This is a genomic window from Burkholderia sp. MSHR3999 (assembly GCF_000833595.1).
Classification (GTDB): domain Bacteria; phylum Pseudomonadota; class Gammaproteobacteria; order Burkholderiales; family Burkholderiaceae; genus Burkholderia; species Burkholderia ubonensis.
Map to the genome: position 1 here is coordinate 960197 of NZ_JRFO01000001.1, position 112690 is coordinate 1072886.

General features: G+C 68.8%; 101 protein-coding genes, 4 pseudogenes and 1 riboswitch (2 of these 106 cut by a window edge). Of the genes and pseudogenes, 70 read left to right on the forward strand and 35 right to left on the reverse strand.

Going from position 1 to position 112690, the window contains the following annotated elements; genetic code table 11:
- Positions 1 to 1141, reverse strand: partial view of an FUSC family protein gene (locus tag KY49_RS04610; protein ID WP_042583541.1) — the 5' portion only. The gene continues 1151 nt to the left of window position 1, outside the view; the window shows 1141 of its 2292 coding nt (coding positions 1–1141); it begins with the start codon at positions 1139 to 1141; its stop codon lies off the left edge, out of view.
- A 185-nt stretch (positions 1142 to 1326) separates the two neighbouring features.
- On the opposite strand from KY49_RS04610, the gene recC reads away from it, so the two are divergent.
- The 4 genes from recC to arfB are packed head-to-tail and all read left to right on the forward strand — an operon-like array spanning position 1327 to position 10986.
- Positions 1327 to 4665, forward strand: coding sequence for an exodeoxyribonuclease V subunit gamma (gene recC, locus KY49_RS04615; RefSeq protein ID WP_042583542.1), 3339 nt, complete (start codon positions 1327 to 1329; stop codon positions 4663 to 4665).
- Positions 4662 to 8381, forward strand: coding sequence for an exodeoxyribonuclease V subunit beta (recB, locus tag KY49_RS04620; RefSeq protein WP_042583543.1), 3720 nt, complete (start codon positions 4662 to 4664; stop codon positions 8379 to 8381). The genes recC and recB overlap by 4 nt, the downstream gene beginning before the upstream one ends.
- Complete coding sequence (locus tag KY49_RS04625; protein WP_042583544.1) at positions 8378 to 10585, forward strand: AAA family ATPase; 2208 nt, start codon at positions 8378 to 8380, stop codon at positions 10583 to 10585. The genes recB and KY49_RS04625 overlap by 4 nt, the downstream gene beginning before the upstream one ends.
- Positions 10582 to 10986 carry an alternative ribosome rescue aminoacyl-tRNA hydrolase ArfB gene (gene arfB, locus KY49_RS04630; RefSeq protein WP_042583545.1) on the forward strand — a complete coding sequence of 135 codons (405 nt, stop codon included), beginning with the start codon at positions 10582 to 10584 and terminating at the stop codon, positions 10984 to 10986. The genes KY49_RS04625 and arfB overlap by 4 nt, the downstream gene beginning before the upstream one ends.
- 9 nt (positions 10987 to 10995) lie before the next feature.
- On the opposite strand, the gene KY49_RS04635 is transcribed toward arfB, so the two are convergent.
- From KY49_RS04635 to thiC, 5 genes are all read right to left on the reverse strand, one after another.
- Positions 10996 to 12276 carry an EAL domain-containing protein gene (locus KY49_RS04635; RefSeq protein WP_042583546.1) on the reverse strand — a complete coding sequence of 427 codons (1281 nt, stop codon included), beginning with the start codon at positions 12274 to 12276 and terminating at the stop codon, positions 10996 to 10998.
- A 339-nt stretch (positions 12277 to 12615) separates the two neighbouring features.
- Complete coding sequence (locus KY49_RS04640) at positions 12616 to 13530, reverse strand: DMT family transporter (RefSeq protein ID WP_042583547.1); 915 nt, start codon at positions 13528 to 13530, stop codon at positions 12616 to 12618.
- A 133-nt stretch (positions 13531 to 13663) separates the two neighbouring features.
- The gene (locus tag KY49_RS04645; protein WP_042583548.1) at positions 13664 to 13915 is read right to left on the reverse strand and encodes a hypothetical protein; all 252 of its coding nucleotides are present in this window, start codon (positions 13913 to 13915) and stop codon (positions 13664 to 13666) included.
- 287 nt (positions 13916 to 14202) lie between these two features.
- The gene (locus KY49_RS04650) at positions 14203 to 14415 is read right to left on the reverse strand and encodes a glycine zipper 2TM domain-containing protein (RefSeq protein ID WP_042583549.1); all 213 of its coding nucleotides are present in this window, start codon (positions 14413 to 14415) and stop codon (positions 14203 to 14205) included.
- Positions 14416 to 14654: 239 nt separating this feature from the next.
- A complete protein-coding gene (gene thiC / locus KY49_RS04655) occupies positions 14655 to 16586 on the reverse strand; it encodes a phosphomethylpyrimidine synthase ThiC (RefSeq protein ID WP_042583550.1) in 1932 nt (643 codons plus the stop codon).
- Positions 16587 to 16661: 75 nt separating this feature from the next.
- Positions 16662 to 16779, reverse strand: a riboswitch (TPP riboswitch).
- Between the two features lie 257 nt (positions 16780 to 17036).
- Between thiC and KY49_RS04665 the strand changes: the two genes are divergently transcribed.
- From KY49_RS04665 to KY49_RS04675, 3 genes are all read left to right on the forward strand, one after another.
- Entirely contained in the window at positions 17037 to 17303 is a 267-nt protein-coding gene (locus KY49_RS04665) for a pentapeptide MXKDX repeat protein (RefSeq protein ID WP_042583552.1), read from the forward strand.
- Positions 17304 to 17408: 105 nt separating this feature from the next.
- Positions 17409 to 18041 carry a cytochrome b/b6 domain-containing protein gene (locus KY49_RS04670; protein ID WP_042583553.1) on the forward strand — a complete coding sequence of 211 codons (633 nt, stop codon included), beginning with the start codon at positions 17409 to 17411 and terminating at the stop codon, positions 18039 to 18041.
- A 27-nt stretch (positions 18042 to 18068) separates the two neighbouring features.
- Positions 18069 to 18857, forward strand: a complete 789-nt coding sequence (locus KY49_RS04675) for a molybdopterin-dependent oxidoreductase (protein ID WP_042583554.1) — start codon at positions 18069 to 18071, stop codon at positions 18855 to 18857.
- 44 nt (positions 18858 to 18901) lie between these two features.
- Here the strand turns inward: KY49_RS04675 and KY49_RS04680 are convergent, their stop codons facing one another.
- The 3 genes from KY49_RS04680 to KY49_RS04690 form a co-directional block, all read right to left on the reverse strand.
- Complete coding sequence (locus KY49_RS04680) at positions 18902 to 20623, reverse strand: methyl-accepting chemotaxis protein (protein ID WP_042583555.1); 1722 nt, start codon at positions 20621 to 20623, stop codon at positions 18902 to 18904.
- A 294-nt stretch (positions 20624 to 20917) separates the two neighbouring features.
- The gene (locus KY49_RS04685; RefSeq protein WP_042583556.1) at positions 20918 to 21199 is read right to left on the reverse strand and encodes a helix-turn-helix domain-containing protein; all 282 of its coding nucleotides are present in this window, start codon (positions 21197 to 21199) and stop codon (positions 20918 to 20920) included.
- Positions 21196 to 21534 carry a type II toxin-antitoxin system RelE/ParE family toxin gene (locus KY49_RS04690; protein ID WP_442854614.1) on the reverse strand — a complete coding sequence of 113 codons (339 nt, stop codon included), beginning with the start codon at positions 21532 to 21534 and terminating at the stop codon, positions 21196 to 21198. The genes KY49_RS04685 and KY49_RS04690 overlap by 4 nt, the downstream gene beginning before the upstream one ends.
- Positions 21535 to 22063: 529 nt before the next feature.
- Between KY49_RS04690 and KY49_RS04695 the strand changes: the two genes are divergently transcribed.
- Positions 22064 to 23221, forward strand: a complete 1158-nt coding sequence (locus KY49_RS04695) for an EamA family transporter (RefSeq protein ID WP_042583558.1) — start codon at positions 22064 to 22066, stop codon at positions 23219 to 23221.
- A 22-nt stretch (positions 23222 to 23243) separates the two neighbouring features.
- Here KY49_RS04695 and KY49_RS04700 read toward each other — a convergent pair whose 3' ends face one another.
- From KY49_RS04700 to KY49_RS04730, 7 genes are all read right to left on the reverse strand, one after another.
- On the reverse strand, positions 23244 to 24446 hold the full coding sequence (locus tag KY49_RS04700) for an MFS transporter (protein ID WP_042583559.1): 1203 nt from the start codon (positions 24444 to 24446) through the stop codon (positions 23244 to 23246).
- Between the two features lie 139 nt (positions 24447 to 24585).
- Positions 24586 to 25410 (reverse strand): phosphodiesterase, encoded by an 825-nt coding sequence (locus tag KY49_RS04705; RefSeq protein ID WP_042583560.1) that lies wholly within the window; start codon positions 25408 to 25410, stop codon positions 24586 to 24588.
- Between the two features lie 41 nt (positions 25411 to 25451).
- On the reverse strand, positions 25452 to 26483 hold the full coding sequence (locus KY49_RS04710; RefSeq protein WP_042583561.1) for an ABC transporter ATP-binding protein: 1032 nt from the start codon (positions 26481 to 26483) through the stop codon (positions 25452 to 25454).
- 22 nt (positions 26484 to 26505) lie between these two features.
- The gene (locus KY49_RS04715; protein ID WP_042583562.1) at positions 26506 to 27396 is read right to left on the reverse strand and encodes an ABC transporter permease; all 891 of its coding nucleotides are present in this window, start codon (positions 27394 to 27396) and stop codon (positions 26506 to 26508) included.
- Between the two features lie 10 nt (positions 27397 to 27406).
- Positions 27407 to 28231: an ABC transporter permease gene (locus KY49_RS04720; protein WP_042583563.1), complete on the reverse strand. Its 825-nt coding sequence runs from the start codon at positions 28229 to 28231 to the stop codon at positions 27407 to 27409.
- 16 nt (positions 28232 to 28247) lie between these two features.
- Positions 28248 to 29285: an ABC transporter substrate-binding protein gene (locus KY49_RS04725; protein WP_042583564.1), complete on the reverse strand. Its 1038-nt coding sequence runs from the start codon at positions 29283 to 29285 to the stop codon at positions 28248 to 28250.
- A gap of 71 nt (positions 29286 to 29356) precedes the next feature.
- On the reverse strand, positions 29357 to 30385 hold the full coding sequence (locus KY49_RS04730) for a LacI family DNA-binding transcriptional regulator (protein ID WP_042583565.1): 1029 nt from the start codon (positions 30383 to 30385) through the stop codon (positions 29357 to 29359).
- A gap of 1108 nt (positions 30386 to 31493) precedes the next feature.
- Between KY49_RS04730 and KY49_RS04735 the strand changes: the two genes are divergently transcribed.
- The 3 genes from KY49_RS04735 (at position 31494) to KY49_RS04745 (ending at position 33688) form a co-directional block, all read left to right on the forward strand.
- Positions 31494 to 32339 (forward strand): M48 family metallopeptidase, encoded by an 846-nt coding sequence (locus tag KY49_RS04735; RefSeq protein WP_042583566.1) that lies wholly within the window; start codon positions 31494 to 31496, stop codon positions 32337 to 32339.
- Positions 32340 to 32556: 217 nt separating this feature from the next.
- Entirely contained in the window at positions 32557 to 33132 is a 576-nt protein-coding gene (locus KY49_RS04740; protein ID WP_059834484.1) for a hypothetical protein, read from the forward strand.
- Positions 33133 to 33445: 313 nt separating this feature from the next.
- Positions 33446 to 33688 (forward strand): hypothetical protein, encoded by a 243-nt coding sequence (locus KY49_RS04745; RefSeq protein WP_080340720.1) that lies wholly within the window; start codon positions 33446 to 33448, stop codon positions 33686 to 33688.
- A gap of 358 nt (positions 33689 to 34046) precedes the next feature.
- On the opposite strand, the gene KY49_RS04750 is transcribed toward KY49_RS04745, so the two are convergent.
- Positions 34047 to 34688, reverse strand: a complete 642-nt coding sequence (locus tag KY49_RS04750; RefSeq protein WP_042583568.1) for an ankyrin repeat domain-containing protein — start codon at positions 34686 to 34688, stop codon at positions 34047 to 34049.
- Between the two features lie 97 nt (positions 34689 to 34785).
- A complete protein-coding gene (locus KY49_RS04755) occupies positions 34786 to 36321 on the reverse strand; it encodes a catalase (RefSeq protein ID WP_042583569.1) in 1536 nt (511 codons plus the stop codon).
- Between the two features lie 275 nt (positions 36322 to 36596).
- Here KY49_RS04755 and KY49_RS04760 point away from each other — a divergent pair, with 275 nt between their 5' ends.
- Positions 36597 to 38165, forward strand: coding sequence for a methyl-accepting chemotaxis protein (locus KY49_RS04760; protein ID WP_042584559.1), 1569 nt, complete (start codon positions 36597 to 36599; stop codon positions 38163 to 38165).
- Positions 38166 to 38225: 60 nt separating this feature from the next.
- On the opposite strand, the gene KY49_RS04765 is transcribed toward KY49_RS04760, so the two are convergent.
- Entirely contained in the window at positions 38226 to 39143 is a 918-nt protein-coding gene (locus KY49_RS04765; RefSeq protein ID WP_042583570.1) for a LysR family transcriptional regulator, read from the reverse strand.
- A gap of 129 nt (positions 39144 to 39272) precedes the next feature.
- Here KY49_RS04765 and speB point away from each other — a divergent pair, with 129 nt between their 5' ends.
- The 4 genes from speB to KY49_RS04785 all read left to right on the forward strand — a co-directional run bounded on the left by speB (position 39273) and on the right by KY49_RS04785 (position 43183).
- Positions 39273 to 40232 (forward strand): agmatinase, encoded by a 960-nt coding sequence (gene speB / locus KY49_RS04770; RefSeq protein WP_042583571.1) that lies wholly within the window; start codon positions 39273 to 39275, stop codon positions 40230 to 40232.
- 4 nt (positions 40233 to 40236) lie between these two features.
- On the forward strand, positions 40237 to 40692 hold the full coding sequence (locus KY49_RS04775; RefSeq protein ID WP_042583572.1) for a GNAT family N-acetyltransferase: 456 nt from the start codon (positions 40237 to 40239) through the stop codon (positions 40690 to 40692).
- Between the two features lie 114 nt (positions 40693 to 40806).
- A complete protein-coding gene (locus tag KY49_RS04780; RefSeq protein WP_042583573.1) occupies positions 40807 to 41469 on the forward strand; it encodes an SOS response-associated peptidase family protein in 663 nt (220 codons plus the stop codon).
- Between the two features lie 280 nt (positions 41470 to 41749).
- A complete protein-coding gene (locus tag KY49_RS04785; protein ID WP_042583574.1) occupies positions 41750 to 43183 on the forward strand; it encodes a purine-cytosine permease family protein in 1434 nt (477 codons plus the stop codon).
- A 60-nt stretch (positions 43184 to 43243) separates the two neighbouring features.
- On the opposite strand, the gene KY49_RS04790 is transcribed toward KY49_RS04785, so the two are convergent.
- On the reverse strand, positions 43244 to 44449 hold the full coding sequence (locus KY49_RS04790) for an MFS transporter (RefSeq protein WP_042583575.1): 1206 nt from the start codon (positions 44447 to 44449) through the stop codon (positions 43244 to 43246).
- A 291-nt stretch (positions 44450 to 44740) separates the two neighbouring features.
- Between KY49_RS04790 and KY49_RS36875 the strand changes: the two genes are divergently transcribed.
- Positions 44741 to 44935: a hypothetical protein gene (locus tag KY49_RS36875; RefSeq protein ID WP_156162427.1), complete on the forward strand. Its 195-nt coding sequence runs from the start codon at positions 44741 to 44743 to the stop codon at positions 44933 to 44935.
- A gap of 534 nt (positions 44936 to 45469) precedes the next feature.
- Positions 45470 to 45607, forward strand: coding sequence for a hypothetical protein (locus KY49_RS38030; RefSeq protein ID WP_010092727.1), 138 nt, complete (start codon positions 45470 to 45472; stop codon positions 45605 to 45607).
- 79 nt (positions 45608 to 45686) lie between these two features.
- Here the strand turns inward: KY49_RS38030 and KY49_RS04795 are convergent, their stop codons facing one another.
- On the reverse strand, positions 45687 to 46586 hold the full coding sequence (locus KY49_RS04795; protein WP_042583576.1) for a LysR family transcriptional regulator: 900 nt from the start codon (positions 46584 to 46586) through the stop codon (positions 45687 to 45689).
- Between the two features lie 127 nt (positions 46587 to 46713).
- On the opposite strand from KY49_RS04795, the gene KY49_RS04800 reads away from it, so the two are divergent.
- Positions 46714 to 47652 carry a pyridoxal-phosphate dependent enzyme gene (locus KY49_RS04800; RefSeq protein WP_042583577.1) on the forward strand — a complete coding sequence of 313 codons (939 nt, stop codon included), beginning with the start codon at positions 46714 to 46716 and terminating at the stop codon, positions 47650 to 47652.
- Between the two features lie 60 nt (positions 47653 to 47712).
- On the opposite strand, the gene KY49_RS04805 is transcribed toward KY49_RS04800, so the two are convergent.
- Both KY49_RS04805 and KY49_RS04810 read right to left on the reverse strand, forming a co-directional pair.
- Positions 47713 to 48834, reverse strand: a complete 1122-nt coding sequence (locus tag KY49_RS04805) for a DUF2242 domain-containing protein (protein WP_042583578.1) — start codon at positions 48832 to 48834, stop codon at positions 47713 to 47715.
- A gap of 174 nt (positions 48835 to 49008) precedes the next feature.
- Positions 49009 to 49899, reverse strand: a complete 891-nt coding sequence (locus tag KY49_RS04810) for a LysR family transcriptional regulator (protein ID WP_042583579.1) — start codon at positions 49897 to 49899, stop codon at positions 49009 to 49011.
- A gap of 108 nt (positions 49900 to 50007) precedes the next feature.
- Between KY49_RS04810 and KY49_RS04815 the strand changes: the two genes are divergently transcribed.
- Entirely contained in the window at positions 50008 to 50763 is a 756-nt protein-coding gene (locus KY49_RS04815; protein WP_042583580.1) for a TerC family protein, read from the forward strand.
- 11 nt (positions 50764 to 50774) lie between these two features.
- Positions 50775 to 51023, forward strand: a pseudogene (locus tag KY49_RS35105) (transposase); the annotation flags it as partial.
- A gap of 68 nt (positions 51024 to 51091) precedes the next feature.
- On the opposite strand, the gene KY49_RS04820 reads toward KY49_RS35105, so the two are convergent.
- Both KY49_RS04820 and KY49_RS04825 read right to left on the reverse strand, forming a co-directional pair.
- Positions 51092 to 51505: an Hsp20/alpha crystallin family protein gene (locus tag KY49_RS04820; protein WP_042583581.1), complete on the reverse strand. Its 414-nt coding sequence runs from the start codon at positions 51503 to 51505 to the stop codon at positions 51092 to 51094.
- Between the two features lie 16 nt (positions 51506 to 51521).
- Positions 51522 to 51962 (reverse strand): Hsp20/alpha crystallin family protein, encoded by a 441-nt coding sequence (locus KY49_RS04825; protein WP_042583582.1) that lies wholly within the window; start codon positions 51960 to 51962, stop codon positions 51522 to 51524.
- A 187-nt stretch (positions 51963 to 52149) separates the two neighbouring features.
- Between KY49_RS04825 and KY49_RS04830 the strand changes: the two genes are divergently transcribed.
- A complete protein-coding gene (locus KY49_RS04830; RefSeq protein WP_042583583.1) occupies positions 52150 to 53073 on the forward strand; it encodes a 3-hydroxyacyl-CoA dehydrogenase NAD-binding domain-containing protein in 924 nt (307 codons plus the stop codon).
- A 27-nt stretch (positions 53074 to 53100) separates the two neighbouring features.
- Here the strand turns inward: KY49_RS04830 and KY49_RS04835 are convergent, their stop codons facing one another.
- Together KY49_RS04835 and KY49_RS04840 are read right to left on the reverse strand one after the other, a co-directional pair.
- Positions 53101 to 53370, reverse strand: a complete 270-nt coding sequence (locus tag KY49_RS04835) for a DUF4148 domain-containing protein (protein ID WP_042583584.1) — start codon at positions 53368 to 53370, stop codon at positions 53101 to 53103.
- 174 nt (positions 53371 to 53544) lie between these two features.
- On the reverse strand, positions 53545 to 54393 hold the full coding sequence (locus KY49_RS04840) for a LysR substrate-binding domain-containing protein (protein WP_042583585.1): 849 nt from the start codon (positions 54391 to 54393) through the stop codon (positions 53545 to 53547).
- 226 nt (positions 54394 to 54619) lie between these two features.
- Between KY49_RS04840 and madL the strand changes: the two genes are divergently transcribed.
- The 11 genes from madL (at position 54620) to KY49_RS04895 (ending at position 63384) form a co-directional block, all read left to right on the forward strand.
- On the forward strand, positions 54620 to 55015 hold the full coding sequence (gene madL, locus KY49_RS04845; protein ID WP_042584560.1) for a malonate transporter subunit MadL: 396 nt from the start codon (positions 54620 to 54622) through the stop codon (positions 55013 to 55015).
- A gap of 11 nt (positions 55016 to 55026) precedes the next feature.
- Positions 55027 to 55794, forward strand: coding sequence for a malonate transporter subunit MadM (gene madM / locus KY49_RS04850; protein ID WP_042584561.1), 768 nt, complete (start codon positions 55027 to 55029; stop codon positions 55792 to 55794).
- Positions 55795 to 55915: 121 nt separating this feature from the next.
- A complete protein-coding gene (gene mdcA / locus KY49_RS04855; RefSeq protein ID WP_042583586.1) occupies positions 55916 to 57562 on the forward strand; it encodes a malonate decarboxylase subunit alpha in 1647 nt (548 codons plus the stop codon).
- An 11-nt stretch (positions 57563 to 57573) separates the two neighbouring features.
- Positions 57574 to 57891, forward strand: coding sequence for a malonate decarboxylase acyl carrier protein (mdcC, locus tag KY49_RS04860; protein WP_042583587.1), 318 nt, complete (start codon positions 57574 to 57576; stop codon positions 57889 to 57891).
- Positions 57888 to 58823, forward strand: coding sequence for a biotin-independent malonate decarboxylase subunit beta (locus tag KY49_RS04865; RefSeq protein WP_042583588.1), 936 nt, complete (start codon positions 57888 to 57890; stop codon positions 58821 to 58823). Before mdcC ends, KY49_RS04865 begins: the two co-directional genes overlap by 4 nt.
- The gene (gene mdcE, locus KY49_RS04870) at positions 58810 to 59517 is read left to right on the forward strand and encodes a biotin-independent malonate decarboxylase subunit gamma (RefSeq protein WP_042583589.1); all 708 of its coding nucleotides are present in this window, start codon (positions 58810 to 58812) and stop codon (positions 59515 to 59517) included. The genes KY49_RS04865 and mdcE overlap by 14 nt, the downstream gene beginning before the upstream one ends.
- Positions 59504 to 60175: a malonate decarboxylase holo-[acyl-carrier-protein] synthase gene (gene mdcG / locus KY49_RS04875; protein ID WP_042584562.1), complete on the forward strand. Its 672-nt coding sequence runs from the start codon at positions 59504 to 59506 to the stop codon at positions 60173 to 60175. Before mdcE ends, mdcG begins: the two co-directional genes overlap by 14 nt.
- Positions 60172 to 61032, forward strand: coding sequence for a triphosphoribosyl-dephospho-CoA synthase MdcB (mdcB, locus tag KY49_RS04880; RefSeq protein WP_042583590.1), 861 nt, complete (start codon positions 60172 to 60174; stop codon positions 61030 to 61032). The genes mdcG and mdcB overlap by 4 nt, the downstream gene beginning before the upstream one ends.
- Positions 61029 to 61967 (forward strand): acyltransferase domain-containing protein, encoded by a 939-nt coding sequence (locus tag KY49_RS04885; protein WP_042583591.1) that lies wholly within the window; start codon positions 61029 to 61031, stop codon positions 61965 to 61967. Before mdcB ends, KY49_RS04885 begins: the two co-directional genes overlap by 4 nt.
- A gap of 93 nt (positions 61968 to 62060) precedes the next feature.
- On the forward strand, positions 62061 to 62582 hold the full coding sequence (locus KY49_RS04890) for a hypothetical protein (RefSeq protein WP_042583592.1): 522 nt from the start codon (positions 62061 to 62063) through the stop codon (positions 62580 to 62582).
- A 133-nt stretch (positions 62583 to 62715) separates the two neighbouring features.
- Positions 62716 to 63384, forward strand: coding sequence for a phosphoribosyltransferase (locus KY49_RS04895; RefSeq protein WP_175550626.1), 669 nt, complete (start codon positions 62716 to 62718; stop codon positions 63382 to 63384).
- A gap of 51 nt (positions 63385 to 63435) precedes the next feature.
- On the opposite strand, the gene KY49_RS04900 is transcribed toward KY49_RS04895, so the two are convergent.
- Positions 63436 to 64641 carry a polyhydroxyalkanoate depolymerase gene (locus KY49_RS04900; RefSeq protein ID WP_042583593.1) on the reverse strand — a complete coding sequence of 402 codons (1206 nt, stop codon included), beginning with the start codon at positions 64639 to 64641 and terminating at the stop codon, positions 63436 to 63438.
- A gap of 168 nt (positions 64642 to 64809) precedes the next feature.
- On the opposite strand from KY49_RS04900, the gene KY49_RS04905 reads away from it, so the two are divergent.
- Positions 64810 to 65439, forward strand: coding sequence for a glutathione S-transferase (locus KY49_RS04905; RefSeq protein WP_042583594.1), 630 nt, complete (start codon positions 64810 to 64812; stop codon positions 65437 to 65439).
- Between the two features lie 152 nt (positions 65440 to 65591).
- On the forward strand, positions 65592 to 65798 hold the full coding sequence (locus KY49_RS04910) for a hypothetical protein (protein ID WP_042583595.1): 207 nt from the start codon (positions 65592 to 65594) through the stop codon (positions 65796 to 65798).
- A 125-nt stretch (positions 65799 to 65923) separates the two neighbouring features.
- Here the strand turns inward: KY49_RS04910 and proP are convergent, their stop codons facing one another.
- Entirely contained in the window at positions 65924 to 67414 is a 1491-nt protein-coding gene (gene proP, locus KY49_RS04915) for a glycine betaine/L-proline transporter ProP (protein ID WP_042583596.1), read from the reverse strand.
- Positions 67415 to 67883: 469 nt separating this feature from the next.
- Here proP and KY49_RS04920 point away from each other — a divergent pair, with 469 nt between their 5' ends.
- Complete coding sequence (locus tag KY49_RS04920; RefSeq protein WP_042583597.1) at positions 67884 to 68216, forward strand: YnfA family protein; 333 nt, start codon at positions 67884 to 67886, stop codon at positions 68214 to 68216.
- 37 nt (positions 68217 to 68253) lie between these two features.
- Here KY49_RS04920 and dnaQ read toward each other — a convergent pair whose 3' ends face one another.
- Genes dnaQ through KY49_RS04935 form a run of 3 tightly spaced genes read right to left on the reverse strand, consistent with a single transcriptional unit; the run spans position 68254 to position 70266 of the window.
- A complete protein-coding gene (gene dnaQ / locus KY49_RS04925; RefSeq protein ID WP_042583598.1) occupies positions 68254 to 68982 on the reverse strand; it encodes a DNA polymerase III subunit epsilon in 729 nt (242 codons plus the stop codon).
- A 31-nt stretch (positions 68983 to 69013) separates the two neighbouring features.
- Positions 69014 to 69457 (reverse strand): ribonuclease HI, encoded by a 444-nt coding sequence (rnhA, locus tag KY49_RS04930; protein WP_042583599.1) that lies wholly within the window; start codon positions 69455 to 69457, stop codon positions 69014 to 69016.
- Positions 69454 to 70266 (reverse strand): class I SAM-dependent methyltransferase, encoded by an 813-nt coding sequence (locus KY49_RS04935; protein WP_042583600.1) that lies wholly within the window; start codon positions 70264 to 70266, stop codon positions 69454 to 69456. The genes rnhA and KY49_RS04935 overlap by 4 nt, the downstream gene beginning before the upstream one ends.
- Positions 70267 to 70284: 18 nt before the next feature.
- Between KY49_RS04935 and gloB the strand changes: the two genes are divergently transcribed.
- From gloB to KY49_RS04985, 10 genes and pseudogenes are all read left to right on the forward strand, one after another.
- A complete protein-coding gene (gene gloB / locus KY49_RS04940) occupies positions 70285 to 71091 on the forward strand; it encodes a hydroxyacylglutathione hydrolase (protein WP_042583601.1) in 807 nt (268 codons plus the stop codon).
- Between the two features lie 152 nt (positions 71092 to 71243).
- A complete protein-coding gene (locus KY49_RS04945) occupies positions 71244 to 72803 on the forward strand; it encodes a transglycosylase SLT domain-containing protein (protein ID WP_042583602.1) in 1560 nt (519 codons plus the stop codon).
- 134 nt (positions 72804 to 72937) lie between these two features.
- Positions 72938 to 74161 carry an MFS transporter gene (locus tag KY49_RS04950; RefSeq protein ID WP_042583603.1) on the forward strand — a complete coding sequence of 408 codons (1224 nt, stop codon included), beginning with the start codon at positions 72938 to 72940 and terminating at the stop codon, positions 74159 to 74161.
- 419 nt (positions 74162 to 74580) lie between these two features.
- Positions 74581 to 75726 (forward strand): glutamine-hydrolyzing carbamoyl-phosphate synthase small subunit, encoded by a 1146-nt coding sequence (carA, locus tag KY49_RS04955; protein WP_010092675.1) that lies wholly within the window; start codon positions 74581 to 74583, stop codon positions 75724 to 75726.
- Between the two features lie 27 nt (positions 75727 to 75753).
- Positions 75754 to 76425, forward strand: coding sequence for a leucine efflux protein LeuE (gene leuE, locus KY49_RS04960; RefSeq protein ID WP_042583604.1), 672 nt, complete (start codon positions 75754 to 75756; stop codon positions 76423 to 76425).
- 117 nt (positions 76426 to 76542) lie between these two features.
- Positions 76543 to 77634 carry a toxic anion resistance protein gene (locus tag KY49_RS04965; protein WP_052495606.1) on the forward strand — a complete coding sequence of 364 codons (1092 nt, stop codon included), beginning with the start codon at positions 76543 to 76545 and terminating at the stop codon, positions 77632 to 77634.
- The gene (locus KY49_RS04970; protein ID WP_080417927.1) at positions 77634 to 78701 is read left to right on the forward strand and encodes a 5-bromo-4-chloroindolyl phosphate hydrolysis family protein; all 1068 of its coding nucleotides are present in this window, start codon (positions 77634 to 77636) and stop codon (positions 78699 to 78701) included. Before KY49_RS04965 ends, KY49_RS04970 begins: the two co-directional genes overlap by 1 nt.
- 65 nt (positions 78702 to 78766) lie before the next feature.
- Positions 78767 to 82023 (forward strand): annotated as a pseudogene (gene carB, locus KY49_RS04975) (carbamoyl-phosphate synthase large subunit).
- Positions 82024 to 82140: 117 nt separating this feature from the next.
- The gene (gene greA, locus KY49_RS04980) at positions 82141 to 82617 is read left to right on the forward strand and encodes a transcription elongation factor GreA (protein WP_010092671.1); all 477 of its coding nucleotides are present in this window, start codon (positions 82141 to 82143) and stop codon (positions 82615 to 82617) included.
- A 14-nt stretch (positions 82618 to 82631) separates the two neighbouring features.
- Complete coding sequence (locus KY49_RS04985; protein ID WP_010092670.1) at positions 82632 to 83090, forward strand: DUF4149 domain-containing protein; 459 nt, start codon at positions 82632 to 82634, stop codon at positions 83088 to 83090.
- A 28-nt stretch (positions 83091 to 83118) separates the two neighbouring features.
- Here the strand turns inward: KY49_RS04985 and KY49_RS04990 are convergent, their stop codons facing one another.
- Entirely contained in the window at positions 83119 to 83646 is a 528-nt protein-coding gene (locus KY49_RS04990; protein WP_042583606.1) for a YhbY family RNA-binding protein, read from the reverse strand.
- 179 nt (positions 83647 to 83825) lie between these two features.
- Here KY49_RS04990 and KY49_RS04995 point away from each other — a divergent pair.
- From KY49_RS04995 to phoR, 11 genes and pseudogenes are all read left to right on the forward strand, one after another.
- Positions 83826 to 84490, forward strand: a pseudogene (locus tag KY49_RS04995) (RlmE family RNA methyltransferase).
- 167 nt (positions 84491 to 84657) lie between these two features.
- Positions 84658 to 86553: an ATP-dependent zinc metalloprotease FtsH gene (ftsH, locus tag KY49_RS05000; protein ID WP_042583607.1), complete on the forward strand. Its 1896-nt coding sequence runs from the start codon at positions 84658 to 84660 to the stop codon at positions 86551 to 86553.
- Between the two features lie 81 nt (positions 86554 to 86634).
- A complete protein-coding gene (gene folP / locus KY49_RS05005) occupies positions 86635 to 87528 on the forward strand; it encodes a dihydropteroate synthase (RefSeq protein WP_042584565.1) in 894 nt (297 codons plus the stop codon).
- 24 nt (positions 87529 to 87552) lie between these two features.
- Positions 87553 to 88908, forward strand: coding sequence for a phosphoglucosamine mutase (gene glmM, locus KY49_RS05010; RefSeq protein WP_042583608.1), 1356 nt, complete (start codon positions 87553 to 87555; stop codon positions 88906 to 88908).
- A 450-nt stretch (positions 88909 to 89358) separates the two neighbouring features.
- Positions 89359 to 90393, forward strand: coding sequence for a phosphate ABC transporter substrate-binding protein PstS (gene pstS / locus KY49_RS05015; RefSeq protein ID WP_029226592.1), 1035 nt, complete (start codon positions 89359 to 89361; stop codon positions 90391 to 90393).
- Between the two features lie 95 nt (positions 90394 to 90488).
- A complete protein-coding gene (pstC, locus tag KY49_RS05020) occupies positions 90489 to 91475 on the forward strand; it encodes a phosphate ABC transporter permease PstC (RefSeq protein WP_042583609.1) in 987 nt (328 codons plus the stop codon).
- A complete protein-coding gene (gene pstA, locus KY49_RS05025; RefSeq protein ID WP_042583610.1) occupies positions 91472 to 92365 on the forward strand; it encodes a phosphate ABC transporter permease PstA in 894 nt (297 codons plus the stop codon). The genes pstC and pstA overlap by 4 nt, the downstream gene beginning before the upstream one ends.
- A gap of 15 nt (positions 92366 to 92380) precedes the next feature.
- The gene (gene pstB, locus KY49_RS05030; protein WP_042583611.1) at positions 92381 to 93229 is read left to right on the forward strand and encodes a phosphate ABC transporter ATP-binding protein PstB; all 849 of its coding nucleotides are present in this window, start codon (positions 92381 to 92383) and stop codon (positions 93227 to 93229) included.
- 18 nt (positions 93230 to 93247) lie between these two features.
- Complete coding sequence (gene phoU / locus KY49_RS05035) at positions 93248 to 93952, forward strand: phosphate signaling complex protein PhoU (RefSeq protein ID WP_042583612.1); 705 nt, start codon at positions 93248 to 93250, stop codon at positions 93950 to 93952.
- A gap of 34 nt (positions 93953 to 93986) precedes the next feature.
- Positions 93987 to 94688 carry a phosphate regulon transcriptional regulator PhoB gene (gene phoB / locus KY49_RS05040; RefSeq protein WP_010092659.1) on the forward strand — a complete coding sequence of 234 codons (702 nt, stop codon included), beginning with the start codon at positions 93987 to 93989 and terminating at the stop codon, positions 94686 to 94688.
- 59 nt (positions 94689 to 94747) lie between these two features.
- Complete coding sequence (gene phoR, locus KY49_RS05045) at positions 94748 to 96067, forward strand: phosphate regulon sensor histidine kinase PhoR (protein WP_042583613.1); 1320 nt, start codon at positions 94748 to 94750, stop codon at positions 96065 to 96067.
- An 85-nt stretch (positions 96068 to 96152) separates the two neighbouring features.
- Here phoR and ppk1 read toward each other — a convergent pair.
- A pseudogene (ppk1, locus tag KY49_RS05050) lies at positions 96153 to 98218 on the reverse strand (polyphosphate kinase 1).
- Between the two features lie 273 nt (positions 98219 to 98491).
- Between ppk1 and ppx the strand changes: the two are divergent.
- Positions 98492 to 100009: an exopolyphosphatase gene (gene ppx / locus KY49_RS05055; RefSeq protein ID WP_042584566.1), complete on the forward strand. Its 1518-nt coding sequence runs from the start codon at positions 98492 to 98494 to the stop codon at positions 100007 to 100009.
- A gap of 43 nt (positions 100010 to 100052) precedes the next feature.
- Here the strand turns inward: ppx and KY49_RS05060 are convergent, their stop codons facing one another.
- On the reverse strand, positions 100053 to 100484 hold the full coding sequence (locus KY49_RS05060) for a hypothetical protein (protein ID WP_042583614.1): 432 nt from the start codon (positions 100482 to 100484) through the stop codon (positions 100053 to 100055).
- Between the two features lie 680 nt (positions 100485 to 101164).
- On the opposite strand from KY49_RS05060, the gene KY49_RS05065 reads away from it, so the two are divergent.
- The 12 genes in view from KY49_RS05065 to KY49_RS05120 are tightly spaced (at most 3 nt apart) and all read left to right on the forward strand, a layout consistent with a single transcriptional unit that may run on beyond the window.
- A complete protein-coding gene (locus KY49_RS05065) occupies positions 101165 to 101881 on the forward strand; it encodes a beta-ketoacyl synthase chain length factor (RefSeq protein ID WP_042583615.1) in 717 nt (238 codons plus the stop codon).
- Entirely contained in the window at positions 101865 to 102659 is a 795-nt protein-coding gene (locus KY49_RS05070) for a lysophospholipid acyltransferase family protein (RefSeq protein WP_042583616.1), read from the forward strand. Before KY49_RS05065 ends, KY49_RS05070 begins: the two co-directional genes overlap by 17 nt.
- Positions 102634 to 102933: a phosphopantetheine-binding protein gene (locus KY49_RS05075; RefSeq protein WP_042584567.1), complete on the forward strand. Its 300-nt coding sequence runs from the start codon at positions 102634 to 102636 to the stop codon at positions 102931 to 102933. The genes KY49_RS05070 and KY49_RS05075 overlap by 26 nt, the downstream gene beginning before the upstream one ends.
- A 3-nt stretch (positions 102934 to 102936) precedes the next feature.
- Positions 102937 to 103188, forward strand: coding sequence for an acyl carrier protein (locus KY49_RS05080; protein ID WP_010092650.1), 252 nt, complete (start codon positions 102937 to 102939; stop codon positions 103186 to 103188).
- The gene (locus tag KY49_RS05085; RefSeq protein ID WP_042583617.1) at positions 103185 to 103820 is read left to right on the forward strand and encodes a membrane protein; all 636 of its coding nucleotides are present in this window, start codon (positions 103185 to 103187) and stop codon (positions 103818 to 103820) included. Before KY49_RS05080 ends, KY49_RS05085 begins: the two co-directional genes overlap by 4 nt.
- Complete coding sequence (locus KY49_RS05090; RefSeq protein WP_042583618.1) at positions 103817 to 105514, forward strand: AMP-binding protein; 1698 nt, start codon at positions 103817 to 103819, stop codon at positions 105512 to 105514. Before KY49_RS05085 ends, KY49_RS05090 begins: the two co-directional genes overlap by 4 nt.
- On the forward strand, positions 105514 to 107220 hold the full coding sequence (locus KY49_RS05095) for a glycosyltransferase family 2 protein (protein WP_042584568.1): 1707 nt from the start codon (positions 105514 to 105516) through the stop codon (positions 107218 to 107220). The genes KY49_RS05090 and KY49_RS05095 overlap by 1 nt, the downstream gene beginning before the upstream one ends.
- Positions 107195 to 108793, forward strand: a complete 1599-nt coding sequence (locus KY49_RS05100) for an HAL/PAL/TAL family ammonia-lyase (RefSeq protein WP_407060674.1) — start codon at positions 107195 to 107197, stop codon at positions 108791 to 108793. The genes KY49_RS05095 and KY49_RS05100 overlap by 26 nt, the downstream gene beginning before the upstream one ends.
- On the forward strand, positions 108790 to 109218 hold the full coding sequence (locus KY49_RS05105) for an acyl-CoA thioesterase (RefSeq protein WP_042583619.1): 429 nt from the start codon (positions 108790 to 108792) through the stop codon (positions 109216 to 109218). Before KY49_RS05100 ends, KY49_RS05105 begins: the two co-directional genes overlap by 4 nt.
- Positions 109209 to 109880 carry a LolA family protein gene (locus tag KY49_RS05110; RefSeq protein WP_042583620.1) on the forward strand — a complete coding sequence of 224 codons (672 nt, stop codon included), beginning with the start codon at positions 109209 to 109211 and terminating at the stop codon, positions 109878 to 109880. Before KY49_RS05105 ends, KY49_RS05110 begins: the two co-directional genes overlap by 10 nt.
- On the forward strand, positions 109880 to 112285 hold the full coding sequence (locus tag KY49_RS05115; protein ID WP_042583621.1) for an MMPL family transporter: 2406 nt from the start codon (positions 109880 to 109882) through the stop codon (positions 112283 to 112285). Before KY49_RS05110 ends, KY49_RS05115 begins: the two co-directional genes overlap by 1 nt.
- Positions 112282 to 112690 carry the 5' end (the start) of a beta-ketoacyl-[acyl-carrier-protein] synthase family protein gene (locus tag KY49_RS05120; protein ID WP_042583622.1) on the forward strand. It continues 773 nt past the right edge of the window, so 409 of the gene's 1182 nt are visible here — the first part of the coding sequence; the start codon lies at positions 112282 to 112284; its stop codon lies beyond the right edge, outside the window. The genes KY49_RS05115 and KY49_RS05120 overlap by 4 nt, the downstream gene beginning before the upstream one ends.

Below are 112690 nucleotides of genomic sequence, written 5' to 3' on the forward strand. Positions count from 1 at the left end.
GCTGCAGGAAGCGCGTGAGCGCCTTGTCGATCCGCAGTTCGGTCTGCTGCGGATCGGCGCGGCCCGACAGGTTGCGGCGCATCCGGTCGATCAGGCGCGTCGCGCTCCAGATGCGCCGGAACGTCGCGAGCACCGCCGCGTACGCTTCCGCGTTGGTGGTCGGGAAGTTCTTCTTGCGCATCAGCTCGATTTCATACTCGATCGCGCGCAGCTCGGCCTTCACGCTGATCCGCGAATGCGGCGCGCGGTTCTCGAGCACGGCGAGGCCGATCTGCTCGAGGTCGATGGCCGCCTTGCGGATCAGGTCGCGGTAGAAGATGATCAGGTCCGAGCCGCCGAACGTGTTGCGCACGAGCGGATAGTCGGTGTGCGCGCCGACGAACAGCTCGTGCAGGTCGACACTGTTGATGAACAGGTTGTACATCGTCACGCGGCCCGGGTCGAGCTTCCCGCGCCGCAGCTTCGGCAGGTTGCGCAGCACGATGTCGCGCGCGGTTTCCTGCGTCTCGACCGCGGTGATCTGCTTCGCGACCAGGTTGCGATAGCACTCGTCGAGATCGGCGTCGAGGTCGTAGAATGCGGCGCGCGCGAGCAGGTAGTCGGCGCACGCGAACAGGCTCTCGGCGAGCGCCTGCTGCTCGATCCGGCGCGCCTGCCAGCTCGACACGACGGTGGCCCAGTACGTGTACCAGAGGCCGCCCGCGAGAATCCAGCCCGCGTTGACGAACGCCTGCAGCGGCGTGAGCTTCTCCTCGAGCGTCATCACCATCATGAACAGCGTCGCGAAGCTGATCTGCGGCCAGCGGTTGCCGTACACGACGATCAGCGACAGCACGAACGTGAGCGGCACGATCGTCAGCCACAGCGCGAAGATGTTGGGCGTCGCGAGGCCCGTCGCGAGCGCGGCGAGAAAACCGATCACGCTGCACGCGAGCATTTCGTTGTGCTTGTGCTTGAGCGGGCCCGGCATGTCGACGACGCAGGCGCCGAGCGCGCCGGTCGAGATCGTGAAGCCGATCTCGCGGTTGTTGAACACGATCAGGCACAGCACGGCCGGCAGCGATACGCCGATCGCGATGCGCAGGCCACCGAAAAAATACTGGCTGTAAAGAAACTTTCTGATTTCGACGGAATAGCGCATCGATGGTCGGAATGGCTGACGACGAGACGACGCCAGGGCGGCATCGAGACTGGCGACGAGTCTATCGTATTTCGCGGGGCCCAAGCCCCTGGCCGTTCGACGGATACGCTTTGCGGCGGCCCTTTGCTATCCTTGGTGCTTCCGTTCGCCCGGCCCGGCCGGCGCGACGTCCCGACGCCTGTTTCATGCTCCATCTCTTCTATTCGAACCGTCACGAAACGCTGGCCGACGCGCTGCTCGACGACCTGGCCGCGTTCCCGGCCCGCAACGCGCCGTGGGCGCCTCAGCAGATCATCGTGCCGAGCGCGGCGCTGCGCCGCCGACTCGAGCTCGACATCGCCGAGCGCCACGGCGTGTGCGCGAACGTCGAGTTCACCTATCTCGCGCAGTGGCTGTGGGCGCAGATCGGCCGCGTGATGACGGTGCCGGAGCGTTCGCCGTTCGCGCCCGACCGCCTCGTGTGGCGCTGCTACCGGCTGCTCGCGCAGGCGAGCGGCGATGCGCCCTGGCTTGCGTCGCCGCGGCTCGCCGGATATCTGTCCGCGTCCGACGACGCGATGCGCTACGAGCTCGCGCAGCGCGTCGCGACGGTGCTCGATCATTACCTGACCTATCGTCCCGAATGGCTCGCCGCGTGGCAGGCGGGCGAGTCGGTGCTCGCGGGCGACGGCGCGCCGCGCGGAATCGGCGACGCGGCGCGCGACGACGAGCGCTGGCAGGCGGCGCTGTGGCGCGCGCTGCTCGCGGAGCTGAGCGACAGCGGCACGCCGCCCGCGCACCGCTTCCTCGGCGACGCGCGGCATCTCGATCTCGACACCGTCGCGCGCGCGGACTGGCCGGAATCGGTCAGCGTGTTCGCATTGCCGACGATGCCGCCGCTGCACGTCGCGCTGCTGCGCGAGCTGTCGCGGTGGATCGACGTGCGCATCTACGCGCTCAATCCGTGCCGCGAATTCTGGTTCGACATCGTCACCGCCGCGCACGCCGAGTCGCTCGACGCGGCGGGGCGGCTCGACTACCAGGAAGTCGGGCACCCGCTGCTCGCCGAATGGGGCCGCCAGACGCAGGCGCAGCTGCACATGCTGCACGAGCTGACCGAAAGCGCGGCGTCGAGCGATGCGTCGCGCTACGTCGGCAATCCCGCGCCGACGTGGCTTGCGCGGATCCAGAACGCGATCCTCGACCTGCAGCCCGAGGCGGAGCTCGGCGAGCCGCCGGCCGAGCATGGCATCGAGGTGCACGTGTGCCACAGTCTCGCGCGCCAGCTCGAGGTGCTGCACGACCGCCTGCTCGCATGGTTCGACGCGGACGACAGCCTGCGGCCGTCCGACGTGCTGGTCGCGGTGGCCGATCTCGCCGCGGCGGGGCCGCTGATCGACGCGGTGTTCGGCACGTCCGGCGCCGGCAGCGCGCGCATCCCGTACCGGATTTCCGGCCTGCCGCCGTCGCAGGCGAACCCGGTCGCGCGCGTGCTGCTCGACTGGCTCGCGCTGCCCGAACGGCAGGTCGGCGCGCCGGAGCTGGTCGAATGGCTGCGCGTCGATGCGGTGGCCGCGCGCTACGGCATCGACGCGGCCGCGCTCGAAACCGTGCAGACCTGGCTTGCGGCCGCCGGCGCGCGCCGCGGGCTCGCGCCGCAAGCCAGCGACGATGCGCTGGTGCCGTCGCCGCGCCATACGTTCTCGGATGCGCTCGCACGCCTCTTTCTCGGCTACGCGATGCCGGACGGCGCGGCGCCGGTCGGCGGCTGGCTGCCGATCGAGGCCGCGACCGGCAGCGAGGCCGAACTGCTCGGCCGTCTCGCGCGCTTCACCGACGATCTCGACGGGTTCGCGCGGCGAGTGTCGGAGCCGCACGCGCCGCGCGCGTGGAGCGAGCTGTTCGCCGATACGCTCGCGCGCTTCTTCGATTCCGGCGCCGCTTATGCCGACGCGCTCGCGGGCGTGCGCGACGCGCTCGACGCGATGCTCGCGGCGATGGCGGAGGGCGCGCCCGAACAACGGCTGCCCGCGGCCGTCGTGCGCGCGGGGCTGGCCGCCGCGCTCGACGATCCCGCCCGCGGCGGGGTGCCGTGGGGCGGCGTGACGTTCTCGTCGCTGACGAGCCTGCGCGGGCTGCCGTACCGGATCGTGTGCCTGCTCGGGATGGACGACGGCGTGTTGCCGAGCCTCGCGCGCGCGGACGAGTTCGACCTGATGGGGGTGCTGCCGAAGCTCGGCGACCGGCAGCGGCGCGACGACGAGCGCAACCTGTTCCTCGACCTGGTGCTCGGCGCGCGCGACCGGCTGATGATCGCCTACACGGGGCGCAGCATCCGCGACAACGCGCCGTTGCCGCCGGCCGCGCTCGTCGACGAGCTGCTCGACCATCTCGCGCTCGTCGCGGCAGGTCCCGACGCCGCGCCGGACGCGGTCGACGCCGCGCGTCGCGCATTCCTCGTCGAGCATCCGCTGCAGCCGTTCGCCGCCGCGTATTTCCGGCCGGACGGGCCGCTGTTTTCCTATGACGCGGAACGGGCGTCGCTCGCCGCGCTGCTGGCCGCCGAGCCGTCGCGCGACGGCGCGCGCGCCACGGCGTTCTTTGTGCAGCCGCTGCCGGCCGAGCCCGTCGAGCCGGTCGCGTTCGCGGACTTCGAGCGCTTCTGGCGTCACCCGGCGCGCGCGCTGCTGCGCGAGCGCCTCGGCATCGTGCTCGCGGACGCGCAGGCCGAACTGCTCGACACCGAGCCGTTCGCGCTCGACTACGCGGGCAGCGACGCGCTCGCCGAGCGCGTGCTGCCGCTCCTGATCGAATCGGGCGACGCGCGCGCGCGCGACCATGCGCTGCGGATCGCCGACGCGAGCCCGGAGCTGCCGGGCGGCGCGACCGGGGCCGTCTGGCGTGACCAGGCGCTCGGCTCGCTGACGCAACTGGCGACGAACGTGCGGCAGGCGCTCGCCGACGGCGCCGAACGCCTGCCGTTCTCGATCGAGGTCGCGCCGGCGTGGCCCGCAGCGGAGCAGGCGCTGTTCGGCCCGTTCGACGCGGCGCTGTCGCGCGACGCGGCGGCCGCGCCGCTCGCGCTGCACGGCACGCTGAATCGCGTGACGGCCGCGGGGCAGGTCATCTTCCGCTATGCGCGGCCGAGCGCGCGGGACTACCTGTCCGCGTGGCTCGCGCATCTCGTCTACTGCGCGGCCGTGCCGGACGGGCCGCGCCGCACGCTGTGGTTCGGCAGCGGCGGCGCGTTCGAGCTGACGCCCGTCGCGGCGCCGCTCGAGCGCCTCGCGCCGCTCGCCGCGCTGTTCAGGGCCGGCCGGCGCATGCCGCTGCGCTTCTTTCCGCGCAGCGCGTGGGCCTGGGCGACCGATAGCGAAGCGAAGGCGGCAAGCGTGTGGATCAACGACCGGGTCGTGAGCGAAGCCGACGATCCCGCGCTCGCGATCGCGTGGCGCGGCGCGAATCCGTCGCTCGACGAGCCGTTCGGCACGCTCGCGCGGCTCGTGTTCGAGCCGCTCGTCGAACACCTGAGGGAGGCGGCATGAGCGGCGCATCGCATCCGCACGCGTCGCTCGAGCTCGACGTGTTCGCCTGTCCGCTGGACGGCGTCAACCAGATCGAGGCGTCGGCGGGCACCGGCAAGACCTGGAACATCTGCGCGCTGTACGTGCGCCTGCTGCTCGAGAAGGATCTCGGCGCGGACCAGATTCTCGTCGTGACCTTCACGAAGGCCGCGACCGCGGAGCTGCACGAGCGCATCCGCGGCCGGCTCGCGCAGCTCGCGCACGCGCTCGACACCGGCGACGACGGCGGCGATCCGTTCATCGCGCGGCTCGTCGACACGACGCTCGGCGACGGCGGCGTGCTCGATCCCGAGACGGCGGCGAAACGGATCCGGCGCGCGCTGCGCGCGTTCGACCAGGCGGCGATTCACACGATCCACGCATTCTGCCAGCGCGCGCTGCAGGAGGCCCCGTTCGCGGCCGCGATGCCGTTCGCGTTCGAGATGCAGGCCGACGATGCGGCGCTGCGCTTCGAGCTCGCGGCGGATTTCTGGCGCACCCGCGTCGAACCGATGGCGGCGCGCTGGCCGGGCTTCGCCGCGTGGCTCGTCGAATCCGGCGCGGGCCCGGCCGCGCTCGACGCGCAGCTCGCGCGCCGGCTGAAGAAGCCGCTCGCCGCGTTGCGCTGGGACGGCGTCGCGGAGCCGGACGAAACGGCGGAAGCGGCCGCGGCGGAATGTTTCGCGGAGGCGGCCCGGATATGGGCGGCCGAGCGCGACGCGCTCGACGCATTGCTGCGCGCCGCGCAGCCGGCGCTCAACCAGCGCTCGCACAAGCCGGAGGCGATCGCCGATGCGCTCGACGCGTGGGCCGCGCATTTCGCGCAAGCCGATGCGACGGCCGCGCTGCCGAAGGCCGCGCTGAAGCTGACGCATACGGCGCTCGTCAAGGCGACGAAGAAGGGCGGCGCGACGCCCGTGCATCCGTTCTTCGAGATCGCGGACGCGCTCGACGCGGCGGTGGCCGCCGCCGAGGCCGTGCAGCGCGCGCGCTGGCTCGCGCTGATCGCCGCGTGGCTCGACGACGCGCCGCGCGAGCTGGCCGAACGCAAGCGCACGCGGCGCATCGTGTCGTTCGACGATCTGCTCGCGAACCTGTATCACGCGCTGCACGAGCATCCGTGGCTCGCCGACACGCTGCGCGCGCGCTATCCGGCCGCGCTGATCGACGAGTTCCAGGATACCGATCCGCTGCAGTTCGCGATCTTCGACCGGATCTTCGCGCCAGGCGGGCCGCTGTTCCTGGTCGGCGATCCGAAGCAGGCGATCTACAGCTTCCGCGCGGCGGATCTGCATACGTACCTGGCCGCGCGCGCGCGGGCGAGCGCATGCTACACGCTCGCGGTCAACCAGCGCTCGACGCCGGCGATCGTCGATGCGTGCAACCGCTTCTTCCAGTCGAACCCGCGCGCGTTCGTGCTCGACGGGCTCGACTACTACCCGGTGCGCGCGGGCACGCGCGTGCGCGCGCCGCTGGCCGACGAGACGGATGCGGGCCCGGCGGGCGACTTCCGGATCTGGACGCTGCCGGACGGCGACGGCGTGTGGCTCAAGCGCGATGCGCAAGCGTATGCCGCGCAGGCGTGCGCGGCGGAGATCGCCCGGTTGATGCGCGGCGCGCGCGACGGCCGCGTGCGGCTCGGCGACACGCCGCTGTCGCCGGGCGACGTCGCGGTGCTCGTGCAGACGCACAAGCAGGGCAGCCTCGTGAAGCGCGAGCTCGCGCGATGGGGGATCGGCAGCGTCGAGCTCGCGCAGGCATCGGTGTTCTCGACCGGCGACGCCGAGCAGCTCGAGCGCGTGCTCGCGGCGATCGATGCGCCGGGCGACCTGCGGCGGCTGCGCGCGGCGCTGGCGTCGGACTGGTTCGGCCTCGATGCTCACGCGCTGTGGCGGATGGAGCAGGGCGGCGATGATGCGCCCGGCGCGGACGCCGCCACTGTCGGCGCCGCCAACGGCGCCGATGCGATGAGCTGGGTCGAGCGCTTTTCGCGCTACCGCCTGGTGTGGCGCGAGCGCGGCTTCGCGGTGATGTGGCGCACGTTCACGCGCGAGCTGCGGATCGCCGAGCGGCTGATGGCGGGCGCCGACGGCGAGCGCCGCGTGACGGACGTGAACCATCTGGCCGAGCTGACGCAGGCGCGCGCGTCGGCGCAGCCGGGCATCGCGCCGACGCTGCGCTGGCTGGCCGCGCAACGGCTCGACGGCGGCGGCGAGGATGCGCAGCTGCGCCTCGAATCCGATCGCAACCTCGTCCAGATCGTGACCGTGCACAAATCGAAGGGGCTCGAATACGCGATCGTGTTCTGCCCGTTCCTGAACGACGGCGCGCTGCGCGAACCGTTCGCGTCCGGGTTGCCGGACGCGCGCGAATATCACGACGAAGCGGGCGATGCGGTGCTGCACTACGGCTGCGACGACGCGGCCGCCGACCATGCGGCGCGACAGGCGTTGCGGGAGCAGGCGGCGGAGCGCGCGCGGCTCGTCTACGTGGCGCTCACGCGCGCGGTCTACCGCTGCTATCTCGTCGCGGGGCCGTACCTGTCGTCGCGCTCGACGCGCGAATCGCGGCGCAGCGTGCTCAACTGGCTCGTGGCCGGCGGTGGCGGGTCGTTCGACGCGTGGCTCGACGAGCCGCCCGACGATGCGGCGCTCGAACAGGCGTGGCGCGCGCTCGCGGGCGGCTCCGTGAGCGTCGCGCCGCTGCCGGTGCCCGCGCGCCGCGAGCGGCTTGCGGCCGGACACGACGCGAACGAGGCGCTGGCGGCGCGCCTGGCGTCGCGCTTGCTGCGGGATGCGTGGCGGATGGCGAGCTTCAGTTCGCTGACTGCGTCGATGGCGCGCGAGGAGGCGGGCGTCGCGGCCGTGCCGGAAGACGATCTGCGGCCCGATCACGACGCGCTCGCGGCGCTCGCGCCGGATGACGATCCGGGTGATGCGTGGCCGGAGGCCGCGCCGCCCGACGACGACATCCTCGTGTTTCCGCGTGGCGCGGCGGCCGGCGAGTGCCTGCATCGCCTGTTCGAGCTGAGCGATTTCACCGATCCGGGATCGTGGCACGCGGCCGCGCTCGGCGCGCTGCACGACCGGCCCGTCGAGGCCGAGCCCGAGCTCGGCGAGCGGCTGCCCGCGATGATGGCGCGGCTCGTCGACGACGTCGTGCGCACCGAGCTCGTGCCGGGCATGCGCCTGGCCGGGCTCGATCCGGCCAAGCGGCTCAATGAAATGGGCTTCCTGTTCGCGGCGCCGTCGCTGGACCTGAGCGCGCTGCGCCGGCTGCTGGTCGCGCACGGGTATCCGGACGTCGCGCTGGAGGCGGGCGTGCTCGCCGGTTACATCAAGGGTTTCATCGACATGATCGTCGAACATGACGGCCGGTTCTGGATCGTCGACTGGAAGTCGAACCATCTCGGCAATACGCCGGATGCCTACGGCCCGCGCGCGCTCGACGCGGCGATGGCCGATCACGCGTATCACCTGCAGGCGCTGCTCTATACGGTCGCGCTGCATCGCTACCTGCGCGGCCGGCTGCGCGACTACGACTACGACACGCATATCGCGGGCTACCTGTACCTGTTCGTGCGCGGCGTGCGGCCCGGCTGGCGCAGCGGCGGCGCGCCGGCCGGCGTGCATGCGCGGCGGCCCGCGCGCGAGCTCGTCGACGCGCTCGACCGGATGATGGAAGGGGGCCGCGCATGAGCACGCCCGACGATACGCTCGAGTTCACCGGCGGCCTCGTCGCACGCCTGCCCGAGCCCGCGGATTTCGGCATTGCGCTCGCGGAAGGCTTCGCGCGCCGGATCGGCGATCTCGCGCGCCGCGCGGGCGCGCCGGCCGCGGCGGCGCGCTGGGCCGCGCGCGCCGCGTTCGCGGCCAGCCGCGCGACCGCGGGCGGACACGTGTGCGTGTCGCTCGGCGCGCTCGCGCAGCGTTACGACGAACCGCTCGCCGACGTCCGCGCGGCGCTCGCGGCGAGCGGCGTCGCCGCGTTCGGCGCACTCGAGCGCGGCGAGGAGCGGCCGCTGATCGTCGACCGGCACGATCGTCTCTACCTCGCGCGCTATTTCGCGTACGAACGGCGGCTCGCCGAAGCGCTGGTCGCGCAGGCGAGCGCGGTGGCGGCTGACGACGCGCCGGCGCCCGACGTGCTGCGCGAGCGCCTCGCCCGCTACTTCGGGCCGGCGACCGGCGAAACCGACTGGCAGCGCGTCGCGGCGATCGTCGCGCTGACGGGCCGCGTGACGATCGTCAGCGGCGGTCCCGGCACCGGCAAGACGACCACCGTCGTCGGCGTGCTCGCGTGCCTGCTCGACGCGCATCCCGGCCTGCGCATCGCGCTGGCCGCGCCGACCGGCAAGGCCGCGCAACGGATGCAGGAAGCGCTGCACGCGCGGGCCGGCGACTTGCCGCCCGAACTCGCCGCGCGCCTGCCGAACACGTCCTACACGCTGCACCGCCTGCTGGGCGGCGGCGGGGCGGCGGGGTTCCGTCATCATCGCGACAACCCGCTGCCATACGACCTGATCGTCGTCGACGAAGCGTCGATGATCGACGTCGCGCTGGCCGCGCATCTGCTCGACGCGCTCGCGCCGGGCGCGCGGCTCGTGCTGCTCGGCGACAAGGACCAGCTAGCCGCGGTCGAGGCGGGCGCGGTGTTCGCCGAGCTGAGCGCGCGGCCGTCGTTCAGCGCGGCAGCTTGCGCGCGCATCGCGCACGCGCTCGGCATCGACGAAGCGGCGTTCGTCGCGGCGCTGCCGACGCCGGCCGATGCCGAGCCTGACGCAGCCGCGGCGGCGGCTGCGATCGGGCGCACGCCGGTCGCGCCGCCCCCGGCCGGCCCCCGCCAGGCGTCGCTGTTCGATGATGAGCCACCGGCGGCCGTGGCGACGGCCGACGAAGCCGCAGGCGACGCCGACGACGCGCCCGCATGGATCGAGGCCGACGAACTCGCGTGGCTCGACGCGGCCGCGTTGCCGCCGCTCGATGCCGGGGCCGCGCAGCGCGTCGCGGCGATGATTTCCGTTGCTCCGGAGGACGTCGAGGCCGCTGAAGCGATCACACCGGCGCCGCTCGCGGATTGCGTCGTGTGGCTCGAGCGCAATTACCGTTTCGGGCTCGATTCGCCGATCGGCCGCCTGTCGCTGGCGATCCGCCGCGGCGACGTGACGGAGGCGCTCGACGCGCTGCCGGCGAGCGACGCGGCCGCCGCGTCGTTCCACGAGGATGCCGGCGACGCGCTCGCCGCGACGACCGTCGAACGCCTTGCGCGGCGCTTTTCCGCCTATCTGGACGCGTTGCGGGATGCGCTCGCCGCCGCCGTGCCGGACCCGTTGCCGCTGTTCGACGCGCTCAACCGCTTCCGGATCCTGTGCGCGACGCGTGGCGGGGCGCGCGGCGCCGAACACGTCAATGCGCTCGTCGCGGCGCACGTGCGCCGCGCCGCGCACGTGCCGCTCGCAGTCGGCGCGCACTGGTTCACCGGGCGGCCGATCATGGTGACGCGCAACGACTATGCGCTCGGGCTGTTCAACGGCGACATCGGCATCGCGCTGCCCGACGCGCAGGGCGTGCTGCGCGTGTGGTTCAAGCGGGCGGACGGCACCGCGCGCGCGGTGTCGCCGGCCGCGCTGCCGCCGCACGAGACCGCGTTCGCGCTGACCGTTCACAAATCGCAGGGCTCGGAATTCGACGAAGCCGCGCTCGTGCTGCCGGCGACGTTCGGCCGCGTGCTGACGCGCGAGCTGGTCTACACGGCGGTGACGCGGGCGCGCACGCGCGTGCAGGTGATCGGCGGGCGCCGCGTGCTCGCGCAGGCGATCGCGACGCGCACGCAGCGCGATTCGGGGCTGTCGGCGCGCATCGCCGAGGCGCTCGCGCGGCGCGCCACGGAGGCGTCGCGATGATGATCCGCTATGCGCTCGATCCGGCCGAGATCGAATGGACCGCGGTGCGTGCGCAGGGCGCGGGCGGACAGAACGTCAACAAGGTGTCGAGCGCGATTCACCTGCGCTTCGACATCCGTGCGTCGTCGCTGCCGCCGCTGCTCAAGGAGCGGCTGCTCGCGCTGTCCGATCAGCGCGTCACGCGCGACGGCGTCGTCGTGATCAAGTCGCAGGAGCACCGGACCCAGGAGCGGAACCGCGAAGCCGCGCTGGCGCGGCTCGACGCGTTGATTCGCAGCGTCGCCGTCACGCCGCGCGCACGCGTCGCGACCCGGCCGACGCGCGCGTCGAAAGAGCGGCGGCTGGAGCACAAGGCGCGCCGCAGCGTCGTGAAGTCCGGGCGGGGGAAGATCGTGGATTGACGCGCGTCGTCAGCGCATGATCGTGCCCGCGCTGTCGAGCACGAAGTCGACGCAGAACACGACGAGCCGATCGTGCACGCGGGTCGCGACGGCGGCCGTATAGCAATCGCGGCCTTCCGTCAGCGAGAAGTGCGGCCCCATCAGCGCGACGCGGCCCGGCGCGGCGATCGCGCGCTGGAAGTACGGGCGCCGCGACCAGTTGCTGTGCGTTTCCGGGAAGAGCGGCGCAAGGCGTGTGGTGACCGGATTGCGCTCGTCGGGCTGCGCGCTGATCGACGGCAGGAATTGTTCGCCGATCTCGTTCGTGACGAACACGCGGCGCGCCGACGGCATCACGAGCACGCGCTGCGCGGCGTTGTGCAGGTCGCCGCTCGCGGCGAACGCGGCCGCGCCGGCGAGCACGAGCCGTTCGATCGCATCGAAGCCCGGCTGCGCGGCGCTCGTCTGCGCGTGGCGGCGGGCGATGAAGCGCTTCCACGCGGCATCGAGCAGCGCGGGCGCCGCCGCGCTCGCGCGGGCGATCGACGGGTCGGGCCGGCCGAGCTGGAAGCCCTGCACGAAATCGATGTCCGCTTCCATCAGCGCCTGCAGCGCGTCGTCGCTCTCGACGCCTTCCGCGAGCACCATCGCGCCGGCCTGATGCAGCATCGACACGAGGTGATGCATGATGCGGCGGTCGTCGGCGGACCATGTCGCGCGCTCGACGAGCGAGCGGTCGAGCTTGACGATGTCGGGCTTCGCGCGCCACACCCGGTCGAAATTCGAGAAGCCGGTGCCGAAATCGTCGATCGCGATCAGGAAGTCGCGGTGCTGGATCATGTCGATCGTGCGGGCGAGCGCGGCTTCGTCGCGCGACGGCTGCTCGACGACCTCGAGCACGACACGGTTCGGCGGCAACGCGAAATGCTTGCACAGCAACTCGACGAACTCGCGCTGCACGAGGCCTGAATCGAGCACGCGCGGCGTCACGTTCAGGAACAGCCAGCCGTCGCCGATGCCTTGCGCGACGAAATTCGCGGTATGCAGGCAGCGGGCGAGCCGGTCGAGCAGCAGCGCGTCGGCGTCGCCGTGCGCCTTGTCGAACAGCGCGCCGGGCGACAGCGTCTCGCCGTTCGCATCGGCGGCGCGCAGCAGCGCTTCATAGCCGACGACGCGCTTGTGCGTGATCGACAGCACCGGCTGGAACACGCTGCGCAGCGTCACGCCGCGATAGTCGGTCACCCAGCCGCTGGGCGTCGGCGTGAGGCGTTCGAGCAGGGATTCGAGTGAAAGGCCACGGGTCTGCGGCATGTCAGCGGCGCCCCGGGACGAGTGGCAGCGCAGTGTCGCGGCGGGCCGCCGAAGCGGCCGCGCGCGCAGGCAGGCGCGGTAGAACGAGGTCCATCTTGGCCGCCTCCTGCGGATAAGTGTTCCGAGTGTAGCGGGATACGCCCGGTTGGCGTATCAGGGTAACTCCACACGCTCTGCGCGTACAACCCGGTCCGGCGGGAAGGCGCGCGGCGGCATCGACATGGATCGGCGAAAACCGTGATGCGGGAGCGGCGGCGCGAATGCAAAAAACGCGCCCATGCGGGCGCGTCCGGTTCGCATCCGGGCGGGCATCGCGCCGGGCCGACGCCCGCGCGTTCGTCAGGTCGCCGGCCGCATGCCCGGCAGCCGCTTGATCACGCCGGTCGCGAGCGCCGTGCCGGCAAGCACGATCGCACAGCCTTCGAGCATCACGGCCGACACGTGTTCGCCGAGGAACAGCGCGCCCCACAGCAGGCCGAACACCGGAATCACGAACGTCACGGTGATCGCGCGGGCCGGCCCGACGTGCGCGATCAGATAGAAGAAAATGAAATATGCGATGCCCGTGCACGCGATGCCGAGGCCGAGGACGGCGCCCCACGCGTGCGCGCCGACCGGCGCGGCCGGCCAGGTCGCGATCGCGAACGGCAGCAGCAGCACCGTCGAGCCGATCATGCTGCCGGTCGCGTTGACGAGCGGGTCGACGCCGGTCAGCTTGCGCTTCGTGTAATTGGCCGCGATGCCGTACAGCAGCGTTGCGCCGAGCGCCGCGGCTGCGGCGAGCGCGGTCGCGCCCGCGCCGGCACCGCCGCGCGCGCTCGCAACCTGGTCCCAGACGAGCGTGAGCACGCCGGCGAAGCCGATCACGAGGCCGAGCGCGCGCGGCAGCGACAGCTTGTCCTTCAGCCACAGGTACGCGACGAGCGCGCCCCACAGCGGCGTCGTCGCGTTGATCACCGACGTCACGCCGGCCGACAGCGTGAGTTCCGCGAACGCGAACAGGCAGAACGGCGCGCCGGAGTTGAGCGCGCCGACGACGAACAGCGGCCATGCATGGCGGCGCAGTTGCGCGCCGAGCGTGGCGGGCGCAATGCGCGTCAGCGCGAGCCCGAGCAGGAACAGCGCGCCGATGCCGACGCGCAGCACCATCAGCGGCGCGACGCCGAACTCGGCGACGCCGATTCGGATGAACAGGAACGACGCGCCCCACAGGGCGGCGAGCACGGTCAGCAGGCAGGCATTTTTGGGTGACATCGGTCGTGACGCGGAAGCAGGGAAGGGGATGCGTTGCATCTTACACCGCGCATCCCGGCCGACGTTTCACGATCGGATGAAATGACAAGAAGCGGCAGATCGGCGGCGGCTCGCGAGCCGTCGCGCGCGGCCGTCAGTGGTGATGATGCCAGCCGCCGCGCCCGCCGAAGCCGAAATTGAGCGATACCGCCGGCCCCCACCAGCCGCCCCAGGCCGGCGCATAGGCGGGCGCCGGATAGTAGTAGGCGGGCGCGGGCTCGACGTACACCGGCGCGGGCTGGACGGGCGCCGCCGTGTAATAGCCGGACGGATAGTAGCCGTACGGGTAGTAGCAGCCGGCGAGAGACGCGCACGCGAGCGCCGCTGCGACGAAGGTTCTGGTCATGATGTCTCCCCGGCGAGACAGGCGAAGCGCCGATGCTTCAGCTTAGGCTGCGTGAGCGTGACAGGGTATGCAAAACGGTAACGGATCATTTCGCGTACCGGTACGGAAACCGCTGCGGGAACCGCGGCGGACATCGCATTGCGCAATGCACAAGATGCTACGTACTCCGCATCGCACCGTCCTCCACGCGGCCCACGCCGCCGGCGCGCATGCGAAAACGGCGCTGCCGCAGGCGGGTAGCGCCGTCCGGTCCGGCTCAGCCCGCGCGCCGCGAGGGCGCGGCGGGCTTACTTGCCGATCTGGTTGCCGATGATGCCGCCGGCGGCCGCGCCGCCGAGGGTCGACAGCGCATTGCCGCCGATCGCCGCACCGGCGACACCGCCGACGCCCGCGCCGATGGCCGTGTCGCGTTGACGTCTCGTCATCGAGTCGCACGCCGTCAGGCTGGCCATCGTCGCGACGAGCAGTGCGTACACCCCAATACGTCGGATCGATTTCATGGTCGTTGTCCTTGATGTTGTGAACGGAGGACGCGCGACCGATCGGTGGCCGCGCTTGAAACCAATCTACGCGCCGCTCCGGGCGGCTGCTGTAAGGACTTGTTAGAGCGTTCGCGCTTTCGTAATGATTTGTTTCCCGGATGCCGGCGGGTACGCAACGTGCGCAAAAAAGCCCGCTCGAAAGCGGGCTTCGTGCATCGCGGAGCGATCCGGCGCTTATTGAACGCCCATTGGGACGCTCATTGCCGGTGATAGATCTCGGCGCCGGTCTTCACGAACTCGACGGCCTTGACCTCCATCCCTTTCTTCAGCGCTTCGGTTTCGGACACGCCTTGCTGCGCCGCAAACTCGCGCACGTCCTGCGTGATCTTCATCGAGCAGAAGTGCGGGCCGCACATCGAGCAGAAGTGCGCGACCTTCGCCGAATCCTTCGGCAGCGTTTCGTCGTGGAATTCGCGCGCCTTGTCCGGATCGAGGCCGAGGTTGAACTGGTCTTCCCAGCGGAACTCGAAGCGCGCCTTCGACAGCGCGTTGTCGCGCACCTGCGCGCCCGGGTGGCCCTTCGCGAGGTCGGCGGCGTGCGCGGCGAGCTTGTACGTGATGATGCCTTCCTTCACGTCGTCCTTGTTCGGCAGGCCGAGGTGCTCCTTCGGCGTCACGTAGCACAGCATCGCGGTGCCGAACCAGCCGATCATCGCGGCGCCGATGCCCGACGTGATGTGGTCGTAGCCCGGCGCGATGTCGGTCGTCAGCGGCCCGAGCGTATAGAACGGCGCTTCCTTGCACCAGTCGAGCTGCAGATCCATGTTTTCCTTGATCAGCTGCATCGGCACGTGGCCCGGGCCTTCGATCATCACCTGCACGTCATGCTTCCACGCGATCTGCGTGAGCTCGCCGAGCGTCTTCAGCTCGCCGAGCTGCGCTTCGTCGTTCGCGTCGTAGATCGAGCCGGGGCGCAGGCCGTCGCCGAGCGAGAAGCTCACGTCGTACGCCTTCATGATTTCGCAGATCTCTTCGAAGTGCTCGTACAGGAAGCTTTCCTTGTGATGCGCGAGGCACCACTTCGCCATGATCGAGCCGCCGCGCGACACGATGCCCGTCATCCGGTTCGCGGTGAGCGGCACGTACTGCAGGCGCACGCCCGCGTGGATCGTGAAGTAGTCGACGCCTTGCTCGGCCTGCTCGATCAGCGTGTCGCGGAAGATCTCCCAGGTCAGGTCCTCGGCCTTGCCGTTGACCTTCTCGAGCGCCTGGTAGATCGGCACCGTGCCGATCGGCACCGGGCTGTTGCGGATGATCCACTCGCGCGTTTCATGGATGTGCTTGCCGGTCGACAGGTCCATCACCGTGTCGCCGCCCCAGCGGATCGCCCACGTCATCTTGTCGACTTCCTCGCCGATCGACGACGTGACGGCCGAGTTGCCGATGTTCGCGTTGATCTTCACGAGGAAGTTGCGGCCGATGATCATCGGCTCGGACTCCGGGTGGTTGATGTTCGCGGGGATGATCGCGCGGCCGCACGCCACTTCCGAGCGCACGAATTCCGGCGTGATCTCGGTGAGCGCATTGGGGCCGAATGCGGCGGCGCCGAACGCCTGGCCCGCATGCTGGCGGCCCATCATCGCGGCGAGCTTCGCGCCGTTCGGGCCGCTCGCCTTCAGGCTTTCCAGGTACTCGGCGCGGCGCTGGTTCTCGCGGATCGCGATGTATTCCATTTCCGGCGTGATGATGCCCTGGCGCGCATAGTGCATCTGCGTGACGTTCTTGCCGGCCTGCGCGCGGCGCGGATGGCGGTGCAGGCCCGGGAAGCGCAGGTCGGCCGTGGCCGGGTCGGCCGCGCGTTCGCGGCCGTACTCGCTCGTGAGGCCCGACAGCGTCTCGGTGTCGCCGCGCGCTTCGATCCAGCGCTGGCGCAGCGCGGGCAGGCCCGCGCGGATGTCGATCTTCGCTTCTGGATCTGTGTACGGGCCCGACGTATCGTAGACGTAAATGGGCGGATTCTTTTCACCGCCGAAGCCGGTCGGCGTGTCGGACTGCGTGATCTCGCGCATCGGCACGCGGATGTCGGGCTGCGACCCCGTCACGTAAATCTTGCGCGAATTCGGCAGCGGCGCGACGGCAGCAGCGTCGACGTGCGCGTCGGCGGACAGAAACTTCGGATTGGCGTTCATGCGATCTCCTGATGTGGGGCGCTCGCTAAGCAGGAGACGAGATTCGTGAGGCGGCGGGTTTCGTCAGAGGGATGGCGGCGAAGCCCGTACGCTTCCCTGCGCTGGCATTATCCAGATCAGGTTCAAAGGGTATTTCTCACCCGCAATTGCCGGTTCATTGACCGGGCGCATTGCAGGACCCCCGCGTTAGCAAGCGCACACGATACACCGGCTTCGCGGCGGTTTCAACCGGGGACAGATCCGTGCCGGATGCACGGCCGCAGCATCGCGCGGCGCGTGGCGGCGGCACGGCGCGCGCCGAGCAAGGGGGCGGCGGCCGCGCGGACACGACGGCGCAGCGCAGCATCGCGCGGCTGCGCGCGTCGCAAAAAAAATTTCGCGACGGCCTGTCATATGGCGCCGCGTCGTCCGTCTATTCGGCTCCTTAAACCCATGTACTGGAGTGATGTCATGAAGAAAACACTGATGGCAGCCTGCGTCGCCGGCCTTGCGTTCGCGGTGACGGGCGCTTATGCGCAGAACGACGCGATGTCGAAGGACCAGGCGCCGATGTCGAAGGACGCGATGGGCCACGAAGCGATGTCGAAGGACGAAGGGATGCAGAAGGACGGCATGAAGAAGCACGCGATGAAGAAAGACGCGATGAAGAAGGGCGCCATGTCGCACGACGAGATGGGCAAGCCGAAGCAGGACGACAAGATGAGCCCGTCCAACTGACGGGATGGTTCGCGCGCGGCACGTGCCGCCCGCCCGGTCATGCGTTCGCGACAGCGGGCGCCGCCCGGCCGGCGCGGCAGCCGCGCCACTGGAGGAGTCGTCATCATGCAAACCGTTCACGCCACCGGGCCGGCGGCCGCGACGCCGCCCGCGCGCTCGATCCACCCGCCGTGGGTGCGCGTGTGCCACTGGCTCAACGCGCTCGCCGCGATCGTGATGGTGCTGTCCGGTTGGCGCATCTACGATGCGTCGCCGATCTATCCGCCGTTCGTGTTCCCGCACGGCATCACACTGGGCGGCTGGCTCGGCGGTGCGCTGCAATGGCATTTCGCGGCGATGTGGCTGCTCGCGGGCAACGGGATTTTCTACCTGACGATGGCGATCGCGACCGGGCGCCTCGCGCGCAAGTTCTGGCCGGTCACGCCGGCCGCCGTGTGGCGCGACTTGCGCGCCGCGCTGCACGGCAAGCTGTCGCACGACGACCTGAGCGTCTACAACGCGGTGCAGCGCGCGGCCTACCTGACCGCGATCGTCGATCTCGTGGTGCTGGTGCTGTCCGGTCTCGTGATCTGGAAGTCGGTGCAGTTTCCGCTGCTGCGCATGCTGCTCGGCGGCTACGACAGCGCGCGCGTCGTGCATTTCTGGGCGATGTCGGTGCTCGTCGCGTTCTTCGTCGTGCACGTCGCGATGGCGCTGCTGGTGCCGCGCTCGCTGCTCGCGATGCTGCGCGGCCGCTGAGCGGCCCGCGCGACCAAGGAGATCATCATGTCCGAACCCGAAGACACGCGCGCGCGTGCGCGCTGGACGCTCGACCGGCAATCGCTCGCGCTCGACGTGCGGCGCGAGCTCGCGATGCCGTCGCGGCGCCTGTTCAATCGCCGCATCCTGACGCTCGGCGGCCTCGCGATGCTGTCCGGCTGCACGCTGCAGGACGATGCGTCGGTCAACGCGTTTCTCGAGAAGGTGTCGCGGATGAACGACCGTGTGCAGGCATGGCTGTTCAGCCCGGACCGGCTCGCGCCGACCTATACCGAAGCGGACCTGACGCGGCCGTTCCCGTTCAATGCGTACTACGGGATCGACGAGGTGCCGCACGTCGATGCGGCGACGTACCGGCTCGCGCTGTCCGGCCGCGTGAGCGGCAAGCGCGTGTGGACGCTCGACGAGCTGTATGCGCTGCCGCATGCGGAGCAGATCACGCGGCACATCTGCGTCGAGGGATGGAGCGCGATCGGGCGCTGGGGCGGCACGCCGTTCGGCGCGTTCCTGCGGCGCGTCGGCGCGGATACGAGCGCGAAGTACGTCGGCTTCAAATGCGCGGACGATTACTACGAGAGCATCGACATGCCGACCGCGCTGCATCCGCAGACGCTGCTGACGTTCGAGTACGACGGGCGTCGCCTGCCGCCCGAATTCGGCTTTCCGATGAAGCTGCGGATGCCGACCAAGCTCGGCTACAAGAACCCGAAGCACATCATGGAAATCTTCGTGACCAACACGTATCCGGGCGGGTACTGGGTCGACCAGGGGTACAACTGGTTCGGCGGGTCGTAAGCGCCGCGCGGCGCACGGTGTGTGCCGCGCGCCACGTGCGCCGGTCAGAAGGTTTCCCAGTCGTCCGCGCCGCCTGCCGCGGCGAGCGCCGGTGCGGCTGGCGAAGCCGCGGGTGCCGGCGCCGGACGGGCGGCGACGCGCCGCGCGACCGGGCGCGCAGCCGCTGCGCGCGGTGCGGGAGCGTGCGCCTTGACTGCCGCGGCCGGCGCGGCCGCGCCGCCGTCGGCGAGCTTGAACACCGCTATCGCGCGCTTCTGCTGCCCGGCCTGCTGTTCGAGCGATTGCGCGGCGGCGGACGCCTGTTCGACGAGCGCCGCGTTCTGCTGCGTGACTTCGTCCATCTGGCCGACCGCGATGTTGACCTGCTCGATCCCGCGGCTCTGCTCGTCGGACGCGGCCGAGATCTCCGCGTTGATGTCGGCGACGCGGCGGATCGCCTGCTGCACGTCGCCCATCGTGCGGCCGACCGCTTCCGCCTGCGCCGAGCCGTCGCGGACCGTCTCGACCGAGCGCTGGATCAGCTCCTTGATTTCCTTCGCGGCGCTCGACGCGCGCTGCGCGAGGCTGCGCACCTCGCCCGCGACGACCGCGAAGCCGCGGCCCTGTTCGCCGGCGCGCGCGGCCTCGACCGCGGCGTTCAGCGCGAGGATGTTGGTCTGGAATGCGATGCTTTCGATCAGCCCCGTGATGTCGGCGATCTTCGACGAGCTCGCGCTGATTTCGGTCATCGTCACGAGCATTCGCTGCACGACCTCGCTGCCGTTGTCGGCGACCTCCGACGCATTGGTCGCGAGCGTCGTCGCCTGGCGCGCGTTTTCCGAGTTCTGCTTGACCGTCGCGGTCAGCTCTTCCATGCTCGCGGCGGTTTCCTCGAGCGACGCGGCCTGTTCCTCGGTGCGCGACGACAGGTCCATGTTGCCGGCCGCGATCTCGCTCGACGCGACCGAGATCGATTCGCTCGACGCCTTGATCCCGCGCACGATCTCCGCGAGATGCGTGTCCATCTGGCGCAGCGCGACCAGCAGGCGGCCGAATTCGTCGTTCGTGCGGATCTCGATCGCGTTCTCGAGATGGCCTTCGGCGATGCGCTGCGCGGTGTTCATCGCGATGCCGAGCGGCTGCGTGATCGCGCGCTGCAGGTACTGCCATGCGCCGATCGCGGCAGCCACGCCGATCGCGACGATGCCGAGCAACGCCCACAGCAGCGTGTGGAACGTGTCGTTGCCCTGGTCGGCCGAATCCTTGACCTGCTTCGCGTTGATCGCGATGTCCTCGTCGATGCTGTCGGTGAGCGCGGTGCCGAGCGGGCGGATCTTGTCGATCGCCGCCGCCGTTGCGTCGGCGTTGCCCGATTCTGCCGCGCCGAGCGCGGTCGACGCGAGCGCGCGGAAATCGCCGAGCTGCCCGGCGATGCGGTCCGCGAGCTTGCGTTCTTCGGCGGCCGTCACCTTCGCCGGGTAGTAGTCGTTCCACGCGGCCAGCATCTTTTTCTCGCGCTCGCGGATGCGGTCGGCGAGGTTCTTCACGTCGGCCGCGTCACGCGTCGTGACCAGTTGCGCCAGGCCGAGGCGCATCTGCAGTGCGCCCGCCTGGGTGCTCGCCAGGTCCTCGATCGGCACGGTGCTGTCGGTGTACATCGCACTCATGTCGGAACTCAGCCTGGCGAGCCCCCGTATTCCTCCTAGTCCGATTGCGATCATCACGATCACGCAAGCGCCGAATGCGATCGCGATCTTGAGCTTGATGGTGCCTGTCAGCTTGTTCATACCCAGCTACCCATTTGAGAAAGACCTTGTTGCTTCCCGGGCCCGCATCGACGCATTTGTCAGTTTATTAAGCTGAAATCCCATCATGTGGGCGGGGGTGATGGCCGGGTATACGGCAACGGGAATCGGTTCATTAGGAAAATTGAACCAACAGGATCAAATATTCGATGTCGCGAGCAAACGTCAGTCAACAGTCTTTCATAAACTGTCGAAACGACTTTCGAATATGTAATGTCATGTCTTGGCGCACGTTCGATCGAGTAAGCTGTCGACCCGGAACGCGCGCGCCGCGCGTCAAGCCGATTCGCGCACGTGCATTTCGACGCGCAGGCCGGCGGCGGTCGCCATGTTGACGAGGGTGTCGAGCCCGAACAGGTTGATCTTGCCGCGCATCAGGTCGGACACGCGCGGCTGAGTGATGCCGAACAGCTTCGCGGCCTGTGCCTGGCTGATTTCCATCCGCGTGATGTGGTGCTTGAGCGCCATCATCAGCTCGGAACGCAGCTTCATGTTCTCGGCTTCCGCCGGGGTGTCCTCGATCGCGTCCCAGACGCTGGAAAAGTGTTGCTTGGTCATCGCTTCAACTCCATCAACATGTCGCGGTAACGCCAGGTGGCCAATGCCACGTCTGCGTGGCGGGTTCGCTCCGTTTTCTTCTGGAAGCAATGAAGCACGTATACGGTGTCGGCGAAGGTCGCGACGTAGATGATCCGGAATGCGCCGCTTGCATCGCGCACGCGAATCTCGCGCGCGCCGCGGCCCACCGTGGTCATCGGCTTCCAGTCGTCAGGTGCCTGGCCTCGCTGCACCTGGTCGATCTGGTGACCGGCCTCGCGCCGCGCGGCCAACGGAAAGGCACGCAAGTCGTCGAGGGCGCTCCCGAGGAATACGACGGGCCTGGGAGCAGGCATGAGTGAATTATACAAAATTTTGTATTGATTGAAAGCGTGGAACGAGTCGGATGAATGCCGCTCCGTCATGAAGCAGCATCGGCGTGCGTGCGACGCGCAAGCGCACCGCATCGTGACGATAGCCTCGGCGCAGTCGATAAAGTGCGTTGTTGGCCGAAGGGGAGAGGGGCGGGTTCGACACCCGCATCCGGCCGCCGGACGTGGCGATTCCGGCCGCAGGGATGCCGGATGACGGTGCGTCGCGACCGAAAAAACTGTCGCGCCGAAACGTCAGTCGATTGCCTTTCAGTCAGGTCTGAAGTTGCTTTCGAATCCTTGATGCCATAATGCCGAGCATGCGCTACCGCTGCGGCGGCGCGCGTTTTCTGTCCCTCTGCCGCCGGCTCCGCCGGCTTACTTCGTCGCCGTTCGCATCGTCATGTCGTTCCGCACGTTCGCTCCCGCCGTCCTGGTCCTGCCCGGGCCGTTTGCCGGTCCTTCCGGCGTCCTTCAGCGGAGCACGCGGCGCGCCGTGCGGGCAGGCTGAACGATGACGCCGCTCGACCGTCTCCTCGATTTCTTCGCCCGCCACCCGATCCGCCTGCCGCAAAGCCGCGGCGGACGCGTCGTGCTCGCGCTCGTATTCATCTACTTCGTGTGGGGCTCGACCTACAGCAGCCTGCACTTCGCGCTGCAGTCGTTCCCGCCGCTGCTGCTGTCGGGGCTGCGCAACCTGCTCGGCGGCATCGGCCTGTTCATCTTCGCGCTGCGGCGCAAGCCGGAATGGCCGACGCTCGTCGAGATCCGCAACACGGCGATCGTCGGCACGATGCTCGTCGCGCTGTCGTCCGGCACGATCGCGCTCGGGATGCGCACGGTCAGCAGCGGCTCGGCCGCGGTGATGGTCGCCACGGTGCCGCTGTTCGCGACCGTGATCGCGGCCGTCGCGGGGCGGCCCGTGACCAAGGGCGAATGGGTGGCCGTCGCGCTCGGGATGGTCGGCATCCTCGTGCTGAATTCGGGCGGCGCGGCGGCCACGAACTCGGCGCTCGGCACGATCTGCGTGCTGGCCGGCGCGCTGTTCTGGGCGGGCGGCGCGCACCTGTCGACGCGGCTCAAGCTGCCGTCCGACCTGTTCCTGTCCACGTCGCTGCAGATCGGCCTCGGCGGCCTGATGTCGACGCTCGCCGCGTGGCTGCTCGGCGAGCGCATCGAGCACCTCGCGGCGGGGCCGGTGCTCGCGTTCCTGTACCTGATGGTGTTCTGCACGATGGCCGCGTACGTCGCATACGGCTACTTGATCCGTCATACGAGCCCGATCATCGCGAGCAGCTGCATGTACGTGAACCCGATCGTCGCGGTCGCGATCGGTGCGCTGATGCTCGGCGAGCCCGTGACGATGGCGACCGTGATCGCGACGGTCGCGATCCTCGGCAGCGTCGGGCTGTCGTTCGTGTTCGACCCGGCGCGGCGGCGCGTGTCGCAGACGGCGTCGGCGAGCGTCTCGACGCCCGTGACCGCGTCCACCGCATCCGCACCGGAGTCCGCCACGGCGCCGGCGCCTGTAAAGACGTCGACGTCAGCGCCTGCATCGACGCAGCCGACGATGCCGACGTCCGCACCCGAGCCGACGCCGGCGGCGACCTATGCGTCAGCGCCCGCGTCGAGCGTCAAGCCGGTGCCCGGCGCCCCGGCGGCCGACGCATGACGGCGACACGCGCGGCTGCGGCTTAGCCGCCGCGCTTGCCGCCCCGAAGATGGCTCGCGCCGGCGAGCGCGGCGAACGCCAGCCCCGCCGCGCACATGCCGGTCCAGCCGAAGGCGCGCCACGCGGCGACGCCGGCCGACGAGCCGAGCGCGCCGCCGATGAAATAGCACACCATGTACACCGTGTTGACGCGGCTGCGCGCGTCGGGCTTCAGCGCATAGATGCGCGACTGGTTCGAGATCTGCGCGGCCTGCACGCCGACGTCGAGCACGATCACACCGATCACGAGCCCGGCGATGCTCGCGCCGGACAGCGCGAAGATCACGAACGACAGCGCGACCAGCGCAATCGCGAGCGAGATGATCGCGCGCGGCCCGCGCTTGTCGGCGACGCGGCCCGCATAGGGCGCGGCGAGCGCGCCCGCCGCGCCGACGATGCCGAACAGGCCCGCCGCCTGCGGCCCCAAATGGAACGGCGCGCCGGCGAGCAGCAGCGTGAGCACCGGCCAGAACGCGCTGAACGCCGCGAAGATCGCGGCGCCCGTCAGCGACGCTTCGCGCAGCCCGCGCAACTCGGCCGCGAGATGCCACATCGAGCCGAGCAGCTTGCCGTACGGCAGCGTCGACGTCGGCGAGCTCTTCGGCAGGCGCAGCACGATCACCGCGGCGAGCGCGACGAGCGCCGCGACCGACGCGCCGAACACCGCGCGCCAGCCGAAGTATTCGGCAACGAAGCCGGCGGCCGTGCGCGCGAGCAGGATGCCGATCAGGAGGCCGCTCATCACGGTGCCGACCGCTTGCCCGCGCGCGGCGGGCGGCGCGATTTCCGCGGCGAACGGCACCGCCTGCTGCGCGATGGTCGCGAGCACGCCGATCGCGAGGCTCGCCGCGGCGAGCACCGTGAGCGATGGCGCGGCGGCCGCCGCGACCAGCGCGATCGACAGGCCGGCGATCTGCAGCAGGATCAGCAGGCGGCGGTCGAAGCGGTCGCCGAGCGGCGCGAGCAGGAACATCCCGGCCGCATAGCCGAGCTGCGTCGCGGTCGGTATCGCGCCGATCCACGACGCGTGGTCCGGAAACGCCGCGCGGAAGCTGTCGAGCAGCGGCTGGTTGTAGTAGATGTTCGCGACCGATACGCCCGCGATCGTCGCGAGCAGCAACAGCAGGCTGCGCGAATAGTGGGGCGAGGCGGCGTCGGTCGGACGGTCGGGGGCGATGGAAGACATGGCGATACGGGGCGCTCGGATACGACGTGACCCGCGCGGGCGCGGCGGCTGGCGCCGGCGTGCGCCGGGCATCGGTCGGGGCAGCCGATGATACCGGAGCCGTGCGAAACGTGCCGGCCGCGGCTTTGCGCGGCCGTGCTCAGTCGACGAGCTCGCCCGTCGGCTCGTAGAACGGATACGGGCCGTCGCCTTCGTCGACGTATACGTGATGCGTGATCACGCCGGCATCCGGCGTATGGCGATGCACGGCGAACGCGGGCGGCTCGAGCCGGAAGGCCGACGGCGCGTGGTCGCGCAGGTCGAACGCGACCTGGTGCGCGGGCGCCGGCACGGCCGACGCGATCGTGCCGCCGAAGCGCGCGAACATCGTCCGGTGCACGTGGCCGCACAGCACGCGCTCGACGTTCGGGTAGCCGCGCAGCAGCGCGTCGAGCTTCGCGGCGGCGGCGGGCGCGAGCCGCAGCGCATCCATGTGGCCGATTCCCGATGCGAACGGCGGGTGATGCAGTGCGACGATCACGGGCCGGTCGCGCGCGGCGTCGAGCTGCGCTGCGAGCCATGCGAGACGCGCGTCGCACAGGTCGCCGGCGCTCGCGCCGGGCACCTGCGAATCGAGCGCGAGCACGCGCACCGCGCCGACGTCGAACGCGTACTGCACGAACTCGCCGTCCTGCCATTCGGGGCGATCGGCGAACGCGCGGCGCAGGGCCGCGCGGTCGTCGTGGTTGCCGACCATCAGGTAATAGGGAATCTCGAGCGGTGCGAGCAGGTCGCGCAGGTGACGGTATTCGTCGTCGCGGCCGAAATCGACCAGGTCGCCGGTGACGAGCACCGCGTCGGGGCGCGGTTCGAGCGCGTTCAGGCGCGCGATGCAGCGCGCGAGCGCGGCGGCCGTGTCGACGCGCTGATAGGCGAGCTGACCGGGCCGCTTGATGTGGAGATCGCTGATTTGGGCAAGCAACATCGTCGTTCCTCGGATCGTGTTTTTGTCGAAAGTGGGGTGCGTCACGCACCGAGCGCGATCAGCCCGTCGGCCGCGATCGCGATGCCGACGGCCGTGCCGCGCGCGAGCTCGATGCGGCCCGGCACGTCGATCACGAGCGCGTCGGGCGCCGCGTGCTCGATCGTGAGCCGGGTACGCTCGCCGAGGAACGCGCAGCCGCTGACCGCGCCGCGCAGCGGCGCGTGCGCGGGATCGGCGAGCTGCGCGTCTTCCGGCCGGAAGAACCATTCGTCGGCGGCGTGCGGCGTGACGAGCGCGCCGCCCGTCGTCACGAGCGCACCATTTTTCCATTCTCCCGCAATACGGTTCAGCGTGCCGATGAACTGCGCGACCGCGCGGTTCGCGGGCCGGTAGTAGATGTCGCGCGGCGTGCCGATCTGCTCGATGCGGCCCGCGCTCATCACGACGATGCGGTCGCCGAGCTCCATCGCCTCGGCCTGGTCGTGCGTCACGTAGACGGTCGTCACGCCCAGCTCGCGCAGCAGCGCGTTCATCTCGCGGCGCAGCGCGTCGCGCAGCTTCGCATCGAGCGCGGTCAGCGGCTCGTCGAGCAGCAGCACGCGCGGCCGCACCGCCAGTGCGCGCGCCAGTGCGACCCGCTGGCGCTGGCCGCCGGACAGCTGGTCGATCGGCTTCTCCGCGTGCGCGTCGAGCCGCATCATCGCGAGCAGGTCGTCGACGCGCTCGCACAGCACGCGCGGCTCGGTCTTGCGAATCCTGAGTCCGTAGCCGACGTTGCCGCGCACCGTCAGGTTCGGAAACAGCGCGTAGTTCTGGAACACCATGCCGACCTGGCGGCGCTCGATCGGCAGCCGGGTGACGTCGTCGTCGCCGAACAGGATCACGCCGCCCGCATCCGGCGTGTCGAGGCCGGCGATCAGGCGCAGCGTCGTGGTCTTGCCGCAGCCCGAGGGCCCGAGCAGCACGAGCGTCTCGCCCGCGCCGATCGACAGGTCGAGCGGCTCGAGCACGCGGGTGCCGCGGAAGGTCTTCGCGCAGCGGGTCAGGGTGATCGGGATCGAATCGAGTTTCATATGGGCCACGGGTTCAGCCGGTTCAACGTTTCGCGCGCTTGACCGCGCGCGTGCCGGACGGATCGACGCCGAGCCACTGCATCGCGACGAGGAGCGGCAGCGTCATCAGCAGGAACAGGATCGTGTACGCGCTGCCGACTTCGAGGCGCAGCGACGCGTAGGTGTCGGCGAGCCCGACCGGCAGCGTCTTGGTGTCGGGCGTGTGCAGCATCCACGTGAGGTTGAACTCGCCGATCGACAGCGTGAGCACCGCGAGCGCGCCCGCGACGATGCCAGGCCGCAGGTTCGGCAGCACGATCGTGACGAAGCGCGTGACGAACGACGCGCCGAGACTCGCCGCGCCTTCCTCGAGCGTGCGTAGGTCGGCGCCCGCCGCGACGGCCGCGACCGCGCGCACCATGAACGGCAGCGTGAACACGACGTGGCCCGCGACGATGAACCACAGGCTCATCCGGAACGCGGTGAAGCCGCCGTAGACGACGAGCAGCGCGAGCGCGGACGCGAGCCCCGGCAGCGCGACCGGCAGCACGAGCGCTTCCTCGATCACGCGTGCGAAGCGGCCCTTGCTGCGCGCGAGCGCGTAGCCGGCCGGCACGCCGACGGCGAGCACGATCGCGAGCGTCGCGAACGCGACGACGAGCGACAGCACGACCGAGCCGTGATACTGCTGCCACACCTGTTCGAGCCAGCGCAGCGTGAGGCCGCTCGACAGGCCGCGGAAGTAGTTGACGGTCAGCCCCGCGAGCACCGACATCACGACGGGGACGATCAGGAATGCGCCCAGCAGCAGCGTGACGAGCCATTGCAGCGCGGCGATCGCGCGTGCGCCGGACACGCGCGGCGCGCGCCGCGCGGCGCCGTTCGCGCGGGTGGGGGCGGGCGACGGCGCGGAGGAATCGGAAAGCGAATGCATCGAATGGACCTCAGGCGGCCGCGGCCGCGGTGTGGCCGGTGAACTGGCGCGCGAGCGCGAGCACGGCCCACGTGACGACGCCGAGCACGATCGACAGGCCGGCGGCCGTCGCGATGTTCGCGTTCAGCGTGAACTCGGTATAGATCGTCATCGGCAGCACGTTCAGGTCGGTCGCGAGCGTGAACGCGGTGCCGAAGGCGCCCATCGCGGTCGCGAAGCAGATCGCGCCGGCCGCGATCAGGCCCGGCGCGAGCGCCGGCAGCACGATGTCGCACAGGATGCGCCACGGCGACGCGCCGAGCGAGCGCGCCGCTTCCTCGAGCGACGGATCGAGCTTCGACGCCGCGGCGATCACGGTGACGATCACGCGCGGAATCGAGAAGTACAGGTAGCCCGCGAACAGGCCCGCGACCGAATAGGCGAACACCCACTTGTCGCCGGCGAGCTTCGCGGACAGCATGCCGATCAGCCCTTGCCGGCCCGCGAGCATGATCACCATGAAGCCGACGACCACGCCGGGAAACGCGAGCGGGAAGGTGAGCAGCGCGAGCAGCACGCGCTTGCCGGCGAACTCGCGGCGCGCGAGCAAGAGGCCTGCGATCGTCGACAGCGCGAGCGTCGCGAGCGTGACGGCCGCCGACAGCGCGATCGTCTCGCCGAGACTCCTCATGTAGCGCGCGTTGCCGAGCAGCGCCGCGTATTGCGTGAAGAACGCGCCGTTGGCCGATACCTGCGCGAGCGACGCCATCGGCAGCAGCCAGAATGCGGCGAACACCGCGAGCGCGGGCGCGACGAGCGCGATGCGCCAGCGCAGCGGAAAAGTCAGGTCGAGCATCGGTCGCGTCCCGCCATCACTGCATGATCTGCAGGTATTGCTGGCCGAACGCCTGCTGGCCGGCGGCCATCTTGCCGAAGTCGACGGCCTTCGCGCGCGCATAGTCGCTCGCCGGCAGGAACTTCGACGCGACGTCGGCGCTCATCGCCTGCGCGCGCACCGGGCGCAGATAGGCGTTCGCCCACAGCTTCTGGCCTTCGTCGGACAGCACGAAATCCAGCACCTTCCGGCCGTTCGCGTCATGCGGCGCGCCCTTCACGAGGCTCATCACGTACGGCACCGCGATCGTGCCTTCCTGCGGAATCACGAACTCGACGTTCGCGTGATCCTTGTACTTCGCACGATAGGCGTCGAAGTCGTAGGAGAGCAGGATCGGGATCTCGCCCGACAGCACGCGCGCGTACGCGGTCTGCTTCGGCACGATCGGCGCGTTCGCCTTGAGCTTGCGGAACCAGTCGAGGCCCGGCTTGAAGTTGTCGAGACTGCCGCCGAGCGCCTGGTTGACGGCGACCGCGCCCGCGTAGCCGACGAACGCGCTCGACGGATCGAGATAGCCGACCATTCCCTTGTATTCGGGCTTCAGCAGGTCCGCCCACGAGCGCGGCACCGGCTTGCCTTCGAGTGCGTCCTTGTTGACGAAGAAGCCGAGCGTGCCCGAGTGGATCGCGAACCAGTAGCCCTGCGGGTCCTTCAGGTTCGCCGGGACGTTGTTCCAGTGCGCGGGCTTGTACGGCGCGATCACGCCCTTGTCCTTCGCCTGGAACGCCGACGACACGCCGAGATAGACGACGTCCGCGACCGGGCTCTTCTGTTCGGCGATCAGCTGCGCGATCGCCTGGCCCGAGTTCTTGTTGTCGAACGGCACGCGCACGCCGGTCTTCTGCTTGATCGCCGCGATCTGCGCGGCCCAGTCGGCCCATTCGGGCGGGCAGTTGTAGCAGATCGCGGTGTCTTCCGCGTGCGCGGCGGGTGCGCCTGCGAGAAGCGCGGCGCAGGCGAGCGGCGCAAGCGGTTTGATCAGCGCGCGCAGCAGGGACGTCAGTCGAAATGTCACGGTGTGGTCTCCGGGTGAGCGGGTGGGGCGCGGCGGGGGCGCGTGTCGTGTGGTCGGTGCGTTCAGTGCAATCAGGCTTCGCGTGCGCGCAGGTCGGCCGGCGTGATCGTCGCGACCGTTGCGCCTTCGCGGACCGCGTGCGGCAGGATCCGCGACGTGCGTTCGATGGCCTCGCCGCCGATGCTTTCGACGAGGCGCAGCCACGCATGACGGCCGATGTCGCGGTTCGGTGTCGCGACGCTCGCGAGCGGCGGCGCGAGCAGCTCGCCGATCGCGATGCCGTCGAAGCCGAGCACCGAGATGTCGTCGGGCACCGAGAAGCCCGCGCGCCTGAGGCCGCGCATCACGACCATCGCGAGCAGGTCGTTGCTGCAGAAGAGGGCCGTCGGACGCGTCGCGCGCGCGGTCAGGTGCGCGAGCACCGCGTCGGGCAGCTCGGGCGCGTTGAAGTCGACCTCGACGGGCGGCAGCGGCGCGACGCCGCTTTCCTCGAGCGCCTGCGCACAGCCGAGATGACGCTGCCGCGCGCGGTCCGACGCGGCGAGCGAGCCGGCGAGCATCAGCACGCGGCGATGGCCGCGCGCCGTCAGCATGCGCACGCCGTCGTAGGCGGCGCGGCGGTTGTCGACCGACACCGACGGGCGGCGCTGCGTGTCGTTGTGCATCAGCACGTAATGCGGGCCGTCGCGGTCGAGCATGTCGAGGAGCGGATGCGCGTCGGCATCGGCGACGGTCAGGATCAGCCCTTCGACGCGCTGCTCGCGCAGCGTTTCGATCGCGTGGCGCTCGCGCGCCTCGTCGTACTCGGTCGTCATCAGGATCAGCTTGAAGCCGGCCGCGGTCGCGAGCTCGTCGATGCCTTGCAGGCAGTCGGCGAACACCGGGTTCGCGAGCGTCGGCAGCACGACGCCGACGAGCCGCGTGCGCTCGCCGCGCAACTGGCGGCCGAGCGGGCTCGGGCGGAACTTCAGCGTATCGATGGCCGTGCGGATCGCGGCGAGCGTCGCGGGGCTGACCGTATGCGGCGCGTTGAGCGCGCGCGACACGGTGGCGATCGAGAAGCCGGCGAGTGCGGCCACATCCTTGATGGTCGGGGTCATGAAGAAAGCACGATGTAAACGTTTTCGGCGAGGAAATTATCGAGAACGTTTATGACCGTCCGATGACGCGTGATTGGGGGCGAATCGGCGGGCGCGCGTGCGCAATCGTGTGAAGGATGCGGCGTGGGGGCAGCGCACGTATTGTATCGGCGGATGGCGTTGTTCGCGCTGGAGCGGATGCACTCGACGGGGTCAAATGCGGACCGCGCGCGCGAGCAGTGGTAGAATCCCGTCCGCCCTTGCCGGGGTGATGAAATTGGTAAACATAGCGGACTTAAAAGTTTGAGTGCCCGGCCGGAAACGGCCGGTGCAGAACCCTTCAAATTCGGCGAAACCCCTGATGCACGGCATCGAGGCAACGCCGAGCCAAGCCTCGCGGCGCACGCGAGGAAGGTGTAGAGACTAGACGGGGGGCGCCTAAGGCGCACGGGCCACCAAGCGAGCCCGCGCGCGATGGCGAAGGCATAGTCCAGCGCACGAACGGCGTCGCCCAGACGAGGCCGGCTTCGAAAGAAGCAGTGTGACGAAAATCCGCCGCCTTAACTGGCTTGCCGGTTCGAGTCCGGTCCCCGGCACCAATGGTTTATCCCGCTGCATCTCACGCAATCTCGGAACCCCGCTCAGAACCCTTGTCTGGCGGGGTTTTTCGTTTCATGGCGTTTCGTTGGTGCGCATTGCATCCCGACCTCGACAAGGGCGAATGGCGGTATCTCGTCACGAAAACGAGGACTGGGCATCGGGTGCCGCATCTCGATGCAAGCAATCGCAATCTTGCGCGAGCTACACGCGCCGCTTGATCTGCTGGAACACCTTGCTGCGGACTCGGCAATCTTTATGAAACCGTCTCTAAAGGAGATGAGCGATGAAGCCGAGTAGAATAACGGACGCCCTGCATCTGTCAGCGTGGGGTGCTGTCTTTATGCGCGCAAGTTGTCTTTACGCTGCGGAAATTCCCGAAGAGGCGCAATCGCTCGCGCAGTCGAAAACCGACGCGCGGCACACGTTGATGCCGCCGTTCACCAATACTGATATATGAGCACGTATGTGCGGCTGAAAATCGAGCATCGATGAAGTCTGAAAACGAAACGTCAAAAAGAGGGGGTGCTTCATGAACGTTAGAGAGCTTCAAAACAAAAGGGAGCGTGTGTATCACTGGCTCATGGTTGTAATTGGAGTCGTTCTCTGGGTGGTGATTGCGAAATTGGTGGGGGACTACTGGGAGCACCCGAAATTCGGGGGGACGATTCATATGTACGTTGGATACGCTGTCGCGTTTATAGCGTTCCGTTGGATTGCCGGGGTGATGTACCGCGCGATCGCATTTGGAAACATGGTGCTGCTTGGCCCATCCCAGTTTCCTCAGATCCATGCGATGGTGGTGGCCGCAGCGAAGGAGGTTGGCCTCAGTGAGCCGCCGAAAACGTTCATATACAACTCAAATGGGTTGTTTAATGCATTTGCCCGACGTATCTTGGGTGGTCGCTATGTCTTTCTGACATCGGCGCTCGTCCAGGCAAATAACGATGCCCAGGTGCGTTTCGTGATCGGGCACGAAATTGGGCATCATGCGGCCGGGCATCTGAACCCATGGATGAATTTCGTCAAACTCCCGGCGCACATCGTTCCATTTTTGGGCAAGGCGTACTCGCGGGCGAGAGAGTACACCTGCGACAGCATCGGGGCGTACCTGTCGAAAGATGCCCATGCATCCCGAAGTGCGTTGCAAATGCTTGGATGCGGGTGTCAAAGACTGAATGAATCGATGAATTGCGAGGTGTTCGCTGCGCAAGAGGATAGCGTACCTCCGATTTCCGGATTTCTTGTCGAGATTTGCAGGACTCATCCGCGTCTGACGCGACGTGTTTCGGCAATCGATGCGTGGTCAAGATATGCTGGCGACGTGGGCGATGGAGAGCCGACCTTCAATCTGGAAAAACCCGCAATTCAGCAGTAGTTGCAGGCGTTTGAGCTCGAGAAAGCCTCGACCGAGCTTGTTGACGACTTGTCGAAGCGTGCATGAAACCCGCGAACGGTCGACGTCTCGCGGGTTTTTTGTTTTTGTGGCGTTTCACCGTTCAAACGTTCTTCCCGTAACGGGAAGCGGACGTCTGCCTCATTCATCGGATCGCGGCCGTGCCTTAGCCTTGGTGCTCACACCAACGGAGGCAATCATGACCGCTGCAGAAGAAGCTTCAAAGGAACTCCTGTTCATCCTCAAGGCGCTCGGTTCAAGAAGTTGTACCGTCATGGACGCCGATGACATTCCCGAAATCAAGGGGGCCGGCGCATATACGCTTTGGCTCCGGCTCAATTCCGGCGGCGAGATGGTGCCGACATACGTCGGATGTACCACCCGATCGATCGGCCAGCGATTGAACGAGCACGTGTCGTTCGAAAAAGGCAAAATCCGTGAGCTGTTATCCGGCGTCACGTTGGAGCATGGCTTCCCCAAGGGAGCAAAGAGCCTGGATGGCGTTCACGTCGAGTACATCGAGACAGATCGACTGGCCGCGGCGATGGTCGAAGCCATCCTGCTCGACTCGTTCGATTTTGCCCAGAATACCGCCGGAAATGGCCCGAGTCGCGCCATCAAGGCAGATCCGGGAATCGGCGCGAAACCGGAGGTCACGATAGAAAAGCTGAAGGACACCGGGCTGATCAAGTCATTCATTCAACAATTCGAGACGGCCCGGAGCGTCATCGGGGATTTCTGCATTTCGTTGGATGGTGCGGTGGGGCGTCATTAGGCTTTCCCCGCACGTTCCCGGCGACCCGCCGGCCGATGAGGCCATCCCGCGCTTCTGCTTTTGAGCAGACCGCCAGATCATCACGTCGTTTCGCCTATCTGCTCAATCGACGCCGCCGGTAACGTTTTCAGTTCAGGGCATCTACCTAGGACGCGACGCACCATATTCATTACTCGCGAGATAGAATATTTATTCCGTGCCTGCATTGAGTTTCCGTGAGAGATAGTCGGAATCTGCTCGATTTATCGCGGATGTTGCGAGTTGTCGTATTGCTGCCAACACGGAAAAGTAGGAGTGCGATTCGTCAGCGCATATGCAAATGTCCAGGCTGTTTCAATGCAAGGATCCTGTGCTCACCATGCTAAGTCCGCACGAAATCACCACATTGTTGATGGTCAGGAATGCGCCGGACCAGATCGGCTCCGACCGTGAGGAGCTTCTGACGTTACTGGAGCGTCAACTGATCGCCATCGATCCGATGGTTTCGGATATTCGGCGGATTCAGGTGACCGCCGAGGGGCACGCAGTCCTGAACGCGGTCTCGCGAATTCGCTAGGCGAAGCGGGCAGTTCGGCAAGGCCGGCTTCGGTTGTTCGAGGAGGCGAGCGTCGATCGTCGCCTGGATTGGACGCAATGACGGAGGCAACCATGGACGGATCATGGGTCGGGATTGTGGTCGGAACGTTCGTGCTGGCTCTCGTGGCGAGTGCCGCGGCGAACCACTATCGCCGCGCGCATCGTCGCGCGGAATTGCTCAGGAATCTGGATCACCACGACTGGTGCCGATGGACACACGCCCATCGGGGGAGTTCAAGGGCAGTGAAACGATGAAGCGGTAGACGCTCGCCCCAGGATTCAACGCGTAGAAGCCCCCGCGCGATCGCGCGGCGGGCGCAGCACGCATGCGCCGGCCATCAAGGCCGCATCCGCAGCGTCACGTCGGCATTCGGCGTCGCGCCGACCTTCTCGAGCGCGGTGACGGCCGCATCGTTGCCCTGCAGGATCGCATTCTGCAGCGCGGTGCGGCCGAGTGCATCGACGTGGTCTGGATTCGCGCCGCGCGCGACGAGCACCGGCAGCAGGTCGAGCCGGCCGAACAGCGCCGCGAACGACAGCGCGGTTTCGCCGGCATGGTTGGTCTGGTCGATCGGGCAGCGGGTATCGATCAGCCGTTGCGCGATCGCGGTCTCGCCCTTGAACAGCGCGCCCATCAGCGCTGTGTTGCCGTGGCGGTCGCCGACGCACGGGTCCGCACCGGCCCGCAGCAGGTAGTCGAGCGTCTGCGGCTGGTCGCGGTAGGCCGCGAGAATGAGCGCGGTGTAGCCTTCGCGCGTCGTCGCGTCGATCGGATATTGCGCGTCGACGAGCGCCTGCAGGATGTCGATGCGGCCGAGGCGCGCGGCGGCGAACCATGCGTCGTCGTAGCGGCGCAGGTCGGCGTGCGCGTCCGGATGCGGAACGGCGGCGGGCGGCGCGGTCTGCGCGCACGCGGCGAGCACGGTGGTGCACGCGATCGCGAGCGTGCGAAAGAGGGCGGTTCGGAATCGATTCTTCATCAGCAGTCAGCGCCGCGTGTCGCCACGCGGCGCGATCGGACGGATTGGAAAGCGAAGGCCGCATTGCGGCCTTCGCTGCGTCGTGCCGATCAGTCGATCAGTTCTCGACGAGCTTGTCGGCGAGCGACTTCACGCGCGCCACGTCCGCGTGCGTCGCGCGCGCGAGGCGCGTGCCGTAGTCCGCATCGGCCTTGTAGAAGTACGACAGCATCGCGTACTTGTTCGCATCGTTCGTCACGCGATTCAGATCGCCCGACAGCGCGGTCACGAGATCCTGCCGGCTCTGCGCGGGCAGCGCGCGGTAGTACTCGCCCGCCTGCCGGAAGTTCAGCGTCTTGTGGATCGCGGCCTGCTGCGTCGCGCCCGACAGCGGCGTCGCGACGGACTTGTAGCGCGGGTTCTGCGCGAGTTCATTCAGCGTCGACGGCTCGTAGTTCACTTCACCCTTGCGCTCGCCGACGTTCATCGCGCCGTCCTGGTTGTTGTTCGTGACAGGCACGCGCGGGCGGTTGACCGGCAACTGGTTGAAGTTCGCGCCGAGGCGATACATCTGCGTGTCCGCGTACGAGAACATTCGGCCCTGCAGCATCCGGTCTTCCGACGGCTCGATGCCGGGCACCATCCGCGACGGCGCGAACGCCGATTCCTCGGTCGACTCGAAATAGTTGTCCGGCACGCGGTTCAGCGTCATCGTGCCGATCGTGCGTTCGGGAATGCCGGCCCAGACCTTCGTATCGTCGAGCGGGTTGTAGTCGAACTTGTCGAGGTCGGACGGATTCAGCACCTGGATCGTGAGATCCCACTTCGGATAGTTGCCGGCCTTCAGCGCGCCGTACAGGTCGTTCGTCATCAGGTTCCAGTCCGCGCCGATCGAGCCGGGAATGTCCTGCGGACGGAGCCCGTGCATGCCTTGCCGGCTCTTCCAGCGGAACTTCACGTAGGTCGTCTTGCCGTCGGCATTGACGAGCTTGAACGCGTGCACGCCGTAGCCGTCCATGTGCCGGTACGAGTCGGGCATGCCTTCGTCCGTATACAGCCGGGTCAGCATGCTGGTCGCCTCGGGCGCGTGCGCGAAGAAGTCGAACGCGAGGTTCGGGTCCTGCACGCCGGTCACCGCGCTGGGCTTGTTCGCATGGACGAAGTCGGGGAACTTGATCGCGTCGCGGATGAAGAAGATCGGCAGGTTGATGCCGACGAGATCCCAGTTGCCCTGCTCGGTATAGAACTTCACCGCGAAGCCGCGCGGGTCGCGCGCCTGCTCGGGCGAGCCGCGATAGCCCATCACGGTCGAGAAGCGCACGAACACCGGCGTCTTCGTGCCGGGCGTGAAGACCTTGGCCGTCGTCAGGTCGCTGAGGTCGGCGCTCGGCACGAATTCGCCGAACGCGCCGGTGCCGCGCGCGTGCACGACGCGCTCGGGGATGCGCTCGCGATCGAAGCGCTGGAGTTTCTCGATGAGATGCGAGTCCTGCAGCAGCGTGGGGCCGTTCGGTCCGGCCGTCTGCGAGTTCTGGTTGTCGCCGACGGGCGAGCCGTTGTCGCGCGTGAGTTCGGCGGCGTACGGAGAGGCGCTCAGCGCGACGCAGGTCGCGGCGATCACGCCTTGCAGAAGCCGGTTCGCGGTGTGTGACATGTCGTTGATGTTCCTTGACTGAGGTGGGTTGCGAAGCAACGCCGCCAATGTAAAAGGTTCGTCAGACGATTCGCCAATTGAATCTCGTTAAGGACGCGATAGGCAAAAGTCGCAATCGGGCAGAACGGCGTCGCATCCGCAATGCAGGCACGCGGCCGCGCGACCGATAGCCCTGTGGACGGCGTGCGTTGGCACGACCGGTCATCGAGTCTGTTCCGATTCCTCTTGAGACGCTTCGCGCGTGCCGATGCCGCGCGCGAGCCTGATTGGCGAACATGTTCAGAAACGTCACGATTCGCGGCGGACTCGCCGCCACCATTGCCGGCTGCACGTTCCTGCTGATGTCGGTCATTGCGGCAGCCGTGCTGGCGCTCGTCACCAGCAACGCGGCGATCGACGCGATGTACCGCGACGACACGGCCGCCGTCGTGCACCTGAAGACGAGCTCCGAGCGATTGCTGATGTTCCGGTTGGGCATGGCCGACGTCGAGCAGCTGATCAGCGCGGGCAAGCCGGCCGCTGCCGAGATCAAGCGGCTCCATGCGCTGCTCGACGCGAGCAACCGCGAGCTGGCGGCATACCGGTCGCTTCACGAGCCGGACGCGCCGGAGCGCAAGCTGCTCGATGCGCTGGCCGGCAAGCGCGACCGGCTGTTGTCGCAGGCGTTCGCGAAAGGCCTCGGGCAGCTCGACAACGAGAACTTCGTCGATTTCCTGAGCACCCAGCGCGAGATGCCGGCCGCGTGGTTCGACGAGTATCAGCAGGCCCTGACCGCGCTCGAGGAATTCCAGGTGCAGCGCCAGCGCGCGCGTTTCGAGCATGCGGCCGCTCGGTTTCACATGACACTGTGGGCGTTCGGCGCGGCCGGGCTGATCGCGCTGGTCGCGGGCATCTTCGCCCATCGCGCGCTGACGCGGGCGATCGTGACGCCGATCGATGCCGCCGTCGCGTCGTTCGCGAAGATCGCGGCGGGCGATCTCACCGGGCGGGCCGCGGCCGGGGGCGGCAACGAGATGGATCGCCTGCTCGATGCGCTGAACGAGATGCGGCAGGGACTCGTGGCGGTGGTGCGTCAGGTCAGGAGCGGAACCGACGCGATCAGGCTCGATGCGCGCGCGATCGCGCACGGCAACCGCGACCTGTCGATGCGCGCCGGCGATCAGGCCGAGTCGTTGCAGCAGGCCGCCGCGAGCATCGAGCAACTGACGGCGACCGTGCGCCAGAACGCGGACAACGCGCACGATGCGAGCACGCTGGCGACGCGCGCGTCGGACATCGCGACGCGCGGCGGCGACGTCGTGCGTCAGGTCGTCCGGACGATGGACGCGATCGCCGACAGCTCGATGCGCGTCGTCGGCATCGTCGGCGTGATCGAGAGCATCGCGTTCCAGACCAACATCCTGGCGCTGAATGCGGCGGTGGAAGCCGCCCGCGCGGGCGAGGAGGGCAGGGGTTTCGCGGTGGTCGCGAGCGAAGTGCGGCTGCTCGCGCAGCGATCGGCCGCCGCGGCGAAGGAAATCAAGGAGCTGATCGCCGCGTCGACCCGCAATGTCCACGACGGAAGCGAACTGGTCGTGCGCGCCGGCACGACGATGGACGAGATCCTGAAAGCGGTGGCCAGTGTGAACGCGATCATGGCCGACATCAGTCTCGCGTCGCGCGAGCAGACGACCGGCATCGAACTGGTGAACGCGAGCGTCACGCAAATGGAGGCGACGACCCATCACAATGCCGCGCTCGTCGAGTCTGCGTCGACGGCGGCCGCATCGCTCGAAACGCAAAGCGAGCGCCTGTACGCGGCCGTGTCGCTGTTCCGCGTCGATGACGCCATGCCCGCCGGCTGACGGCGACCGTCGTCGACGAATGGGACAGGCTGAGCGACTCGATGCGTGCCGGCGCGTGCGCTATTTCGACGCCCGCCTCGCCGGCGTCCGGAACTGATCGGCCAGCTCGCGCCGGAACACGTCGAGCACCTCGTTGTCGTCGGCGTTCTTCGACGTCGCGAGCTGGAACTCGATCGCGTAGCTCATCCTGTTCGCGAGGAGCCTGCGCATCTTTCCGGCCGCCTCCCACGGCGCCGCGATATGGTCGGGAAGAAAGCCGAGATGCGCGCCGGACAGCACGAACACGACGTCGGCGTCGACGTTCTCCGAGAACGCGGTGGGCGGCCGGCCGCGCAGCCGCGAGGCCGGCGTGCTCATCCGGTACAGGCGCGCGACGGTGCTCGCCTGCGCGATGTCGTCGATGCCGACCGTCGGCTTCGTGAAGAGCGGATGCGCGGCGCCGCAGAACAGCGCCTGCTGCTCGACGAACAGCGGCGCGTAGTTCAGCCCGGCGTGGCGTCCCGAGAAATAGCCGATCGCGAGCTGGACCTCGTCCTTGACGAGCTTGCCTTCGAGCTCGTCGGGCGGCAGCGCGGCCATTTCGATCAGCACGTCGGGCGCGCGCTCGCGGAAGCGGCCGACGGCCCGCGCGATCGATTCGACGACGTCCGGCGCGAGCCGCTCGGACATCCCGATGCGCAGTTCGCCGAGCAGCGTGTCGGACACCTCCTGCGTGTCGCGCGTGAAGGTGTCCAGCGCCTGCAGCAGCCGGCGCGTGGACTGCAGCACGCGCTCGCCCTTGGGCGTCAGCCGGAACCCGCTCTTGCCCCGTTCGCACAGCCGAAACCCGACGCGCGTCTCGAGCTTCGCCATCTGCGTGCTGATCGTGGACTGCGCCATGCCGAGCCGGCCTTGCGCCGCGCTGAACCCGCCGCTCTCGACGATCGTCACGAACAGCCTGAGCAACTGCAGGTCCATGTCTCTCAATTGGGTGAGCATGGTGATACATCGCGATTCGTTAAAGTCAACTTATGATAGTTCATGTTTTTCGTTGGATGGCGGCGCTGCAGAATCCGGGTTGACGTCGCATGCGCGACCCGCCTCCGTCCGATGAAAGGAACCCGCCCGATGAGCAGCAACGATCTCGCCTTTACCCGTTCGAGCCTGTACGGCACCCAGGTCGAAGCCAATTTCGCCGGCGCGACGAGCTTCATGCGCCGCCGCTACAGCCGCGATCTCGCGGGCGTCGACCTGGTCTTCACCGGCGTGCCGTTCGATGCGGCCGTCACGCACCGGCCCGGCACGCGCTTCGGCCCGCGCGGGCTGCGCGTCGCGTCGACGGGGATCGCGTGGGAGCGTCCGTGGCCGTGGGAATTCGACCCGTTCGACGTGCTGGCGGCGGTCGACTACGGCGATTGCGCATTCGACGCCGGGCGGCCCGAAACGGTGCCGGACGCGATCGAGCGGCACGCGGACGAGATCCTGAAGCACGGCTGCGCGATGCTCACGCTCGGCGGCGACCACTTCATCACCTATCCGCTGCTGAAGGCGCATGCGAAGCTTCACGGGCCGCTGTCGCTCGTGCATTTCGACGCGCATACAGACACCTGGCCCGATCCGGACGGGAAACGGATCGATCACGGCACGATGTTCTTCCACGCGGCCAACGAGGGCCTGGTGGTGCCCGGGCGATCGGTGCAGGTCGGCATCCGGACGACCAACGACGAGCCGATGGGGTTCGACATCGTGGACGCGCGGCAGGTGCATCGCGCGACGCCCGAGGCGGTTGCCGCGCGCATCCGCGAACGCGTCGGCGATCATCCGGTCTACCTGACGTTCGACATCGACTGCCTCGATCCGGCCTTTGCGCCGGGCACGGGCACGCCGGTGTCGGGCGGCCTGTCGAGCCATCAGGCGCTCGAGATCCTGCGTCACCTGCGCGGCATCAACCTGGTCGGCATGGACGTGGTCGAAGTGTCGCCGCCGTACGATCACGCGGAGATCACGTCGCTCGCGGGGGCGACGATCGCGATGGAGATGGTGTGCCTCTACGCGTGGCGGCATCGGCAGGCGCGACCGCAAGGTTGAGGGCATGACGGACCTCACGTATCGCAAGGCCGTGCCGCAAGACGCGGCCGCGTGCATCGCGATCCGCGGACGGACCCGCGAGAACGCGTTTTCCGAAGCGCAGCTGCGGGCACTGGGCATTACCGTCGACACCTGGGGCGCCGGGATCGCGGACGGCAGTTGTCCCGGCTACGTGTGCTGTGCGGGCGGCGCGATCGCCGGCTATTGCTTCGGCGAACGCGACACCGGCGAAATCGTCGTGCTTGCGCTGTTGCCCGAGTACGAGGGCGCGGGTGTCGGCAAGACGCTGCTGCGGCTCGTGGTCGACGACTTCCGGGCGCGCGGGTTCGTGAAGCTCTTCCTCGGCTGCTCGACCGATCCGGCGGTGCGCTCTCATGGCTTCTACCGCCATCTTGGCTGGACGCCGACGGGCGAGCGGGATGCCGCCGGCGACGACATCCTCGAGCTTCGGCTCGATTGAGCCGGCCTGGCCGGGCGCGGGGCAGCATGCCGCATATGACGAAAGACGGGGCGCGACGGCCGGCGCGCGGCGTCCTAAGATGAATGCATTCCCCTTCCGCAACGGGCCCCTTCCGTGTGCACCAACTACCGCGCGCCGGACGAAGATCCGGGCATCAGCGAACTGAAGCTCGGCATCGGCGACCTGTTTCGCCGCGATCCGTGGGAGCCCGACGTGTATCCGGACTACGCGGCGCCGATCGTGTGCGCCGACGGCGACGGCGTCGCGGCCGTGAAGGCGGTGTTCGGCTTCTGGCCGAAGTTCATGCAGCCGGAGCGCGTCGACGACGACGGCCGCAAGCAGAAGAAGCTCGACACGATGAACGCGCGCGCCGAGACGGTCGGGACGTCGCGGCTGTACGGCAAGGCATGGCGCGACGGCCAGCGCTGCCTGGTCCCGGCGTGCTGGGTCTGCGAGCCGTGCTACGAAACGGGCCGCAACGTCTGGCACCGGATCGGCGTCATCGGCTGGCAGACGTATTGTGTCGCCGGCATCTGGCGGCGCTATGCGCGCGACGACGGCCAGCCGGTGATCGGCATGGCGATGCTGACGGTCAACGCCGACGGTCACCCGGTGTTCGCGCGGATGCACCGGCCCGGCGACGAGAAGCGGGGCGTCGTGATCCTGCGCGGCGGCGACTACGACGAATGGCTGCACACGACGAACGCCGACGCCGCGCGCCTGATGCTGCAACTGCTGCCGGCCGGCGAGATGGCGGCGGAGCCGAATCCGAAATAGCGGCGGCGGCGTTCTCAAGGTCCGTTCGGACGATTTCGATATTCGGCCGATCTCGGGTAATTCCTGATTCCCTACAAGTTGTATATACAAAATGATCCGCAGGCAATATCGGCACGCGTGCGTGTCGACGCGCCAGCGTGCTGACCGTGCGTGCATGGCGCAGGCCGGCGATCCACGGCGTTCGACCGAGTTCCACCGCGACGAGTCGTTAAGGGCGGCTCGGCAGGTGCGTTGTTTCGATGGATGTGTTTGCGATCCTGAGCAATTTGGAGATAACTCCGTGTCAACTCATTCCAGCGGGAAAGCCGGCGGCAGCCTGATCGAAGTCCGTTCGATCGATTTCATCCCCGACGCCGAGCGCCACGGCGGGCTGCTCAGCCAGTTCACGCTCTGGCTGTCCGCCAACATGCAGATCACGGCGATCGTGACGGGCGCACTGGCGGTCGTGCTCGGCGGCGACGTGTTCTGGTCCCTGGTCGCGCTGCTGCTCGGGCAGCTGATCGGCGGCGCGGTGATGGCGCTGCACGGCGCGCAGGGGCCGCAGCTCGGCCTGCCGCAGATGATCTCGAGCCGCGTGCAGTTCGGCGTGTACGGCGCGATGATCCCGATCGTGCTCGTGTGCCTGATGTACGTCGGCTTTTCCGCGAGCGGCTCGGTGCTGGCGGGGCAGGCGGTCGCGCAGCTGCTGCACGTCGACGACGCGACCGGCATCCTGCTGTTCGCCGCCGTGATCGTCTGCCTGACCGTGTGTGGCTATCGGGCGATCCACTTCGTCGGCCGCATCGCGAGCGTGATCGGCATCCTCGCGTTCGTGTACATGTTCGCGCAGCTGTTCGCGAATCACGACGTCGGCGCGCTGCTCGCGAACCGGCATTTCTCGCTCGCGAGCTTCCTGCTGTCGATGTCGTTGTCCGCGTCGTGGCAGATCGCGTTCGGGCCGTACGTCGCCGACTATTCGCGCTATCTGCCGCGCTCGACGTCGTCGGTGCGCACGTTCCTCGCGGTGGGCCTCGGGTCGGTGCTCGGCGCGCAGGCGGCGATGGTGTTCGGCGTGTTCGCCGCGGCGCTGGCCGGCAGCCGGTTCGCGCATCACGAGGTCGCCTATATCGTCGGGCTCGGCTCGACGGGCGCCGTCGCGGCGCTGCTGTACCTCAGCATCGCGTTCGGCAAGGTCACCGTGACGGCGCTCAACGCATACGGCAGCTTCATGTCGATGGCGACGATCGTCAGCGGCTTTCGCGGCAAGGGCGCGGTGTCGTCGAAGAGCCGCCTCGCGTACATCTTCGGGATGATCTGCGTGTCGACGCTGCTCGCGCTGGCCGGCCGCCACTCGTTCCTGAAGGAATTCACCGCGTTCATCCTGTTCCTGCTCGCGTTCTTCACGCCGTGGAGCGCGATCAACCTCGTCGACTACTACTGCTTCACGAAGTCGCGCTACGACGTGCCCGCGCTGTCCGATCCGGACGGCCGCTACGGGCGCTGGAACGTGATGGCGATCACGATCTACGTGGTCGGCGTGCTCGTGCAGCTGCCGTTCATGTCGACGCACATCTACACGGGCCCGCTGGTCGATGCGCTGGGCGGCACCGACATCTCGTGGATCCTCGGGCTGCTCGTGCCCGCCGTGCTGTACTACATCGGCGCGCGCGCGTCGCGCCGCCAGATTCCCGAACGGCTGATCCTCCCGCTCGAACGCGGCGAGATCCAGCACTGATTGGGAAGGGGAAGGGCGTCCGGCCGGGACGGAGCCGGGCGCTGCGATGCGTGTTACGTGTTACGCGTTCGTCGCGAGCGACGCGCGCCGACGTTGCACGACCTGCAGCGCGACGAGCGCAAGCCCGGCGAGCGCGATCAGCGCGCCGGCCAGCGGCACCGCCGCATAGTCGAACCCGCCCGAGATCGCCGCGCCGCCGGCCGCCGCGCCGAGCGCATTGCCGAGGTTGAACGCGCCGACGTTGACCGACGACGCGAGCCCCGGCGCTTCGGACGCGGCGCGCATCACGCGCATCTGCAGCGGCGGCACGACCGCGAACGTCGCGACGCCCCACACGAGCAGCGCGACCGCCGCGCCCGCCTGCGTCGCGGCGAGCGCCGGGAACGCGAGCATCACGGCGATCAGCAGCAGCAGGAAGCCGATCAGGCTGCCGTCGAGCGAGCGGTCCGCGAGCCGGCCGCCCGCGATGTTGCCGATCGTGAAGCCGATGCCGATCAGCACCAGCATCGCGGTCACGAAGCCGGGCGTCGCGCCCGTCAGGTTCGCGAGCGTCGGCGCGACGTAGGTGTACAGCGTGAACATCGCGCCGGCGCCGAGCACCGTCGTCGCGAGCGCGCCGAGCACGACTGGGCGCGTGAGCACCGCGAGTTCGGCGCGCAGGTTCGGCATCTTGCCGGCCTCGCCCCTGGGCAGCGCGGCGAACAGGCCCGCGATCGCGATCAGGCCGAGGCCCGCGGTCGCCGCGAACGACATCCGCCAGCCGATCGCGTGGCCGAGCCACGTCGCGGCTGGCACGCCGCCGACGTTCGCGATCGTGAGGCCCATGAACATCGTCGCGACCGCGCTCGCCTGCTTGTCGCGCGGCACGAGGCTCGCGGCGACCACCGAGCCGAGCCCGAAGAACGCGCCGTGATTCAGGCTCGTGACGAGCCGCGCGAGCAGCAGCGTCGTGTAGTTCGGCGCGATTGCGGACAGCAGGTTGCCGATCGTGAAGATGCTCATCAGCGCGATCAGCGCGGAGCGCCGCGGCCAGCGCGCGAGCAACAGCGTCATCAGCGGCGCGCCGGCCATCACGCCGATCGCATACGCACTGATCAGCATGCCGGCGGTCGGGATCGACACGTGGACGCCGTCGGCGATCACGGGCAGCAGGCCCATCGGCGAAAACTCGGTGGTGCCGATGCCGAACGCGCCGGCGGCAAGCGCCAGCAGCGGCAGCGCGGCGCGGCCGGCCGTGCGTGACGTAGAGGAGGTTGGGGGATTCACGTAAGGGGCTCCGGGGGGGCGGGCGGCAGCGGGGGCGGGCATCGCCGGGTCCGGCCGGCCGTTGATGGCAGGACGGAGTGTGCCCGCTTTACTTTTGCGGAAAAAGCCGCGTTCGATCGAAATTATTTTGATTCTGAATCAACAATGAAGGCCGGGCCCGCGCCCGCGCCCATAAAAAAGCCTCGGAAACGGGCGGACCGTGACCGAGGCGTCAAGGCATCCTCTCATAGGCACGAGGAATGGATGCGCGCGCAGTATATTTCGAGATATAACAATTGGAAATAGCGCGCGATGGCCGATTTTCGAGGAATATTTCAAATTCCCGACAACCCGGTTGCCGGCGTCGTGAAACTGCAAATCGGACGATATCGCGGCGGCCGTCGCGTGACCGGATCGATCCGCGTCGGGCAGGTTCCGGACGACCAGGCCGGATGGTGCCAACTCGGCATGCGACACGCCCGCCGCGCCTGCGCGTTTCGTTTTTGAAACATACCGGCGGCGCAGCGGGCGGTTGGCAGCACTGCGCCGAACCGTAAGAAAAATGTCGGCTTCGTCGGCTTGGCGCGGTGCTGGGCCGGGCGGGACGAACGCGCGACGCGGACGGCAGCGTGGCGTTTTTTTTCGCCTCTTTCGAGCGTGCGCCTGTTTCATCCCCGTAACCGATCGTATGGGCCGACTGCGCACGGCGGCGCTGTGCGCGTCCACGGCGCATGCGGCATGCGGTTGCCGATCCGGTGGCATGGAACGTGCTCCCTCATCGAGCGTAACGACAGGTACCGAACGGAGGGCCGCAACGGATCGACATCCCGGCGACGACAGGCTTCCGGCGACGCGAACACGGAGGCAGGCGAACGACGGGCGAGAACATGAACGGGGTGCCGTCGGAACGGCCATCCGCCCGCGAGAGGCGATGCCGTGCGACGGCGTGCGATCGATCGACGCGCAATTCCTGCGCTCGGGGCGGGTGCGGCGGCGACGCGCTGTCGGGCAGCGCGTCGTCCGGCCGGTGGGAGAAAGACAATGAGGGATTTCGTGGTCGCAGTGCTGTGGCTTGGCCCGTTGTCGGTGCTGCTTTACCTGTCGGACGTCGACGTCCGGCAGGTCGTTGCGCAGATCCCGGACTACCTGCGGCATCTGGTGGCGATGTTCTTCAGCTGACGAAGGGCGGGACGGATCGGCCGTGGGCCGGACGGTACCGAGGCGCACGGGTGGTCCGCGCGCCGCGGCATCGTCGCGTTCACGCGCCGGCCGTCGCGTGCAGCGCCGCGAGGAACTGCCGCACGACCGGCGAGACCGCATGGCCGTCGTACACGAATTCGACGTCGAAGCGCTCGGCGAGCGTGTCGAGCGCGACCAGCCGCACGGTGCCCGGACACGACGGCGCCGCGCTTTCCGGCACGAACGCGCAGCCCATCCCGGCCGCGACGAGCCCGATCAGCGTCGGGACGTCGCTGCCGACCTGCGCGATCCGCGGCGTAAAGCCTTCTCGCTGGCACCGTTCGATCAGGAACCGGTGATGCGCGGCGGATCGTTGCGGATCGAACCACACGAACGGCGCGTCGGCGAGCTCGGCCAGCCGGGCCGGCGCGCGCACGCGGCGGCCCGGCGTGGACGGCATCGCGAGCACGAACCGGTCGCTCAGCAGCCGCGCGCCCGCCAGTTGCGGCGCTTCGTCCCGGCGCCACGCCATGATCCCGCCGTCGAGCTCGCCGCGCGCGATCGCGGCCGCCTGTTCGGCCGACAGCATCGGCGCGATCGACAGCTTCACGTGCGGGCATGCATCCCGGAACGCCTTGAGCACGTTCGACACCACCGGCAGCGGCAAATAGTTCGGCAGCACGCCGAGCCGCAGCTCGCCGAGTTCGCCGGCCGCGCTGCGCAGCGCGCGCTCGCGGCTGTCGCGCAGGTCGGCGAGCAGGCGCGTCGCATCCCGCAGAAAGCTCGCGCCGGCCACCGTGAGCGAGACGCCGGTCGCGCGGCGGACCAGCAGCGGGGTGCCGATCGCGTCCTCGAGCTCGCGGATCTGCCGGGACAGCGCGGGCTGCACGATCCCGACCGCGCGGGCGCCCGCCATCACGCTGCCGGCTTCCGCGACCGCGACGAAGTAGCGCAGATGGCGTAATTCGACTTGTCGCATGCGGCTCCTGTCCGTCGATGAAGATATGCCTGCCAAGCATAGCAGTCGGCATCCGATGGTATTGGAAGGCATGGCGCGCGCGACGTAGCATGGACGGCGTCATTTCACCCGTGCGCGCCTCATTCCCATGCCGCTTCATGTCCAGACCCCCTATCTTCGATCGCATGCCGCATCCCGCCGGCTCGGCAAGGACGTGCTGCTCAAGATCGAGGCGATGCAGCCGTGCGGCTCGTTCAAGCTGCGCGGCGTCGGCGCGGTCTGCGACGCGCGGCGTGCCGCCGGCGCCCGGCGGTTCGTGTCGTCTTCGGGCGGCAACGCAGGCATCGCGGTCGCGTATGCGGGCCGCGAACTCGGCGTGCCCGTGCTCGTGGTGGTGCCGGAAAGCACGTCCGCGCGCGCACGCGAGCTGATCCGCGTCGAAGGCGCGGAGCTGGTCGTGCGCGGTGCGTCCTGGGCGGAGGCGAATGCGTTCGCGCAGTCCGTGCTCGGCCCGCACGACGCGTTCGTGCACCCGTTCGACGATCCGGTGCTGTGGCAGGGCCACGCGACGATGATCGACGAGATGGCCGCGGCCGGGCCGAAGCCCGACGCGGTCGTGCTGGCGGTCGGCGGCGGCGGGCTGCTGTGCGGCGTGCTGGAGGGGCTTGCGCGCAACGGCTGGGGCGACGTGCCGGTCGTCGCGGTTCAGACCGAAGGCGCGGACTGCTATGCGCGCTCGGTTGCGCTGGGGCGGCCCGTCGAATTGCCGGAAATCACCAGCGTCGCGACGTCGCTCGGCGCGAAGCGGCCCTGCGACGCCGCGCTCGCGTGGGCGACGCGGCATGCGATCGACACCGTCGTCGTGTCCGATGCGGCAGCGGTGGCCGCGTCGCTACGGTTCCTCGACGAGCACCGGATCGTGGTGGAGCCGGCTTGCGGCGCCGCGCTGGCCGCGCTCGACACGGCAACGCCCGCGCTGGCCGCCGCGTCGCGCATCGCGGTGATCGTCTGCGGCGGGGTGACGGCGACGGTCGAGCACCTGCACGCGTTGAATAGCCGGGGGCGCGAAACGGGAAGGGGGCGGTGAAGGGTGTTTGCGTGACGCCGCGCCGCACGTGCGGCGGCGCGGGCGTCGACCGGACGTGACTCAGCTTGCGCGGCGTGCGCCCGACGACACCGGCGCAGCGGCCTCGATGGTCGTGACGGGCGAGGGGGCGGGCGCCTTGTCGGCCGGCGTGGTCGAGACCGGCGCGGGGACGGGGGGCTGAGCGGGCGCCGAGGCGGGAGCGGACGCAGGAGCGGCAGCCGATGCCGGAGCCGGAGCTGGCGTGGACGCCGGTGCGGCCGCGGATGCGGGAGCCGGCTTGGACGCAGACGTGGCCGCCGATGCGGAAGAGGAGGCCGATGCAGGCACGGCCGTCGCCGCCGGTGCGGAAACCGGGGCCGACGCGGGCGAGCCGGCAGAGGCCGGCGCGACTGCCGAAGCCGCCGCGGCCGCCGCACCGGATGCCTGCCCCGGAGCGGCCGCCCGCACCGCCGGAACCGCTGCCGCGGAACCCGGCGCGCCGGACGCCGGCGCGGCAGCGGACGCCGGCACCGGCGGCGCGGCCGGCGTCGGCACGGCCGGCGTCGTCATCTTGATCGGTTCGCCCTGCGGCGTCGGCGCGGGCTCGGGCAGCGGCGCGACGTGCTCCTTCTCCGCGGCCTTGACGGTCGCGCGGTCGCGGCGGGCCGGATCGACCTTCAGGAAATGGTCGACGAGGTTGAAGAAGCGCTCGTAGAACACGCCGGCCGGAATCGTCTCGCTCGCGGTCTTCACGAGCGCGTCGTCGCTCGAGCCGATCGGCAGCGACAGCGAGCCGAACACGCTGAGGCCGACGCTCGCCGACGTGTTGGACTTCTTGAGCGTGTAGCGGTCCTGCACCGCGTTCACGTACGCGATGCTGGACGTGCCGTCCGTGTTCGCGTCGGCGCACACGACGTGAAACTCGATCACGACGTGCATGTCGTTGCTGGGCTGGAAATTCTTGCTGCCGTCGATCGCGTCGGAACGGGACGACGACGCGACATAGCCCTGGCTCAGCAGCGCGCGGCGCGCGGCTTCGCAGGTCGCATCGGATTTCGCGTGAAACGTGTGCGAGTACGGGCTGCTCGTCACGTCGAACTGCTCCTGCTGATAGATCGGCTTGGGCGGCGACGAGCACGCCGCCAGCACGGCCGCGGCCGCGAGCGCGCACGAAACGGGGAACAGGCGAATTCGGTTGTGCATGGCGTCTTTCAAAAGGCTCGGCCGGTTGCCGCGCCGGGACTGCGCGCGCATTGCGCGAAGGTCGGATGGTTGCCGGGCGCGCAAGCGCGCGGCCGGCAGAACCTGTCAGGCAGGCGCGAGGCAATCTCGCGAGGCCGGGGCGCTATTATAGTTTCGTTTCACGTCGCGCTTGCGTTAGGGCCGCGCATCGCGCGCAACGGCCAGCAAGCGCGCCGTCAGCGGATGCTGCTCGCCGCGCCGCGAGCGGATCGCGTGGATCTCCTCGGTCACGTCGCCGGCGCGCCCCAGCCGCCGCACTCCCCTCAATAGCGACGCATCGTTCGCGCCCAGTTCGCTCAACGGAAACACGCCGAGGCCGCGCGCCGCGAACACCGCCATCAGTGCGCTGTCCTCGAATTCGCCGGCGATGCGCGGCACGATGCGTTCCGATTCCAGCCAGCGGTCGAGCCGGTCGCGCAGCGCGGAATGCGCGGTCGGCAGCAACAGCGGCAGCTCGGCGAGGCACTGCGGAAAGCGCTGGCGCGCGGCCTGCGTGACGAGCGCCGCGGGGCCGTACCAGTCGACCGGCGACGCGACGAGCCGCTCGCTCGTCACCCGCAGGTTCGCGTTGGGCGGTGCGCCCTGGCCGGCGAGCACCAGGTCGAGATGATGCAGCGCGAGCTCCGCGAGCAGCGCGTCGTGCTCGCCTTCGTGGCACAGGAGCCGCAGCGCGGGCGTGTCGAGCACCGGCGCAAGGATGGCGTGCGCGGCCAGCTTCGAGATGCCGTCCGACAGCCCGACCGCGAGCCGCACCGTCGGCTGGCTCGCGGCGGCGCGCACCTCGTCGGGAATCCGCCGTCCGAGCTCGAAGATCGCCTCCGCGCGCGCGAACGCCGCGCGGCCGGCGTCGGTCATCGCGACGCCGCGTCCCGCCGGCCCGAGTAGCTGATGGCCGAGCGACTTCTCCAGCTCGCGCACCTGCGCGCTGATCGTCTGCACCGCCATGTCGAGCCGTTCGGCCGCGCGCGCGAAGCCGCCTTCCTTCACGACGACCCAGAAGTAGTACAGATGTCGAAAATTCAGCATCGGATCGATATTTCGGAAAAACCGAACCAAAAGTCAGATTGTCGCTGATTTTTTCGAAGCATGCGGATGCCGATAATCGGGTTTTCCACCTTCGTTTTCCCGAACCTCATGGACTATCTGCTGACGCTTGCCGCCGATCCCGCCGTATGGGCCGCGCTCCTGACGCTCGTCGTGATGGAAGTCGTGCTCGGCATCGACAACCTGATCTTCATCTCGATCCTCAGCAACAAGCTGCCCGAAGCGCAGCGCGCCCGCACGCAGCGGCTCGGCATCGGCCTTGCGCTCGTGATGCGGCTCGCGCTGCTCGGCACCGTCGCGTGGATCGCGCGCCTGACCGAGCCGGTGTTCTCGCTGTTCGACCATGCGTTCTCGTGGCGCGACATGATCCTGCTGGCGGGCGGCCTGTTCCTCGTCTGGAAGGCGACCATCGAGATCCATCATCACGTGTCGCGCGACGGCGGCGCCGCCGGCGCGTCGAACGGCGCGCCCGGCCTGACGATGTGGGCGGCGGTCGGCCAGATCCTGATGCTCGACATCGTGTTCTCGATCGACAGCATCGTGACCGCGATCGGCATGACCGAGCACATCCCGATCATGTTCGTCGCGGTGATCGCCGCCGTGACCGTTATGCTGTTCGCCGCGCAGCCGCTCGCGCGCTTCATCGACCGCAACCCGACGATCGTGATGCTCGCGCTGTCGTTCCTCGTCGTGATCGGCATGACGCTGATCGCCGAAGGCTTCGGCTCGCACGTGCCGAAGGGCTACATCTACGCGGCAATGGCGTTCTCGGCGTTCGTCGAGGGCATGAACATGCTGGCGCGGCGCGCGAAGGCGAAGCGTGCGGCGCAGGCGTCCGGGCGCTGAACGCGCGGCAATGGCGTCGCGCCTGGCGGAACTGGCTGGCGCAGGCTCGCGCGAGCGGGATCGAACCGCTCCAGCGCTTTGCTAACAAACTGGCCGACTACTGGCGCGGCATCCTCTCGCGAGTACGCTGGCCGATGCACACCGGCCAGCTCGAAGGCATCAACAACCGCATCAATGTCATGAAGCGTATGGCCTACGGTTACCGCGACAGTGCCTACTTCTTCCTCAAGATCAAGGCCGCCTATCCCGGTAATCCGTGAAGAACCAAAAAATGCCCCGTCAGGCCGTGTGCCTGACGGGGCATGTCACGTGCGGGCCGCGTGCGGCGTCACGCGTTGCCGGCCGCGACCTCGATGCGGCGCGGCTGCGCTGCTTCGCGCCGCGGGATCGTCAGCGTCAGCACGCCGTCGCGCAGGTTCGCGGCGATGTTCGACGTATCGAGATCCGGGCTCAGCGTGAACGCGCGCGCAAAGCGCGGCGCACGCAGTTCGGCGTGCCGGACCCGCAGCTCGGTGGGCAGGTCGATGTGCACCTGCGCATCGATCGACAGCGTGTTGTCATGCACCTTCACGTCGAGGTTTTCGCGCGGCACGCCGGGCAGATCCGCGCGCAGCGTGACGCCGCGGCGGTCCTCGACGATGTCGACGGCCGGCGCGATCGCGGGCGCACGCGCGGCCGTGGCAGCGGCTCCGGGTTGGACGTTGGGCGATTGACGTTCGGTGACGGGCTGGCTGATGTTCATTTCGCTCTCCTCGTGATCAGTGGACCGCGATCGCGCGCGGCTTCGACGTTTCGCGCCGGCCGATGCGGATCAGCAGGCAGCCGTTCTCGTAGCGCGCGCTCACGTTATCCGGATCGGCGTTGCGCGGCAGCTCGACGACGCGGCGGAACGCGCCGTGGAAGCGCTCCTGCGCATACGTGCGCACGTCGTCCCCTTCGCTGCGCGGCGCCGGCTTGCGTTCGCCGCCGATCGTCAGCAGATCCTTGTCGATCGACACGTCGAAGTCCGTCGCGGCCATGCCCGGCGCGAACACGACGATCTCGATCGCATCGTCGGTCGCGCCGACGTTGAGCGCGGGGAACGCGCCTTGCCGCGCCGCGCGGATGCTGGACGGCGATTCGCCGAACAGGTCCGTCATCTGGCGCTGCATGCGGGCCAGTTCATTGAAGATGTCGTTGCCGAATGGGAAACCGCTCATGTTCGTGTCCTCCGTAACAGACGGGCTTCATGCCTTCGAAATGCGCCGCGCAGGGTGCGCGATTGCGCTCACGGCACGTAATTAGTGGCCGCCGCCGCGCATTTCAAGTGGCCGGCGTCAGGTGCGCGCGCACGATTCGATGCGACAATCGCCGCGCCATCCAACGAGACAAAGGGGCCGAAGCAACATGAACGAGAACATCGGACGCATCGCCGTCGTCGGCGCCGGCGTGATCGGCGCGAGCTGGGCGGCCTTCTATCTGTCGAAGGGATTCGACGTCGTCGCGACCGATCCGGCGCCGGACGCCGACACGCGGTTGCGCGACGCGCTCGCCGCGTTTCTCGGCGACGAGGCCGCGGCGCTGACGCAGCGGCTCACGTTCGACGCCGACCTTGCGCGCGCGCTCGACGGCGTCGATTTCGTGCAGGAGAACGGCCCCGAGCGGCTCGACCTGAAGCGCGCGCTGTACCGGCAGATGGACGACGTGCTGCCCGCAAGCGTGCTGATCGCATCGAGCTCGTCGGGTCTCAAGATGTCCGACATCCAGACCGCGTGCGCGCAGCATCCGGAACGCTGCCTGATCGCGCATCCGTTCAATCCGCCGCACCTGATCCCGCTCGTCGAGCTGGTTGGCGGCGCGGCGACCGCCCCGGACGCGATCGCGCGCGCGAAGGCGTTCTACGACGCGCTCGGCAAGGAAACCATCGTCCTCAACAAGGAAACGGCCGGCCACGTCGCGAACCGGCTTGCGGCCGCGCTGTTCCGCGAGGTGTACCACCTCGTCGGCGAGGGCGTCGTCAGCGTCGCCGACGCGGACAAGGCGGTCGCGTGGGGCCCCGGGCTGCGCTGGGGACTGATGGGCCAGTGCCTGACCTATCACCTCGGCGGCGGCGCGGGCGGGATCGCGCACTTCCTCGAGCACCTGTCCGGCCCGATGACGAGCTGGTGGGACGATCTCGGCACGCCGTCGTTCGATCCGGACGTCGACCGCAAGCTGATCGACGAACTCCGCGCGATCCAGGGCGCGCGCTCGATGCAGGAACTCGCCGCCGAGCGCGACCGGCTGCTCGTCGAGCTGATCGACGCGCGGCGGCGCAGCTTCCTGCCCTGAGCGGTTGTCGCGCGCGCGGCGCTGGCGCTACTGCTGCGACGCCGGCTGCTGCGCCTGCATCGCCCACGCGGGCCGCACCGCGTCGAGCCGTTCGCGGTTGCGCGCGCGGGTCGCGTCGCTCGGCGGATAGTCGGCGTCGGTGGTCGGCAGGTCGCCTTCGAGATAGGCCTGCTTCAGTTCGGCGAGGACTTCCGCGCGGGTCTTGCCCTGCGCGGGCGGGGTCGCATCGGTCTGGGCGAAGGCGGGGGACAGCAGCGCGGCGGCGGCGGCCGCGACGACGAATCGCATGAGGTTCATGGGGCGCTCCGAAAGAGGGGACGGGACAACGGACGGGCGGCGCGGGGCCGTGCGTTCCGATGGGTCCCATTGTCGCGAGCGGGTGCTGCGCGGACGCTGACGCGTCCCGGGCAGGATTGTCAGCGGGCGGCGGACGTGGAGCGGGCCGCCCGGCCGGCGCGTTGCGACCGCACGTTACAGCCCGGCCGCGGCGGCGACCAGCGTTGCCTCCAGTGCAAGCGTCGAGCGCGACGCGGCGGCGGGGCGGTCGATCACGTATTCGAGCTCGCCGAGCTCGGGCAGCCCCGCGTCGAGCCGCGCGAGCCCGGCCGGAATCACGTAGCCCGCGAACGCGCTGACGCCGAGCCCCGCGCTGGCGGCCGCGCGCAGCACCGCGACGCTGCTGCTCACCACCGCGATCCGGTACGGCCGGCCGATCGCGTCGAGCGTTTCGAGCACGCGGCGCCGCGACACGCTCGGCTCCGGATGCAGCGCGAGCGGCAGCACCGTCTCGTGGCCGGTGATCCGCGATTCGGGGCCGGCGCACCAGTACAGCGGCTCGCTGCGGATCACGCGGCCGCGCCGGCTGCCGGCGATCCGCTTCGCGAATACGAGGTCGTGCCGGCCTTCGTCGAGCGCGTCGAACAGGTCGCCGGACAGCCCGGTCGCGATCGCCAGCTCGACGTCCGGGTTGCGCTGCACGAAGCTCGCGAGCGCGGCGGTCAGGTGCGCCGACGCGAAATCCTCCGACATCGCGAGCCGCACCTTGCCCGACAGCGGCGGCCCGCACACCGACGTGACGGCCTCGTCCATCAGCTCGAGGATGCGCACCGCGTAGCGCAACAGCGCGTCGCCGTGCTGCGACAGGCGCACGTTGCGGGTGTCGCGCTCGAACAGCGGCCGGTCGAGCAGCTCCTCGAGGCGGCGGATGTGCTGGCTGACGGTGGACTGCGACAGGCTCACGCGCTCGGACGCGGCGGTGAAGCTGCCGGACTGGGCGACGGCGACGAAGCTGCGCAGCAGCTCGGGCGGTAACGGACGCATTGCTAAACCCACTGAATCGGTTTCGACAACTTCATAAATGGCCGGATTTTGCGGCGCTAGTATCGGCTCACGCCCCACGCCGGCGGCTGCTTCGGGCAGTCTACGGCATCCGGGCGCGGACCCGAAGCCGCATCATCCCATCGACCGCCCGAGAATGCGCTCGCACGACGAGCCGCCGGGGCCGCGGCGCACCGCCGCGGGAGACACCTGGAAGGAGACGAGACTCATGATCATCTACGGAACCGCGCTGCTTGCGTTCTGCCATCTGGCCGGGCTGTTCCTCGGCGACCTGCTGGGCGCCGCGATCGGCGTGAAGACCAACGTCGGCGGCGTCGGCATCGCGATGCTGCTGCTGATCGGCCTGCGTCTTTACCTGCACCGCCGCGGCTGGCTGCCGAAGGAGACCGAGGCCGGCGTCGGCTTCTGGGGCGCGATGTACATCCCGGTCGTCGTCGCGATGGCCGCGAACCAGAACGTCGTCGCCGCGCTGAAGGGCGGGCCGGTCGCGCTGCTGGCCGCCGTCGGCGCGGTCGCGATCTGCGCGGGCTGCATCGCGGTGCTCGCGCGCACCGGCCGCGACGACACGGCGTTCGCCGTCGTCCCGCAATTCGACCAGCAATGACGGAGGCCGCGATGCTGCAGATGCTCGAAAGAACCGTTGCCCATAACGGCCTCGTCGCGTCGTTCGCGCTCGTCGGCCTGGTCATGTGGATCGCGTCGATCGCGTCGCACAAGCTCACGTTCGGCCGCGTGCACGGCTCGGCGATCGCGATCCTGATCGGCCTCGCGCTCGCGTATGTCGGCGGTGCGTTCACCGGCGGCGCGAAGGGCATCGCCGACGTGCCGCTGTTCGCCGGCGTCGGCCTGATGGGCGGCGCGATGCTGCGCGATTTCGCGATCGTCGCGACCGCGTTCGAAGTGCAGCCGACCGAGGCGAGGAAGGCCGGAATGGTCGGCGTGCTGTCGCTCCTGCTCGGCACCGTGCTGCCGTTCATCGTCGGCGCGTGCGTCGCCCGCGCGTTCGGCTATACGGACGCGGTCAGCATGACGACGATCGGCGCGGGCGCCGTCACCTACATCGTCGGGCCGGTCACCGGCGCCGCGATCGGCGCGAGCTCCGACGTGATCGCGCTCAGCATCGCGACCGGGCTCGTGAAGGCGATCATCGTGATGGTCGGCACGCCGCTCGCGGCCGGTTTCATGGGGCTGAAGACGCCGCGCTCCGCGATGATCTTCGGCGGCCTCGCGGGCACCGTGAGCGGCGTGAGCGCGGGCCTCGCCGCGACCGACCGCCGGCTCGTGCCGTACGGCGCGCTGGTCGCGACGTTCCACACCGGCGTCGGCTGCCTGCTCGGGCCGTCGGTGCTGTTCTTCGCGACGCGCGCGCTGGCCGGCGCGTGACGCGACGCGCATCCATCGCGGCGGCCTCTGGGTCGCATTGGACATCATCATCAATCGACGGCGGCGGCCGGCTTAGAATGCCGCTGAACCGAATCACGAGCAGGCTTGGCAGGAGAACTCTATGACGGGATGGAATCACGCGCGACTTGCGCGCGATGCCCGCCTCGCGGCCGGCGCGCACCTCGCGCGGGGCAAGCGGGTCGACGCGCGCGACGCCGTGGCATTGCTGGAAGCCGTGCTGCGGCCGGGCGACCGGGTCTGCCTCGAAGGCGACAACCAGAAGCAGGCCGACCTGCTCGCGACGGCGCTCGCCGACGTCGACAGCGCGAAGGTGCACGACCTGCACATGGTGCAGTCGGGCGTCGTGCTGCCCGAGCATCTCGACGTGTTCGAGCGGGGCATCGCGAAGCGCCTCGATTTCGCCTATTCGGGCCCGCAGTCGCAGCGGATCGCCAAGCTGCTGTTCGGCGGCAAGATCGCGCTCGGCGCGGTGCACACGTACCTCGAACTGTTCGCGCGCTACTTCATCGACCTCACGCCTCAGGTCGCGCTGATCGCCGCGGTCAGCGCGGACGCCGACGGCAACCTGTACACCGGCCCGAACACGGAGGACACGCCGACCGTCGTCGAGGCCACGGCCTTCAAGGACGGCATCGTGATCGCGCAGGTCGACCGCATCGTCGACAAGGTGCCGCGCGTCGACATCCCGGGCGACCGCGTGCATTTCGTCGTCGAAGCCGGGCGGCCGTTCTACGTCGAGCCGCTGTTCACGCGCGACCCGGCCGCGATCACCGAGACCCAGATCCTGACCGCGATGCTCGCGCTCAAGGGCATCTACCAGCCGTACGGCATCAAGCGCCTGAACCACGGGATCGGCTTCAACACCGCGGCGATCGAGCTGCTGCTGCCGACCTACGGCGAGAAGCTCGGGCTGAAGGGCAAGGTCGGCACGCACTGGGCGCTCAATCCGCACCCGACGCTGATTCCCGCGATCGAATCGGGCTGGGTCGAGCAGATCCACTGCTTCGGCTCCGAAGTCGGGATGGACGACTATATCCGCGCGCGCTCCGACGTGTGGTTCACGGGCGCCGACGGCTCGCTGCGCTCGAACCGCGCGTTCTGCCAGACGGCCGGCCTCTACGCGTGCGACATGTTCATCGGCTCGACGCTGCAGATCGACCTGTCCGGCCATTCGTCGACGGTCACGGCCGAGCGCATCGCCGGCTTCGGCGGCGCGCCGAACATGGGCAGCGACGCGCGCGGCCGGCGCCATCCGAGCGAGCCGTGGCTGAAGGCGGGCGAGGAGGCCGACCCCGACACGCCGGCGGCGCTGCGGCGCGGCCGCAAGCTCGTCGTGCAGATCGGCGAGACCTTCGGCGACAAGAACGTGCCGATGTTCGTCGAGAAGCTCGATGCGCTGAAGCTCGCCGACAAGCTGCAGCTCGATCTCGCGCCGATCATGGTGTACGGCGACGACGTCACGCACATCGTCACCGAGGAAGGGATCGCGAACCTGCTGATGTGCCGCGACAGGGACGAGCGCGAGCAGGCGATTCGCGGCGTCGCGGGCTATACGGAAGTCGGCCGCGGCCGCGACCGGAAGATGGTCGAGCGGCTGCGCGAGCGCGGCGTGATCCGGCGCCCGGAGGATCTCGGCATCGATCCGCTCGACGCGGACCGCCGCTGGCTCGCCGCGCGCTCGATCAAGGATCTCGTGCACTGGTCGGGCGGGCTGTACGCGCCGCCGGCGCGGTTCCGCAACTGGTAAGGAAGAGGGCAATGGAACAGTTGAACTATCGCTTCACCGCGCGTGCGCGCGCGAAGGGCGAACTGACCACGGCGCTCGTCGGCGTGGTCGCGTCCGGCAATCTCGAAGTGCTGGTCGAACGGGTGCTGCCGGGCAACGCGTGCGAGATCGACATCCGCACCGCGGCGGTCGGCTTCGGCGCGGTCTGGCAGGCGGTGGTGGCCGATTTCGTCGAGCGGCGCGCGCCGGGCGGCCTGAAGCTGTCGATCAACGACGGCGGCGCGCGGCCCGATATGGTGTCGCTGCGGCTCGCGCAGGCCGTGCGGGCGATCGAAGGGGAGGCGGCATGAGCGACGTGATCCACGACGCGAGCGCGTTCGTCGCGAACGCGTCGAGCTGGTACGAGGCGTCCGCGCGGCAGCGCGTCGACGGCCTGCTCGACGCGGGCAGCTTCACCGAATTCCTCGGGCCGGCCGAGCGCGTGACGAGCCCGCACCTGCCGCTGTTCGACCTGCCGCAGCAGTTCGACGACGGGATGATCGTCGGGCGCGGCCTGCTCGACGGCAAGCCGGTGCTGGTCGCCGCGCAAGAAGGCCGTTTCATGGGCGGCGCGTTCGGCGAAGTGCACGGCGCGAAGCTCACGGGCCTGCTGCGCGCCGCGCGCGAGCTGGGCACGGCGCCGGTGCTGATCCTGTTCGACACCGGCGGCGTGCGGCTGCAGGAAGCGAACGCGGGCGAGCTCGCGATCGCCGAGATCATGCGCGCGCTGGTCGACGCGCGCGCGGCCGGCGTGCCGGTGATCGGGCTGATCGGCGGGCGCGCGGGCTGCTACGGCGGCGGCGGGCTGCTGGCCGCATGCTGCTCGGCGCTGGCGGTGTCGGAGCAGGGCCGCATCAGCGTGTCCGGGCCGGAAGTGATCGAGACCCATCGCGGCGTCGAGGAATTCGACGCGAAGGACCGCGCGCTGATCTGGCGCACGATGGGCGGCAAGCACCGGCGGCTGATCGGCGGCGCGGACCGCTACGTCGCCGATACGCCCGACGCGTTCCGCGCGGCCGCGCTCGAGCTGATCGGCCGCGCGCCGGCGTTCGACGCGGCGATGCTGCGCGCGGAGCAGGCGCGGCTCGAAGCGCGGGTCGCGCGATTCGGCGCGTGCGCCGACGCGCTCGACGTGTGGCGCACGCTCGGCGCGAGCGCGCCGGAGGACATTCCCGGCATGCCGGACGCCGCGTTCGCCGCGCTTGCCGACCAACTCCAGGAGCCCTCGCATGACGCTCGATGAAGTCCTCATGTCGCTGTTTCCGCACGGTCACGCGATCGTGCGCGACGGCGGCCTGCTGTCCGGCCACGCGGAGCTGGCCGGCACGCGCGTCGACGTGATCGGCGTCGCCGACCGGCTGCCGTTCGGCATCGACGAGGCGCTGCGGCTCGCGTCGCACGTGCTCGCCACGCTGGAGCGCGGCGGCGCGACGCCGATCCTCGCGCTGGTCGACAGCGACAGCCAGCGGATGAGCAAGCGCGACGAGCTGCTGGGCCTGAACGAAGGCCTGTCGCATCTCGCGAAGTGCCTGATGCACGCCGACCTCGCCGGGCACCGGACGATCGGCCTGCTGTACGGCCACACGGCCGCCGGCGCGTTCATCGCGACCGCGCTCGCGACGCGCGTGCTGCTCGCGCTGCCGGGCGCCGATCCCGAAGTGATGGACCTGCCGTCGATGGCGCGCGTGACGAAGCTGCCGCTCGACGTGCTGAAGGAAAAGGCGCGCTCGACGCCGGTGTTCGCGCCGGGGCTCGACAACCTCGTGAAGATGGGCGCGGTCGATGCAGTGCTCGATCCGGCCCGCGGGCTCGATGCGCAGGTTGCCGAATGGCTCGACCGGCCGGCCGACCGCGTCGACCGGCGCGCCGCGCGCGGCCGTCCGGTCGCGGCGGACGTCGCGCAGCGCGTCCATGAGCTCGCGCGTGCCGCACAGTGACGCGCCGCTGCGGCGCCACACCCTCGTCACGCTGACGGCGGCGGGGTGGGCGGCGCTGTTCGCGCGCGACGCGGCGCTCGCCGCCGACGCGCCCGTGCGCCGATGGGCGGAACGCGGCTGGCCGCTCGTCGTGCGTCGCGCGCTGCCCGGTGAAATCGACGGCAGCGGCGTGCCGCTCGGCATCCCGCTGCCGCCGTCGGCGGGCAAGCGGCGCATCGCGGTCAGCGTCGGCGCGGATGCGCTCGCATCGGTCGGCGCGCCGCCGGCGATTGCGGCGGTGCTCGGCGCCGCGCCCGCCGCGTGGCGGCAGCCGCTGCTCGACCTGGAGGCGCTCGGCGCGCGCTGTGGCATAGAGGGGCGCGTGTTCGGCAGCCTCGCGTGGCAGGCGCTGACGGGCGAGCCTTACCTGACTGGCGCATCGGATCTCGACGTGTTCTTCCCGCTGCCGGGCGCCGCGCACGCCGCGACGCTGCTCGACGGACTCGCGGCGATCGACGCGCGCGCGCCGATGCGCGTCGACGGCGAACTGCTGCGCGACGACGGCGCGGGCGTCAACTGGCGCGAGCTGCACGCCGGCGTGCCGGACGTCGCGATCAAGACGGCCGGCGGCGTCGCGCTCGGTCCTGCCGCCGCCTTCCTCGCCGGGAGCGTGCAATGAGCGCCGTGGCGCTGCCGGCGGCGCCATCCGATGCCGGGCGCATCGCGGCGCTCGCCGAGCGCAGCCTGCTGCTCGAGATCGAGACCTATCCGAAACCGGGGCTCGTCAGCCACGTCGATGCCGGCAGCCATGCGGACATGGACGCGTCGACGTTTGCGCGCAGCGCGGCCGTGCTGCGGCCGTATTTCGCGGAACTGGCCGACGCGGGAGCGCGCGACGCGGAGATGGCCGCGCTGCGCAAGATCGGCCTGCGCGCCGAGCACGCGATGCTCGCCGCGACGGGCGGCGTCAACACCCATCGCGGCGCGATCTTCGGGCTCGGGCTGCTGTGCGCGGCGGCGGGCCGTCGCGGCCGGCCGGGCGCCGCGCCGCAGGGCCTGACGCTCGGCGCGTCGGTCGCGCGCCGCTGGGGCGCCGACATCGTCGGCGGGCCGCGGCTGCCCGGCAGCCACGGCGAGCGTGCGAGCCGCCGCTACGGCGTCGGCGGCGCGCGCGGCGAAGCGGCCGGCGGGTTCGACAGCGTGTATCGCGTCGGGCTGCCCGCGCTGCGCCGCGCGGCGCGCGACGTGCCGGACGATCCGGAGGCGGCGCGCGTCGACGCGTGCTTCGCGCTGATCGCCGCGCTCGACGATACGAACCTGCTGCACCGGGGCGGGCAGGCGGGCCTCGCGTTCGCGCGGGCGACCGCGCGCGCGTTCGTCGCGCGCGGCGGCGTGCGCGCGCCCGACTGGCGCCGCCGCGCGGCCGCCGCGCATCGCGCGTTCGTCGCGCGTCGGCTGAGCCCGGGCGGCGCGGCCGACCTGCTCGCGATGAGCGTCTTCGTCGATGCGCTGGAGCGCGACGAGGCGGCGCGATGACGCTCGCGATCCTGTGTTCCGGGCAAGGCGGCCAGCGCGCGGACATGTTCGACCTGACCGGCGCGGGCGTCACGCAGCAGACCGACGCGCTGTTCGCGCACGCGGGCCGGCTGCTCGGCGGCGATCCGCGCACGTGGGTGCGCGACGCCGCCCCGTTCGCGCTGCACGAAAACCGCGCGGCGCAGATCCTGTGCACGCTGCAGGCGCTCGTCGCCGCCGCGCTGCTCGAAGCCGCGTGGCCGCGCCGGCGCTGCATCGCGGGCTACAGCGTCGGCGAAGTCGCGTCGTGGAGCGTCGCGGGCCTGATCGATCCGCACGATGCGCTCGACCTCGCCGACGCGCGCGCCCGCGCGATGGACGCCGCGAGCGGCGGCGACGAACGGATGGCGTTCGTGCGCGGCCTGCCGCGCGACCATCTCGCGCGCTTGTGCGCCGACCACGGCGCAGCGATCGCGATCGCCAACCCGGGCGACGCGTTCGTGATCGCCGGCCGGCGCGACGACGTCGACGCGGCGGCCGCGGATGCGCTGCGCGACGGCGCGCTGCGCGTGGCGCCGGTAGGCGTGCGCATCGCGTCGCATACGCCGCGGCTCGCGGCGGCGGTGCCGGCGTTTCGCGCGTCGCTGGCCGCGGTGCGCGTGCGGCGGCCGCTGCCCGGTGCGCGACTGTTTGCGGGCATCGACGGCACGTCGGTGCTCGACGCCGCCGACGGGCTCGACAAGCTCGCGCGCCAGAGCGCCGAGCCGGTCGAATGGGCGGCCTGTCTCGCCGCTTGCGTGGAGGCCGGCGCGACGGCCTTTCTCGAACTCGGCCCGGGCCGCGCGCTCGCCGAGATGGCGGCCGGCGCGTATCCGGCGCTGCCGGCGCGCAGCCTCGCCGATTTCCGTTCGATCGACGGCGCGACGCGCTGGCTCGCGCGCGTCGCGGCAGGCTGAGCGCGCCTGCGCGCGCCCGCTCACGGCGGGCCGTGTTGCGCCGGCGCAGCAGCGTTGCAGAGCGCGCTTGCCACGCGTATTGGCGTCGCTAAAATGGCGCCCGCCATGAGACCCGCCGCTTTCCTCGTCGCCGCGCTGTGCTGCGCGGCGACCGCCCACGCCACCCCGATTCCGTCCGACGCCGCGTCGGTCGGCGCGTATTTTTCGTATGACGACGCCGCGGCCGACGCGACCGTCGACCTGATCCGGCACGCGCAGCGCCGCGTGCTGCTGGCCGGTTACGCGTACGTGCCGCCTGCGGTGGCCGGCGCGCTGCACGACGCGCGCGGGCGCGGGCTCGAGGTGCGGGTCGTGCTGGTGCGCACGGCGCGCGCCGGCAAGTACAGCGGCGCGGGCTTCCTGAAGGGCGCGGGAATCGACGTCGCGATCGACATGCGGCGCGACGCGCCGGCGCCGCGGTTCGTGATCGCCGACGACAGCGTCGCGCTGGCGACGCTGTCCGACAGTGCGCCGGCGCACGCCGAAACGGTGAACGTGTTCGAGCGCGCGCCCGAGCTCGCGCAATCCTATGCGCAATCGTTCTGGCGCCTGTACCGGCGCGCGGGCGGGCTCTGACACGGCGCCGCCGCGTATACCCGTCGGCGTGCTTGAATTGGCGGATCGCATGCACCATGCTCATTGACGTAACGTCGGTGTGATCACAGCGCATGCGCGACCGGGCGCCGGCGAACGAAAGGGGCGGATCGTGATGGATCGTTTTCTCGATCGCGCCGATGCGGGCCGCCAGCTCGCCGATGCATTGCACGAGTACGCGGGGCGCACCGACGTCGTGGTGCTCGCGTTGCCGCGCGGCGGCGTGCCGGTCGCGTTTCCGGTTGCCCGCGCGCTGGATGCGCCGCTCGACGTGCTGGTCGTGCGCAAGCTCGGCGTGCCGTACGACCCCGAGCTCGCGATGGGCGCGATCGCGACCGGCGGCGCGATCTATCTGCAGCGCTCGGTGATCGGGTCGATGGACGTGTCGGACGCGCAGCTCGCCGACGTGATCGCGCGCGAAACCGTCGAGCTGCAGCGCCGCGAGGCGCTGTACCGCGGCGCGTGGCCGCCGGTGCCGGTGGAAGGGCGCACGGTGATCGTCGTCGACGACGGCATCGCGACCGGCGCATCGATGCGTGTCGCGTTGCAGGCGCTGCGCGAGCGCCGCCCGGCCCGCGTGGTGGCCGCGGCGCCGGTCGCGCCGGCCGGTGTGCAGCGCAAGTTCGACGATCTGGCCGACGCGTTCGTCGTCGTGTCGCGACCGCTGTCGTTCTTCGGGATCAGCCAGTTCTACGCGCATTTCGAGCAGACGAGCGACGATGAGGTGCGCGTGCTGCTCGACGCGGCGCGCCGCGCGCCGGAAGGCGGGGTGGCGTCTGATTGATGTCGGCTTGGTGCCCGCTTCGTGCCCGCTTCGTGCCCGCTTGGTGCCGGCTCAGTGCCGCGTCGCGCGCGGCTTCTCGGCCTGCGCGAACACGGCCTGCAGCGCCGGATGCACATCGTCGAGCCAGCGCGCGCCCGTGAACAGCCCGTAGTGATCGCATCCGTCGACGTCGAGCCGATGCCGCTCGCCCGGCGCGAGACTTCGACAGAGCGCATGCGCGGCATGCGTCTGCCCGGCGCCGGTGACCGCGTCGCGGGTGCCTTCGACCGTCAGCAGCGTCGTGGCGCGCAGCGCGGCCGGGTCGACGGGGACGTCGTGCACGCGCCAGGTGCGCTGCGCGAGGCACGCGCGCTGGAACACGATGTCGACGGTATCCAGAAAGTATTCGGCGGGCATGTCGAGCAGCGCGGTGTATTCGTGCAGCGCGCGCCGCGCGTCCGTCATCGCGCGCACGTCCAGGCGCCACGCCGCCTGCGTGTAGCGGTCGAGCAGCGACAGGTAGCGGTGCGGGTAGACGATCGCGATCTCGGCCTGCTGCAGGTAGGTCGGAAACACGTGCCGGCCCTGCCCGGCGAACCCGGCCGGCACGACGTCGATCAGACGGCGGCGGCACCAGTCGAGCGAGTGCGACGCGGCCGCGATGCCGAGTGTGCTCGGATTGCGCCGCGCGTCGAGCGGCCCGCCGACCAGCGTGACGCTCGCCGGCGGCGCGAGCCCGCGCTGCGCGCGCAGCGCGAGGGCGCCCAGCGCCGGGAACGTGGCCTGGCAGACGGCGACGACGTGCAGCGGCCGGCCGTCCTGGGCGAGCGCGTCGACGAACGCATCGAGCATCGCCACGTATTCGTCGAGGCCGAAGCGGCCCGCAGCGGGCGGCACGTCGCGCGCGTTGGCCCAGTCGGTGATGCAGACGTCGCCGTCGTCGAGCAGCGCCTCGACGGTCTCTCGCATCATCACGGACGCATGGCCGGCGAGCGGCGCGCACAGCAGCACGGCGCGCGCCGCCCGCCGGTCGTGCGAAAAGCGGCGCAGGCCGCAGAACGGCGTCTGGGCGACGAGGCGCTCGGCGACGTCGCCCGCCCCGAAAGCGAACGGAGGCGGTTCGGCCGGCGGGCCGAGCAGGGGCTCGAACAGGTCGGCGTAGCAAGAGGACGCGGCGTGCGGCAGCGTCGCGGCCGGCCACGCGTCGAATGCGTCCCGGGTGGCCGCGCGCCACGCGCGCAGCCATTGCCGCTGCTGTTCGAACAGGGCATACCACATGGCGGACCTTCCGGTGGCGATGGGCGAATCTGCATTATGGTCACTGTTCGCGCGCCGCGGGGGGCGCGTTTGTACCGGGTTCGCGTTGCACGGCCGGCGCCGGCCTATGCGCAGGCACCGCACGCTGCTACAGTCGTCGGTCCCATTCCCTCAAGCGGAGTTTTTGCGATGAAGCTGATCGGCATGCTGGATTCCCCCTTCGTGCGGCGCGCCGCGATCTCGGCGAAGCTGCTCGACCTGCCGTTCGAACACCAGTCGGTGTCGGTGTTCCGGCAGTTCGACACGTTCAAGACGATCAACCCGGTCGTCAAGGCGCCGACGCTCGTCACCGACGACGGCGCGACGCTGATCGATTCGTCCCTGATCGTCGACTATTTCGACCACCTCGTCGCGCCGGAGCGGCGCCTGCTGCCCGAGGCGCCCGACGCGCGGCTGCGCGCGCTCGTGCCGGTCGGCTTCGCGCTGGCGGCGGCCGAGAAGACGGTGCAGGTCGTCTACGAGCACGGCCTGCGTCCGGCCGAAAAGCAGCACCAGCCGTGGCTCGACCGCGTGCTCGGCCAGCTCGAGGCGGCGTACGGCGAGCTCGAAAAGCAGGTCGCGAGCGTGGAAGGCTGGCTCGGCGGCGCACGCGTGATGCAGTCCGACGTGACGGTCGCGGTCGCGTGGCGCTTCACGCAATTCATGGCGGCCGACTATCCGGCGCTGGCCCGCATCGATCCGGCCCGTTTCCCGGCGCTCGCCGCGCATTCGGCGCGCGCGGAGGCGCTGCCGGCGTTCGTCGAGACGCCGCTCGCCTAGTGGTTCCCCCGCCGGGTTCGTCCGCCGCGCGGCTGATCCGGCGATGGTCACGCCGATTGTTTCCCACAGCCGACAAGTGACTTCGTTTTCAGGCGATTTATCCGGACCTCGGCCGTCCCTAGAATTCACTCCATCCGATGCCGCATTGCCTGATGGAGTTGACGATGAAAGCCCTGATCGAATCGAGCCTGTACCACCCGTCCGTCGTGCTGCCGCTGGCCGCGTTGACGCAGCTGATGGTCGAGCGCGATTTCAATCTCGGGCAGGTCGGCCTGATCGTCGCGGCGCGCGGCGCGCAGGCGGCGGTGTCGCGCTCGCGCGCGCTGATCTTCTGCCGTCATTGCGACGCGCACGCATGAGCGCGGCGGCGCGGCAAGCATGAAAAAGCCCGGCCGGCGCAGCGCCGGTCGGGCGTTCGGGCCGGGCGACCGGCCGTTCGATCGGGCCCCGGCAATGCCGGGGCCCGTCGTTTTGGGCAACGCGCTTACGCGCGCGCGGTGGCGGCCACGCTGTACAGGCCCGCGTCGTCTTCGTCGTCGCGCAGCTGGCGCGCGAGCTGGTGCGCTTCGCGGCGCGTCGCGACGGCCGGCGGCGAGCCCTTGAGCGGCTGGCGGGCGGTTTCGGCCAGCGCCAGCACCGACACGATGCCGATCACCGCGGCGCCCATCATGTAGTACGCGGGCATCATCAGGTTGCCGGTCGTGTCGACGAGCCACGCGGTCACGAGCGGCGTCGTGCCGCCGAACAGCGACACCGACACGTTGAAGCCGATCGCGAGCGCGCCGTAGCGGATTTCGGTCGGGAACAGCGCCGGCAGCGCCGACGGCATCACGCCGGTGAAGCACGACAGCAGCACGCCGAGCATCAGCAGGCCGCCGAACACGGCCGCCGTGGTGCCCGTGTGGATCAGCATCATCGACGGGATCGACAGCGCGAGCAGGCCGACGCAGCCGGCGAGCATCACGGGCTTGCGGCCGACCTTGTCGGACAGGCGGCCGGCGGCGAGCGTCATCGGCATCATCAGCACCATCACGAGCAGCACCAGCACCAGGCTGTGCGATTCGTCGAAATGCAGCGTCGACGACATGAAGCTCGGCAGGTACGACAGCACCATGTAGTCGGTCACGTTGAAGATCAGCACGAGGCCGACGCACAGCAGCAGCGCGCGCCAGTTGGCGAGCAGCGTCTCGCGGAAGCGCGCCTTCGGCACGGCCTTGTCCTGCGCTTCGCGGGCCTCGGCCTGGCGCTTGAACGCCGGCGTTTCCTCGAGCTTCATCCGGATGTAGAGGCCGATCAGGCCGAGCGGGCCCGCGATCAGGAACGGCACGCGCCAGCCCCACGACAGCAGCGCTTCCTGCGACAGCGACGCCGTCAGCAGCGCGACGACGCCCGCGCCCAGCACGTAGCCGATCAGCGTGCCGAACTCGAGGAAGCTGCCCATGAAGCCGCGGCGCTTGTCGGTCGAGAATTCGGCGATGAAGGTGGCGGCGCCGCCGTATTCGCCGCCGGTCGAGAAGCCCTGCACGAGGCGGGCGACGAGCAGCAGCACGGGCGCCATGATGCCGATCGACGCGTAGCTCGGGATCAGGCCGATCGCGAAGGTGCCGACGGCCATCATGATCATCGTCATCGCGAGCACGCGCTGGCGGCCGATGCGGTCGCCGAGCGGGCCGAACACCATGCCGCCGAGCGGGCGCACGAGGAACGCCGCGGCGAACGTGCCGAAGGTCGCGAGCAGCTGCGCGGACGGGCTGCTGGACGGGAAGAACACCTTGCCGAGCGTGACGGCGATGTAGCTGTAGACGCCGAAGTCGAACCATTCCATCGCATTGCCGATGGCCATCGCGCTGACGGCGCGCTTGAGCAGGCTCTGGTCGACGACGGTAATGTCGTCGGCGGCGAGTGGGGCGCCGTCGGACGACGAAGCGGAAGAAGAGGCAGCGGTCGGGCTGACGTGTGTTGCGGTCAAGGTCATGCACTCCTTTGACTGCGCCGGACGCGGGCGTCCGACACGGTTTGCCGGCGAGCGCGGTGTCGCACGCGGCGCGTCGGGGCAGGCCATTAGGCGCTTACTGCGAAAGGGGCTGCTTCGACGCGGGCCCGGCGGGCCGTTGCGACATGGCGCTCATGAAGAAGGAGCCGCGTGATGCGTGCGGCAGACGCCTGGTAAGGGCGGCGAAACGAGAAAAACAGGCCCGACGGGCGCGCTTTCCTGTGGATGCAATTCCGAGCGAAGCGCCGGCCCGCAGCGTGCGGACGGATTTCTCTCAAAATCGAAATGACAGAGATTGAATGTTGAAACAGGCGACATGATAGCACGATGGCGGATGATCGTGCAAATTGCCGCGAAATGCCCGTGTGGTGGGGCTCGCTCGGGTATGATCGGCGGCGCGCGACGGGGCCGAAACGACCCCGCCAGAAGGGCCAAACGACGAGGATCCGGGATGTCTGAACTGATGAAAGTCGCGGCGCTGTTCGCCGCCACCGCGCTGGCCGAAATCATCGGCTGCTACCTGCCATGGCTCGTGCTGAAGGCCGGGCGGCCGGTGTGGCTGCTGGCGCCGGCGGCGGTGTCGCTCGCGCTGTTCGCGTGGCTGCTGACGCTGCATCCGAGCGCGGCGGGGCGCACCTATGCGGCGTACGGCGGCGTGTATATCGCGGTTGCGCTCGCGTGGCTGCGCGCGGTCGACGGCGTCGCGCTGACCCGCTGGGACGCGGCCGGCGCGGCGCTCGCGCTGGCCGGGATGGCCGTCATCGCGCTGCAGCCGCGCGCGTGAGCGCACGGCCGCGACGCGCCGGCATCACGCTCTGGCGTCAGGACGCGTCGCCGGCCGCAGGCGTGCGGCGCCACACGCAGGTGCCCTTGACCGACTTGTCGAGGCCGTCGAGCTGGGCCTGATGCGCGGCGAGTTCGTCGTCGCTCGCGGCCAGCACCGGCAGGTCGAGCGACGCGAGCGACACGCGCTGGCCGTTCGCCGCGCCGCCGTCGGCTGAGTCGTCGTCGAGCATGTCGATGACGAGGCTGTCCTGGCCGCGCGTCATCGCGAGGTACACCTCGGCGAGCAGCTCCGAGTCGAGCAAGGCACCGTGCAGCGTCCGGTGCGCGTTGCTGATGCCGAAGCGGTCGCACAGCGCGTCGAGCGAGTTGCGCTTGCCGGGGAACATCTGCTTGGCCTGCACGAGGGTGTCGATCACGCCTGCGCAATGCTCGGTGAACGGCGGCAGGTCGAGCCGCGCGAATTCGGCGTCGAGAAAGCCGAGGTCGAACGGCGCGTTGTGGATGATCAGCTCGGCGCCCTTGACGAAGTCGCGGATCTGATCGACGACTTCCGCGAACTTCGGCTTGTCGCTGAGGAATTCGGTCGTGAGGCCGTGCACCGCCAGCGCGCCCGGATCGCTGTCGCGCTCGGGGTTCACGTAGAAGTGCAGGTTGTTGCCGGTGAGCCGCCGGTTCAGCAGCTCGACGCAGCCGATTTCGATGAGGCGGTCGCCCGCGCGGGGGTTCAGGCCGGTGGTTTCGGTATCGAGAATGATCTGGCGCATGTCGGAAAAATCAGCAGAAACGGGAGTGCGGTCAGGCCGCGAGCGATTCGACGCCGCGGTTCGCGAGCGCATCCGCGCGCTCGTTCTCCGGGTGGCCGGCGTGGCCCTTGACCCAGCGCCATTCGACCTGGTGCTGCGCGACGAGCGCGTCGAGCCGCTTCCAGAGATCGGCGTTCTTCACGGGCGTCTTCGCCGCGGTGACCCAGCCTTTCTTCTTCCAGCCGTGGATCCACTCGCTGATGCCTTTCTGCACGTATTGCGAATCGGTGTGCACGACCACGCGGCATTCGCGCTTCAGCGCTTCGAGCGCGGCGATCACGGCCATCAGCTCCATGCGGTTGTTGGTCGTGTTCGGCTCGCCGCCGAACATTTCCTTTTCGCGGTCGCCGTAGCGCAAGAGCGCGCCCCAGCCGCCGGGGCCGGGGTTGCCCTTGCAGGCGCCGTCGGTATAGATGTCGATGGTGTCGGTAGTCATGACTGTTCTTGATGGGTGGTCGGGGAGGCCGCCGGCGTGAGGCCCGGCGCGAGCACGGGCTTTTTCACCTTGATCGGGCCGACGAGCCGCATGCCGCGCACGCGCTTGACGGCCGTCACCATGTAGACGGCGCCGAAGATCGGCCACCAGCGGTCGCCCGCGGCTTCCATGAAGCCGTAGCGGGCGAGCCATTGGTCGGAGGCGAGCGGCGGCCGGTAGCAGCCGAAGCGGCCGCGTTCGAGGTCGAAGCCGAGCAGCTTGATCCAGTCCTTCAGCCGGATGAACGCGATCTGGTCGCGCGTGGCCGGCACGAACGGCCGGTTCGCCATCTTGCCGAACGACTGCCGCATCCCCCACAGGCTGAGCGAATTGAAGCCGGTGATCACGAGCTGGCCTTCCGGCATCAGCACGCGCTCGGCCTCGCGCAGCAGGCGGTGCGGATCGGACGTGAACTCGAGCGTATGCGGCATCACGATCAGGTCGACGCTCTGCGACTCGAACGGCAGGTCGAGCAGGTCGCACCACGTGGTGCTGCGGTCCGCCGGCGCATGTTCGGGCGCGTGCGCCTCGCGCGCCCACGGATACTGGTAGGGCGCGCTCGCGCCGCTCGCCGGATCGAGCACGAGGCCGCGATACGGCATGCGGTTCTCGCGCAGCGCGTCGAGCTGCGGCAGCCCGAGCTGCAGCGCGTGGAACCCGAACACGTCGGACACGACGCGGTCGAGCTGCGCCTGCTCCCAGCCCAGCACGTAGCGGCCGGGAGGCGAGTCGGTCCAGGCGGGCCAGTCTATAATTTGTCGATCAGACATAGCGATGATTGCGCGCCCATGAACGAGCTGGAATACATGCCGGTACCGGCATTCGAGGACAACTACATCTGGCTCGTGTCGGACGGCAGCGAAGCGATCGCCGTCGATCCGGGCGAAGCCGCTCCGGTGCGCCGGGCTCTCTCCGAAAGAGGCTGGCGGTTGACCGCTATTTTACTCACCCACCACCATGCCGACCATGTCGGTGGTGTCACCGACCTGATCGATGGCCGGCCGGACGATGCGCCGCTTGCCGTTTACGGCCCGGCCGGCGAGGAAATCGGCGTCGTCACGCACCCGCTGCGCGGCGGCGACCGGGTGACGCTCGACGCGCCCGCGCTGGCGTTCGACGTGCTCGACGTGCCCGGGCATACGCGCGGCCATATCGCGTATTTCCAGCAGGCAGGGAAAGGCGCCGCGGCGCCGCACGTGTTCTGCGGCGACACGCTGTTCTCGTGCGGCTGCGGCCGCCTGTTCGAGGGCACGCCCGCGCAGATGCTCGCGTCGCTCGACGCGCTCGCGGCGCTGCCGGGCGACACGCGCGTGCACTGCGCGCACGAGTACACGCTGTCGAACATCCGCTTCGCGCTCGCGTGCGAGCCGGGCAACGCGGCGCTCGCGGCGTGGCGCGACGAGGCGGCCGCCCGGCGGGCGCGCGGCGTGCCGACGCTGCCGACCACGATCGCGCACGAGCGCGCGGTGAATCCGTTCCTGCGCGCGGACAGCGCGGAGATCCACGCGACGCTGGAAGCGCAGCTGCATGAATCGGTTCCGGATCGCCTGACTGCGTTCAGGCTGCTGCGGGAGTGGAAAAACCGGTTCCGATGACAGTTTTCCGGAGGACTCCAAAGCTCATCCGGAGTCTGTAAAATTTGCTCCAAATGTCGGATTTCGCTGAGTTTTCGGTGTTTTTATTGACGTGAAGCACGCACTTCCGTAGTATCGCCTGCAATTTTCAGCCGTCGGAAGCCGAGATTTTCATGCGACTTTTATTGAGCGCGATGCTGGTCCTGCTGCTCGCCGCGTGCGCGAGCCAGGGACCTGTCGCCAATTCCGCCGCCGATGCCGAGGCGACGTCCACCTACCTGCGCAAGTCCGCCACCGCCAAGGAAACCGTCGACGTCGACAAGCAGTCGGTCGGCGATTTGACCAGCGCCGACTCCGATCTGTGGGCGCGCATCCGCCGCGGTTTCCAGATGCCCGACCTGCAGACCGACCTCGTCGACATGCAGACCACCTGGTATACGCAGCGCCCGGATTACGTGCAGCGCATGACCGAGCGTTCGCAGAAGTACCTGTATCACATCGTCGAGGAGCTCGAGTCGCGCCACATGCCGACCGAGCTCGCGCTGCTGCCGTTCATCGAGTCGGCCTACAACCCGCAGGCGCTGTCGGTCGCGAAGGCGGCGGGCATGTGGCAGTTCATGCCGGGCACCGGCCGCACGTACAACCTGAAGCGGAACATGTGGCAGGACGAGCGGCGCGACGTGCTCGCGTCGACGAGCGCGGCGCTCGACTACCTGTCGCGCCTGCATGACATGTTCGGCGACTGGTATCTCGCGCTGGCCGCGTACAACTGGGGCGAGGGCAACGTGCAGCGCGCGATCGCGCGCAACCAGGCGGCCGGCCTGCCGACCGACTACCTGAGCCTGCGGATGCCGAACGAGACGCGCAACTACGTGCCGAAGCTGCAGGCGGTCAAGAACATCATCGCGAATCCGCAGCAGTATGGCCTCGCGCTGCCGGACATCCCGAACCACCCGTATTTCGTGACGGTCACGACGTCTCGCGACATCGACGTGACGGTCGCCGCGAAGCTCGCGAACCTGCCGCTCGACGAATTCAAGTCGCTCAACCCGTCGTTCGCGAAGCCGGTGATCCTCGGCGCGACCGAGCCGCAGATCCTGCTGCCGTTCGACAACGCGTCGGCGTTCGAGAAGAACCTGAAGTCGTACGGCGGCCAGCTGTCGTCGTGGACCACCTATACGGTCACCGAGCGCGCGCGTCCGGCGGCGATCGCCGAGAAGATCGGCGTCGACGCGGATACGCTGATGTCGGTGAACAAGATTCCCGCCGGCATGCGCCTGAAGCCGGGCTCGACGATCGTCGTGCCGCGCGGCGACGACGATGACGAGGACATCAGCGCGGACGTCGCCGAAAACGGCGTGCTCGCGATGGAGCCAGACGTGCCCGACACGCGCAAGATGCTGATCCGCGTGCGCCGCAAGCAGTCGATGGCGGCGATCGCGAGCCGCTACGGCGTGTCGGTCGGCCAGTTGAAGGCATGGAACCGCACGCATCGCGATCTCGCGATGCCGGGCCAGGCGCTCGTGCTGCACGTGCCGGTCGGCCGCTCGGTGCCGGCGGAGCCGGGGCCCGAGAAGATCGCGACCTCGGTCGGCGGCGCGCACGTCGAGCGCGCGAGCCTGTCCACCGGCGGCAAGGCCGCGCGCGGCGCGAAGCGCGGCGCCGCGAAGCCGGCGGCGAAGGCGAAGGCCGCGCCGAAGGCGGCCGCGGCCCACAAGGGCAAGAAGAAGTAAGCACGCGCGCGGGCAGTCGCCCGCGCGGCCCGGATGCCGTATCATCCGACGAAACGCCGTCACCGAGGTGACGGCGTTTTCGTTTGTGCGCGGCGCATGGCCGCGCAACATGAAAAAGGACCAAGGGAGAGGCGATGTCGTCGGTGCAGGTTAGGGTGCTCGGGCTGTTCGCGCTCGGGTATTTCGTGTCCTATGTGTTTCGCGGCGTCAATCTCGGCTTCGCGCCGTTCGTCACGCACGACCTCGGGCTGTCGGCCGCCGATCTCGGCCTGCTCACCAGTCTCTATTTCCTCGGCTTCGCCGGCGCGCAGATCCCGGCCGGCGTGCTGCTCGACCATTTCGGCTCGCGCCGCGTGGCGGCCGGCATGCTGCTGTTTGCGGCCGCGGGCGCCGCGGTGTTCGGCGCCGCGCACGGGCTCGGCGCGATGATGGTCGGCCGGCTGCTGATCGGGGTCGGCGTATCGGTGTGCCTCGGCGCGGCGTTCAAGGCGCTCGCCGAGCATTTCCCGATCGGCCGGCTGCCGCTGGTCAACGGGCTCGTGATGGCGGTCGGCGGGTTCGGCGGCGTGGTGGTCGGCTCGCCGCTCACCTGGCTGCTCGGCTGGGCGAGCTGGCGCGCGGTGTGCGCCGGGCTCGCGGTGATGACGCTCGCGGTCGCGGCCGCGATCTGGCTCGGTGCGCCCAATCCGAAGCAGGGCCGCCATCAGGGCGGGCTCGTCAGCCAGTTCAAGGGCACCTGGCACATTCTGTCGAGCCGCGCGTTCTGGAAGATCGGGTCGTTCTCGATCGTCACGCAAGGCGTGTTCTACGCGATGCAGTCGTTGTGGGTCGGGCCGTACCTGCGCGATGTCGCCGGGTTCGATGCGCAGCACGCGGCGCGCCTCGTGTCGGTGCTCGGCTTCGCGATGATGGCCGGCTGCGTCGGGTTCGGCGCCGCCGCGCGTGCGCTGGAGCGGCGCGGCGTGTCCGTCTATGCGTTCTGCGGCGTCGGCATGGCGCTGTTCGTCGCGACGCAGGTTGCGATCGTCGTGCGCGCGCCGCTGCCGGCGGCGGCGCTGTGGGCCGCGTACGGAATGTTCGGCGGGGTCGGAATCCTGACCTACGCGGTGATGGCCGGCCACTTCCCGGCGCACCTGATCGGCCGCGCGAACACGACGCTCACGCTCGTGATCTTCGTGCTGATCTTCGCGTTCCAGATCGGCGTCGGCGCGATGCTGTCGCACTGGCCGGCGGTCGATGGCCGCTATCCGGCCGCCGCGCACCTCGCCGCGTGGAGCGTGCTGCTCGTGCTGCAGGTCGCAAGCGCGGTCTGGTACGTGTGGCCCGCACCGATCGCCTCTGGTCAAGCGAGCCGATAGAGGGGTACGCTGGAGCGTGGCGCGGTTCCGCAATCGGGGCCGCAGCGCGCGTGACGGGCGCCGGAGGCCCGGGCCAATGAAAAAGAAAAAGGGCGCGTGATCGGTCCGCCGAGCCGCATTGCGGATTGCCATGCCATGGAATCGGCGGCCTGCGGCGTTGAAAACAGGTCCATTTTCACGCTATAATTTGAAAGTTTGTGCTGATCAACCTCGCACCCTAGCGCCTACCTCACTCATCCCGTTCATCCGCTGCACGCCGCCTGTCGGGCGATGCCGCGAGCCCTCGCGCGCTGCGCGCCGGTTTCGCGACTCGACACCGCCGGGTGCGTGATGCAAGCCAACGCGCGCGTCCACGCAGCGCGACGCTTGCGCGGCAGGGTAAACAGGTCGGCAGCAGGGTGTTCCCCAAGGAGCCTCCCGTGTTGCCGTCTTTTTCTCCCGCTTTGCTTGCACTCGCCGACGGCACGGTCTTTCGTGGTCATTCGATCGGTGCCGCTGGCCACACGATCGGCGAAGTCGTGTTCAACACCGCGATCACCGGCTATCAGGAAATCCTGACTGATCCGAGCTACGCGCGTCAGATCGTGACGCTCACCTATCCGCATATCGGCAACGTCGGCGTGAATGCCGAGGACGTCGAGGCGACGAAAGTCCATGCCGCCGGCCTGATCGTGCGCGACCTGCCCGATCTCGCGTCGAACTTCCGCATGGATCGCACGCTGGGCGACTACCTGCGCGACGAAGGCGTCGTCGCGATCGCCGGCATCGACACCCGCAAGCTGACCCGCATCCTGCGCGACAAGGGCGCGCAAAACGGTTGCATCCTCGCCGGCTCGACCGACGAGGCGAAGGCGATCGAGCTCGCACGCTCGTTCCCGGGCCTCGCCGGCATGGATCTCGCGAAGGTCGTGTCGACCGCCAAGCCGTTCGAATGGAAGCAGACCGAGTGGAAGCTCGGCAGCGGCTACGGGATGCAGGAGGCGCCGAAGTATCGCGTCGTCGCGTACGACTTCGGCGTCAAGTACAACATCCTGCGCATGCTCGCGGAGCGCGGCTGCCACGTGACGGTGCTGCCGGCGCAGGCGAGCGCGGCGGAAGCGCTCGCGCTGAATCCGGACGGCGTCTTCCTGTCGAACGGCCCCGGCGATCCGGAGCCGTGCGACTACGCGATCGCGGCCACGAAGGAATTCATCGAGCGCGGCGTGCCGACCTTCGGCATCTGCCTCGGCCACCAGATCATGGGCCTCGCGGTCGGCGCGAAGACGCTCAAGATGAAGACGGGCCACCACGGCGCGAACCACCCTGTCAAGGATCTGGCCGACGGCCGCGTGGTGATCACGTCGCAGAACCACGGGTTCGCGGTCGACGCCGATTCGCTGCCGGCCAACGCGCGCGCCACGCACGTGTCGCTGTTCGACGGCACGCTGCAGGGCTTCGAGCTGACCGACAAGCCGGCGTTCTGCTTCCAGGGCCACCCGGAAGCGTCGCCGGGCCCGCACGACATCGGCTATCTGTTCGACCGCTTCACCGCGCTGATGGACGCGGCGAAGCAGCGCAGCGCTTAACTGACCCACGCGCGGGAGGCTCGCATCATGTTCGGTCATGCACTCGGCATCACGGATCTCTGGACCTACGTCATCGGCGTGGTCTTCATCATCCTGTTGCCGGGGCCGAACTCGATGTACGTGCTGTCGCTCGCGGCGCAGCGCGGCGTGCAGGCCGGCTATCGCGCGGCCTGCGGCGTGTTCGTCGGCGACGCGGTGCTGATGGTGCTGTCCGCGGCGGGCGTCGCGTCGCTGCTGAAGGCGAATCCGCTGCTGTTCTCGGTCGTCAAGTACGGCGGCGCCGCGTATCTGCTCTACGTCGGCGCCGGGATGCTGCGCGGCGCGTGGCGCAGGCTGCGCGCGCCGGCCGGTGCGGTGGCCGACGCGCCGCGCGCGGTCGACGGCGACCGGTCTTTCGACGAGCCGTTCCGCAAGGCGCTGGTCGTGAGCCTCCTGAACCCGAAGGCGATCCTGTTCTTCATCTCGTTTTTCATCCAGTTCGTCGATCCGGCGTTCCCGCATCCCGCGGTGCCGTTCGTCGTGCTCGGGGCGATCGCGCAGTGTGCGAGCTTCCTGTACCTGAGCACGCTGATCTTCGCGGGCGCGCGGCTCGCCGCGCATTTCCGCCGCCGCCGCAAGCTCGCGGCGGGTGCGGCGAGCAGCGTGGGCGGGCTGTTCATCGGTTTTTCGGTGAAGCTTGCGCTCGCGACGATGAACTGAGCACGCAGCCCGGCGAGCGAATGCCTTCGCGCTTGCTCGTCGGGTGTCGGATCAATAAGAAGAATCGACCAACATTCCGGGGAAACCATTTTGACTGACACGCCAGGAAGCAATCCGTTGAACGACAGCACCGCACCGATCGATCCGACTGCCGCACTCGCGGCGGTCGTGCCGCGCAGCGATACGGACGGCGCGGTCGCGCGCATCCGCACGTCGATCGACATTGAGTCGTCCACCGCCGTGCTGTCTTTCGGCGACGATGCGATGCGCGAGCTCAGCGCGTATTCGGATCGCATCCTGGCGGACGTGAAGGGCAAGGATGTCGGCGAGGCAGGGGCGCTGCTGTCGAATCTGCAGGACCAGATCCGCTCGCTGGATCCGGAATCGCTGCAGAAGCAGGGCTTCGTCGCGCGGATGCTCGGCACCGCGCAGCGGGCGGTCGAGCGCTTCGTGCGTCGCTACGAGGATGTGGCCGGCCAGATCAACGAGGTGGCGCTGAAGCTCGAGATGTGGCGAGAGGCGATGCGCCGCGACATCGCGATGCTGGACGACATCCACGCGAACGGCGTCCAGTACGTGAAGAACCTGGACACCTACATCGCGGCGGGCGAGCAGTACGTCGCCGAGTTCCGGCAAGACCGGCTGCCGGAGATGCAGGCGGCGATGGCCGGCCTTTCGGACGACGAACGCGCGCTGCAGCAGGAGAAGGTTCAGGATCTGGTGCGCAACATCGATCGGCTCGAGCGCAAGGTGCATGACCTGAAGCTCGCGCGGATGGTCGGGCTGCAGCGCTTGCCGCAGATCCGTATCGTGCAGAACGGCGACGCGCTGCTGATGGACAAGATCCACACGGCGATCCACACGGCGATTCCCGCGTGGAAGGCGCAGTTCGTCACCGCGCTCGCGCTCGAGCGACAGAAGCAGGCGTACGAGACGCAGCAGGCCGTGGTCGACATGACGAACGAGCTGCTGCGCAAGAACGCCGAGCAGTTGCACCGGAGCGCGACGTCGATCGAGCAGGCGAGCCAGCGCAGCGTGATCGATATCGAGTCGGTGCGGCATGCGAATGAGTTGCTGCTGCGCACGGTCAGCGACGTGATGGAGATCCAGGCGGAAGGTCGCAAGAACCGCGCGGCGGTCGAGGTCGAGCTGAAGAAGCTCGAAACCGATCTGCGGACCTCGCTCGCGCGTCAGGCGGCGGAGGCGTAATGCTGCGCTGGAACACAGGCGCCCGATTGTCCGTGCCCCCGCAGCCTCCTCGCTCCGGGCGGTTCGTTTTCTGGGTCCTGTTTTGGGGGGTGTTTCAAGGATTAGCGGCGTTAAGTTCAGTTTTAGTGGGAGGCGGGATCGGGCACGCGGCGGCGGACCTTGTTGCCAACCTGGGCCTGGTGGACAAGCTCAACGACGTCAACGAACATGCGGTGTCCGGGTGGACGGCGGGTCTGGCGCTGATCGTGGGCGCGTGCATGTCGATCTGTGCGATGTGGTCGATCGGCACACTGCGGTTTCGCGTGGTGTATCTGTTGATACCCATCGATCTTTCGTTCATGTTCGTGAGCGCGTGCGCAAATTTTTTGCCGTCGGTGTCGATGAGCGCAATATGGATGGTCTTGCCGGTCGCCCTGGTGGTTCGGACGTGCCGCAGCATGTTGACCATGCCGAACGTGAACACGGTCTTGGCGAATCTTCGCCATTATTACCCTTGGTTTCCCGCACAGAAGTACTGGATTCGGGAGTACGTCCTGCAGCAGTGGGTGACGTTGCCGCTCACGTCTCTCTCCGAGCTTCAGGCGGCAGAGCCTAAACCCGAACCCGAGCCCAAGACGGACCCGGCCGTGCGGCCTGCCGGGTATTCCGCGGAGATGTTCAAGGCGCACCTGTCCGACATGCGCGAGATGCGTCCGCGACTGCGCGGCAGCATGGTCGAGGACGAGTGGAGCAAGCTGATGGAAATCAGCCAGCGCATTTGGGAGATGGCGAACGCCGAGCCGGAGAAGTACAGTTTGCTGAACCATTTTCTCGCGGTGCAGATACCGACCGCGATCACGCTCAGCCAGTACTTCGTCAAGCTCGGCGGATTGACCGAATCGAATCCGACCCGAACGGAACGCATGCGTGAAATCGAGGCGGGCCTTCAGGGGCTGTGCGGACAGTTCGAGAAGGTGCAGAACCAGATGGTGGAGAGCGATCTGGCAGGACTCCAGACGACGCTTCGCCTCTTGCAGCAAGATTTGAAGCAGGCAGAGCAGCGGGAGGCGCGTGCGCCTTCCCTGTAAAGCCGGCGGCCGGCGAACCGGCTGCGACGTGCAGCATTAACGTTTATTTATTGATTGACAGAGCCATGCCAAAACGCACAGACATCAACAGCATCCTCATCATCGGCGCCGGCCCGATCATCATCGGCCAGGCGTGCGAGTTCGACTACTCGGGCGCGCAGGCATGCAAGGCGTTGCGTGAGGAGGGCTACAAGGTCATCCTCGTCAACAGCAACCCGGCGACGATCATGACCGACCCGAACACGGCCGACGTGACCTACATCGAGCCGATCACGTGGGAAGTCGTCGCGCGCATCATCGAGAAGGAGCGCCCGGACGCGATCCTGCCGACGATGGGCGGCCAGACCGCGCTGAACTGCGCGCTCGACCTGCATCACCACGGCGTGCTCGAGAAGTTCGGCGTCGAGCTGATCGGTGCGTCGCCGGAAGCGATCGACAAGGCGGAAGACCGCCAGAAGTTCAAGGACGCGATGACCAAGATCGGTCTCGGCTCCGCGAAGTCGGGCGTCGCGCACTCGATGGAAGAGGCGACCCAGGTGCACGCCGAGATCATGGCGGCCACCGGCGGCAGCGGCTACCCGGTCGTGATCCGTCCGTCGTTTACGCTCGGCGGCTCGGGCGGCGGCATCGCATACAACCGTGAAGAGTTCGAAGAGATCTGCCGGCGCGGCCTCGACCTGTCGCCGACGCGCGAGCTGCTGATCGAAGAGTCGCTGCTCGGCTGGAAGGAATACGAGATGGAAGTCGTGCGCGACCGCGCCGACAACTGCATCATCGTCTGCTCGATCGAGAACCTCGACCCGATGGGCGTGCACACCGGCGACTCGATCACGGTCGCGCCGGCGCAGACGCTCACCGACAAGGAATACCAGATCCTGCGCAACGCATCGCTCGCGGTGCTGCGCGAGATCGGCGTCGACACCGGCGGCTCGAACGTGCAGTTCTCGATCAACCCGAAGGACGGCCGCATGGTCGTCATCGAGATGAACCCGCGCGTGTCGCGTTCGTCGGCGCTCGCGTCGAAGGCGACCGGCTTCCCGATCGCGAAGGTCGCGGCGAAGCTGGCCGTCGGCTACACGCTCGACGAGCTGAAGAACGAGATCACCGGCGGCCAGACCCCGGCGTCGTTCGAGCCGACGATCGACTACGTCGTCACGAAGATCCCGCGCTTCGCGTTCGAGAAGTTCCGCGAAGCGGATTCGCGCCTGACGACGCAGATGAAGTCGGTCGGCGAAGTGATGGCGATCGGCCGCACGTTCCAGGAGTCGTTCCAGAAGGCGCTGCGCGGCCTCGAAGTCGGCGTCGACGGTCTCGACGAGAAGTCGACCGACCGCGACGAGATCGCGATCGAGATCCACGAGCCGGGCCCGGACCGCATCTGGTACGTCGGCGACGCGTTCCGCATCGGCATGACGGCCGAGGAGATCTTCGCGGAAACCGCGATCGACCCGTGGTTCCTCGCGCAGATCGAGCAGATCATCCTGAAGGAAAAGGCGCTCGCGGGCCGCACGGTCGCGTCGCTGTCGTTCGACGAGCTGCGCTACCTGAAGCAGAGCGGCTTCTCCGACCGCCGCCTCGCGAAGCTGCTCGGCGCGACGCCGGCCGACGTGCGCGCGCGCCGTCTCGAGCTGAACGTGCGCCCGGTCTACAAGCGCGTCGACACCTGCGCGGCCGAGTTCGCGACGAAGACGGCCTACATGTACTCGACCTACGAGGAAGAGTGCGAGGCGCAGCCGACGAACAACAAGAAGATCATGGTGCTGGGCGGTGGCCCGAACCGGATCGGCCAGGGCATCGAGTTCGACTACTGCTGCGTGCACGCGGCGCTCGCGATGCGCGAGGACGGCTACGAAACCATCATGGTCAACTGCAACCCGGAAACGGTGTCGACCGACTATGACACGTCCGACCGCCTGTACTTCGAGCCGCTGACGCTCGAGGACGTGCTCGAGATCGTCGACAAGGAAAAGCCGGTCGGCGTGATCGTCCAGTACGGCGGCCAGACGCCGCTGAAGCTCGCGCTCGATCTCGAGGCGCACGGCGTGCCGATCGTCGGCACGTCGCCGGACATGATCGACGCGGCCGAAGACCGCGAACGCTTCCAGAAGCTGCTGCAGGACCTCGGCCTGCGCCAGCCGCCGAACCGCACCGCGCGCGCCGAAGACGAAGCGCTCGCGCTGGCCGCTGAAATCGGCTATCCGCTCGTCGTGCGCCCGTCGTACGTGCTGGGCGGCCGCGCGATGGAAATCGTTCACGAGCCGCGCGACCTCGAGCGCTACATGCGCGAGGCCGTGAAGGTGTCGAACGATTCGCCGGTGCTGCTCGACCGCTTCCTGAACGACGCGATCGAGTGCGACGTCGACTGCATCTGCGACGGCGAGGCCGTGTTCATCGGCGGCGTGATGGAGCACATCGAGCAGGCGGGCGTCCACTCCGGCGATTCGGCATGCTCGCTGCCGCCGTACTCGCTGTCGAAGGCGACCGTCGACGAGCTGAAGCGCCAGACGGCCGCGATGGCGAAGGCGCTGAACGTGGTCGGCCTGATGAACGTGCAGTTCGCGATCCAGCAAGTCCCGCAGGCTGACGGCTCGAAGGAAGACATCATCTACGTGCTGGAAGTGAACCCGCGCGCGTCGCGCACGGTGCCGTACGTGTCGAAGGCGACCAGCCTGCCGCTCGCGAAGATCGCGGCGCGCGCGATGGTCGGCCAGAAGCTCGCGCAGCAGGGCGTGACGAAGGAAGTCGAGCCGCCGTACTTCAGCGTGAAGGAAGCGGTGTTCCCGTTCGTGAAGTTCCCGACCGTCGACCCGGTGCTCGGGCCGGAAATGCGTTCGACCGGTGAAGTGATGGGCGTCGGCCAGACGTTCGGCGAGGCGCTGTTCAAGTCGCAGCTCGCGGCAGGCTCGCGCCTGCCGGAGTCGGGCACGGTGCTGCTGACCGTGATGGACGCGGACAAGCCGAAGGCGGTCGAAGTCGCGCGCATGCTGCACGACCTCGGCTACCCGATCGTCGCGACGAAGGGCACGGCCGCCGCGATCGAAGCGGCCGGCGTGCCGGTGAAGGTCGTCAACAAGGTGAAGGACGGCCGTCCGCACATCGTCGACATGATCAAGAACGGCGAAATCGCGCTCGTCTTCACGACGGTCGACGAGACCCGCCAGGCGATTGCCGATTCGCGTTCGATCCGGATGAGCGCGCAGGCGCACAAGGTCACTTACTACACGACGATGTCGGGCGCGCGCGCGCGGCCGTCGAAGGCCTGCGCTACCTGAAGAACCTGGAAGTCTATGATTTACAAGGTCTTCACGCTCGCCTAAACTAAGCGGTCAGTTACCTGTCGAAGCAACACGTGCCGCGATTAAGCGGCGTTCCCGGTGTATCGGGAATGCGCTTAATCGCGGTGATTTTTTTTATAGCCGTTTTATTGATTGAGCCGTTTATGAGCACCATTCCGTTGACAAAGCGTGGCGCAGACCAACTGCGCGATGAATTGCAGCGCCTCAAGTCCGTCGAGCGGCCGGCCGTGATCAATGCGATTGCGGAGGCGCGCGCGCAGGGCGACCTGTCCGAAAACGCCGAATACGACGCAGCCAAGGAAAAGCAGGGCTTCATCGAGGGCCGCATCGCGGAAATCGAATCGAAGCTGTCGGCCGCGCAGATCATCGATCCGTCCTCGCTGGATGCCGACGGCCGCGTGGTGTTCGCGGCGACGGTCGAGCTCGAGGATCTCGAATCGGGCGACACCGTCAAGTACCAGATCGTCGGCGACGACGAAGCGGACCTCGATCACGGCCTGATCTCGGTCAGCTCGCCGATCGCGCGCGCGCTGATCGGCAAGTCCGAAGGCGACGTCGCGGCCGTGCAGGCGCCGAGCGGCGTGCGCGAGTACGAAATCATCTCGGTCAGCTACATCTGACGTGGAGCGACACGATGCCGCATCGCGTGTTCCGTCTGCTGTCGGCCGTCTGGGTCGGCAGCCTGCTGACGATCGGGTATGCGGTCGCGCCCGTGCTGTTTCGTTCGCTGGAGCGCATGACGGCCGGCTCGGTTGCCGCCCAGCTGTTCCGCATCGAGGCGGTCGTCGGTGTGGTGTGCGGCGTGCTGCTGCTCGTGCTGTCGAACCAGCAGGTGCGGCGCGGCTGCGACGAATACCGCCGCGTGCGCTGGATTCTCGCGGCGATGGTCGGCTGCGTGCTGATCGGGTATTTCGCGCTGCAGCCGTTCATGAACGCGCTGCGCGTGGCCGCGATGGACGCGGGCACCGATATCGCGAACTCGCCGTATGCGAGCCGGTTCGGGATGCTGCACGGCGTCTCGAGCCTGTTCTACCTGGTCGAGAGCGTGCTCGGGCTGATGCTGATCTGGCGCTTGCCGGCGCGCGACGCGTAAGCGTCGCGGGCCGGGCGCCCGGGCGGGCTTACTTGTCCTGGAACGGCCGCTTGGTGCTCGCCTGGCGCTTTTTCGCACGCTTGACGGTGCCGCCGGCGGTCACGCGCTCGTTGCCGCGCACCGTTACCTTCTGCGGCTTCGGGCGCCGCACCGGGCTCGCGTTCGGCGACACCTTGACGACCTTCACGGTACGCGGCGCGCGGCCCTTCTTGTCGGCGGCAGCTTCGGCCGCGCTCGGCAGGGTGCCGCTGCGGCGGCCGCGAGCCGGCGCCGGCGCGGCTTCCTCGGGCCTCCAGATCACGAGCAGCTTGCCGATATGCTGGATAGGCGCGGCGTTCAGCCGGTCGCAGATTTCGTCGTAGATCGCGATGCGTTCGTCGCGCTCGTCGCCGAACACGCGAATCTTGATCAGCTGGTGCGCGTCAAGGTGCACCTTGATTTCCTTCAGGACCGCGTCGGTGAGCCCCTCGGCGCCGATCAGCACGACGGGCTTGAGCGCATGGGCTTCGGAGCGCAGCGCGGAGCGCTCGGCGGGAGAAAGCGAAAGGGCTGGCATGGAATGTCGAATTCAAAAATAAGGGCGCGCAACACCGGCATCCGCCGTGTGAGCCGCGCGCCGAAACCACGTAAAATCGCGGCTTGGGCCTGATTGAGGCCGCAGCCGCGCGAAGAAGACGCGTATTATCCGCCAAAAGCGCGGCTTCACGAAGCAAATGGCAGTAATCTCTCTCTCGAATGGCAAAGAACCGCTTCAACCAGCACTGGCTGCACGACCACATCAACGACCCGTACGTCAAAATGGCGCAGCGGGAGGGCTATCGCGCGCGCGCGCCGCTTACAAGCTGAAGGAAATCGACGAACAGGACAAGCTGATTCGTCCCGGCCAGGTGATCGTCGATCTCGGCGCGGCGCCCGGCAGCTGGAGCCAGTACGCGCGCAACAAGCTCGCGCAGGGCAAGAAACGCGACGCGGTGCGCGAAGGCGGGATCGACGGCACGATCGTCGCGCTCGACATGCTGCCGATGGAGCCGATCGCCGACGTGCACTTCATTCAGGGCGACTTCCGCGAGGATGAGGTGCTGCATCAACTGGAGGCCGTCCTCGAAGGCCGGCCGGTTGACCTTGTAATTTCCGACATGGCCCCCAACCTGTCAGGGGTCGCCTCCGCGGACGCGGCGCGCATCGAGCACGTGTGCGATCTCGCGCTCGAATTCTCGCAGAATCATCTGAAGCCGGACGGCGCGCTGCTGGTGAAGTGCTTCCACGGCAGCGGCTACAGCCAGATTGTCGAGAAATTCAAGCAGCAGTTTAAGATTGTCGCGCCGCGCAAGCCCAAGGCGTCCCGCGACAAATCGTCCGAAACGTTCATCTTGGGGCGGCACCTGAAGCATCCGCGCTGACGCGGAGCCGGGGAGCCGCAAACGGGCTCCGGCCCTTGCCAGACAAGCCGTTCGCTATCGCGACGGTTGTCAATGCTTATGGCAGGGGTGGTCGGACTGGATTAGAATGCCTGAGGAGCGCCGCAAGGAAAATGTAGGCGCTCGTCTACGAGTGAAGGAGTGGTGCTTTGAACAACAATATGTTTTCGAAGGCAGCAGTGTGGCTGGTGATCGCACTGGTGCTGTTTACGGTGTTCAAGCAGTTCGACAAGCCCCGCGTCCAGGAAGGCGTGTCCTATTCGCAGTTCATGGACGACGCCAAGAACGGCAAGGTCAAGACTGTCGTCGTGCAGGGGCGCAACCTCACCGTCACTCCGGCTGATGGCCAGAAATACCAGATCGTGTCGCCCGGCGACATCTGGATGGTCGGCGATCTGATGAAGTATGGCGTGCAGGTCAGCGGCAAGGCCGACGACGAGCCGAACGCGCTGATGTCCGCGCTGTACTACCTCGGGCCGACGATCCTGATCATCGGTTTCTGGTTCTACATGATGCGGCAGATGCAGGGCGGCGGCAAAGGCGGTGCGTTCTCGTTCGGCAAATCGCGTGCGCGGCTGATCGACGAGAACAACAACGCGGTCAACTTCTCCGACGTCGCGGGCTGCGACGAAGCGAAGGAAGAAGTGTCCGAGCTCGTCGACTTCCTGCGCGATCCGCAGAAATTCCAGAAGCTTGGCGGCCGCATTCCGCGCGGCGTGCTGCTGGTCGGCCCTCCGGGCACCGGCAAGACGCTGCTCGCCCGCGCGATCGCGGGTGAAGCGAAGGTGCCGTTCTTCAGCATCTCGGGCTCCGACTTCGTCGAAATGTTCGTCGGCGTCGGCGCGGCCCGCGTGCGCGACATGTTCGAGCAGGCGAAGAAGCATGCGCCGTGCATCGTGTTCATCGACGAAATCGACGCGGTCGGCCGTCATCGCGGCGCCGGCATGGGCGGCGGCAACGACGAGCGCGAGCAGACGCTGAACCAGATGCTCGTCGAGATGGACGGCTTCGAAGCAAATTCGGGCGTGATCGTGATCGCCGCGACCAACCGTTCCGACGTGCTCGACAAGGCGCTGCTGCGTCCGGGCCGCTTCGACCGCCAGGTCTACGTCGGCCTGCCGGACATCCGCGGCCGCGAGCAGATCATGCGCGTCCACCTGCGCAAGGTGCCGATCGCGAACGACGTCGACGCGGCAGTGATCGCGCGCGGCACGCCGGGCTTCTCGGGCGCCGATCTCGCGAACCTCGTCAACGAGGCGGCGCTGTTCGCCGCGCGTCGCGGCAAGCGCATCGTCGAGATGCAGGACTTCGAGGACGCGAAGGACAAGATCTTCATGGGTCCGGAGCGCAAGTCCGCGGTGATCCGCGAGGAAGCGAAGCGCGCGACCGCGTACCACGAGTCGGGCCATGCGGTGATTGCGAAGCTGCTGCCGAAGGCCGATCCGGTGCACAAGGTCACGATCATTCCGCGCGGCCGTGCGCTGGGCGTCACGTGGCAGCTGCCGGAGCACGACAACGAGACGTATTCGAAGGACTACCTGCTGGACCGTCTCGCGATCCTGTTCGGTGGCCGCGTGGCCGAGGAGCTGTTCATGAACCTCGTCAGCACCGGCGCGTCGGACGACTTCAACAAGGCGACGCAGACGGCGCGCGCGATGGTGGCCCGGTTCGGGATGACCGACGCGCTCGGCCCGATGGTCTATGCCGACGACGAGAGCGATGCAAGCCCGTTCGGCCGCGGCTTCACGCGGACGATTTCGGAAGCGACGCAGCAGAAGGTCGATGCGGAAATCCGCCGTGTGCTGGATGAGCAGTACGGCCTCGCTCGCCGCCTGCTGGAGGAGAACCGCGACAAGGTCGAGGCGATGACCGCCGCGCTGATGGAGTGGGAGACGATCGACGCCGATCAGATCAACGACATCATGGAAGGCCGTCCGCCGCGCTCGCCGAAGAGCTCGCCGACCATCGGCGGCGATGCATCGTCGGGCGGCACCGGCGCCGAGGTCAAGCCGGGCAACGCGCCGGCGCCCGCGTCGCCGGCCTGAGTCCCGCTGTCGTACCGTTGACGGGCTGGTGTGGCTTTCACACCGGCCCGTTTTGCATTCATTCCACGTTTGTTGCTCCTCGTGTCCGATCCCGTCTCCCCCTCGTTCATTCCGGCGCCGCTGCAGTGCGGCCGCTTCACGCTGACGTTCGAACGCCCGCTCGTGATGGGCATCCTCAACGCAACGCCCGACTCGTTCTCCGACGGCGGCCGCTTCCTCGCCCACGACGATGCGCTGCGCCAGGCCGAGCGGATGCTCGCCGAGGGCGCCGACATCCTCGACATCGGCGGCGAATCGACCCGCCCGGGCGCGCCGCCGGTGCCGCTCGACGAGGAGCTCGCGCGCGTGATTCCGCTGGTCGAGGCATTGCGTCCGCTGAACGTGCCGCTGTCGATCGATACGTACAAGCCGGCCGTGATGCGCGCGGCGCTGGCCGCCGGCGCGGACCTGATCAACGACATCTGGGGCTTTCGCCAGGCCGGCGCGATCGACGCCGTGCGCGACGGCAACTGCGGCTTGTGCGCGATGCACATGCTCGGCGAGCCGCAGACGATGCAGGCGCACGAGCCTGACTATCGAGACGTGGTCGCCGACGTGCGCGATTTCCTCGCCGAGCGTGCGCAAGCGTTGATGGACGCCGGCGTCGCGGCGGAACGCATCTGCGTCGACCCCGGTTTCGGGTTCGGCAAGGCGGTGATCGAACACAACTATGCGCTGCTCGCCGCGCTGCCCGACACGACGCCCGCGCGGCCCGATGGCCGGCCTTACCCGATTCTCGCGGGGATGTCGCGCAAGTCGATGCTCGGCGCGGTGATCGGCGGCAAGCCGCCGATCGAGCGCGTTGCGGCGAGCGTCGCGGCCGCGGTGTGTGCGGTGGAGCGGGGCGCCGCGATCGTGCGGGTGCATGACGTCGCGGAAACGGTCGATGCGCTGAAGATCTGGAGTGCCGTGCGCGGGGCCGCGCGGCATCGATAAGTCAAAACAGGAGGAACATTCATTATGGGACGTCGATACTTCGGTACGGACGGCATTCGCGGCACCGTCGGCGAAGCGCCGATCACGCCCGACTTCGTGTTGCGGCTCGGCTACGCGGCGGGCAAGGTGCTGGCCGGCTCGGCTGACGTCGCGGCGGGCGCGCGCCCGACCGTGCTGATCGGCAAGGACACGCGCGTGTCGGGCTACATGCTCGAGGCGGCGCTGGAGGCGGGCTTCTCCGCGGCCGGCGTCGACGTGATGCTGGCCGGCCCGATGCCGACGCCGGGCGTCGCGTACCTGACGCGCGCGCTGCGCCTGTCGGCGGGCGTCGTGATCAGCGCGTCGCACAATCCGTATCACGACAACGGCATCAAGTTCTTTTCCGCGGACGGCAACAAGCTGCCCGACGAAACCGAAGCCGCGATCGAGGCGTGGCTCGGCAAGCCGCTCGAATGCGCGCCGTCGGACGGGCTCGGCAAGGCGCGCCGCCTCGACGATGCGGCCGGCCGCTACATCGAGTTCTGCAAGAGCACGTTTCCCGCGGCGTTCGACCTGCGCGGGATGAAGCTCGTCGTCGACTGCGCGCACGGTGCCGCGTACCAGGTCGCGCCGCACGTGTTCCACGAGCTGGGCGCGGACGTGATCCCGATCGGCGTCGCGCCGAACGGCTTCAACATCAACGACGGCGTCGGCGCGACCGCGCCCGATGCGCTGGTGCGCGCGGTGCGGGCGAATCACGCGGATCTCGGCATCGCGCTCGACGGCGACGCGGACCGCCTGCAGGTCGTCGACTCGACCGGGCGGCTGTTCAACGGCGACGAGCTGCTGTACGTGCTGGTCAAGGACCGGATCGCAACTAACGGTCGAGTTGAAGGGGCGGTGGGAACGCTGATGACGAATCTCGCCGTCGAAGTCGCGCTGCAACGCGAGGGCGTGCAGTTCGTGCGTGCGGCGGTCGGCGACCGCTACGTGCTCGAGCGGCTGCGCGAGCACGGCTGGCAGCTCGGCGCGGAAGGGTCGGGCCACATCCTGTCGCTCGACCGGCATACGACCGGCGACGGCATCGTGTCGGCGCTGCTGGTGCTCGCGGCGCTGAAGCGCAGCGGCCGCACGCTCGCGCAGATGCTCGAGGGTGTCACGCTGTTCCCGCAGAAGCTGATCAACGTGCGGATGAAGCCCGGCGCGGACTGGAAGGGCAATGCGTCGATCCGCGCCGCGATCGACGGCGCGGAACAGGCGCTGGCCGGCAGCGGCCGCGTGCTGATCCGTGCATCGGGCACCGAGCCCGTGCTGCGCGTGATGGTCGAGGCGGAGCAGGCGGCGGACGCGAGCCGTCACGCCGAGGCGATCGCCGACGCGGTGCGCGCCGCGACTGCCTGAATCCGGCCGGCGGCCGGCGCATGTGCGTACGGCCGCCGGTTGCCTGTCGGCCGTGCGGCGCACGCCGGCCACGGTTCGGCTCCTCCATCCGGCGGCGACGTCGGCGCCATGAGCCCGACGTCGCGCCGAGGTCCACTTCCGACCCCTGAATCCCCGGGCGCGGCGCGTCCAGTCCGGATGTGTCCCGTGCGAGCGGGGTACAATCCGCCCGCCCGATCGACCGCTGTCGAAGCGGGACCGGACGCACATTTTCCGCCTTTCCCTTCCCGGCATTTATAGCCTATTCTCCCGGTGCCGGCGCTGCCCGCGCCCGTCCGTCTCACCCTCCCGTGTTGCCTTTCAAGTAGTCATGTTACTGTCACGCCAGTTTCATCGATTGTCACATTACCGTCATGAGGAGCCCCTAACCTTCGCGGTGCCGTAGTCATCCGCTCACACACTGGAGGTCTCATGAAATTGATGCAAACCGCGATTGCCGGCCTGGCTGGCGCACTTTTCGCTGTTGCTGCGCACGCTGCCGACATCACGGGCGCAGGCAGCACGTTCGCGATGCCGATCTACACGAAATGGGCTGCCGATTACCAGCAGGCCGGCGGCGCGAAGATCAACTACCAGGGCATCGGCTCGTCGGGCGGCCTGAAGCAGATCAATGCGAAGACGGTCGATTTTGCCGGTTCGGACGCGCCGCTGAAGGACGACGAACTCGCGAAGGACGGCCTGTTCCAGTTCCCGACGGTGGTCGGCGGCGTGGTGCCGGTCATCAACGTGCCGGGCGTGAAGGCGGGTGAACTGACGCTGTCGGGCCCGGTGCTCGGCGACATCTACCTCGGCAAGATCAAGAAGTGGAACGACCCGGCGATCGCCGCGCTGAACCCGAAGGTCAAGCTGCCGGATACCGACATCGCGGTCGTGCGCCGCGCGGACGGCTCGGGCACGAGCTTCATCTGGACGAACTACCTGTCGAAGGTCAACGACGAGTGGAAGTCGAAGGTCGGCGAAGGCACGACGGTCAACTGGCCGACCGGCACGGGCGGCAAGGGCAACGACGGCGTCGCGGCATTCGTGCAGCGTCTGCCGGGCGCGATCGGCTACGTCGAGTGGGCGTACGCGAAGAAGAACAGCATGGTCTACACCGCGCTGAAGAACTCGACGGGCACGGTGGTCGAGCCGAAGACGGAAACCTTCAAGGCCGCCGCCGCCGGCGCGAACTGGTCGAAGTCGTTCTACCAGATCCTGACGAACCAGCCGGGCAAGGAAGCATGGCCGGTCGTCGGCGCGACGTTCGTGCTGCTGCACGCGAAGCAGGACAAGCCGGAGCAGGGCGCGGAAACGCTGAAGTTCTTCAGCTGGGCGTTCAAGAACGGCGAGAAGGCGGCTGACAGCCTCGACTACATCTCGCTGCCGCCGGCGGTCGAAGCGGAAATCCGCAAGCAGTGGAAGGTCAAGGTGACGGATACGGCGGGCAAGCCGATCGCCACGGAGTAAGCGTCACAGCGGTTCGCTGCCCGGTCGCGCAGGCCGGGCAGTGTCGTGCAGTAAGGCCGGGCGTCAAGGCGCCCGGCATTCAGAAGCAGGCGCCCATGTCTGATATTCCATACGTGTCCTCCCGGTCCGCCGGCAATGCGCAGCAGCACGCGCCCGGCCGCCTCGGCGACATCCTGTTCGGCGGCCTCGCCCGGCTCGCCGCCATCGTCACCCTGCTGCTGCTCGGCGGCATCATCGTCTCGCTGATCATCGCGTCGATGCCGACCATCCAGAAGTTCGGCCTCGGCTTCCTGTGGCAGTCCGAATGGGATCCCAATTCGGATGTCTACGGCGCGCTCGTGCCGATCTACGGCACCCTCGTCACGTCGGTCATCGCGCTGCTGATCGCGGTGCCCGTCAGCTTCGGCATCGCGCTGTTCCTCACCGAGCTGTCGCCGGTCTGGCTGCGCCGCCCGCTTGGCATCGCCATCGAGCTGCTCGCCGCGATCCCGTCGATCGTCTACGGGATGTGGGGGCTGCTCGTGTTCGCGCCGATCTTCGCCACCTATTTCCAGAAACCGGTCGGCCGCCTGTTCGACGGCGTGCCGGTGCTCGGCGCGCTGTTCGCCGGCCCGCCGATCGGCATCGGCATTCTCGCCGCCGGCGTGATCCTCGCGATCATGATCATCCCGTACATCGCGTCGGTGATGCGCGACGTGTTCGAGGTCACGCCCGTGCTGCTGAAGGAATCGGCGTACGGGATCGGCTGCACGACCTGGGAAGTGATGTGGAAGATCGTGCTGCCCTATACGAAGACCGGCGTGATCGGCGGCGTGATGCTCGGCCTCGGCCGCGCGCTCGGCGAAACGATGGCCGTGACGTTCGTGATCGGCAACACGAACCTGCTCGACAACGTGTCGCTGTTCTCGCCCGGCAACAGCATCACGTCGGCGCTCGCGAACGAGTTCGCCGAAGCGTCGCCCGGCCTGCATACGGCCGCGCTGATGGAGCTGGGCCTGATCCTGTTCGTGATCACCTTCATCGTGCTGGCCATCTCCAAACTGCTGCTGCTGCGTCTCGAGAAAGGAGAGGGCAAGAAATGAGCGAGCCCGTACTGAACTTCCCCGGCCCGGACGGCGCCGTGCTCGACGCGATGCGCAGCCGGCTCCAGCGCAAGCGCAAGATCGTCAACGCGATCGCGCTCACCGCGTCGCTCGGCGCGATGGCGTTCGGCCTGATGTGGCTCGTGTGGATCCTCTACACGACGCTGCACCTCGGCATCGGCGGCCTGTCGGTGCAATTGTTCACCGAATCGACCCGGCCGCCGAACACCGCGGGTGGCGGCCTCGCGAACGCGATCGTCGGCAGCCTGCTGCTGGTCGGGTTCGGCACGCTGGTCGGCACGCCGATCGGCATCCTGGCGGGCGTCTACCTCGCCGAATACGGCAGGACCAACCCGCTCGCGAGCACGATCCGCTTCATCAACGACATCCTGCTGTCGGCGCCGTCGATCGTCGTGGGCCTGTTCGTCTACGCGCTCGTCGTCGCGAAGTCGGGCCGCTTCTCCGGCTGGGCCGGCGTGATCGCGCTCGCGCTGCTGCAGATCCCGATCGTGATCCGCACGACCGAGAACATGCTGAAGCTCGTGCCGAACGCGCTGCGCGAAGCGGCCTTCGCGCTCGGCACGCCGAAGTGGCGGATGGTGCTGAAGATCACGCTGCGCGCGTCGGTGGGCGGCATCATCACGGGCGTGCTGCTCGCGGTCGCGCGGATTGCCGGCGAAACGGCGCCGCTGCTGTTCACCGCGCTGTCGAACCAGTTCTTCTCGTGGGACATGAGCCAGCCGATGGCGAACCTGCCCGTCACGATCTTCAAGTTCGCGATGAGCCCGTTCGCGGAATGGCAGTCGCTCGCATGGGCGGGCGTGTTCCTGATTACCCTCGGCGTGCTCGGACTCAACGTCCTCGCGCGCTCGATCTTCTCGAAACAGTAACGGCGGAGCAATCCGATGAACATGGCAGAAAGCCACCTGAATCCCATCGAACGTGTCGCCGCGCCGGCCGGGACGCACGCCGCGACGGACGGCCGTCCGCTCGCGCCGCTGAACGCGAAGATCGAGGTCAACAATCTCAACTTCTTCTACAACAAGTTCCATGCGCTGAAGAACATCAACCTGCGCATTCCCGAAGGGAAGGTGACGGCGTTCATCGGCCCGTCGGGCTGCGGCAAGTCGACGCTCCTGCGCACGTTCAACAAGATGTACGCGCTCTATCCGGAGCAGCGCGCCGAAGGCGAGATCCTGATGGACGGCGAGAACCTGCTGACCACCAAGCGCGACATCTCGCTGTTGCGCGCGCGGATCGGCATGGTGTTCCAGAAACCGACCCCGTTTCCGATGTCGATCTATGACAACATCGCATTCGGCGTGAAAATGTTCGAGAAGCTCACGCGCTCGGAAATGGACGACCGCGTCGAATGGGCGCTGACGAAGGCCGCGCTGTGGAACGAAGTGAAGGACAAGCTGGGCCAGAGCGGCTACGGCCTGTCCGGCGGCCAGCAGCAGCGTCTGTGCATCGCGCGCGGCATCGCGATCCGTCCGGAAGTGCTGCTGCTCGACGAGCCGTGCTCGGCGCTCGACCCGATCTCGACGGGCCGCATCGAAGAGCTGATCGCGGAGCTGAAGAGCGACTACACGGTCGTGATCGTCACGCACAACATGCAGCAGGCGGCGCGCTGCTCGGACTATACGGCCTACATGTACCTGGGCGAGCTGATCGAATTCGGCGAGACCGAGAAGATCTTCATCAAGCCGGTACGCAAGGAAACGGAAGACTACATCACCGGCCGCTTCGGTTGATGACGGAGAACAACAGCCATGTCGGATAAACATTTGTCGAGCCAGTTCGACGCCGATCTCAATGCCGTGTCGTCGAAGGTGCTGGAGATGGGCGGGCTCGTCGAGGCGCAGATCACGGGCGCGATGCACGCGCTGAACGAATTCGACCGCGCGTCGGCCGAGAAGGTGATCGCGAACGAAGAGATCCTGAACACGATGGAAGTCGAGATCGACCAGGAGTGCGGCAACATCATCGCGCGCCGCCAGCCGGCCGCGCGCGACCTGCGCCTCCTGATGTCGATCTCGAAAACGATCACGAACCTCGAGCGCGCCGGCGACGAGGCGGAGAAGATCGCGAAACGCGTGCGCCGCCTGATCGACGAGCCGGCCGCGCGCGGCGTCAACATCGCCGAGATCAAGGTGTCGGGCGAGATGGCCGTGACGATCCTGCGCCGCGCGCTCGACGCGTTCGCGCGGCTCGACACGGTCGCCGCCGCGCAGATCGTCAAGGACGACAAGGAGATCGACCAGGAATTCCGCGCGTTCGTGCGCAAGCTCGTGTCGTACATGCAGGAAGATCCGCGCACGATCTCGGTCGGCCTCGAATACCTGTTCATCGCGAAGGCGATCGAGCGGATCGGCGACCACGCGAAGAACCTCGCCGAATTCATCATCTACATCGTGAAGGGCACCGACGTGCGGCACCAGCCGCGCGACACGCTCGATCGCGAAGCCAACAGCTAACACGTCAAGGTACAAGGCGAACAACGAGGTGCCGATGCCCAGCAACATTCTCGTCATCGAAGACGAACCCGCGATATCCGAGCTGATCTCGGTGAATCTCCAGCATGCCGGACACTGCCCGATCCGCGCGTACAACGCGGAGCAGGCGGCGAACCTGATCAGCGACGTGCTGCCCGATCTCGTGCTGCTCGACTGGATGCTGCCGGGCAAGTCCGGCATCGCGTTCGCGCGCGACCTGCGCAACAACGAGCGGACCAAGCACATCCCGATCATCATGCTGACCGCGCGCGGTGACGAGCAGGACAAGGTGCTCGGCCTCGAGATCGGCGCGGACGACTACGTGACGAAGCCGTTCTCGCCGAAGGAGCTGATGGCGCGCATCAAGGCGGTGCTGCGCCGCCGCGCGCCGCAGCTGACCGAGGACGTCGTGTCGATCAACGGGCTGCGTCTCGACCCGGCCACGCACCGGGTCGCCGCGCACGCGGACGGCAGCGAGATCAAGCTCGATCTCGGCCCGACCGAGTTCCGCCTGCTGCACTTCTTCATGACCCACCCGGAGCGCGTGCACAGCCGCACGCAGCTGCTCGACCAGGTGTGGGGCGATCACGTGTTCGTCGAGGAACGCACCGTCGACGTGCATATCAAGCGATTGCGTGCGGCCCTCAAGCCGGCGGGTTGCGACGCGATGATCGAAACGGTCCGCGGCAGCGGCTACCGGCTCGCGAAGCACGCGTGAAGCACGTGGGCGGCGCATCGCGCGTCGCGCAGGCATTTCAACTTTTCGGACGCTGAATCATGAACATCATCTGGGCGCGCTTTCTGGTGTCGCTCGTGTTGCTCGTGCTGATCAGCGTACTGGTCGGCTTCTTCGCCGGCCCGACGGCCGCACTCGTGTTCGCGGCCGTGATGCTGGCCGCACAGGGTTTTTTCAGCACGTTTCATACGCAGCGCCTGTGGCGGCTGCTCGACGCGCCGGTATACGGCGAAGTGCCGAGCGCGCCCGGCATCTGGGGCGAGATCTACTACCGGCTGCACAAGCTCGCGAAGCAGTGGCATGCGCAGGTGCGGCAGGTCGAGCAGCAGCATTCGCGCTTCATCCAGGCAATCCAGGCGTCGCCGAACGGCGTCGCGATGCTCGACGAGCACGACACGATCGAATGGTGCAACGCGATCGCCGAAGTGCATTTCGGCCTCGATGCGAAGCGCGACCTGCGCCAGCACGTCACGAATCTCGTCAGGCATCCGGACTTCGTCCGCTACCTGAATTCGCAGCACTACGACGAGATGCTCGTGATGCACGGGATGGGCGACGCGCGGCAGAACGTGCTCGCGGTGCAGGTGTTCCCGTACGGCGAGAACCGCAAGCTGCTGCTGACGCAGGACATCACCGAGCTCGAGCGCACCGACGCGATGCGGCGCGACTTCGTCGCGAACGTGTCGCACGAGCTGAAGACGCCGCTCACCGTGCTGTCGGGCTTCCTCGAGACGATGCGCGAACTGCCGCTGAACGAGGAAGACCGTGCACGCTACCTCGACCTGATGGAGCAGCAGGCGTCGCGGATGCGGCACATCGTCACCGACCTGCTGGTGCTCGCGAAGCTCGAAGGCGACGGCAAGCCGGCCGCCGATCGCGCGATCGACATGCGTTCCGTGTTCGACCATCTGAAGGAAGACGCGCAGTCGCTGTCGAACGGGCATCACGACATCTCGTTCACGCTCGACGACACGCTTGCGGTCGCCGGTGCGCAGACGGAAATCTTCAGCGCGTTCGCGAACCTCGTGATCAACGCGATCCGCTATACGCCGGAGGGCGGCAAGATCGTCGTGTCGTGGCGGCGCGAAGGCGCGCAGGCGGTGTTCTCGGTGACCGACAGCGGGTTCGGCATACCGGCGGCCGACCTGCCGCGGCTGACCGAACGCTTCTACCGCGTCGACCGCAGCCGGTCGCGCGACACGGGCGGCACCGGCCTCGGGCTCGCGATCGTCAAGCACGTGCTGCAGCGGCACGACGCGCATCTGTACATCCAGAGCGAGGAAGGGCGCGGCAGCACGTTCACCGCGCGCTTTCCGGCGCTGCGAACCGTTACCGTGAGGCCGGCGGCGTTCGAGGCCTGACCCGGCGGAGCTAAAAAAACCGCAGCCCGTTTCCAGGCTGCGGTTTTTTTTCATGCTCGCGCGGCGCGAGGCCGCGCGCCGCGCGTTACGAGCAGAACTTCGCGAGCAGGCCGAGCTGCGCGTTGCGTATCGTCTTGCCCGCGCGGCGGCGGCGATAGTGGCCGTCGCTTTGCATCAGCCATGCCGACTGGTTGTCGCCGAGAAACACCGACAGGCCTTCCGTGATCACGCGGCGCTTGAGCTTGCGCTCGCGGATCGGGAACGCGACTTCGACGCGGCGGAACAGGTTGCGGTCCATCCAGTCCGCGCTCGACAGATATACGTCTTCCGCGCCGTTCGCGTGGAAATAGTAGATCCGATGATGCTCGAGGAAGCGGCCGACGATCGAGCGCACCGTGATGTTGTCCGACAGCCCCGGCACGCCGGGCTTCAGCGCGCAGACGCCGCGCACGATCAGGTCGATCTTCACGCCCGCCTGCGACGCTTCGTACAGCGCGGCGATCACCGACGGCTCGAGCAGCGCGTTCATCTTCGCGACGATGCGCGCGCGCGCTTGCCGGCGCGCGCGTTCTCGGTTTCGGCGCGGATGCCGTCGATGATGCGCGGATGCAGCGTGAACGGCGACTGCCACAGCTCGTGCAGCGTCAGCTCGCCGCCGATGCCGGTCAGCTGCTGGAACACGTGATGCACGTCCTCGCAGATCTTCTGGTCGGCCGTCATCAGCCCGAAGTCGGAATAGAGGCGCGCGGTGCGCGGATGGTAGTTGCCGGTGCCGAGGTGCACGTAGCGGCGCAGCGACGCCTTGCCGCCCTGCACGACGCGCCGCACGATCAGCATCATCTTCGCGTGGCACTTGTGCCCGACGACGCCGTACACGACGTGCGCGCCGACGGCTTCGAGCTGCGACGCCCAGTTGATGTTGGTTTCCTCGTCGAAGCGCGCGAGCAGCTCGACGACGACGGTCACTTCCTTGCCGTTGCGCGCGGCTTCCATCAGCGCGTCCATCAGCGGCGAATCGGTGCCGGTGCGGTAGATCGTCTGCTTGATCGCGACGACGCTCGGGTCCTGCGCCGCCTGCTGCAGCAGCTCGAGCACGGGCTGGAAGCTCTCGTACGGGTGATGCAGCAGGATGTCGCCTTCGTCGATCGCGTCGAACATCGTCGGCGCATTCGCGATTCCCGGCGGGATCGACGCGGTAAACGGCGCGAATTTCAGGTCCGGCCGGTCGACGAGATCGGGGATCTGCATCAGCCGCACGAGATTCACCGAGCCGATCACCCGATAGCAATCCTTCTCGCCGAGCCCGCCTTCCTCGAGCAGGCGCCGCACGATGTGCGGCGGCGTGTCGGCGGACACCTCGAGGCGCACCGCGTTGCCGAGGTGGCGCGCGGGCAGTTCGCCCTGCAGCGCGACGCGCAGGTTCGTGATTTCGTCTTCGTCGACGAACAGTTCGCTGTTGCGCGTGATGCGGAACTGGTTGCAGCTCTTCACGACGAGCTGCGGGAACAGCTCGCCGACGAAGCGCTGCATGAACGAGCTCAGCAGCACGAAGCCGTGCTCGAACCCGGACAGCGGCTGCGGCATGCGCACGACGCGCGGCAGCGCGCGCGGCGCCTGCACGATGCCGAGCACGGCCTGGCGGCCGAACGCGTCGCGGCCCTCGAGCTCGACGACGAAGTTCAGGCTCTTGTTCAGCACGCGCGGAAACGGGTGGGCGGGATCGAGGCCGATCGGCGTCAGCACCGGCAGCAGCTCGTCGAAGAAGTAGCGCCGCGCCCACTCGGTCTGCTCGTCGTTCCACGAATCGCTGCTGTGGAAGTAGATGCCTTCCTGCTCGAGCGCCGGCAGCACCGTTTCGTGCAGCATCGTGTACTGCCGGTGCACGAGCCGCTGCGCGCGCTCGACGACGAGGTCGTAAGCGTGTTGCAGCGACATGCCGTCGGGCGTGATCGCGCCGGGATTGTCGCGGATCTGCTCCTGCAGGCCGGCCATCCGCACTTCGAAGAATTCGTCCAGGTTGCTGCTCGTGATGCAGACGAAGCGCAGGCGCTCCAGCAGCGGGACATGCGGGTCGGCCGCCTGTGCGAGCACGCGCTCGTTGAATCCCAGGATGCCGAGTTCACGATTGAGAAGCGGGTAGCGGGCGGACATCGGCAGAGTTGGGGGCTGATCGGACAGCGACTCGAAAGGACGCTCGGAAACTCTCACGGTGAGATGACGTGCTGATGACACGGGTCGTTAGGTATCGGCAAATTCTACGCCGGAAACCTTTCGTCTCATAAATGTTTCGCCTATATACAATGCTGCGATGGGCATGCCCGGCGAACGTGACACCGGCACGCGTTCCACGCTTAAAATGTCGCCTTTGAATCACTGCATCGCGGCGGCGGTTGCCGCCGGCGCATGCGCACGGAGCCCCTTCTGATGGTTACGAACCCCCACTTGCTGGCTGCCGTGGATCTCGGCTCGAACAGCTTCCGGCTGATCGTCGGGCGCATCGAGGAGACGCCGGCGGGCAGCCAGATCTATCCTGTCGACGCGCTGCGCGAGCCGGTGCGGCTGGCCGCGGGCCTGTCGAGCGACAAGATGCTCGATCGCGCGTCGCAGGAGCGTGGCTGGGAGGCCCTCAAGCGATTCGGCGAACGGCTGCGCGATTTCCATCCTGATCACGTGCGCGCGGTGGCGACCAACACGCTGCGCGTCGCGAAGAACGCGGGTGAATTTCTCGTCGAGGCCGAAGCGGCGCTCGGCTTCCCGATCGAGGTGATCGCGGGCCGCGAAGAGGCGCGCCTGATCTATGCGGGCGCCGCGCATTCGGTGCCGGCGAGCGCCGGCAAGCGGCTCGTCGTCGACATCGGCGGCGGCTCGACCGAATTCATCATCGGCTCGCACTACACGCCGCTCGTGATGGAAAGCCTGTACATCGGCTGCGTGAGCCACAGCCGCGCGTTCTTTCCGGCCGGCAACGTAGACGAATACACGATGCGGCAGGCCGAGCTCGCGGCGAAGCGCGAGATCCAGATCATTTCCAGCGAGTACAAGAAGGCGGGGTGGGACCAGGCGATCGGCTCGTCGGGCACCGCGCGCGCGCTCGCGGAGCTCGTCGAGGCGAACGGCTTCAACGATCCCGGCGTGTCGCACGGGATTTCGCGCGGCGGGCTGGAGCGCCTGAAGCGCGCGCTGATCAAGTCCGAGAACGTCAACCGGCTGAAGCTCGTCGCGCTGAAGCCCGACCGCGTGCCGGTGCTCGCGGGCGGGCTGGCGATCATGCTCGCGGTGTTCGAGGAGCTCGGCATCGACTACGTCGACACGACCGACGGCGCGCTGCGCCTCGGCGTGCTGTACGACCTGCTCGGCCGCGCGCAGCACGAGGACATGCGCGCGGTGACCGTCGAGGGCTTCACGCGCCGCTACGGCGTCGATCGCGCGCAGGCCGAGCGGATCGCCGCGCTGGCGGTGCGCTTCTACGACCAGCTCGAGGACGAGCCGGACGACGAGCGCCGCGAGGAAAGCCGGATGTTCCTCGGCTGGGCGGCGGCGCTGCACGAGATCGGTCTGTCGATTTCGCACAGCGCGTATCACAAGCATTCCGCGTACATCGCGAGCAACGCGGACATGCCGGGTTTCTCGCGCACCGACCAGGCGCGGCTCGCCGCGCTCGTGCTCGGCCATGCGGGCAAGCTCGGCAAGCTGTCGCAGGCGCGCGAGGTCGAATGGCCACTGCTGTTCTGCCTGCGGCTGGCCGCGCTGCTGTGCCGGCGCCGCACGGATGCGGGGCTGCCGGACATTTCGGTCACGCAGATGAAGAAGGGCGGCTACGAGGTGCGCCTGCCGGGCGCGTGGGTCGAGCAGAATCCGCTGACCGACTACAGCCTCAGCCAGGAGGCGGCGGAATGGGAGAAGGTCGGCATCCCGTATCGCGTGGTGTACACGGGCGCGTGACGCGGGCGGCGCGGCCCGGGGCGGCGCCCGCCGCCGGTTGCGTTCAGTCCGACGCGCAGACGATCGCCGTCAGGAACGGGAACGCCTGCTTGACGGTCGCGTCGCTGCCCGCCTTGCGCACGGCCGCCTCGACCGAGCTCTTCATGCCCTTGACCACGACCCCGTATGCCCATTCGCCGATCGGCGTGCCGCTGCCCTGGCGGAAGATCGGGTCGTTCGCCTGGTAGCCGAGCACGACGTAGACGCCGAAGCCGTAGGCGGTCAGTTCGTGCTCGGTGTGGAACGCGTTGACCGAATTCGACTCGACGTGCATCGGCTCCCGCTCGATATCGCCGGCGGCCAGCAGCGGCGCGACGAACTTGTGGCCGTTCGAATGACAGTCGAGCGCATCGTCGAGCGATTTGGCGGACGCGATGCCCGGTGCCGCCAGCGTCAGCAGCGCGCCGAAGAGGGTGGTCTGAAGGAGGTATTTCATGCGATTGGGTCGGTTGTTGCCGGCTATTATCGCGTGATCCCGCGCATGGCGTGGCCGGGTTCCCGGCGCGGACCGGGCGGGAGGCCGTGAAAGGATTCGAGCCAGCGCCTCCGTGATCGAAATCCGTTTCCTTTGCAAACCTTTCGCTTTCTAAATAATTCCAATTTCCTTTCACTTCTGTCGAATCGGAAGATAATCCTGCGCCGGCTTTGGAACGCCGCATCCGGCACGGACTTACCGAATTTCATCAGACAATTAAAGCGCACTGAAATCTGGATCGCTGCAGACTTCAGAAATACGCAGGCTCGCCGTAAAAGCGTTGAGGCGGTTTGAAGCATCAGGAGTGCGGCGCGATTCGAATTTGATAAATCGCTTTAACAATTTGCCGTGAATTGGATGCCGATCGTTGTTTTTCCCGGGGGATTCTGCTAAAGTCCTCGCCGCGCGGAGGCCGGCGTATTAGGTATGCGAAGTAAATAATCCTGATAAACCGGTTGTTGATATCAACCCGGTATTTTCGGTGGCCCGGTTCCCATTGACGGGGGACGGACGGGCGCATCGGGATACGGTCGACTTCATCCTGCCCGACGTGCCCGCGACGAAGCGCCGTGCGCTTTCCTGAGCGGGGCGGTCGATACAAGAAACGCCTTCCGAGAAACAAGCCTCAACGAGAACAACTAATGGCCGATTTGCATTGGACCATGCCAATCGCCAGATGGACGTCGATTTCGACCGCGGGGGTGCCGGGTGTCGAATTTATCGATCCGATGGTGCGCCGCCGATTGAGCCGCTTGTCCCGGCTCGCGTTGCAATCCGCTCACGATTGCACGGGTGAACATCGCGCATTGCGCGTCGTGTTCGCGTCCCGTCACGGCGAATTGGCGCGCACGACGGGCATTCTCGAAAGCATCCAGGCCGCCGACCCCGTTTCCCCGACCGCCTTCAGTCTTTCCGTCCTCAACGCCGTCACGGGCGTGTTCGGCATCGCGCGCGGCGACCGGTCCGCCGCCAGCGCGATCGCGGCCGGGCCGGAGACGCTCGGCTATGCGTTGCTCGAAGCGTTCGCGCAATACGAATCCGACGCGTCGTCGCCGGTGCTGGTCGTCTACGCGCACGAACCTGCCGATCCCGTCTATGGCGAGGTCGACGACGATCCCGAAAGCGAAGCGCTCGCGATCCTGCTCGATCGACGTTCGGCGCTCGGCCATTTGACCTGCGACGTGACGGCGCGCGCCGACAGCGCCGGCGGGGAGGGCACCGACGCCACGCAAAGCGCGGCGGTACGGCGCTGCCTGTCAGGGCAGAGCGGGCAGAGCGGGCAGGCCGGACACGCGGACGCGACGTGGCAGCACGGCGACTCGGTCTGGCGATGGAGCTGGCATGCGCACGCGGCTTGACTACGGCTGGCGGCTGTTCGCGACGGGCGCGTGCCTGGGCTTCTTCGCGCTGTGCGGCTCCGCGTTCTCGCTGCTGGCGATCGTCGCGGGCACGCTTTGGCCGCACCGGCGCTCGCGGCAACGGGGCGTGACGCTCGTCATCCATCACTTCTTCCGCATGCTGGTCGCCGTGCTGCAGCGCATCGGCGTGATGACGCTCGAGGTGTCCGGCTCGGCGCGATTGCGCGAAGGCGGGCCGTCGATCGTCGTCGCCAACCACCCGACCTGGCTCGACGTGATGGTGTTGCTGTCGCTGACGCCGAAGGCCTGCTGCGTGGTCAAGCGCGGCCATTGGGGCAACCCGTGTTTCTGGGGCATCGTGCGCGCGGCCGAGTACGTGAGCAATGCCGACGCGGTCGAGCTGGTCGATGCCGGCGCGCGGCAACTGGCGGCCGGCTACACGATGATCATTTTTCCCGAAGGCACGCGCAGCCCGGGCGCCAATCGCCTGCATGCGTTTTCGCGCGGCTTCGCGCACATGGCGCTTCAATCGCGCAGCCGGATCCAGCCGGTCCTGATCGATTGCGATCCGCCGGTATTCACGAAGGAGCTGCGCTGGTATCACGTGCCGTCGCGGGCGTTCCGCATGCGGATCACGGTGCTCGAGGCGATCGACATGGACCGGCTGATTCCCGAGGACCAGTCGCCGTCGATCGCGGCGCGCAACATCGCGCACGCGGTGGAATCGCATATCACCCAACACCTGTTCCAGCATGGATACTTTAAAACTGCAAATTAAGCAGCTGCTGATCGAGATGCTCGATCTCAACGACATGACGGTCGACGACATCGACGACGACGCGCCGCTGTTCTCGACGGACGGCGTCGGGCTCGACTCGGTCGACGCGCTCGAAGTCGGCATCATGCTGCGCAAGAAATTCCAACTGACGATCGCCGCGAACGACGAGCGCACGAAAGCGCATTTCCGCTCGGTCAATACGCTGGCCGCATTCATCGCGAGCCAGCAGGCGCATCAGCAATCGAACCAGGCCGTTCCGGCAACCGGGGAGTGACACGTGACCGACGCAGAAATCCTTGAGCGCATCCGCGCGATCTTCAACGAGAATTTCGCGATCGAGCCGGAGCGCGTGACGCCCGACACGCATCTGTTCGAGGAACTCGATCTCGACAGCATCGACGCCGTCGACCTGGCCATCAAGCTGCAGGAGATGACCGGCCAGCGCATCAAGCCGGAAGAATTCAAGTCGGTGCGCACCGTCGGCGACGTGATCGCCGCGGTTCACGCGCTGCTCGCCCGCAAGCAATGACGCCGGCGGCGCGCATGCGTGCGACCGGCCCCGTGCTGCCGCGCTATGCCGGCGCCGTGGCGCGGGCGGCGCTGGCGATCGCTTATCCGCTCGCGATCCTGTGCGCGTGGCACGGGCTGGCGCCGCGCTACGTCGGCTGCCTGCTGCTCGCGCTGCTGTGGCTGCAGCGCACGGTCGGGAGGGGGCCGTTCGCCGCTGCGCTCAACCGGCTCGCGACGCTCGACTGGTGCGTCGCGGCGGCACTGACCGGCATGTCGGTCGCGATAGCCGTGACCGACAGCGCGCGGCTGCTGCATCTGTATCCGGCCTGCGTGAGCGCCGGCCTGCTCGCCGCGTTCGGCGCGACGCTGTGGCGCGGCCCGTCGATGATCGAAAAGTTCGCACGGCTGAACCATCCCGATCCCGCGCCGGCCGTCGTGCGCTACACGCGGCGCGTCACGCAGGTCTGGTGCGCGTTCTTCGTGCTGAACGGCGCGTTCTCCGTCTATACGGCGCTGTACTGGAGCCATGCCGCGTGGGCCCTCTACAACGGTGCGATCGCCTATGTGCTGATCGGCGCGCTGATCGCCGGCGAATGGGTCTGGCGCCGGCTGTTCGTGACGGCCCGGCAGGCCGGGGCGGGGGCCGCATGATCGCGCTGCACGACCTCCTGTCCGCCGATGCCGACGCCGACGCACGCACGGTCGTCTGCCGCGACGGCGACGCGCGCATCACGCTGGCCGAGCTTCGCGCCCGCGCGGACGCGATCGCGCGCGTGGTCGAGTCCTCGGGCGCGCGCCGCGTCGCGATCTCGACCGACGATCCCTACGAATTCGCCTGTGCGCTGTTCGCCGTCGCGGCGACGGGACGCGAAGCGGTGATCCCGGCGAGCGCGGCGCCCGGTTATCTCGGCGATCTCGCGCATGCCTACGACATGCTGCTCGACGACGACGCACTTGCGGCGTGCGCGCCCGGCCGCGCGGAGCACGGTGCGCCGGTTCCGTCGCGCGCGATCGACGCGGATGCCGCCATCACGCTGTACACGTCGGGCAGCAGCGGCCAGGCGAAGGCGCTGCGCAAGTCGCTCGCCCAGTTCGACGCGGAAGTGCGCACCTTGCAGCGGGAATGGGCCGAGCGGGTCGGCACGGCGGTGACGCTGTCGAGCGTCCCGCATCATCACATTTACGGGCTGCTGTTCAGGATCATGTGGCCGCTGGCGGCGGGCCGCGCGTTCGACCGTGCGCTGTCGCTCGACCCGCAGCAGCTGCAGCGGCGGCTGGCCGCATACGGCGACGGCATCGTGGTGTCGACGCCGTCGCATTTGATGCGCTGGCCCGCGCTGCCGGGATTCCCGATGCCGGGCATCGCGCCGCGCGTGTTCTTTTCGTCGGGCGGCCCGTTGTCGGCCGACGCGGCGTCGGTGTACGCAGCGGCGTTCGGCGCCGCGCCGCTCGAGATCTTCGGCAGCACCGAGACGGGCGGCATCGCATGGCGGCGCCAGGACCGCACGCAGGCATGGCAGCCGATGCCGGGCATCGACGTGCGTTGCGACGACGACGGCGCATTGTGCGTTCGCTCCGCGCATCTCGGCCACGACCGCTGGCACCGCACCGACGATGCGGCGCGCTTCGACGCGCATGGCCGCTTCGAGCTGACGGGCCGCCGCGATCGCGTGGTCAAGCTCGACGGCAAGCGCGTGTCGCTGCCCGAGCTCGAGGCGCGCATCGTCCGGCACGACTTCGTCGAGCAGGCGGCCGCGACGGTCGTCGAGGGCGCGTCGCGCGCGCGCGTCGGCGTGGTCGCGGTATTGAGCGAAGCGGGGCGGCATGCGTTGCGCGCGGACGGCCGCGTCGCGGTCGCCGCCGCGTTGCGCCATGCGCTCGGCGCGTACTTCGACGCCGCCGCGTTGCCGCGGCACTGGCGTTTCCGGCACGCGATGCCGTTCGACGCGCGCGGCAAGCTGCCGGCCGCGGCGATCGCCGCCGCGTTCGCGCCGACGCCGGAAGGCTTCGAGCTGCTCGCCGAACGGCACGACGACGACGGATGGCACTACGAACTGCGCGTGCCCGCCACGCTCGCGCACTTCGACGGCCATTTTCCGGGCATGCCGATCCTGCCCGGCGTCGTGCAGATCGATTGGGCGGTGCGGCTCGCGCGCCGCGAGGTCGCGGCGCTGCGCACGGTCCGCTCGATCGATCATCTGAAATTCAAGGCTCCGGTGCCGCCGGGCGCGGTGCTCGCGCTGCGCATCGCGCACGATCAGGCGCGCGGCTGCGTGAAGTTCGCGTTCCGGCGCGGCGAGCGCGAGTGCACGTCCGGCACGATCGTGTACGGAGCGAGCGCATGATGATCGACGTCTGCATCGTCATTCCGATCTACAACCATCGCGACGCGATCGGCGGGACGCTCGCGCGGCTCGCCGTGCACGGGCTGCCGATCATCGTGGTCGACGACGGCAGCGATGCGGCGACGCGGCAGACGCTCGCCGCACTCGCCGCGCAATACGCGGGATGCATGACGCTGTTGAGCCTGCCCGTCAACGGCGGCAAGGGGGCCGCGGTGATGGCCGGGCTGCGCGCGGCGCGCGCGCAAGGCCATACGCATGCGATCCAGATCGACGCGGACGGCCAGCACGATGCCGCCGACGTGCCGGCGTTCGTCGCCGCCGCGCAGGACGCGCCGGACGCGGTGATCCTCGGCCGTCCGCGCTTCGACCACAGCGTGCCGAAGGCGCGCTTGTACGGCCGCTATCTGACGCACGTCTGGGTCTGGATCGAGACGCTGTCGCTCGACATTCCCGACGCGATGTGCGGGTTCCGGCTCTATCCGCTCGACGCCGTGTGCCGGCTGATCGATGCGGTGTCGATGCCGACCCGCATGGACTTCGACAGCGAGATCCTGGTGAGGCTTCACTGGCGCGGCCTCGCGTTCCGCACGATTCCGACGCGGGTCGTCTATCCGGCCGACGGCGTGTCGCATTTCGACGTGCTGTGGGACAACGTGCGCATCAGCGCGAGCCATACGCGGCTGGTGGCCGGGATGCTGGTGCGCGCGCCGTGGCTGCTGGCGCGCCGGTGCGCGCGGCCGGGCGTTGCCGCCGGCGGCCGCGCGCGATCGTGGTGGCGCACGCCGGAGCGCGGCAGTCGCGCCGGCATGGCGTTGCTGGCGTGGAGCTGCCGCTGGTTCGGCACGCGCTTCACGTCGCTCTGGCTGTACCCGATCGTCGGCTATTTCGCGTTGACGAATCGCGCGGCGCGCGCCGCGTCGCATGCGTATTTCGCGCGTCTGCGCGACGCGTGTCCCGCCGTGGCGACGCCGAAGCCGGGCTGGCGCACCGCGTATCGGCACATGCTCGCGTTCGCGCAATCGGGATTCGACAAGTTCGTCGCGTGGTCCGGCCGGCTCGATCGTCTCGCGGTGCGGTTCGACGATGCGGCGGCGTTCGACGCGCTCGCGGCGAGCGGACGCGGCGCGCTCGTGATCGGCGCGCATCTCGGCAACCTGGAGATGACGCGCGCGCTGGCGCTGCGTGACGCGCACGCGAAAGTGACCGCGATCGTCTACACGAGCCACGCGAAGCGCTTCAACAGCGTGCTCGCGCAGGCGAACGCGGCGTTCGGCGAGCAGCTCGTCGAGGTGGCGGATTTCGGTCCCGACACCGCGATGATGATGCAGGCGCGCATCGACGCGGGCGAACTGCTCGTGATCGTCGGCGACCGCGTGCCGCCGCACGATGCGGGCAAGACCGTCGACGCGCGCTTTCTCGATGCGCACGCGCCGTTCGCGCAGGGGCCGTACATCCTCGCGCACGCGCTCGGCTGCCCGGTCTATCTGTTCTTCTGCCTGAAGGAAGGGCGCGAATACCGTCTGTACTTCGAACCGTTCGCCGAACGCATCGAGCTGCCGCGCCGCGAACGGGCCGCGCAGGTCGCCGTCTGGGCGCAGCGCTATGCGGCGCGGCTCGAACACTATTGCCGCAAGGCGCCGTATCAATGGTTCAACTTCTTCGATTTCTGGGCGCGGCCCGATGGAGGGCCGCGTGGCCGAGCATGATGTGAATGACGCGATTCGGGCGGCCCGACGCGAAGCAGGCCGCGCGGCCGTCGTGATCGGCGGCCGGCACCTGACGATCGAGGACGTGATCGCGATCGCACGCGACGGCGCGAGCGTCGCGCTCAATGCGGACCCCGCGTGGCAGGCGCGCATCGAGCGCGGCGCGGCGTGGCTGCGCGACCATCTCGCGAACGGCGGGACCGTCTACGGCGTGACGACCGGGTATGGCGACGCATGCGTCGTCGACGTGCCCGCGGCGCTCGTCGACGCGCTGCCGCTGCAACTGACGCGCTATCACGGCTGCGGGATGGGCGCGTGGTTCGATGCGCAGCAGACGCTCGCGATCGTCGCCGCGCGGCTCAATTCGCTCGCCTATGGTTACTCCGGCGTGCGCCTGATGCTGCTCGAGCGCCTGGCCGACCTGGTGAATCACCGGATCCTGCCGCGCATTCCGTCGGAAGGGTCGGTCGGCGCGAGCGGCGACCTGACGCCGCTGTCGTACGTCGCCGCCGCGCTGGCCGGCGAACGCACGGTGATCCACGACGGCGGCGAGCGCGACGCGCGGGCCGTGTGGCGCGCACTCGGCCGCGAGCCGCTGACGCTCGCGCCGAAGGAAGGGCTCGCGCTGATGAACGGCACCGCCGTGATGACGGGCCTCGCGTGTCTCGCGTTCGCGCGGGCCGACTACCTGACGCGGATCGCCGCGCGCCTCACCGCGCTGACGACCGTCGCGCTCGACGGGCGCGCGGCCCATTTCGACGCGCTGCTGTTCGATGCGAAGCCGCACGTCGGGCAGGCCGAGGCGGCCGCGTGGATTCGCGCGGATCTCGCGGGACGCGACGAATCGCCCGCCCGCCGGCTGCAGGATCGCTACTCGGTGCGCTGTGCGCCGCACGTGATCGGCGTCGTTCGCGACGCGCTGAGCTGGGTGCGCCGCGACGTCGAGAACGAGCTCAACAGCGCGAACGACAATCCGCTGGTCGATCCGGACGACGGCCGCGTGCTGCACGGCGGCAACTTCTATGGCGGGCACATTGCGTTCGCGATGGATGCGCTGAAGACCGCGGTCGCGAATCTCGCCGACCTGATGGACCGCCAGCTCGCACTGCTCGTCGACGACAAGTTCAGCAACGGCCTGCCACGCAACCTGACGGGCGCGGCGCCGGATCGCGCGCCGATCAACCACGGCTTCAAGGCCGTGCAGATCTCCGCGTCGGCGTGGACCGCGGAAGCGCTCAAGCACACGATGCCGGCGAGCGTGTTCTCGCGCTCGACCGAGTCGCACAACCAGGACAAGGTCAGCATGGGCACGATCGCCGCACGCGACTGCCTGCGCGTGCTGGCGCTGACCGAGCAGGTCGCGGCCGCGCACGTGCTCGCGACCGTCCAGGCGGTGCGCCTGCGGATGCGGGAGGATGCCGGCACGCATCTGTCCGCGCCGTTGCGCGCGTTCGTCGACGACGTGAACCGGGGCTCGCCGCTCGTCGTCGAAGACCGCCCGCTCGAAGCCGAGCTGCGCGCGCTGACCGCGCGGCTCGCCGCGTGCGACGCGATCGGCGGGGAGGGCGCATGAGCGCGCCGCGCCCCCCGTTGACGGCGACGGCCGCCGTCGAAGTGCCGTTCCACGACGTCGACGCGATGAACGTCTGCTGGCACGGCCATTACCTGAAGTATTTCGAAGCCGGACGCGCGGCGCTGCTGCGCGCGATCGACTACGACTATCCGGCGATGCAGGCGTCCGGCTATCTGTGGCCGGTCGTCGAAGCGCACCTGAAGTACGTGCGGCCCGCGGTCTATGGCCAGCGCGTCGATGTGCGCGCGACGCTGCTCGAATTCGAGAACCGGCTGAAGATCGGTTATGAAATCGTCGACGCGCAATCGGGCGAGCGCCTGACGAGGGGGCATACGGTGCAGCTCGCGATCGACGGCAAGACGCACGAAACGCAGTTCGTGTCGCCGGCGGCGCTGATCGAACGGGTGGAGGCGCGATGGAAATGAGCGCGCGACTTCGCGGCCTGTGCGCCTTGGCCGGGATGGTCGTCGCCTGCGGGGCCGCCGCGCAGGCCGGCGCACCGGCACCCGCGCCGGCCGCCACGCAGCGCCAGGCGAACGCGGCGCTCGTGGCCGACATCGCCGCGCGGCTGACCCGCGTCGGCGCCATTCGCGCCGACTTCACGCAGACCCAGACGCTCGCGGCGATGAAGCAGCCGCTCGTCAGCACGGGATCGATGCTGTTCGACCGCGCGTCCGGCGTCGTGTGGCGGATCGACACGCCGTACAAGGCGACCTACGTGATCACCGACGGCGGCATGCGCGAGGTGGGTGCGGACGGACGGCTCGTCGCGGCGGGCGGGAGCGGCCGCGGCGTCGCCCAGGTGTCGCGGATGATGCGCGACATGCTCGGCGGCGATTTGTCGGCGCTCTATGCGCAGTTCGACGTCGACGCGACCGGCACGCGCGAGCGCTGGCGGATGACGCTGCGGCCGAACCAGCCGCAGCTCGCGCAGGCGATCCGCGTGCTGGAGATGAGCGGCGGCGCGTATCTGGGCGCGCTCAGCATGACGTTCGCGAACGGCAACGTGACGAAACTCGAATTCGCGCGCGCGACGCCGGTGGACGCGCCGGCGCCGGCCGAGCGCGCGTGGCTCGGAGCGCGCTGATGAGCACGACGCGCGACGCGATCGACGTGCCGGCCGGGCGCGCCCGGCGGCTGGCGCTGCGCGCCGCGTGGCTGCTGGTCGCGCTCGTCGCCGGGCTCTATTGCCTGTGGCGCTTCACCGGAGCGTCGCCGCTGCAGACGAACCTGCTGGCGCTGTTGCCCGCGACCGAGGCGAATCCGGTCGCCGAGCAGGCGGTCGACCGGTTGTCGGCGGCGCTCGGCGAGCGCACCGTCTATCTGGTGACCGACCGCGACGCGGCGCGCGCGAAGGCCGCCGCGAAGCAGTTCGGCGCGCTGCTCGCGAAGAGCGGCGCGTTTCGCTCGGTCACGGTCGAGGTGCCGCCGTTCGATCCGTCGCAGATCGCGGCGACCTATCTGCCGGCCCGCTTCGGCTTGCTGACGGATGCCGACCGCGCGTCGCTCGAGCGCGGCGACGCCGCGCTCGCCGATGCACTGACGCGGCGGCTCTATGGCCCGCCCGTCGACGGCCTGCCGACCGCCGTGTCGGACGATCCGTTCGGCTGGCTCCAGCACTGGCTGGCGGACCTGCCGCTGGGGACCTCCCGCCTCGCGCTGGAGGACGGCATGCTGGTCTCGCATCGCGACGGCGCGACGAGCGTGCTCGTGATGACGTCGCTCGCCGGCTCGGCCTACGAGTCGGCGATCCAGCAGGCCGTGCGCGGCGCGACGGCCGCGTCGGAACGGTCGCTCGCCGCCGCGTATCCGGACGTGCGGATCGCCCGTACCGGGGCCGTGTTCTATGCGCAGGCCGCACGCGCGAGCGCGGAGCGCGACGTGCACGTGATCGGCGCGGTGTCGCTGGGCGGCATCGCGCTGCTGCTGCTGAGCGTGTTCCGCACGCCTCGCCTGCTGGTGCTCGCGTTCGCGTCGACCGCGTTCGGCATCGTCTGCGCACTCGCGGCGACGCTTGCCGTGTTCGGCAAGCTGCACCTGCTGACGCTGGTGTTCGGCGTGAGCCTGATCGGCGAGGCGGTCGATTATTCGATTCAGTACTTCGTCGTGTACCTGTCGTCGGGCGCGCAATGGGATGCGCGACGCGGCGCGGCCGCCGTGCGGCCGGCGCTCGCCGTCGCGCTGGCGACGAGCCTGCTCGGCTACGCGATCCTGACGTGGGTGCCGTTCCCGGCGCTCAAGCAGATCGCGTGCTTCGCGATCGTCGGCATCGCGGCGGCGTTCGCGGCGGTGACGGGCTTCCTGCCGCTGATGCTGACCCGGCCGCCGAAGCGCACGCCGTCACGCGTGTTCGCGTGCGCCGCGCGTGCGCTCGCGTGCTGGCAGGCTGCGCTGTCGGGCCGGCGCGCGCTGGCCGCGGCGTTCGGCGTCGCGCTGGTCGCGGCGCCCGGCTGGTTCTTGCTGACGAGCGACGACGACATTCACCTGCTTGCCCAGCGCGATCCGGATCTCGCGCGCCAGGAGCGCGAGATCCGCGATGCGATCGGGCTGGCGAACACCGTGCAGTTCTTCGTGATCCAGGGCAGCACGCCCGAGGACGTGCTCGAACGCTCCGAAGCGCTGGTGACGGCGCTGGATGCGCAACGCGTCGGCCGCGTGCAGTCGCTCGCGACCTTCGTGCCGTCGGCGAAGCGGCAGGCGCAGAACCGCGCGGCGCTGGCCGCACGCGCGTTCGCCGAGCCGGCGGCGCTGCGCGCGACGCTCGCGCGCGCGGGATTCCGCGACGACGTCGCGCAGGCGTGGGTCGATTCGTTCGCGCGCGATGCGCACGTGACGCTCGACGTCGAGCGCTGGCTGGCCGCGCGCTGGTCCGCGCCGTTCCGGCATCTGTGGCTCGGCAGCGTCGGCGCGGGCGCGCCGGAATACGCGGCGCTGGCGATTCCCGAGCAGGTCGACGCGGCGGATACGGCGGCGCTCGACGCGCTCGCGCATCGACTGCCCGGCGTCACGTACGTCGACAAGGCGGCGGGCGTGTCGAAGCTGTTCGGCGCGTACCGAATCGACAGCGGCTGGTGGCTGGGCGGCGCGCTCGTCGTGGTCGCCGCGCTGCTGATGTGGCGCTACGGCGTGCGCGGCGGGATCGCGACGACGCTGCCGATCGTGCTCGCGATCGGCCTGACGCTGGCGGTATTCGGTTATCTGCGCATCCCGCTCACGTTGTTCAACTGGCTCGCGCTGATGCTCGTGCTCGGCGTCGGCGCGAACTATGCGGTCTTCCTGCGCGAAGGCTGCATCCGGGAAGTCGCGAACCTGGGCGCGGTGTGGACCGGCGTGCTGCTCTCCGCCGCGACGACGCTGCTGTCGTTCGGCATGCTGGGTGCGAGCGCGATGCCCGCGTTGCGCGGCTTCGGCACGACCCTCGCGATGGGGATCGTGTTCTCGGTGCTGTTCGCGCCGCTCGCCACACCCTCCCCGAAGGAAACCACTGCATGAAACACGCGCACGTCTATCTGCATGCGCTCGGCATGGTCAATGCGCTCGGCGGCACCGTCGACGCGGTCGACCTCGCATTGCGCGCCGGCGTTTCGCCCGGCATGGGGCCGTGCGCGGAAGCGCCCGGCGGCGCATGGGCCGGGCGCGTCGGCGCGCCGCTCGACGTCGCGCCGCCCGAGCCGCTCGCGCACTTCGATTGCCGCAACAACCGGCTGCTGCTCGCCGCGCTCGCGCAGATCGCGCCGGCCGTCGATGCGGCGGTGGCGCGCTACGGGCCGCGCCGCATCGGCGTCGTGATCGGCACGAGCACGTCCGGCATCCGTGCGGCCGAGGAGGCGCTCGCGCAGCGCGCCGCGTCGGGTGCGATGCCGCCGGCGTTCGATTACCGGCAGATGGAAATCGGCA

What these genes read in the sequence shown, in the direction of transcription:
- recC (WP_042583542.1), top strand. Translation starts at nt 1,327, where the DNA reads ATGCTCCATCTCTTCTATTCGAACCGTCACGAAACGCTGGCCGACGCG.
- recB (WP_042583543.1), top strand. Translation starts at nt 4,662, where the DNA reads ATGAGCGGCGCATCGCATCCGCACGCGTCGCTCGAGCTCGACGTGTTC.
- KY49_RS04625 (WP_042583544.1), top strand. Translation starts at nt 8,378, where the DNA reads ATGAGCACGCCCGACGATACGCTCGAGTTCACCGGCGGCCTCGTCGCA.
- arfB (WP_042583545.1), top strand. Translation starts at nt 10,582, where the DNA reads ATGATGATCCGCTATGCGCTCGATCCGGCCGAGATCGAATGGACCGCG.
- KY49_RS04635 (WP_042583546.1), bottom strand. Translation starts at nt 12,276, where the DNA reads ATGCCGCAGACCCGTGGCCTTTCACTCGAATCCCTGCTCGAACGCCTC.
- KY49_RS04640 (WP_042583547.1), bottom strand. Translation starts at nt 13,530, where the DNA reads ATGTCACCCAAAAATGCCTGCCTGCTGACCGTGCTCGCCGCCCTGTGG.
- KY49_RS04645 (WP_042583548.1), bottom strand. Translation starts at nt 13,915, where the DNA reads ATGACCAGAACCTTCGTCGCAGCGGCGCTCGCGTGCGCGTCTCTCGCC.
- KY49_RS04650 (WP_042583549.1), bottom strand. Translation starts at nt 14,415, where the DNA reads ATGAAATCGATCCGACGTATTGGGGTGTACGCACTGCTCGTCGCGACG.
- thiC (WP_042583550.1), bottom strand. Translation starts at nt 16,586, where the DNA reads ATGAACGCCAATCCGAAGTTTCTGTCCGCCGACGCGCACGTCGACGCT.
- KY49_RS04665 (WP_042583552.1), top strand. Translation starts at nt 17,037, where the DNA reads ATGAAGAAAACACTGATGGCAGCCTGCGTCGCCGGCCTTGCGTTCGCG.
- KY49_RS04670 (WP_042583553.1), top strand. Translation starts at nt 17,409, where the DNA reads ATGCAAACCGTTCACGCCACCGGGCCGGCGGCCGCGACGCCGCCCGCG.
- KY49_RS04675 (WP_042583554.1), top strand. Translation starts at nt 18,069, where the DNA reads ATGTCCGAACCCGAAGACACGCGCGCGCGTGCGCGCTGGACGCTCGAC.
- KY49_RS04680 (WP_042583555.1), bottom strand. Translation starts at nt 20,623, where the DNA reads ATGAACAAGCTGACAGGCACCATCAAGCTCAAGATCGCGATCGCATTC.
- KY49_RS04685 (WP_042583556.1), bottom strand. Translation starts at nt 21,199, where the DNA reads ATGACCAAGCAACACTTTTCCAGCGTCTGGGACGCGATCGAGGACACC.
- KY49_RS04690 (WP_442854614.1), bottom strand. Translation starts at nt 21,534, where the DNA reads ATGCCTGCTCCCAGGCCCGTCGTATTCCTCGGGAGCGCCCTCGACGAC.
- KY49_RS04695 (WP_042583558.1), top strand. Translation starts at nt 22,064, where the DNA reads ATGACGCCGCTCGACCGTCTCCTCGATTTCTTCGCCCGCCACCCGATC.
- KY49_RS04700 (WP_042583559.1), bottom strand. Translation starts at nt 24,446, where the DNA reads ATGTCTTCCATCGCCCCCGACCGTCCGACCGACGCCGCCTCGCCCCAC.
- KY49_RS04705 (WP_042583560.1), bottom strand. Translation starts at nt 25,410, where the DNA reads ATGTTGCTTGCCCAAATCAGCGATCTCCACATCAAGCGGCCCGGTCAG.
- KY49_RS04710 (WP_042583561.1), bottom strand. Translation starts at nt 26,483, where the DNA reads ATGAAACTCGATTCGATCCCGATCACCCTGACCCGCTGCGCGAAGACC.
- KY49_RS04715 (WP_042583562.1), bottom strand. Translation starts at nt 27,396, where the DNA reads ATGCATTCGCTTTCCGATTCCTCCGCGCCGTCGCCCGCCCCCACCCGC.
- KY49_RS04720 (WP_042583563.1), bottom strand. Translation starts at nt 28,231, where the DNA reads ATGCTCGACCTGACTTTTCCGCTGCGCTGGCGCATCGCGCTCGTCGCG.
- KY49_RS04730 (WP_042583565.1), bottom strand. Translation starts at nt 30,385, where the DNA reads ATGACCCCGACCATCAAGGATGTGGCCGCACTCGCCGGCTTCTCGATC.
- KY49_RS04735 (WP_042583566.1), top strand. Translation starts at nt 31,494, where the DNA reads ATGAACGTTAGAGAGCTTCAAAACAAAAGGGAGCGTGTGTATCACTGG.
- KY49_RS04740 (WP_059834484.1), top strand. Translation starts at nt 32,557, where the DNA reads ATGACCGCTGCAGAAGAAGCTTCAAAGGAACTCCTGTTCATCCTCAAG.
- KY49_RS04745 (WP_080340720.1), top strand. Translation starts at nt 33,446, where the DNA reads ATGCAAATGTCCAGGCTGTTTCAATGCAAGGATCCTGTGCTCACCATG.
- KY49_RS04750 (WP_042583568.1), bottom strand. Translation starts at nt 34,688, where the DNA reads ATGAAGAATCGATTCCGAACCGCCCTCTTTCGCACGCTCGCGATCGCG.
- KY49_RS04755 (WP_042583569.1), bottom strand. Translation starts at nt 36,321, where the DNA reads ATGTCACACACCGCGAACCGGCTTCTGCAAGGCGTGATCGCCGCGACC.
- KY49_RS04760 (WP_042584559.1), top strand. Translation starts at nt 36,597, where the DNA reads ATGTTCAGAAACGTCACGATTCGCGGCGGACTCGCCGCCACCATTGCC.
- KY49_RS04765 (WP_042583570.1), bottom strand. Translation starts at nt 39,143, where the DNA reads ATGCTCACCCAATTGAGAGACATGGACCTGCAGTTGCTCAGGCTGTTC.
- speB (WP_042583571.1), top strand. Translation starts at nt 39,273, where the DNA reads ATGAGCAGCAACGATCTCGCCTTTACCCGTTCGAGCCTGTACGGCACC.
- KY49_RS04775 (WP_042583572.1), top strand. Translation starts at nt 40,237, where the DNA reads ATGACGGACCTCACGTATCGCAAGGCCGTGCCGCAAGACGCGGCCGCG.
- KY49_RS36875 (WP_156162427.1), top strand. Translation starts at nt 44,741, where the DNA reads ATGGCCGATTTTCGAGGAATATTTCAAATTCCCGACAACCCGGTTGCC.
- KY49_RS38030 (WP_010092727.1), top strand. Translation starts at nt 45,470, where the DNA reads ATGAGGGATTTCGTGGTCGCAGTGCTGTGGCTTGGCCCGTTGTCGGTG.
- KY49_RS04795 (WP_042583576.1), bottom strand. Translation starts at nt 46,586, where the DNA reads ATGCGACAAGTCGAATTACGCCATCTGCGCTACTTCGTCGCGGTCGCG.
- KY49_RS04800 (WP_042583577.1), top strand. Translation starts at nt 46,714, where the DNA reads ATGCCGCTTCATGTCCAGACCCCCTATCTTCGATCGCATGCCGCATCC.
- KY49_RS04805 (WP_042583578.1), bottom strand. Translation starts at nt 48,834, where the DNA reads ATGCACAACCGAATTCGCCTGTTCCCCGTTTCGTGCGCGCTCGCGGCC.
- KY49_RS04810 (WP_042583579.1), bottom strand. Translation starts at nt 49,899, where the DNA reads ATGCTGAATTTTCGACATCTGTACTACTTCTGGGTCGTCGTGAAGGAA.
- KY49_RS04815 (WP_042583580.1), top strand. Translation starts at nt 50,008, where the DNA reads ATGGACTATCTGCTGACGCTTGCCGCCGATCCCGCCGTATGGGCCGCG.
- KY49_RS04820 (WP_042583581.1), bottom strand. Translation starts at nt 51,505, where the DNA reads ATGAACATCAGCCAGCCCGTCACCGAACGTCAATCGCCCAACGTCCAA.
- KY49_RS04825 (WP_042583582.1), bottom strand. Translation starts at nt 51,962, where the DNA reads ATGAGCGGTTTCCCATTCGGCAACGACATCTTCAATGAACTGGCCCGC.
- KY49_RS04830 (WP_042583583.1), top strand. Translation starts at nt 52,150, where the DNA reads ATGAACGAGAACATCGGACGCATCGCCGTCGTCGGCGCCGGCGTGATC.
- KY49_RS04835 (WP_042583584.1), bottom strand. Translation starts at nt 53,370, where the DNA reads ATGAACCTCATGCGATTCGTCGTCGCGGCCGCCGCCGCCGCGCTGCTG.
- KY49_RS04840 (WP_042583585.1), bottom strand. Translation starts at nt 54,393, where the DNA reads ATGCGTCCGTTACCGCCCGAGCTGCTGCGCAGCTTCGTCGCCGTCGCC.
- madL (WP_042584560.1), top strand. Translation starts at nt 54,620, where the DNA reads ATGATCATCTACGGAACCGCGCTGCTTGCGTTCTGCCATCTGGCCGGG.
- madM (WP_042584561.1), top strand. Translation starts at nt 55,027, where the DNA reads ATGCTGCAGATGCTCGAAAGAACCGTTGCCCATAACGGCCTCGTCGCG.
- mdcA (WP_042583586.1), top strand. Translation starts at nt 55,916, where the DNA reads ATGACGGGATGGAATCACGCGCGACTTGCGCGCGATGCCCGCCTCGCG.
- mdcC (WP_042583587.1), top strand. Translation starts at nt 57,574, where the DNA reads ATGGAACAGTTGAACTATCGCTTCACCGCGCGTGCGCGCGCGAAGGGC.
- KY49_RS04865 (WP_042583588.1), top strand. Translation starts at nt 57,888, where the DNA reads ATGAGCGACGTGATCCACGACGCGAGCGCGTTCGTCGCGAACGCGTCG.
- mdcE (WP_042583589.1), top strand. Translation starts at nt 58,810, where the DNA reads ATGACGCTCGATGAAGTCCTCATGTCGCTGTTTCCGCACGGTCACGCG.
- mdcB (WP_042583590.1), top strand. Translation starts at nt 60,172, where the DNA reads ATGAGCGCCGTGGCGCTGCCGGCGGCGCCATCCGATGCCGGGCGCATC.
- KY49_RS04885 (WP_042583591.1), top strand. Translation starts at nt 61,029, where the DNA reads ATGACGCTCGCGATCCTGTGTTCCGGGCAAGGCGGCCAGCGCGCGGAC.
- KY49_RS04890 (WP_042583592.1), top strand. Translation starts at nt 62,061, where the DNA reads ATGGCGCCCGCCATGAGACCCGCCGCTTTCCTCGTCGCCGCGCTGTGC.
- KY49_RS04895 (WP_175550626.1), top strand. Translation starts at nt 62,716, where the DNA reads ATGGATCGTTTTCTCGATCGCGCCGATGCGGGCCGCCAGCTCGCCGAT.
- KY49_RS04900 (WP_042583593.1), bottom strand. Translation starts at nt 64,641, where the DNA reads ATGTGGTATGCCCTGTTCGAACAGCAGCGGCAATGGCTGCGCGCGTGG.
- KY49_RS04905 (WP_042583594.1), top strand. Translation starts at nt 64,810, where the DNA reads ATGAAGCTGATCGGCATGCTGGATTCCCCCTTCGTGCGGCGCGCCGCG.
- KY49_RS04910 (WP_042583595.1), top strand. Translation starts at nt 65,592, where the DNA reads ATGGAGTTGACGATGAAAGCCCTGATCGAATCGAGCCTGTACCACCCG.
- proP (WP_042583596.1), bottom strand. Translation starts at nt 67,414, where the DNA reads ATGACCTTGACCGCAACACACGTCAGCCCGACCGCTGCCTCTTCTTCC.
- KY49_RS04920 (WP_042583597.1), top strand. Translation starts at nt 67,884, where the DNA reads ATGTCTGAACTGATGAAAGTCGCGGCGCTGTTCGCCGCCACCGCGCTG.
- dnaQ (WP_042583598.1), bottom strand. Translation starts at nt 68,982, where the DNA reads ATGCGCCAGATCATTCTCGATACCGAAACCACCGGCCTGAACCCCCGC.
- rnhA (WP_042583599.1), bottom strand. Translation starts at nt 69,457, where the DNA reads ATGACTACCGACACCATCGACATCTATACCGACGGCGCCTGCAAGGGC.
- KY49_RS04935 (WP_042583600.1), bottom strand. Translation starts at nt 70,266, where the DNA reads ATGTCTGATCGACAAATTATAGACTGGCCCGCCTGGACCGACTCGCCT.
- gloB (WP_042583601.1), top strand. Translation starts at nt 70,285, where the DNA reads ATGAACGAGCTGGAATACATGCCGGTACCGGCATTCGAGGACAACTAC.
- KY49_RS04945 (WP_042583602.1), top strand. Translation starts at nt 71,244, where the DNA reads ATGCGACTTTTATTGAGCGCGATGCTGGTCCTGCTGCTCGCCGCGTGC.
- KY49_RS04950 (WP_042583603.1), top strand. Translation starts at nt 72,938, where the DNA reads ATGTCGTCGGTGCAGGTTAGGGTGCTCGGGCTGTTCGCGCTCGGGTAT.
- leuE (WP_042583604.1), top strand. Translation starts at nt 75,754, where the DNA reads ATGTTCGGTCATGCACTCGGCATCACGGATCTCTGGACCTACGTCATC.
- KY49_RS04970 (WP_080417927.1), top strand. Translation starts at nt 77,634, where the DNA reads ATGCTGCGCTGGAACACAGGCGCCCGATTGTCCGTGCCCCCGCAGCCT.
- greA (WP_010092671.1), top strand. Translation starts at nt 82,141, where the DNA reads ATGAGCACCATTCCGTTGACAAAGCGTGGCGCAGACCAACTGCGCGAT.
- KY49_RS04985 (WP_010092670.1), top strand. Translation starts at nt 82,632, where the DNA reads ATGCCGCATCGCGTGTTCCGTCTGCTGTCGGCCGTCTGGGTCGGCAGC.
- KY49_RS04990 (WP_042583606.1), bottom strand. Translation starts at nt 83,646, where the DNA reads ATGCCAGCCCTTTCGCTTTCTCCCGCCGAGCGCTCCGCGCTGCGCTCC.
- glmM (WP_042583608.1), top strand. Translation starts at nt 87,553, where the DNA reads ATGGGACGTCGATACTTCGGTACGGACGGCATTCGCGGCACCGTCGGC.
- pstS (WP_029226592.1), top strand. Translation starts at nt 89,359, where the DNA reads ATGAAATTGATGCAAACCGCGATTGCCGGCCTGGCTGGCGCACTTTTC.
- pstC (WP_042583609.1), top strand. Translation starts at nt 90,489, where the DNA reads ATGTCTGATATTCCATACGTGTCCTCCCGGTCCGCCGGCAATGCGCAG.
- pstA (WP_042583610.1), top strand. Translation starts at nt 91,472, where the DNA reads ATGAGCGAGCCCGTACTGAACTTCCCCGGCCCGGACGGCGCCGTGCTC.
- pstB (WP_042583611.1), top strand. Translation starts at nt 92,381, where the DNA reads ATGAACATGGCAGAAAGCCACCTGAATCCCATCGAACGTGTCGCCGCG.
- phoU (WP_042583612.1), top strand. Translation starts at nt 93,248, where the DNA reads ATGTCGGATAAACATTTGTCGAGCCAGTTCGACGCCGATCTCAATGCC.
- phoB (WP_010092659.1), top strand. Translation starts at nt 93,987, where the DNA reads ATGCCCAGCAACATTCTCGTCATCGAAGACGAACCCGCGATATCCGAG.
- phoR (WP_042583613.1), top strand. Translation starts at nt 94,748, where the DNA reads ATGAACATCATCTGGGCGCGCTTTCTGGTGTCGCTCGTGTTGCTCGTG.
- ppx (WP_042584566.1), top strand. Translation starts at nt 98,492, where the DNA reads ATGGTTACGAACCCCCACTTGCTGGCTGCCGTGGATCTCGGCTCGAAC.
- KY49_RS05060 (WP_042583614.1), bottom strand. Translation starts at nt 100,484, where the DNA reads ATGAAATACCTCCTTCAGACCACCCTCTTCGGCGCGCTGCTGACGCTG.
- KY49_RS05065 (WP_042583615.1), top strand. Translation starts at nt 101,165, where the DNA reads ATGGCCGATTTGCATTGGACCATGCCAATCGCCAGATGGACGTCGATT.
- KY49_RS05070 (WP_042583616.1), top strand. Translation starts at nt 101,865, where the DNA reads ATGCGCACGCGGCTTGACTACGGCTGGCGGCTGTTCGCGACGGGCGCG.
- KY49_RS05075 (WP_042584567.1), top strand. Translation starts at nt 102,634, where the DNA reads ATGGATACTTTAAAACTGCAAATTAAGCAGCTGCTGATCGAGATGCTC.
- KY49_RS05085 (WP_042583617.1), top strand. Translation starts at nt 103,185, where the DNA reads ATGACGCCGGCGGCGCGCATGCGTGCGACCGGCCCCGTGCTGCCGCGC.
- KY49_RS05090 (WP_042583618.1), top strand. Translation starts at nt 103,817, where the DNA reads ATGATCGCGCTGCACGACCTCCTGTCCGCCGATGCCGACGCCGACGCA.
- KY49_RS05095 (WP_042584568.1), top strand. Translation starts at nt 105,514, where the DNA reads ATGATCGACGTCTGCATCGTCATTCCGATCTACAACCATCGCGACGCG.
- KY49_RS05100 (WP_407060674.1), top strand. Translation starts at nt 107,195, where the DNA reads ATGGAGGGCCGCGTGGCCGAGCATGATGTGAATGACGCGATTCGGGCG.
- KY49_RS05105 (WP_042583619.1), top strand. Translation starts at nt 108,790, where the DNA reads ATGAGCGCGCCGCGCCCCCCGTTGACGGCGACGGCCGCCGTCGAAGTG.
- KY49_RS05110 (WP_042583620.1), top strand. Translation starts at nt 109,209, where the DNA reads ATGGAAATGAGCGCGCGACTTCGCGGCCTGTGCGCCTTGGCCGGGATG.
- KY49_RS05115 (WP_042583621.1), top strand. Translation starts at nt 109,880, where the DNA reads ATGAGCACGACGCGCGACGCGATCGACGTGCCGGCCGGGCGCGCCCGG.